At 71.5% G+C, this 110435-nt stretch carries 113 protein-coding genes, 4 tRNA genes and 1 pseudogene (2 of these 118 cut by a window edge); 73 read left to right on the top strand and 45 right to left on the bottom strand.

Annotated features, from left to right (window positions below; genetic code table 11):
• A protein-coding gene (locus BM288_RS05215) for a sterol carrier family protein (RefSeq protein WP_092916634.1) crosses the window boundary here: on the top strand, positions 1-230 show its 3' portion. It extends 145 nt beyond the left edge of the window; 230 of the gene's 375 nt are visible here — the last part of the coding sequence; the start codon falls outside the window, past its left edge; the stop codon is at positions 228-230.
• Between the two features lie 18 nt (positions 231-248).
• Positions 249-1193 carry a hypothetical protein gene (locus BM288_RS05210; RefSeq protein ID WP_092916632.1) on the top strand — a complete coding sequence of 315 codons (945 nt, stop codon included), beginning with the start codon at positions 249-251 and terminating at the stop codon, positions 1191-1193.
• A 187-nt stretch (positions 1194-1380) separates the two neighbouring features.
• Here the strand turns inward: BM288_RS05210 and BM288_RS05205 are convergent, their stop codons facing one another.
• The gene (locus BM288_RS05205; RefSeq protein ID WP_318255348.1) at positions 1381-2757 is read right to left on the bottom strand and encodes a short-chain fatty acid transporter; all 1377 of its coding nucleotides are present in this window, start codon (positions 2755-2757) and stop codon (positions 1381-1383) included.
• 136 nt (positions 2758-2893) lie between these two features.
• On the opposite strand from BM288_RS05205, the gene BM288_RS05200 reads away from it, so the two are divergent.
• Together BM288_RS05200 and BM288_RS05195 are read left to right on the top strand one after the other, a co-directional pair.
• A complete protein-coding gene (locus tag BM288_RS05200) occupies positions 2894-3397 on the top strand; it encodes a hypothetical protein (protein ID WP_092916630.1) in 504 nt (167 codons plus the stop codon).
• A 2-nt stretch (positions 3398-3399) separates the two neighbouring features.
• A complete protein-coding gene (locus tag BM288_RS05195; RefSeq protein WP_092916628.1) occupies positions 3400-4554 on the top strand; it encodes a hypothetical protein in 1155 nt (384 codons plus the stop codon).
• A gap of 10 nt (positions 4555-4564) precedes the next feature.
• On the opposite strand, the gene purF is transcribed toward BM288_RS05195, so the two are convergent.
• Positions 4565-6022: an amidophosphoribosyltransferase gene (gene purF / locus BM288_RS05190; RefSeq protein WP_092916626.1), complete on the bottom strand. Its 1458-nt coding sequence runs from the start codon at positions 6020-6022 to the stop codon at positions 4565-4567.
• Positions 6023-6135: 113 nt separating this feature from the next.
• Here purF and BM288_RS05185 point away from each other — a divergent pair, with 113 nt between their 5' ends.
• Complete coding sequence (locus tag BM288_RS05185) at positions 6136-6996, top strand: SDR family oxidoreductase (protein ID WP_092917718.1); 861 nt, start codon at positions 6136-6138, stop codon at positions 6994-6996.
• 68 nt (positions 6997-7064) lie between these two features.
• On the opposite strand, the gene BM288_RS14430 is transcribed toward BM288_RS05185, so the two are convergent.
• The 4 genes from BM288_RS14430 to tdh all read right to left on the bottom strand — a co-directional run bounded on the left by BM288_RS14430 (position 7065) and on the right by tdh (position 11307).
• The gene (locus tag BM288_RS14430; protein ID WP_177220258.1) at positions 7065-7799 is read right to left on the bottom strand and encodes a hypothetical protein; all 735 of its coding nucleotides are present in this window, start codon (positions 7797-7799) and stop codon (positions 7065-7067) included.
• 275 nt (positions 7800-8074) lie between these two features.
• On the bottom strand, positions 8075-8902 hold the full coding sequence (locus BM288_RS14260) for a hypothetical protein (protein ID WP_143103026.1): 828 nt from the start codon (positions 8900-8902) through the stop codon (positions 8075-8077).
• A 161-nt stretch (positions 8903-9063) separates the two neighbouring features.
• Entirely contained in the window at positions 9064-10242 is a 1179-nt protein-coding gene (locus BM288_RS05170) for a glycine C-acetyltransferase (RefSeq protein WP_092916622.1), read from the bottom strand.
• Between the two features lie 3 nt (positions 10243-10245).
• Positions 10246-11307, bottom strand: coding sequence for an L-threonine 3-dehydrogenase (gene tdh, locus BM288_RS05165; protein ID WP_092916620.1), 1062 nt, complete (start codon positions 11305-11307; stop codon positions 10246-10248).
• A gap of 137 nt (positions 11308-11444) precedes the next feature.
• Here tdh and purM point away from each other — a divergent pair, with 137 nt between their 5' ends.
• From purM to BM288_RS05150, 3 genes are all read left to right on the top strand, one after another.
• On the top strand, positions 11445-12533 hold the full coding sequence (gene purM, locus BM288_RS05160; protein ID WP_092916618.1) for a phosphoribosylformylglycinamidine cyclo-ligase: 1089 nt from the start codon (positions 11445-11447) through the stop codon (positions 12531-12533).
• A 165-nt stretch (positions 12534-12698) separates the two neighbouring features.
• Complete coding sequence (locus BM288_RS05155; RefSeq protein WP_092916616.1) at positions 12699-13307, top strand: DUF4190 domain-containing protein; 609 nt, start codon at positions 12699-12701, stop codon at positions 13305-13307.
• A gap of 133 nt (positions 13308-13440) precedes the next feature.
• Positions 13441-13836, top strand: coding sequence for a hypothetical protein (locus tag BM288_RS05150; protein ID WP_092916614.1), 396 nt, complete (start codon positions 13441-13443; stop codon positions 13834-13836).
• Positions 13837-13984: 148 nt separating this feature from the next.
• Here the strand turns inward: BM288_RS05150 and BM288_RS05145 are convergent, their stop codons facing one another.
• From BM288_RS05145 to BM288_RS05130, 4 genes are all read right to left on the bottom strand, one after another.
• Positions 13985-15397: an L-serine ammonia-lyase gene (locus BM288_RS05145; protein ID WP_092917716.1), complete on the bottom strand. Its 1413-nt coding sequence runs from the start codon at positions 15395-15397 to the stop codon at positions 13985-13987.
• A 126-nt stretch (positions 15398-15523) separates the two neighbouring features.
• Positions 15524-15730, bottom strand: coding sequence for a DUF3073 domain-containing protein (locus BM288_RS05140; RefSeq protein WP_092916612.1), 207 nt, complete (start codon positions 15728-15730; stop codon positions 15524-15526).
• Between the two features lie 144 nt (positions 15731-15874).
• Positions 15875-16249 carry a fluoride efflux transporter FluC gene (locus BM288_RS05135; RefSeq protein ID WP_092916610.1) on the bottom strand — a complete coding sequence of 125 codons (375 nt, stop codon included), beginning with the start codon at positions 16247-16249 and terminating at the stop codon, positions 15875-15877.
• The gene (locus BM288_RS05130) at positions 16246-16638 is read right to left on the bottom strand and encodes a CrcB family protein (RefSeq protein WP_092916608.1); all 393 of its coding nucleotides are present in this window, start codon (positions 16636-16638) and stop codon (positions 16246-16248) included. The genes BM288_RS05135 and BM288_RS05130 overlap by 4 nt, the downstream gene beginning before the upstream one ends.
• A 104-nt stretch (positions 16639-16742) precedes the next feature.
• Between BM288_RS05130 and BM288_RS05125 the strand changes: the two genes are divergently transcribed.
• The 7 genes from BM288_RS05125 to BM288_RS05095 all read left to right on the top strand — a co-directional run bounded on the left by BM288_RS05125 (position 16743) and on the right by BM288_RS05095 (position 27754).
• Positions 16743-17483 (top strand): MerR family transcriptional regulator, encoded by a 741-nt coding sequence (locus BM288_RS05125; protein WP_092916606.1) that lies wholly within the window; start codon positions 16743-16745, stop codon positions 17481-17483.
• A 138-nt stretch (positions 17484-17621) separates the two neighbouring features.
• Entirely contained in the window at positions 17622-21032 is a 3411-nt protein-coding gene (locus tag BM288_RS05120; RefSeq protein WP_092916604.1) for an efflux RND transporter permease subunit, read from the top strand.
• Positions 21033-21110: 78 nt separating this feature from the next.
• A complete protein-coding gene (locus tag BM288_RS05115; protein WP_092916602.1) occupies positions 21111-22136 on the top strand; it encodes a DUF2510 domain-containing protein in 1026 nt (341 codons plus the stop codon).
• A gap of 198 nt (positions 22137-22334) precedes the next feature.
• Positions 22335-24374: a DEAD/DEAH box helicase gene (locus BM288_RS05110; protein WP_092916600.1), complete on the top strand. Its 2040-nt coding sequence runs from the start codon at positions 22335-22337 to the stop codon at positions 24372-24374.
• Positions 24375-24517: 143 nt separating this feature from the next.
• On the top strand, positions 24518-25276 hold the full coding sequence (locus tag BM288_RS05105) for an SDR family oxidoreductase (RefSeq protein WP_092916598.1): 759 nt from the start codon (positions 24518-24520) through the stop codon (positions 25274-25276).
• Positions 25277-25334: 58 nt separating this feature from the next.
• Positions 25335-27386, top strand: coding sequence for a DNA helicase RecQ (gene recQ, locus BM288_RS05100; protein ID WP_092916596.1), 2052 nt, complete (start codon positions 25335-25337; stop codon positions 27384-27386).
• Positions 27383-27754, top strand: a complete 372-nt coding sequence (locus BM288_RS05095; RefSeq protein ID WP_092916594.1) for an RNA-binding S4 domain-containing protein — start codon at positions 27383-27385, stop codon at positions 27752-27754. Before recQ ends, BM288_RS05095 begins: the two co-directional genes overlap by 4 nt.
• 6 nt (positions 27755-27760) lie before the next feature.
• Here the strand turns inward: BM288_RS05095 and BM288_RS05090 are convergent, their stop codons facing one another.
• Positions 27761-27976, bottom strand: a complete 216-nt coding sequence (locus BM288_RS05090) for a hypothetical protein (protein ID WP_092916592.1) — start codon at positions 27974-27976, stop codon at positions 27761-27763.
• Positions 27977-28120: 144 nt separating this feature from the next.
• On the bottom strand, positions 28121-28342 hold the full coding sequence (locus BM288_RS05085; RefSeq protein ID WP_092916589.1) for a hypothetical protein: 222 nt from the start codon (positions 28340-28342) through the stop codon (positions 28121-28123).
• 40 nt (positions 28343-28382) lie between these two features.
• On the opposite strand from BM288_RS05085, the gene BM288_RS05080 reads away from it, so the two are divergent.
• Positions 28383-29234 carry an HpcH/HpaI aldolase/citrate lyase family protein gene (locus BM288_RS05080; RefSeq protein ID WP_318255346.1) on the top strand — a complete coding sequence of 284 codons (852 nt, stop codon included), beginning with the start codon at positions 28383-28385 and terminating at the stop codon, positions 29232-29234.
• Positions 29235-29291: 57 nt separating this feature from the next.
• On the opposite strand, the gene BM288_RS05075 is transcribed toward BM288_RS05080, so the two are convergent.
• Positions 29292-29486, bottom strand: coding sequence for a CsbD family protein (locus tag BM288_RS05075; RefSeq protein ID WP_092916585.1), 195 nt, complete (start codon positions 29484-29486; stop codon positions 29292-29294).
• Positions 29487-29558: 72 nt separating this feature from the next.
• Positions 29559-31295 carry an MDR family MFS transporter gene (locus BM288_RS05070; protein WP_092917714.1) on the bottom strand — a complete coding sequence of 579 codons (1737 nt, stop codon included), beginning with the start codon at positions 31293-31295 and terminating at the stop codon, positions 29559-29561.
• A gap of 174 nt (positions 31296-31469) precedes the next feature.
• Between BM288_RS05070 and BM288_RS05065 the strand changes: the two genes are divergently transcribed.
• The 3 genes from BM288_RS05065 to BM288_RS05055 are packed head-to-tail and all read left to right on the top strand — an operon-like array spanning position 31470 to position 33874.
• Positions 31470-32309, top strand: coding sequence for a M15 family metallopeptidase (locus BM288_RS05065; RefSeq protein WP_092916583.1), 840 nt, complete (start codon positions 31470-31472; stop codon positions 32307-32309).
• 24 nt (positions 32310-32333) lie between these two features.
• Positions 32334-32636: a hypothetical protein gene (locus BM288_RS05060; protein WP_092916581.1), complete on the top strand. Its 303-nt coding sequence runs from the start codon at positions 32334-32336 to the stop codon at positions 32634-32636.
• Positions 32636-33874 (top strand): CapA family protein, encoded by a 1239-nt coding sequence (locus tag BM288_RS05055; RefSeq protein ID WP_092916579.1) that lies wholly within the window; start codon positions 32636-32638, stop codon positions 33872-33874. Before BM288_RS05060 ends, BM288_RS05055 begins: the two co-directional genes overlap by 1 nt.
• Before the next feature lie 188 nt (positions 33875-34062).
• Here BM288_RS05055 and pgm read toward each other — a convergent pair whose 3' ends face one another.
• Complete coding sequence (gene pgm, locus BM288_RS05050) at positions 34063-35712, bottom strand: phosphoglucomutase (alpha-D-glucose-1,6-bisphosphate-dependent) (RefSeq protein WP_092916577.1); 1650 nt, start codon at positions 35710-35712, stop codon at positions 34063-34065.
• A gap of 65 nt (positions 35713-35777) precedes the next feature.
• On the opposite strand from pgm, the gene pheA reads away from it, so the two are divergent.
• Complete coding sequence (gene pheA / locus BM288_RS05045) at positions 35778-36719, top strand: prephenate dehydratase (RefSeq protein ID WP_092916575.1); 942 nt, start codon at positions 35778-35780, stop codon at positions 36717-36719.
• A 51-nt stretch (positions 36720-36770) separates the two neighbouring features.
• Here pheA and BM288_RS05040 read toward each other — a convergent pair whose 3' ends face one another.
• Positions 36771-37748 (bottom strand): diacylglycerol/lipid kinase family protein, encoded by a 978-nt coding sequence (locus tag BM288_RS05040; RefSeq protein ID WP_092916573.1) that lies wholly within the window; start codon positions 37746-37748, stop codon positions 36771-36773.
• A gap of 83 nt (positions 37749-37831) precedes the next feature.
• Between BM288_RS05040 and serS the strand changes: the two genes are divergently transcribed.
• The 5 genes from serS to BM288_RS05015 all read left to right on the top strand — a co-directional run bounded on the left by serS (position 37832) and on the right by BM288_RS05015 (position 41604).
• Positions 37832-39094, top strand: a complete 1263-nt coding sequence (gene serS, locus BM288_RS05035; protein WP_092916571.1) for a serine--tRNA ligase — start codon at positions 37832-37834, stop codon at positions 39092-39094.
• Positions 39091-39891 carry an HAD family hydrolase gene (locus BM288_RS05030; RefSeq protein ID WP_092916569.1) on the top strand — a complete coding sequence of 267 codons (801 nt, stop codon included), beginning with the start codon at positions 39091-39093 and terminating at the stop codon, positions 39889-39891. Before serS ends, BM288_RS05030 begins: the two co-directional genes overlap by 4 nt.
• A gap of 128 nt (positions 39892-40019) precedes the next feature.
• Positions 40020-40104 (top strand) — tRNA-Ser (locus BM288_RS05025).
• A gap of 32 nt (positions 40105-40136) precedes the next feature.
• Positions 40137-41411, top strand: a complete 1275-nt coding sequence (locus tag BM288_RS05020) for an LCP family protein (protein WP_092916567.1) — start codon at positions 40137-40139, stop codon at positions 41409-41411.
• A gap of 101 nt (positions 41412-41512) precedes the next feature.
• Positions 41513-41604: transfer RNA gene (locus BM288_RS05015), tRNA-Ser, on the top strand.
• Positions 41605-41709: 105 nt separating this feature from the next.
• Here the strand turns inward: BM288_RS05015 and BM288_RS05010 are convergent.
• Positions 41710-42879: a hypothetical protein gene (locus tag BM288_RS05010; RefSeq protein ID WP_092916565.1), complete on the bottom strand. Its 1170-nt coding sequence runs from the start codon at positions 42877-42879 to the stop codon at positions 41710-41712.
• 194 nt (positions 42880-43073) lie between these two features.
• On the opposite strand from BM288_RS05010, the gene BM288_RS05005 reads away from it, so the two are divergent.
• On the top strand, positions 43074-43277 hold the full coding sequence (locus BM288_RS05005; protein ID WP_072314408.1) for a cold-shock protein: 204 nt from the start codon (positions 43074-43076) through the stop codon (positions 43275-43277).
• 86 nt (positions 43278-43363) lie between these two features.
• A tRNA-Arg gene (locus BM288_RS05000) sits at positions 43364-43436 on the top strand.
• Between the two features lie 551 nt (positions 43437-43987).
• Here BM288_RS05000 and BM288_RS04995 read toward each other — a convergent pair.
• Positions 43988-44410: an OsmC family peroxiredoxin gene (locus BM288_RS04995; protein ID WP_092916563.1), complete on the bottom strand. Its 423-nt coding sequence runs from the start codon at positions 44408-44410 to the stop codon at positions 43988-43990.
• A gap of 94 nt (positions 44411-44504) precedes the next feature.
• On the opposite strand from BM288_RS04995, the gene BM288_RS04990 reads away from it, so the two are divergent.
• Positions 44505-46223, top strand: a complete 1719-nt coding sequence (locus tag BM288_RS04990; protein ID WP_177220257.1) for a cation:proton antiporter — start codon at positions 44505-44507, stop codon at positions 46221-46223.
• 63 nt (positions 46224-46286) lie between these two features.
• On the top strand, positions 46287-46658 hold the full coding sequence (locus BM288_RS04985; protein ID WP_092916559.1) for an FKBP-type peptidyl-prolyl cis-trans isomerase: 372 nt from the start codon (positions 46287-46289) through the stop codon (positions 46656-46658).
• 82 nt (positions 46659-46740) lie between these two features.
• Here the strand turns inward: BM288_RS04985 and BM288_RS04980 are convergent, their stop codons facing one another.
• Both BM288_RS04980 and BM288_RS04975 read right to left on the bottom strand, forming a co-directional pair.
• On the bottom strand, positions 46741-48114 hold the full coding sequence (locus BM288_RS04980; protein ID WP_318255344.1) for an FAD-binding oxidoreductase: 1374 nt from the start codon (positions 48112-48114) through the stop codon (positions 46741-46743).
• Positions 48111-48668, bottom strand: coding sequence for a histidine phosphatase family protein (locus BM288_RS04975; RefSeq protein WP_092916557.1), 558 nt, complete (start codon positions 48666-48668; stop codon positions 48111-48113). The genes BM288_RS04980 and BM288_RS04975 overlap by 4 nt, the downstream gene beginning before the upstream one ends.
• Positions 48669-48799: 131 nt before the next feature.
• Here BM288_RS04975 and BM288_RS04970 point away from each other — a divergent pair, with 131 nt between their 5' ends.
• The 4 genes from BM288_RS04970 (at position 48800) to BM288_RS04955 (ending at position 51423) form a co-directional block, all read left to right on the top strand.
• Positions 48800-49360, top strand: a complete 561-nt coding sequence (locus BM288_RS04970) for a methylated-DNA--[protein]-cysteine S-methyltransferase (RefSeq protein WP_092916555.1) — start codon at positions 48800-48802, stop codon at positions 49358-49360.
• Positions 49357-49836: an RNA polymerase sigma factor gene (locus BM288_RS04965; protein WP_092916553.1), complete on the top strand. Its 480-nt coding sequence runs from the start codon at positions 49357-49359 to the stop codon at positions 49834-49836. The genes BM288_RS04970 and BM288_RS04965 overlap by 4 nt, the downstream gene beginning before the upstream one ends.
• Positions 49829-50431 carry a methylated-DNA--[protein]-cysteine S-methyltransferase gene (locus BM288_RS04960; protein WP_092916551.1) on the top strand — a complete coding sequence of 201 codons (603 nt, stop codon included), beginning with the start codon at positions 49829-49831 and terminating at the stop codon, positions 50429-50431. Before BM288_RS04965 ends, BM288_RS04960 begins: the two co-directional genes overlap by 8 nt.
• Before the next feature lie 74 nt (positions 50432-50505).
• Entirely contained in the window at positions 50506-51423 is a 918-nt protein-coding gene (locus BM288_RS04955; RefSeq protein ID WP_092916549.1) for an asparaginase, read from the top strand.
• Positions 51424-51463: 40 nt separating this feature from the next.
• On the opposite strand, the gene BM288_RS04950 is transcribed toward BM288_RS04955, so the two are convergent.
• From BM288_RS04950 to BM288_RS04935, 4 genes are all read right to left on the bottom strand, one after another.
• Complete coding sequence (locus BM288_RS04950) at positions 51464-51808, bottom strand: type II toxin-antitoxin system PemK/MazF family toxin (protein ID WP_092916547.1); 345 nt, start codon at positions 51806-51808, stop codon at positions 51464-51466.
• Positions 51805-52038: a hypothetical protein gene (locus BM288_RS04945; RefSeq protein WP_092916545.1), complete on the bottom strand. Its 234-nt coding sequence runs from the start codon at positions 52036-52038 to the stop codon at positions 51805-51807. The genes BM288_RS04950 and BM288_RS04945 overlap by 4 nt, the downstream gene beginning before the upstream one ends.
• A gap of 83 nt (positions 52039-52121) precedes the next feature.
• On the bottom strand, positions 52122-52814 hold the full coding sequence (locus tag BM288_RS04940; RefSeq protein ID WP_092916543.1) for a Type 1 glutamine amidotransferase-like domain-containing protein: 693 nt from the start codon (positions 52812-52814) through the stop codon (positions 52122-52124).
• Entirely contained in the window at positions 52811-53533 is a 723-nt protein-coding gene (locus BM288_RS04935; RefSeq protein ID WP_092916541.1) for a type 1 glutamine amidotransferase, read from the bottom strand. Before BM288_RS04935 ends, BM288_RS04940 begins: the two co-directional genes overlap by 4 nt.
• A 34-nt stretch (positions 53534-53567) precedes the next feature.
• Between BM288_RS04935 and BM288_RS04930 the strand changes: the two genes are divergently transcribed.
• From BM288_RS04930 to BM288_RS04915, 4 genes are read left to right on the top strand one after another with little or no spacing between them, the layout of a single operon-like run.
• On the top strand, positions 53568-54470 hold the full coding sequence (locus BM288_RS04930; RefSeq protein WP_092916539.1) for a pseudouridine-5'-phosphate glycosidase: 903 nt from the start codon (positions 53568-53570) through the stop codon (positions 54468-54470).
• Between the two features lie 4 nt (positions 54471-54474).
• Positions 54475-55356 (top strand): carbohydrate kinase family protein, encoded by an 882-nt coding sequence (locus tag BM288_RS04925; RefSeq protein ID WP_092916537.1) that lies wholly within the window; start codon positions 54475-54477, stop codon positions 55354-55356.
• Positions 55353-56120, top strand: coding sequence for an alpha/beta fold hydrolase (locus BM288_RS04920; protein ID WP_092916535.1), 768 nt, complete (start codon positions 55353-55355; stop codon positions 56118-56120). The genes BM288_RS04925 and BM288_RS04920 overlap by 4 nt, the downstream gene beginning before the upstream one ends.
• 22 nt (positions 56121-56142) lie before the next feature.
• Entirely contained in the window at positions 56143-56352 is a 210-nt protein-coding gene (locus BM288_RS04915; protein WP_092916533.1) for a hypothetical protein, read from the top strand.
• A gap of 217 nt (positions 56353-56569) precedes the next feature.
• On the opposite strand, the gene BM288_RS04910 is transcribed toward BM288_RS04915, so the two are convergent.
• Both BM288_RS04910 and upp read right to left on the bottom strand, forming a co-directional pair.
• Positions 56570-57325: a winged helix-turn-helix domain-containing protein gene (locus BM288_RS04910; protein ID WP_092916531.1), complete on the bottom strand. Its 756-nt coding sequence runs from the start codon at positions 57323-57325 to the stop codon at positions 56570-56572.
• A gap of 453 nt (positions 57326-57778) precedes the next feature.
• Positions 57779-58417 carry a uracil phosphoribosyltransferase gene (gene upp / locus BM288_RS04905; RefSeq protein ID WP_092916529.1) on the bottom strand — a complete coding sequence of 213 codons (639 nt, stop codon included), beginning with the start codon at positions 58415-58417 and terminating at the stop codon, positions 57779-57781.
• A gap of 48 nt (positions 58418-58465) precedes the next feature.
• Between upp and tadA the strand changes: the two genes are divergently transcribed.
• Complete coding sequence (tadA, locus tag BM288_RS04900; RefSeq protein WP_318255343.1) at positions 58466-58927, top strand: tRNA adenosine(34) deaminase TadA; 462 nt, start codon at positions 58466-58468, stop codon at positions 58925-58927.
• 32 nt (positions 58928-58959) lie between these two features.
• Here the strand turns inward: tadA and BM288_RS04895 are convergent, their stop codons facing one another.
• Genes BM288_RS04895 through BM288_RS04885 form a run of 3 tightly spaced genes read right to left on the bottom strand, consistent with a single transcriptional unit; the run spans position 58960 to position 60650 of the window.
• Positions 58960-59232 (bottom strand): hypothetical protein, encoded by a 273-nt coding sequence (locus BM288_RS04895; RefSeq protein WP_092916527.1) that lies wholly within the window; start codon positions 59230-59232, stop codon positions 58960-58962.
• A gap of 9 nt (positions 59233-59241) precedes the next feature.
• Positions 59242-59655 carry a hypothetical protein gene (locus tag BM288_RS04890; protein ID WP_092916525.1) on the bottom strand — a complete coding sequence of 138 codons (414 nt, stop codon included), beginning with the start codon at positions 59653-59655 and terminating at the stop codon, positions 59242-59244.
• Positions 59656-59687: 32 nt separating this feature from the next.
• Positions 59688-60650, bottom strand: a complete 963-nt coding sequence (locus BM288_RS04885) for a cation diffusion facilitator family transporter (protein WP_092916523.1) — start codon at positions 60648-60650, stop codon at positions 59688-59690.
• A 60-nt stretch (positions 60651-60710) separates the two neighbouring features.
• On the opposite strand from BM288_RS04885, the gene proC reads away from it, so the two are divergent.
• Complete coding sequence (gene proC, locus BM288_RS04880) at positions 60711-61535, top strand: pyrroline-5-carboxylate reductase (protein WP_092916521.1); 825 nt, start codon at positions 60711-60713, stop codon at positions 61533-61535.
• 39 nt (positions 61536-61574) lie between these two features.
• On the opposite strand, the gene BM288_RS04875 is transcribed toward proC, so the two are convergent.
• Genes BM288_RS04875 through BM288_RS04865 form a run of 3 tightly spaced genes read right to left on the bottom strand, consistent with a single transcriptional unit; the run spans position 61575 to position 64061 of the window.
• Complete coding sequence (locus tag BM288_RS04875) at positions 61575-61970, bottom strand: YchJ family protein (protein ID WP_318255342.1); 396 nt, start codon at positions 61968-61970, stop codon at positions 61575-61577.
• Positions 61967-62638 carry a potassium channel family protein gene (locus tag BM288_RS04870; protein ID WP_092916519.1) on the bottom strand — a complete coding sequence of 224 codons (672 nt, stop codon included), beginning with the start codon at positions 62636-62638 and terminating at the stop codon, positions 61967-61969. Before BM288_RS04870 ends, BM288_RS04875 begins: the two co-directional genes overlap by 4 nt.
• Positions 62631-64061 carry a TrkH family potassium uptake protein gene (locus tag BM288_RS04865; protein ID WP_318255341.1) on the bottom strand — a complete coding sequence of 477 codons (1431 nt, stop codon included), beginning with the start codon at positions 64059-64061 and terminating at the stop codon, positions 62631-62633. Before BM288_RS04865 ends, BM288_RS04870 begins: the two co-directional genes overlap by 8 nt.
• 125 nt (positions 64062-64186) lie before the next feature.
• Here BM288_RS04865 and BM288_RS04860 point away from each other — a divergent pair, with 125 nt between their 5' ends.
• The 4 genes from BM288_RS04860 (at position 64187) to BM288_RS04845 (ending at position 66371) form a co-directional block, all read left to right on the top strand.
• Positions 64187-64876, top strand: coding sequence for an ArsR/SmtB family transcription factor (locus tag BM288_RS04860; RefSeq protein ID WP_092916515.1), 690 nt, complete (start codon positions 64187-64189; stop codon positions 64874-64876).
• Positions 64877-65022: 146 nt separating this feature from the next.
• Positions 65023-65121, top strand: a complete 99-nt coding sequence (locus BM288_RS04855) for a 30S ribosomal protein bS22 (RefSeq protein WP_092916513.1) — start codon at positions 65023-65025, stop codon at positions 65119-65121.
• A 104-nt stretch (positions 65122-65225) separates the two neighbouring features.
• The gene (locus BM288_RS04850) at positions 65226-66110 is read left to right on the top strand and encodes a GNAT family N-acetyltransferase (protein ID WP_092916511.1); all 885 of its coding nucleotides are present in this window, start codon (positions 65226-65228) and stop codon (positions 66108-66110) included.
• Positions 66111-66119: 9 nt separating this feature from the next.
• Positions 66120-66371 (top strand): glutaredoxin family protein, encoded by a 252-nt coding sequence (locus tag BM288_RS04845; RefSeq protein ID WP_092916509.1) that lies wholly within the window; start codon positions 66120-66122, stop codon positions 66369-66371.
• Here the strand turns inward: BM288_RS04845 and aspS are convergent.
• On the bottom strand, positions 66361-67668 hold the full coding sequence (gene aspS / locus BM288_RS04840; protein WP_318255340.1) for an aspartate--tRNA(Asn) ligase: 1308 nt from the start codon (positions 67666-67668) through the stop codon (positions 66361-66363). The two genes, BM288_RS04845 and aspS, sit on opposite strands and share 11 nt — an antisense overlap.
• Positions 67669-67678: 10 nt before the next feature.
• Positions 67679-67957 (bottom strand): hypothetical protein, encoded by a 279-nt coding sequence (locus BM288_RS04835; RefSeq protein WP_092916505.1) that lies wholly within the window; start codon positions 67955-67957, stop codon positions 67679-67681.
• A gap of 54 nt (positions 67958-68011) precedes the next feature.
• On the opposite strand from BM288_RS04835, the gene BM288_RS04830 reads away from it, so the two are divergent.
• The 5 genes from BM288_RS04830 to ccsB all read left to right on the top strand — a co-directional run bounded on the left by BM288_RS04830 (position 68012) and on the right by ccsB (position 72837).
• Positions 68012-68665 (top strand): histidine phosphatase family protein, encoded by a 654-nt coding sequence (locus BM288_RS04830; protein ID WP_092917706.1) that lies wholly within the window; start codon positions 68012-68014, stop codon positions 68663-68665.
• A gap of 11 nt (positions 68666-68676) precedes the next feature.
• Positions 68677-69255 (top strand): TlpA family protein disulfide reductase, encoded by a 579-nt coding sequence (locus BM288_RS04825; protein WP_092916503.1) that lies wholly within the window; start codon positions 68677-68679, stop codon positions 69253-69255.
• Positions 69256-69323: 68 nt separating this feature from the next.
• The gene (locus BM288_RS04820) at positions 69324-70061 is read left to right on the top strand and encodes a cytochrome c biogenesis CcdA family protein (RefSeq protein WP_092917704.1); all 738 of its coding nucleotides are present in this window, start codon (positions 69324-69326) and stop codon (positions 70059-70061) included.
• Between the two features lie 52 nt (positions 70062-70113).
• Complete coding sequence (gene resB / locus BM288_RS04815; protein WP_092916501.1) at positions 70114-71838, top strand: cytochrome c biogenesis protein ResB; 1725 nt, start codon at positions 70114-70116, stop codon at positions 71836-71838.
• 9 nt (positions 71839-71847) lie between these two features.
• Positions 71848-72837: a c-type cytochrome biogenesis protein CcsB gene (ccsB, locus tag BM288_RS04810; RefSeq protein ID WP_318255338.1), complete on the top strand. Its 990-nt coding sequence runs from the start codon at positions 71848-71850 to the stop codon at positions 72835-72837.
• Between the two features lie 114 nt (positions 72838-72951).
• On the opposite strand, the gene BM288_RS04805 is transcribed toward ccsB, so the two are convergent.
• The 3 genes from BM288_RS04805 to BM288_RS04795 all read right to left on the bottom strand — a co-directional run bounded on the left by BM288_RS04805 (position 72952) and on the right by BM288_RS04795 (position 74994).
• A complete protein-coding gene (locus BM288_RS04805) occupies positions 72952-73251 on the bottom strand; it encodes an endonuclease domain-containing protein (RefSeq protein ID WP_092916499.1) in 300 nt (99 codons plus the stop codon).
• A complete protein-coding gene (locus BM288_RS04800; protein ID WP_092916497.1) occupies positions 73179-73829 on the bottom strand; it encodes a hypothetical protein in 651 nt (216 codons plus the stop codon). Before BM288_RS04800 ends, BM288_RS04805 begins: the two co-directional genes overlap by 73 nt.
• A 193-nt stretch (positions 73830-74022) precedes the next feature.
• Positions 74023-74994, bottom strand: a complete 972-nt coding sequence (locus BM288_RS04795; protein ID WP_318255337.1) for an o-succinylbenzoate synthase — start codon at positions 74992-74994, stop codon at positions 74023-74025.
• Positions 74995-75028: 34 nt separating this feature from the next.
• Between BM288_RS04795 and BM288_RS04790 the strand changes: the two genes are divergently transcribed.
• The 8 genes from BM288_RS04790 to BM288_RS04755 all read left to right on the top strand — a co-directional run bounded on the left by BM288_RS04790 (position 75029) and on the right by BM288_RS04755 (position 82364).
• A complete protein-coding gene (locus tag BM288_RS04790; RefSeq protein WP_143103025.1) occupies positions 75029-75361 on the top strand; it encodes a hypothetical protein in 333 nt (110 codons plus the stop codon).
• 56 nt (positions 75362-75417) lie between these two features.
• Positions 75418-75804, top strand: coding sequence for a hypothetical protein (locus tag BM288_RS04785; RefSeq protein WP_092916491.1), 387 nt, complete (start codon positions 75418-75420; stop codon positions 75802-75804).
• A 91-nt stretch (positions 75805-75895) separates the two neighbouring features.
• The gene (locus tag BM288_RS04780) at positions 75896-77023 is read left to right on the top strand and encodes a hypothetical protein (RefSeq protein ID WP_092916489.1); all 1128 of its coding nucleotides are present in this window, start codon (positions 75896-75898) and stop codon (positions 77021-77023) included.
• Positions 77024-77078: 55 nt separating this feature from the next.
• Entirely contained in the window at positions 77079-78167 is a 1089-nt protein-coding gene (locus BM288_RS04775) for a hypothetical protein (protein ID WP_092916487.1), read from the top strand.
• A 77-nt stretch (positions 78168-78244) separates the two neighbouring features.
• Positions 78245-79294: a hypothetical protein gene (locus BM288_RS04770; RefSeq protein WP_092916485.1), complete on the top strand. Its 1050-nt coding sequence runs from the start codon at positions 78245-78247 to the stop codon at positions 79292-79294.
• 40 nt (positions 79295-79334) lie between these two features.
• On the top strand, positions 79335-80234 hold the full coding sequence (locus BM288_RS04765; protein ID WP_092916483.1) for a 1,4-dihydroxy-2-naphthoyl-CoA synthase: 900 nt from the start codon (positions 79335-79337) through the stop codon (positions 80232-80234).
• Between the two features lie 67 nt (positions 80235-80301).
• On the top strand, positions 80302-81303 hold the full coding sequence (locus tag BM288_RS04760; RefSeq protein ID WP_092916481.1) for an AMP-binding protein: 1002 nt from the start codon (positions 80302-80304) through the stop codon (positions 81301-81303).
• A 95-nt stretch (positions 81304-81398) separates the two neighbouring features.
• Positions 81399-82364: a 1,4-dihydroxy-2-naphthoate polyprenyltransferase gene (locus tag BM288_RS04755; protein ID WP_092916479.1), complete on the top strand. Its 966-nt coding sequence runs from the start codon at positions 81399-81401 to the stop codon at positions 82362-82364.
• Between the two features lie 7 nt (positions 82365-82371).
• On the opposite strand, the gene BM288_RS04750 is transcribed toward BM288_RS04755, so the two are convergent.
• Positions 82372-82677 (bottom strand): DUF4229 domain-containing protein, encoded by a 306-nt coding sequence (locus BM288_RS04750; RefSeq protein WP_092916477.1) that lies wholly within the window; start codon positions 82675-82677, stop codon positions 82372-82374.
• Positions 82678-82725: 48 nt separating this feature from the next.
• Between BM288_RS04750 and BM288_RS04745 the strand changes: the two genes are divergently transcribed.
• The 6 genes from BM288_RS04745 to BM288_RS04720 all read left to right on the top strand — a co-directional run bounded on the left by BM288_RS04745 (position 82726) and on the right by BM288_RS04720 (position 88608).
• Positions 82726-83232 (top strand): PLDc N-terminal domain-containing protein, encoded by a 507-nt coding sequence (locus BM288_RS04745; RefSeq protein ID WP_092916475.1) that lies wholly within the window; start codon positions 82726-82728, stop codon positions 83230-83232.
• Positions 83225-84907 (top strand): 2-succinyl-5-enolpyruvyl-6-hydroxy-3-cyclohexene-1-carboxylic-acid synthase, encoded by a 1683-nt coding sequence (gene menD / locus BM288_RS04740; protein ID WP_318255336.1) that lies wholly within the window; start codon positions 83225-83227, stop codon positions 84905-84907. The genes BM288_RS04745 and menD overlap by 8 nt, the downstream gene beginning before the upstream one ends.
• Positions 84891-85793, top strand: a complete 903-nt coding sequence (locus tag BM288_RS04735; protein WP_092916471.1) for an SDR family oxidoreductase — start codon at positions 84891-84893, stop codon at positions 85791-85793. The genes menD and BM288_RS04735 overlap by 17 nt, the downstream gene beginning before the upstream one ends.
• On the top strand, positions 85793-86965 hold the full coding sequence (locus tag BM288_RS04730; RefSeq protein WP_092916469.1) for an AI-2E family transporter: 1173 nt from the start codon (positions 85793-85795) through the stop codon (positions 86963-86965). The genes BM288_RS04735 and BM288_RS04730 overlap by 1 nt, the downstream gene beginning before the upstream one ends.
• A gap of 65 nt (positions 86966-87030) precedes the next feature.
• The gene (locus tag BM288_RS04725) at positions 87031-88014 is read left to right on the top strand and encodes a PPK2 family polyphosphate kinase (RefSeq protein ID WP_092916467.1); all 984 of its coding nucleotides are present in this window, start codon (positions 87031-87033) and stop codon (positions 88012-88014) included.
• Between the two features lie 120 nt (positions 88015-88134).
• Positions 88135-88608: a hypothetical protein gene (locus BM288_RS04720; protein WP_092916465.1), complete on the top strand. Its 474-nt coding sequence runs from the start codon at positions 88135-88137 to the stop codon at positions 88606-88608.
• A 39-nt stretch (positions 88609-88647) separates the two neighbouring features.
• Here the strand turns inward: BM288_RS04720 and BM288_RS14575 are convergent.
• From BM288_RS14575 to BM288_RS04700, 3 genes and pseudogenes are all read right to left on the bottom strand, one after another.
• A pseudogene (locus BM288_RS14575) lies at positions 88648-91955 on the bottom strand (BTAD domain-containing putative transcriptional regulator).
• A gap of 128 nt (positions 91956-92083) precedes the next feature.
• Complete coding sequence (locus tag BM288_RS04705) at positions 92084-92764, bottom strand: hypothetical protein (RefSeq protein ID WP_092916459.1); 681 nt, start codon at positions 92762-92764, stop codon at positions 92084-92086.
• Between the two features lie 139 nt (positions 92765-92903).
• The gene (locus BM288_RS04700; protein ID WP_092916457.1) at positions 92904-94163 is read right to left on the bottom strand and encodes an isochorismate synthase; all 1260 of its coding nucleotides are present in this window, start codon (positions 94161-94163) and stop codon (positions 92904-92906) included.
• Between the two features lie 53 nt (positions 94164-94216).
• Between BM288_RS04700 and ubiE the strand changes: the two genes are divergently transcribed.
• The 5 genes from ubiE (at position 94217) to BM288_RS04675 (ending at position 98920) form a co-directional block, all read left to right on the top strand.
• Positions 94217-94969: a bifunctional demethylmenaquinone methyltransferase/2-methoxy-6-polyprenyl-1,4-benzoquinol methylase UbiE gene (gene ubiE / locus BM288_RS04695; protein ID WP_143103024.1), complete on the top strand. Its 753-nt coding sequence runs from the start codon at positions 94217-94219 to the stop codon at positions 94967-94969.
• Positions 94969-95979 (top strand): polyprenyl synthetase family protein, encoded by a 1011-nt coding sequence (locus BM288_RS04690; protein WP_092916455.1) that lies wholly within the window; start codon positions 94969-94971, stop codon positions 95977-95979. The genes ubiE and BM288_RS04690 overlap by 1 nt, the downstream gene beginning before the upstream one ends.
• 57 nt (positions 95980-96036) lie before the next feature.
• Positions 96037-97389: an FAD-dependent oxidoreductase gene (locus BM288_RS04685; RefSeq protein WP_092916453.1), complete on the top strand. Its 1353-nt coding sequence runs from the start codon at positions 96037-96039 to the stop codon at positions 97387-97389.
• A 1-nt stretch (position 97390) separates the two neighbouring features.
• Positions 97391-98161 carry a sulfite exporter TauE/SafE family protein gene (locus BM288_RS04680; protein ID WP_092916451.1) on the top strand — a complete coding sequence of 257 codons (771 nt, stop codon included), beginning with the start codon at positions 97391-97393 and terminating at the stop codon, positions 98159-98161.
• Between the two features lie 117 nt (positions 98162-98278).
• The gene (locus BM288_RS04675; protein ID WP_092916449.1) at positions 98279-98920 is read left to right on the top strand and encodes a hypothetical protein; all 642 of its coding nucleotides are present in this window, start codon (positions 98279-98281) and stop codon (positions 98918-98920) included.
• A gap of 17 nt (positions 98921-98937) precedes the next feature.
• Here the strand turns inward: BM288_RS04675 and BM288_RS04670 are convergent, their stop codons facing one another.
• From BM288_RS04670 to BM288_RS04660, 3 genes are all read right to left on the bottom strand, one after another.
• Complete coding sequence (locus BM288_RS04670; RefSeq protein WP_177220255.1) at positions 98938-100389, bottom strand: phospholipase D-like domain-containing protein; 1452 nt, start codon at positions 100387-100389, stop codon at positions 98938-98940.
• Positions 100390-100413: 24 nt separating this feature from the next.
• Positions 100414-100902, bottom strand: a complete 489-nt coding sequence (locus tag BM288_RS04665; RefSeq protein WP_092916447.1) for a YajQ family cyclic di-GMP-binding protein — start codon at positions 100900-100902, stop codon at positions 100414-100416.
• Positions 100903-101066: 164 nt separating this feature from the next.
• Positions 101067-101148: transfer RNA gene (locus BM288_RS04660), tRNA-Tyr, on the bottom strand.
• 91 nt (positions 101149-101239) lie between these two features.
• Between BM288_RS04660 and BM288_RS04655 the strand changes: the two genes are divergently transcribed.
• Both BM288_RS04655 and BM288_RS04650 read left to right on the top strand, forming a co-directional pair.
• Positions 101240-102043 (top strand): inositol monophosphatase family protein, encoded by an 804-nt coding sequence (locus BM288_RS04655; protein WP_092916445.1) that lies wholly within the window; start codon positions 101240-101242, stop codon positions 102041-102043.
• A 270-nt stretch (positions 102044-102313) separates the two neighbouring features.
• On the top strand, positions 102314-103435 hold the full coding sequence (locus tag BM288_RS04650) for a M23 family metallopeptidase (RefSeq protein ID WP_143103023.1): 1122 nt from the start codon (positions 102314-102316) through the stop codon (positions 103433-103435).
• Between the two features lie 72 nt (positions 103436-103507).
• Here the strand turns inward: BM288_RS04650 and BM288_RS04645 are convergent, their stop codons facing one another.
• The gene (locus BM288_RS04645) at positions 103508-105160 is read right to left on the bottom strand and encodes a glycoside hydrolase family 13 protein (protein ID WP_092916441.1); all 1653 of its coding nucleotides are present in this window, start codon (positions 105158-105160) and stop codon (positions 103508-103510) included.
• A 219-nt stretch (positions 105161-105379) separates the two neighbouring features.
• Here BM288_RS04645 and BM288_RS04640 point away from each other — a divergent pair, with 219 nt between their 5' ends.
• From BM288_RS04640 to BM288_RS04625, 4 genes are all read left to right on the top strand, one after another.
• Positions 105380-106642, top strand: a complete 1263-nt coding sequence (locus BM288_RS04640) for a sugar ABC transporter substrate-binding protein (RefSeq protein ID WP_092916439.1) — start codon at positions 105380-105382, stop codon at positions 106640-106642.
• A 171-nt stretch (positions 106643-106813) separates the two neighbouring features.
• On the top strand, positions 106814-108340 hold the full coding sequence (locus BM288_RS04635; protein WP_092916437.1) for an ABC transporter permease subunit: 1527 nt from the start codon (positions 106814-106816) through the stop codon (positions 108338-108340).
• A 71-nt stretch (positions 108341-108411) separates the two neighbouring features.
• A complete protein-coding gene (locus tag BM288_RS04630) occupies positions 108412-109266 on the top strand; it encodes a sugar ABC transporter permease (protein WP_318255419.1) in 855 nt (284 codons plus the stop codon).
• 75 nt (positions 109267-109341) lie between these two features.
• Positions 109342-110435, top strand: partial view of a sodium-dependent transporter gene (locus tag BM288_RS04625; protein WP_092916433.1) — the 5' portion only. Its footprint extends 439 nt past the window's final position; the window shows 1094 of its 1533 coding nt (coding positions 1-1094); it begins with the start codon at positions 109342-109344; its stop codon lies beyond the right edge, outside the window.

Here is a 110435-nt window from a genome sequence, read left to right as displayed (position 1 = left end):
TGCGGGTGCCGCCCTTCGGGGCCGTGCAGGCGGTCGAGGGCCCCGGCCACACCCGCGGCACCCCGCCGAACGTGATCGAGACCGATGCGGCGACCTGGCTGGCGCTCGCGTGCGGCACGGAGACGTGGGCGGATGCGGTGGGTCGCGGAGCCGTGCACGCCTCGGGCGTGCGCGCCGACGTGTCGCCCTGGCTGCCGCTCGTCCGCCTGCCTCACCCGAAGGGCGACTGAGCCCGCCATACTGAGCACATGGCGCAGGTCGTGCAGTCCAAGGGGTGGGTCGGTCCGCTCGTCACCACGGTGATCGGTGTCATCCTCTTGCTCAACGGCGTGCCCGCGCTGATCCAGTGGCTCCCGTGGGTGGCGCAGACTGCGCTCGTGATGGGCATGGACTACGCGCTCGAGACTGCGCTCGTGCCGGTGCTGCTCGCCGGCGCCGCGACGTTCATCGGCTTCCTCATGATGCGCGGCGGCTTCGGCGCCCTCCGGGAGCGTGCGCGCGGTGCCGCCCGGCGCACGCAGGAGCAGGTGCGCAGCGGCGTGCAGCAGGTGCAGCGCGAGGCGACGCAGCGCTACGGCGAGGCGAGCTCGCAGGCCGAGCACCTGGTCAGCAAGGTGCCGCAGTCGTGGCGGGAGCGCATCAACGCGGCCGCCGCGGCGGTGGAGCAGGAGCGCGCTGCGCGCGCGATCGATCACGCCCACCCCGAGTGGGAGGGGCAGGGCGCACGGCGCGCGGCCGAGCAGCCCCAGCAGTTTCGCGGCCAGGGCCAGCAGCAGGGCCAGGGCGAGCAGTGGCAGCAGGGGCACCAGCAGCCGCGCCAGCCGCAGCAGCAGCCGCCGCAGCAGCGCCAGCCGCCGCGGCAGCAGCAGCTGCCCGGTGGGGACCGGCTCTCGCGCATCGAGGAGCTGCGCTCGCGCGTCGACTCGAAGGTGCAGCAGGCGTCGCAGGGCCAGGACGCCCACCGCGCCGCCGAGCAGGCGCGGCGGGCGGCCGAGGCCGCGGCCGCGCGCGTGCGCCAGGGGCTGCCGACCCACCTCGACGAGGCGACCGAGGCGCTGGTCGGCAGGCTCGACCTGGCCGACGCCGAGCGGATGCGCCGTCGCGGCTCCTCGCTCGTGCGCTCGTCGCTGACCACCAGCGCGCTGTCGAAGACCTCGCTGCGCACGAACTCGCTCTTCCGCCACCGCCGCTGAGAGGCGCAGCCCGCCGCCGGGGCCGTTCTCCAGACGCCCATCTGGTCCTTGACCGGCCGAGATCTCGTTGCGGAACCGCCCACCCGTCTGACGGTCGGAGCGTGCGCGGGGCGACCCGACGCATCCGCCCGCCCTGAGACGCAGATCGGCCCCCGCCGAGGCAGGGGCCGATCCAGCGGTCAGGCGGTCAGAGCGACCAGACCAGCAGGATGCCCGCGAACACCAGCCCGGAGGCGATGAGCGTCACGGTGGTGTAGCCGAGGATGTCGCGCATCTTCAGGCCCGCGATCGCCAGCAGCGGCAGCGCCCAGAACGGCTGGATCATGTTGGTCCACTGGTCGCCGTAGGCGACCGCCATGATCGGGATGGCCGGGTCGACGCCCAGCCGCTCTGCGGCGTCGAGCATGATCGGCGCCTGCACCGCGAACTGCCCGCCGCCCGAGGGCACGAAGAAGTTCACCAGGCCCGCCGACAGCAGCGCGAAGATGCCGAACGTCGTCGGGTTCGAGATGGCGACGAAGCCGTCCGAGAAGACCTGCACGAGGCCCGAGCCGGTCATGATGCCGAGGATGCCCGCGTAGAGCGGGAACTGCAGCAGGATCTCACCGACGTTGGAGGCGGCCTCCTTGGTGAGGCGAATGATCTCGAACGGGCTGCGCACCACCAGGAAGATGAGCGCCAGGAACGACCAGTTGACGATGTCGAGCGTGATGGTGCCGCCCTGCACGAAGTGCACCACCAGGTAGAACACCAGCGCTGCGCCGACGATGAGCGTGATGATGCGGCTGGCGTCGATGCGGTCGGCGGGGGTGACGACCTCCTCCTCCTGCTCGACGATGTGCTCGCGCGCGTCGAGCTGCAGCTCGACGATCCTGTCGGCGCCGCGGGGCGCCACGAGCGAGAGTGCGACGGCGACGGCGACGATCGTGACGACGGCGCCGATGAGGTTGGGCAGGGCGAACGTGGTCTCGGTGATCGGGATGACCTCGCCGCCGAGGTGCTCGGCGATGAACGAGTCAGGCGTCGCGGCGGTCAGCGGCCCCGAGCCCGAGTAGCCCATGTGCCAGACGACGAAGCCTGAGAAGCCGGCGGCGACGAGCATCGGGAAGTGCAGCTTGAGGCCGCGCTCCTTGCCGGAGGCCGCGACCTCGCGCGCCAGCAGGCCGCCGACGACGAGGCCGAGGCCCCAGGTGATCAGCGAGGCGACCGCCGCGATGACGAAGACGAACAGGTAGGCCTGCACGGGCGTCTGCGGCAGTGACGCGAGCCGGCGCAGGAGCTTGCGCACCGGCCGCGTGTTGGCGAGCATGTGGCCGAGCAGCAGGATGAGCGCCATCTGCGTCATGAAGGCGAGCAGACCGGCCAGCCCGTCGCCCCAGTACGTGACCAGGTCGACCGGGTTGGTCTGCGTCACCGTCAGGGCGAGCAGCGCCACGATCAGCGTCAGGACGATCGCGAAGACGAGCGCCGACGGTATCCACCGTTCGACGACGTTGTTGATGGGGCGCATCGCGCGTGCGAGCGGGGCTCCGGACTGCTTCGTTCCGGCAGGCGTGTTCGCCATGGTTCACCTCGTTGTGCAAGGGGCGGGAGGGGTTGCAATGGGCCAAGGGCACCATGGGCGAGGCTACCGAAGGTTCGTGTCGGAGGGATGCGGTGGGGCGCGCCCGCGGGGCCTCCGGCAGTGGGATGATCGGGGCATGGACCAGACGCCCGATCCTGCCGACCAGCACGACGGCGGGCAGCCCGCAGCGCAGCGCCGCCATGACGTCGAGGTGCGGGTGCGGCGCTCGCCGAGGTTCGGCGTCTTCATGCTGCTCGGCGCCGTGGTCGGCGCGCTCGTCGCCTGGCTGGTCTCCGCGGTGCAGGCGCCGGGGGTCGACGAGGCCGGTCAGCCCGTCGACACCACCGGAATCCTCGGCCTGGCGATCGTGGTCGGCGTGGTGCTCGGCGTCGGCGTCGGCGCGGTCGTCGCGCTGCTGGTCGACCGCGCGCTCGCCAAGCGCGGCCGCATGCTGATGGCCGAGCAGACCGACGTCGAGGCGCCCGAGCAGCCGCAGGCGGCGGTCGCGCCCTCCGACGCCGGCGAGGCATCGTTCGAGCACCTCGCGCACGACGAGGCCGCTGAGCCCGAACGCCGGCCGCTGCCCGGCGAGCCCGGCGACGACCAGGCGCAGGAGCGCGACCGCCCCAGCGGAATCTGAGCGTGGCGACCCGGCGCGCACGGCTCGGCAGCGGGCACGCACTCGCCTGGGTCGCGCACGGGCTCGCCGCAGCCGCACTGGTGACGGATGCGCTGGGGCGCGAGCGCGCACCCCTCGCGCTCGCATTCGGTGCGGCCTGCGCGCTCGCCGCGGCAGCGCTCGCCATCGCCGTGCTGGGTGCGGTCTCCGCTCGCGCCGGCACCGCGCCCCGTGCGCTGCTGCTCGCTGCGGCGACGGTCGCCGCGATTGCCGCTGCCGGCGCGGCGGCCCTCGCGCTGCTCGATCAGCCGCCGCACCTGGCGGTCGCCGCAGCGCTCGGCCTGGCCGCCGGCGTGCAGATCGCCGGCGTGCGCGCGCAGGTCGCCGCCGACCCGGTGCTCGCGCCGCGGGTGCGCCCGGCTCCTACGCTGCTCGCCGCCGCGGCGGGCGTCGCGCTGGTCGCCGTCGCCGCCGCCTCATCGGCGCTCGGCGTGAGCATCGCGCTCATCGCCGCCGCGCTCCTGCAGCTGGTCATCGCGGCACTCGCCACGGCGTCGAATCCACCGTCGGATCGTGTCGATGGACCTGTTCCGGATCAGGGGACCCGCCACAACAGGTCCTCAGATCTCGAAGGGGTCCGCGCCGCGGAGACCGCGCAGCCGGCGCTTCTGGCCCTGCTGGCCATCGCCGCCGCCGGCCTCACCGCGCTCGCTGCGCTGCGTCCGGCGCTCTCTGCGATCGGCGCCGACCACCCGCAGCCGGCCGGGCCGATCGCCCTCACCCTCGCGCTCGGGGCGCTGCTGGGCCCGCCGCTGGCGATGCTCGCCGAACGAGCCGGCGGCCGGTCCGCAGCGGTCCTCGCGACGGTCGGCGGCGCCGCGGCGCTCGCGGCCCCCATCGCGCGGCCCGGGGTCTTGGACTGGGTGGCCGCGGTCGTGCTCGGTGTGGCGCTCGCCGCATCCGTCGCCCTTGCAGAGCTCGCACGGCGCGCCGGTCACCGGGTCGCGACCGGCGCGACCGCGCTGCTGCTGCTCGCGGGCGCAGCGGGGGCCAGCCTCGCGGCGCTGCTGCTGCACGCGGTGCCGCTGCCCGACGTCGTGCTCGGGGCAGCGCTGGCGTGCCTGGTGGCAGCGGTCGGTGTCTGGGCGCCGTCTGCCGCCCGTGAACCCGTCGGCTGAGCTCCACCGCTCAGCTGAGCTGCGTGCGCTCCACCCACTCGAGGTACTCGTCGGTGACCCCGCCGGTGACGTACTCGCCGGTGAAGCACGACAGGTCGAGGCCCTCGATCGACGAGCCGTCGAGGATCGCGCGCTGCAGGTCCTCGACCTCCTGGTAGACGAGGAAATCGCTGCCGAGTGCCTCGTTCACCTGCGGGATGGTGCGGCCGGATGCGATGAGCTCGGCGCGCGAGGGCATGTTGATGCCGTACACGTGCGGGTAGCGCACCGGGGGAGCGGCCGAGGTGAAGGTGACCGAGTTCGTGCCGACCGAGCGCATCATCTCGACGATCTCGCGGCTGGTGGTGCCACGCACGATCGAGTCGTCGACGACCAGCACGTTCTTGCCGCGGAACTCGCTCTCGAGCGCGTTCAGCTTCTGCTTCACCGACTTCTTGCGGGCGGCCTGCCCGGGCATGATGAAGGTGCGGCCGACGTAGCGGTTCTTGTAGAAGCCCTCGCGGTACTCGATGCCGAGCCGCCGCGCGACCTCCATGGCTGCCGGGCGGGAGGAGTCCGGGATGGGCATCACGACGTCGATGTTGCCCGCGGGCGTGTACTGCGCGATCGTGTCGGCCAGCCGCTCGCCCATGCGCAGGCGCGACTCGTAGACGTTGATGCCGTTCATCACCGAGTCGGGGCGGGCGAGGTAGACGTACTCGAACGAGCAGGGCATGAGCACCGGGCTGTCGTGGGTCATCTCGGTGATCAGCTCGCCGTCGGGCGCGATGAAGATCGCCTCTCCCGGCCTGACGTCACGCTCGAGCGTGAAGCCCGAGCCGGTCAGGGCGACCGACTCGCTCGCCACCATCCACTCGGTGCGGCCCTTGGTGCTGCGGCGCGAGCCCAGCACGAGTGGCCGGATGCCGAAGGGGTCGCGGAAGGCGAGCATGCCGTACCCGGCGATCAGCGCGATGACGCCGTAGGAGCCCTGGATGCGCTCGTGCACGCGGCGCACGGCGGTGAAGACGCGGTCGGCGTCGAGGGCGCCGGTGGCGACCAGCGTCTGCAGCTCGGAGCCCAGCACGTTCACGAGCATCTCGGTGTCGCTGCCGGAGTTCACGTGCCGGTGGTCGACGGTGGCGAGCTCGCGCTCGAGCTCGCGCGAGTTCGTCAGGTTGCCGTTGTGCACCAGCACGATGCCGTAGGGCGCGTTCACGTAGAACGGCTGCGCCTCGAGCTCGTTCTCGGCCTCGCCGCGGGTCGCGTAGCGCACGTGGCCGAGGCCGAGGTGGCCGAGCAGCGCGCGCATGTCGCGGGTGCGGAAGGCCTCGCGCACCTGGCCTTTGGCCTTCTTGACGTGGATCGAGCGCCCGTCGGCGGTCGCGATGCCGGTGGAGTCCTGCCCGCGGTGCTGCAGCAGCGCGAGCGCGTCGTAGACCTGCTGGTTGACGCTCGAGTCGGAGACGATGCCGACGATGCCGCACACAGGCGAGCTCCTTCTGTCGTGGGGCTGACGACCCAGCCTATCGAGCGGGACGTGCGGGCGGATGCGTCGGGTCACCCACCGAATGGTCAGGCAAGGGGAGCATCGTGGTCGCCATGCAACCCGACACGGAATCCATCAAGCATCTGCCCGAGCAGCAGCAGGAGTGGCCCGGACGGACCGACGCGCTGCACCCGGTGCCCGATCACGGCGAGACCAGCTACACCGGCCGCGGCCGGCTGGAGGGCAAGCGCGCCCTCGTCACCGGCGGCGACTCCGGCATCGGCCGCGCCACCGCCATCGCCTTCGCCAAGGAGGGCGCCGACGTCGCCATCGCCTACCTGCCGCAGGAGCAGGACGACGCCGACGAGACCGGCCGCCAGATCCAGGCCGCCGGTCGCCGCGCGGTGCTGGTGCCCTGCGACCAGCGCACCGACCAGGCCAATCAGGACCTCTGCGCGAAGGTGATGGAGGAGCTCGGCGGGCTCGACATCCTGGTCAACAACTCCGGCTACCAGATGGCGCAGGACGGGCTCGAGCAGATCTCCGACGAGCAGCTGCGGCAGACGTTCGAGACGAACATCTTCGCGATGTTCAACTTGACGCGCGCCGTGCTGCCGCACCTGAAGGAGGGCGCGAGCATCGTCAACTGCTCATCCATCCAGGCGTTCGAGCCGTCGGAGACGCTGCTCGACTACGCCTCGACGAAGGCGGCGATCAACAACTTCACCGTCAACCTCGCCGCGCAGCTCGGTGGCCGCGGCATCCGCGTCAACGCGGTCGCCCCGGGCCCGATCTGGACCCCGCTGCAGCCGGCCACGAAGCCGAGCGTGAAGGACTTCGGCATGAACGCGCCGCTCGGCCGCCCCGGCCAGCCGATCGAGGTCGCGACCGCGTTCGTCTACCTCGCCAGCGACGAGGCCAGCTACGTCTCCGGCACCGTGCTCGGCGTCACCGGCGGCAAGCCCGTCTTCTGACCCCGCTGCCTGAGCCGGTGCGCGCCGCAGGCGCACACCGTGTCGAAGGCCGCGCGCGCCGCCGGCGATCACGCCGCGCGGCGCCTGCGACGGGCGCGCAGCACGAGCCCGAGCACGGCGAGCAGCCCGATGACCACCGCGGCGATGCCCGCCCCCAGCAGCCACGGCTGCGGGACCGAGCCATCGGGGGTCCTGCTGCCGACCGGTGCGGTGACGTCGTCGGGTTGCGCGCGCATGCTCGCGTAGCGCTCGACCACGCTGGGCTGCAGCTCCTCGAGCGTGGCGCGGCCGGCCGGCAGCAGCTCGGTCGCGTGCTCGTCGAGCGGCGTGACGGTGCCGTCGATGAGCGCGAACCAGGCGTCCGCCGGTGCATCGAGCACCAGCCGGGATCCGGACCGCACGCCGAGCAGCGCCGCCGCCAGCTCGGCGTCGTCGCTCGTCGCGGCGAACGTCGCGGGTTCATCCGGCGCCGGCCGGTAGGCGGTGATCGTGCCGACCGGTTCGCCGAGCCGCTCGACCGGCGCGATCCACTCGTCGAGCGAGACGGTGGGCCCGCCCGCGGCGCCGCTCAGGTACGCCTCGCTCCAGGCGAAGACCTCATGCACACTGCCCGCGGCGGTGCCGTGCAGCTCGGTGGCCTCGAGCACCTCCGGCGCCTGCTCGGCGAAGAACGCTGCGACGTCGTCGGGCAGCCCCGGCACGCTCGTCGCTGCGGGAGCGGCGGCGGCCGGAGCGGTCGCGACACTGGCGAGCACCAGTGCGAGCGCGCTGCGTGCGAGCCATACCCCGCGTGCGATCTCCATCGTCGGCCTCCACCCTTTAGACCGACGGTAAGGCGGTCACTGCAGAGGGTCAACGGATGCGACTCAGCACGCTCGAAGCTGCGGGCCTCTCACGCTGCCACTTCATCACCGTCCGATTCGGCGTGGCACTCCGCTGCGACTGGAACCGTTGTTCTCAGCGCCGCCCAAGTGAGTTGCCGTCGACTGTGTCGGCCATCACTTTACTTAACCGACGAGAACGAGCATCAAGCGCGACAGTTATTCCGACGCGCCAATCAACTCACATATGCGCACTTTCACTCGCCGACGCTCGTCTCGAGACGTTTGACGGTCGAGTCCAATTGCTGCTGGATAGCATCCGCGGCGCCGAGAAAGTCCTCTAGTGCCGCGTCTGAACGCCCGAGCGCATCCAAGGTTCTCTCGATCAAAGCCAGTGCTCTCTGCGCGACTACCTCAGCGTGCCGCTTCTCGCTCGCGACAACTTCTTCAAACTGGGCCTGGCGAGTGGCGTCGAAAGCCGCAATTCGTTCCAACTCCAAGTGAGCTGTGATCACGAGACGCACTTGCCGCTTGAGTATTGATATCGACACTTGCGCATGTGCATCGGTGCGTTCGAACTCGGCGAGGGCGAGTGGGATTCCGGAAAGGCGCGCAACGAGACTGGATTTCAGCGCGTCGGCTGGCTCGAGCGGAGGTTGAGCATCGCGCACAACCCTAAGGAGTACTGCCTGCTCCAATTTGCTCAGGCTCGTCTCAGATGGCTCGGCGAGTAGCTTGGCGCGCGCGTACTGATCGGACATGGACTCACTCAGCGAAAGACCTCGATGAAGTAGTCTGCGAACTCGACTGGCGCTGGCACGCATTCGCTTCTGGACCGCAATCATCCGAATTACGATCTCTTGGAGATCTGCAGCAAGACCCTTGGGTTTGACCACCGCAACTCGGAGTATCGCTGCGGCGGGTATTAGCGATGGAGTCAGTACAACACCGATAAATGCCGTGAGTATGAAGCTGATGACAGGAGGCGAGAGCTTAAACTCCCTACCTGACTCCAGAGCGAGAAGAGCCAATGTCAATACCGTCAGGCATGCAGCACTGGCTACGCTCAGAATCGTGAGTTGCATGATTGAGATTGTCGGCAATCGGAAATTCCAACTGCGTGCGACGCTTCGTACTTCAATAGCGAGCGGAATTGCGAGTGTCACCGCGACCTGCGCTACTCCGATCCATCCGCTCGTTGCGTCCAAGCCCAGCGTCAATTAATCATCCCGATTCGCGTATTCGCTCAGACGGCGACGCGCTCCCGCGCAGCGGCGAACGCGGCGACCGCGCGGTCGACGTCCTCATCCGAGTGGGCGGCCGAGAGCTGCACGCGGATGCGCGCCTCGCCGCGGGGCACGACGGGGAACGAGAACGCGGTGACGTAGACGCCCTCGGCGAGCATCGCATCCGCCATGTCCGCCGCGAGCCGCGCGTCGTGGAACATCACCGCGATGATCGGGTGCTCGCCCGGCAGCAGCTCGAAGCCCGCCGCCTCCATGCCCTCCCGGAAGCGCGCGGTGTTGCGCTGCAGGGTCTCGCGCAGCTCCGCCGCACCCTCGACCAGATCGAGCGCGGCGATCGAGCCGGCCACCACCGAGGGGGCCAGCGCGTTCGAGAACAGGTAGGGGCGCGAGCGCTGCCGCAGCAGATCGACGATCTCGGCGCGCGCGGCGATGTAGCCGCCGGAGGCACCGCCGAGCGCCTTGCCGAGCGTGCCGGAGATGATGTCGACGCGGTCCTGCACGCCGGCGAGCTCGGGGGTGCCGGCACCGGTCGCGCCGGTGAAGCCGGCCGCGTGCGAGTCGTCGACCATCACCATCGCGTCGTAGCGCTCGGCGAGGTCGCAGATCGCCTCCAGCGGCGCGAGGTAGCCGTCCATCGAGAAGACGCCGTCGGTGACGATCAGGCGCCGGCGTGCGCCGGCGGCCTCCTGCAGCCGCGCCTCGAGCTCGGCCATGTCGCGGTTGGCGTAGCGGTGGCGGGCGGCCTTCGACAGCCGGATGCCGTCGATGATCGAGGCGTGGTTGAGGGCGTCCGAGATGACGGCGTCGTCGGCGCTGAGCAGCGTCTCGAAGAGCCCGCCGTTCGCGTCGAAGCACGAGGAGTAGAGGATGCACGCCTCCTGGCTCAGGAACGACGCGAGCCGCGCCTCGAGCTCGAGGTGCTGCGTCTGCGTGCCGCAGATGAAGCGCACCGAGGCCATGCCGAAGCCCCAGTCGTCGAGTGCGGCCTTGGCCGCCTCCACGATGGTCGGGTGGTCGGCGAGGCCGAGGTAGTTGTTGGCGCAGAAGTTGAGCACCTGCTGGCCGTTCGCGGTCACGGTCGCGGCCTGCGGGGAGTCGATCGCCCGCTCGCGCTTGGTGAGGCCGGCGGCCTCGATCTCGGCGAGCTCGTCGGCGATGGAGTCACGGATGGAGAACACGGATCAGGCTCCTTGGGTGAAGTCGAGGATGACCTTGCCGGCGGCGCCCGAGCGGGCACGGTCGAATGCGCCCTCCCAGTCGGCGAAGGCGAAGCGGTCGGTGATGATGGGGGAGATGTCGAGGCCTGACTGCGCCATGGCGCTCATCGCGTACCAGGTCTCGAACATCTCGCGGCCGTAGATGCCCTGGATGGTCAGCATGTGCGAGACGACCTTGCTGAAGTCCAGCTCGATGGGCGCCGAGGGCAGCCCGAGCATGGCCATCCGGCCGCCGAAGTTGAGGTTCTCGATGATGCCCTTGAGCGCGGCCGGGGCGCCCGACATCTCGAGCGCGACGTCGAAGCCCTCGGTCATGCCGAGCTCGCCCTGCACGTCCTTGATCTCCTGCTCGCGTGGGTTGAGCGCCCGGAAGCCGAGCGAGCGCGCGAGCTCGAGCCGCGCCTCCGACAGGTCGGTGACGACGATGTGGCGGGCGCCGACGTGCCGCGCGACCATCGCCGCCATCAGCCCGATCGGGCCGGCGCCGGTGACCAGCACATCCTCGCCCACGACCGGGAACTTCAGCGCCGTGTGCACCGCGTTGCCGAACGGGTCGTAGATGCCGAACACGTCGAGCTCCTGCGGGGATGCGGTGGCCGCGGTCGCGCCCGGGTGCACCCAGACGTTGGTGGCCGGCAGCACCACGTACTCGGCGAAGCAGCCGTCGCGCTGCACGCCCAGGTTCGAGGTGCGGATGCACAGGTGCCGGCGGCCCGCGCGGCAGTTGCGGCAGTGGCCGCACACCACGTGCCCCTCGCCGCTCATCAGCTGCCCGGCGACATAGTCGGTGACGCCCTCGCCGACCTCCACGATCTCGCCGCAGAACTCGTGCCCGACGGTCAGCCCGGGCTGCACGGCCGACTGCGCCCACGCATCCCACCCATCGATGTGCAGGTCGGTGCCGCAGATGCCGGCGCGCAGCACGCGCACCTTCACATGGCCGGGCGGGGTCTCGGGCTCGGGGATCTCGACCAGCTCGAGTCCCGGCTTGCCTCGGGTCACGAGTGCATGCACGGAGGTCTCCATCGACGGGGTGGTGGGTATGCCAACGCCATCCTGCCATCAGAACTCAACGTGTCAGGTGCCGGTTTGCCGCACCGGGTGCGCCGAGTGCGCACCCGACACGTTGAATCTGAGCACCGGCGGCTCGATACCCTGGGAGCATGACCGATCCGTATGCCTCCGCCGGCGTCGACACCGAGGCGGGCGACCGCGCGGTGGAGCTCATGAAGGCGGCCGTCAGCCGCACCCACGGGCCGGGCGTGCTCGGCGGCTTCGGCGGCTTCGCCGGGCTGTTCGACCTCTCGGCGGCGGGTTCGTACGCGAAGCCGCTGCTGGCCACCTCCACCGACGGCGTCGGCACGAAGATCGCGCTCGCGCAGGCCATCGACAAGCACGACACCATCGGCCAGGACCTCGTCGGCATGGTCGTCGACGACATCATCGTGGTGGGCGCCAAGCCGCTGTTCATGACCGACTACATTGCCACCGGCAAGGTCGTGCCCGAGCGCATCGCCGACATCGTGCGCGGCATCGCCGAGGCCTGCGAGGCCACCGGCACCGCGCTGGTCGGCGGCGAGACGGCCGAGCATCCGGGTCTCATGCAGCCCGATGACTACGACGTGGCAGGTGCCGCCGTCGGCATCGTCGAAGCGGATGCGGTGCTGGGCGCCGAGCGCGTGCAGTCCGGCGACGTCGTGGTCGCGATGGCCTCCTCCGGCCTGCACTCGAACGGCTTCAGCCTCGTGCGCCACATCCTCGCCGAGCGCAGAGTCGCGCTCACCGACCGGGTCGACGAGCTGGGCGGCGTCGCCGCCGAGGTGCTGCTCGAGCCCACCCGCCTCTACACCTCCCCGCTGCTGGGCATGCTCGAGGCAGGCCTGGGCATCCGCTCGATCTCGCACGTCACCGGCGGCGGCATCGCCGCCAACCTCGCGCGCGTGCTGCCGCAGCAGCTCGCGGTCGAGATCGACCGCGCCGGCTGGCAGGTGCCGGAGGTGTTCGACGCGCTCGCGCAGCTGGGCGGCTTCCCGCTCACCGACGCGGAGGGCACGTGGAACCTGGGGCTCGGCATGCTCGTGGTCGTCGACCAGGCCGATGCGGCCGACGTGATCGCCGCGAGCGAGGCCGCCGGCATCCCCGCGTGGACGGTGGGCGGCGTGCAGGACGCGCCCGCCGACTTCGCCGGCTGGGTGCGCGGCGCCAAGGGCGTCGACGGCGGCGCCGTGCGCCTCACCGGCGCGTACCGCTGAGCGGGCGCGGGCGCCGTTTCGCCCATGCGGCGGGGTGTGGGCAGGCGTCCAGGTTGCTCTGACCCGGCCCGCGTACGGTGTCAGGCGGCAGGAGACCAGGAGCAGAACCCCGGATCACGATCACGATCACGATCACGATCACGATCTCGAGGCAGGAGGTGCGGGATGCAGTCTGACCCTGACCGCTTCCGGCCCCGTGACCTGGCCGAAGACGGTGCCCTCTCCCAGCAGGCGCCCTCGCAGCCGCAGCAGCACGAGTCGGCGTTCGGCGCGAGCTACGCCCGGCCCCAGCACGAGCAGCTGCAGCACGGGCGGCCCTCGACAGGGCAGCCCCAGTACGCGCCGCCCCGGTACGCCCTGCCGCAGTACGCCGCGCCGCACTACGCCGCGCCGCACTACGCCACCCCCTTCGACGCCCGCGACGCGCCGCTCATCCACCCGGCGGCAGCGCAGGCCTCGAACGTCACGCCGTACGGGGTGCCCGTCTACCACGCGCCCGGCTTCGGCTACGTGCCGCAGCCCTCGCGCGGGCTGTCGATCACCGCGCTCGTGCTCGGGCTGTGCTCGGTGGTGTTCGCGTGGATCTTCGTGGTCGTGCCGATCATCGGCATCGTGTTCGGCTTCCTGGCGCTCAGGCGCGAGCCGAGCGGCAAGGCGATGGCGATCGTTGGGCTGGTCGCCTCCGTGCTCGGACTGCTGTGGGTGCTGCTGTTCTACCTGCTGCCCCTGATCGCCTTCCTCGGCGCGGTCGTCTTCGCAGCCGGCGGTCCCTGACGCACTGCGCATCGCCAGTCGCGAGCCGGGCGTCGCGACAGGAACCAGCGCGCGCTCGGCCCCGAGCGCCTAGGCTCATGGGGACGCGGCACGCGTCCCCTGCACCCAGCTTCCATTCACGCGAGGAACCTTCATGACCTACACGCCCCCCGAGCAGCCCGCTCAGCAGCCCGACCCGGCTGGCGGATACCAGCCCGCAGGCTCTGCCGGCGGATACCAGTCCTACCAGCCGGCCGGCCAGGCCTACGGCAACTACGCCGTCAACACCTCGACGAGCAAGAAGCTCTCGATGTGGGGCCTCATCCTCGGCATCTCCAGCATCATCATCCCGATCTTCCTGAACGCCATCGCCGGCGCCGTGCTCTCGGGCATCGGCCTGGCGAAGGAGCCGGCTGCCAAGACCATGGCGATCTGGGGCCTCGTGGTCTCGATCCTCGGCTTCATCTGGAACATCGTGTTCTGGACGATCGTCATCCCGCTCATCATCTTCGCCGCGATTGCGGCCTCGGTGGGCGAGATCAACTACTGAGCCGCACGCACGCGAATGGCCCGCCGATCGGCGGGCCATTCGTCGTCTGGTGACGGATGCGCGCGGCGCGCTGAGAGCGAAGGCCATCTCTGGCCTCCGCTGCGAGCCTGCGCCGGGACCGTCTCGGGCCTCGGGATCGGCGTGACGGTCAACACTCGACGAACGCGACGGCCAGGCCGCCGAGCGCAGTCTCCTTGTACTTGTGGCTCATGTCGGCGCCCGTCTGCCGCATCGTCTCGACGGCGGTGTCGAGCGAGACGTAGTGGGTGCCGTCGCCCTGCTGCGCCATGCGCGCGGCGTTGATCGCCTTGACGCTGGCCATCGCGTTGCGCTCGATGCAGGGGATCTGCACGAGGCCCTTGATCGGGTCGCAGGTGAGGCCGAGGTTGTGCTCGATGCCGATCTCGGCGGCGTTCTCGATCTGCTCGGGGGTCGCGCCCAGGACGGCCGCGAAGCCGCCGGCGGCCATCGCGCACGCCGAGCCCACCTCGCCCTGGCAGCCGACCTCGGCGCCCGAGATCGAGGCGTTCGACTTGATGATGATGCCGATCGCGCCGGCGACCAGCAGGAAGCGCACCTGCCACGGCAGCTCGTCCTCGACGCAGTTGGCAAAGCGGTCGGCGTAGTGCATCACGGCGGGGATGATGCCGGCGGCGCCGTTCGTCGGAGCGGTCACGACGCGGGCGCCGGCAGCGTTCTCCTCGTTGACGGCCAGCGCGTAGAGGTTCACCCACTCCATGCCCTCGAGCAGGTCGGGGCGGCCCTGCTTGGGTGCCGCGTCGCGGTCGAGCAGCTTCGCGTGCCACTCCTTCGAGCGCCGCTTCACATCCAGCCCGCCCGGCAGGATGCCCGGGGTGGCGATGCCGTGCTCGACGCACTCCTGCATGACCTCCCAGATGCGCTCGAGCTGCGTGATGGTCTGCTCGCGCGAGCGCCAGGCACTCTCGTTCTCGAGCATCAGCTCTGCCACCGACAGCCTGGTCTCGCGGCAGAGCGCCACGAGCCGGTCGCCGGTGGTGAAGGGGTGCGCGACCGGGTGCAGCTGCTCGGCCGGCGCGGGCACCGGCGAGAGCACGTCGCCCTCGTCGTGACGCATGACGAAGCCGCCGCCGATCGAGTAGTAGCCGGCGCTGGCGATGGTGTCGTCGGATGCGTCGTAGGCGGTGATGCGGAGCGCGTTCGGGTGCTCGCGGCGCACGGTGAGCGGCCGGAAGATGAACACCTTCGCCTCGTCGAACGGGACGGTCAGGCGGGCGCCGAGCGAGAGCTCCCCGGTGGCGCGGATGCGCTCGAGCGTCGCGGTGATCTGCGGCGTCTCGACGGTGTCGGGCGCGAGGCCCGAGAGGCCCAGCATGATCGCCGTGTCGGTGCCGTGCCCGGATCCGGTGGCGCCGAGCGAGCCCAGGAGGTCGACGCGCAGCCGCACGACGTCGCCGAAGCGACCGGACGCATCCACCTGCCCGACGAAGTCGAGCGCGGCCCGCATGGGGCCGACGGTGTGCGACGAGGAGGGGCCGATGCCGATCTTGAACAGATCGAGCACCGAGAGCGACTCGAACACCGGTGCGGTGGCGGTCGCGTGCGACCCGACCTCGGTGGGCTCTGCGCCCTGCCCGTTCGTGATGGATGCGTGCGAGGTCACGATCAGCTCCTTCGCTTGAAAGCGCACGGAGCCGATGGTGTCAGCTCAAGCGGTGCGGCCCGTCTGGTACTCGTCAGCGTAGTCGTCGTCCTCCGACTCGACGTCGGCGTAGTCGGCCCACTTGTCGAGCTGCGCGGTGTCTGTGGCCCCGCCGAGCTCTGACTGGAGCGCGTTGTAGTTGACGTCCGGGCTGTACGACTTCAGCTCACGCGCGATCTTCGTGTGCTTTGCCTTCTGGCGACCACGACCCATGCTGGACCCCCTTGCTACTGGCGCCGGCGCTGCGGCCGGCGAACGATGGGAGAACTTCCTCTAACAAGTCCAACCTCGATCATACCATCGAGCCTGTCCATCGGCTGTGCCAGGGCATCGCATGTGGACAGCGTTCCGAATCGCTCAGATCGCGACGGCCGGCACCAGCATCGCCCCGAGCAGCAGGCCCACGGCCGCGGCGAGGGCGCCGCCGACGAGCGTCACCGCGATCGTCGCGAACGCGTGGCCGGCGCGACGCCGCTCGAGCTGCTGGACCGCCTGGGTGGCGAAGGCCGAGTAGGTGGAGAGGCCGCCGCAGAAGCCCGTCACCAGGATGGCGCGCCAGGTCTCGTCGAGCGGCAGCAGGCTGGCGCAGAATCCCGCGATCAGGCTCGCGGCCAGGTTGACAGCGACGGTTGCCCGCACGGGGCGCTCGCCCGCGAGGACGCCGACCAGGAAGCGCACGGTCGCGCCCAGCCCGCCCGCGATCGCGATGCCCAGCAGCTCGAGCGCGCTCATGCGGCCCTGCCCCTCGCCAGCCGGTGGCCGAGCGCGAGGCCGCCCCAGGCGGCCAGCAGGCAGAGGGCGAGCATGCCGAGCGCGAGCAGGATGCCCGGCAGCGCCGGGATGATGGTCGCGAAGCCGCCGGTGCTGGCTGCGGCGGTCACGCTCGCGACCGCCACCGCGCTGAAGGCGGTGAAGCCGCCGAGCACCCCTGCGCCGATGCCGTGCCGTACCCAGGCGGGAGCGTCGGCGAGCGCCGCCACCGAGACGCCCAGCAGCGCCGAGCCGAGCGCGTTGACGGCGAGCAGCAGCCACCACTCCGGGATCGCCTCCTGCAGCAGCGCTCGCGCCGCCGTGCCGAGTGCGCCGCCGACCAGCACGGCGAGCACGGATCGCAGCAGCATCCGCCCAGCGTAGGCCGCCCGGGCCGCGCCACCGGACGCATCCGCCGGCCGGGCTCGCCCGAAGGCTTGACATTGACGTTGCGTCAACCTCTAGCGTCGTGCTCATGGAGTGGTCGATCCAGCGCATCGCGAAGCTCGCCGGCGTCTCGAGCCGCACACTGCGGCACTACGACGCCGTCGGCATCCTGCACCCTGCCCGCACCGATGCGGGCGGCATGCGCTGGTACGACGAGGCATCACTCAGTCGCCTGCAGCGCATCCTGCTGCTGCGCGGACTGGGTGTGGGGATCCCAGCGATCGCCGCGAGCCTCGAGCGCGCATCCGACGAGGAGGCGCTCGCGGCGCACCTCGTCGACCTCGAGCGTGAGGCCGATCGCGTCCACAGGCAGATCCGCGCCGTCGAGCAGACGCTGCGGGCACGAGAGGAAGGAGCTGCCATGACGGCAGAGGAAGCGCTCGACGGGTTCGATCAGAGCCAGTACGAGCAGGAGGTGACCGAGCGATGGGGTGCCGCTGCGTGGAAGCGCGGCCAGGACTGGTGGAAGGGCATGTCCGACGAGGGCAGGCAGGCGTTCGGCCAGGAGCACCTCGACATCGCGGCAGGCTACGCCGCAGCGCGCGAGGAGGGCGAGAGCGTCGACTCCGACACGGTGCAGGCGCTCGTCGAGCGGCACTACCGCTGGGTCGGCGCCGGCTGGCAGCGCGAGCCCGAGCTCGAGGCCTTCGCGGGCCTGGGCGAGATGTACGTCGCCGACGAGCGATTCGCCGCCAACTACGGCGGCACCGAGGGCGCGGCGTACGTGCGCGACGCCATGCTGGCGTTCGTCGCGGCGCGGCAGCGGTAGCCGACGGACGATCGAGGAGCTGAGACCGAGGCCGCGGACGGGCCTCGGCGCTGGCGTCACGGAGGCGGCCCGAAAGGGCCGCCTCTCTCAGTTCCAGCGCGCATCCGCCCCTCACCGTTGTGGTGGGAGGATCGTCGCGTGCATCTGCTCTCTCTCGCCAGCATGAAGAACAAGGCGCTCGTCGCGCTCGTGACCATCTGCATCGCGATCTTCGGCGGGGTGGCGCTGTCGAGCCTGAAGACCGAGCTCACTCCCGAGCTCGAGCTGCCGGCGGTCGTGGTGATGTCGAACATGCAGGGCGCGAGCCCCGAGATCATCAGCGCCGACGTCACCGAGCCCATCGAGCGGGCGGTGCAGTCGGTGCAGAGCCTGGAGGGCACCAGCGGCACCTCCTCCACGGGCTCGAGCGTGGTGGTCGCGCAGTTCGAGTACGGCGTGAACATGGCCACCACCGAGCAGCGCGTGCAGCAGGCCGTCAACCGCATCGCGAGCCAGCTGCCAGAGGGCGTCGAGCCCACGGTGCTCACCGGCTCGATCGCCGACTTCCCCGTGCTGCAGCTGGCTGTCACCGGCGGCGAGGACACCGCGGCGCTGGTCGACCGCATCGAGACCATCGCGGTGCCGCAGCTCGAGCGCACCGAGGGCGTGCGCGCGGTGCAGCTGCAGGGCGCACCGGGCCAGCGCATCACCATCAGCCCCGACGACGAGGCGCTCACGGCTGCCGGGCTGTCGAGGCAGAGCATCCGCGACGCGATCGACCAGCAGGGGCAGCTGCTGCCCGGCGGCACCGTCGACGACGACGGCCAGACGCTCAGCGTGCAGATCGGCGAGCGGCTCGGCTCGGTCGATGACGTGGCGAACCTGCCCCTCACGGGCGGCAGCGAGGCGGGCGCTGGCGGCCAGGGCGGCACCGGCGGCGAGGCGGGCGCTGGAGACCAGGGCGGCACCGCTGTCGAGCCGGGTGCCGTCGGGGACGGCCCCGCCGCCGAGACCGTCACGATCGGCGACATGGCGGAGGTCGCGCTCACCGAGGATCCCGTCACCTCCGTCGCGCTCGTCGACGGCCAGCCCTCCATCACGCTGTCGATCACCAAGACGCAGGCCTCGAACACCGTCGACGTCTCGCACGCCGTGCACGAGCTGCTGCCAGCGATCCAGGCAGAGCTCGGCGACGACGTCGCCATCACCACGATCCTCGACCAGGCGCCCTACATCGAGCACTCGATCGAGGCGCTCGCGGTCGAGGGTGTGCTGGGGCTGGTGTTCGCCGTGCTCGTGATCCTCATCTTCCTGTGGTCGCTGCGCTCGACGATCGTCACCGCCATCTCCATCCCGATGTCGGTGCTGATGACGTTCATCGGCATGTGGGGCGCCGGCTTCTCGCTGAACGTGCTCACGCTCGGCGCGCTGACCATCTCGATCGGCCGCGTCGTCGACGACTCGATCGTGGTGATCGAGAACATCAAGCGCCACCTGGCCTTCCAGGCCTCGAAGGCGAAGGCGATCCTGGATGCGGTGCGCGAGGTCGCGGGCGCGATCACGGCGTCGACGGTCACCACCGTCATCGTGTTCCTGCCACTGGCCTTCGTCAGCGACATCACCGGCGAGCTCTTCCGGCCCTTCGCGCTGACGGTGACGATCGCGCTGCTGTCGTCGCTGGTGATCGCGCTGACGATCGTGCCGGTGCTCGCGTCCTGGCTGCTCAAGCGCCCGAAGGAGGCCGTCGAGGCCGAGCGGGTCGCGGCCGAGCGAGCGGCGCAGACAGAGCAGCAGGCCGCCGTGCAGCCCGCCCGGCGCGGCATCTTCGGCCGCCGCCGCGCATCCGCCCCCGCTCGTGGACCCCTTGGAGATCGGCGGACCCGTTCTGGCGGGTCCAGCGATCTCGAACGGGTCCACAGCGCGGCAGCATCCGGAACCGCAGCGGTCGGTGCAGCACCGATCGAGCCGGCCGACCGGCCAGAGCGCAGCGACCGGCTGCGCCGCGCCTACCGGCCCGTGCTGCTGGCGACGCTGCGCAAGCCCTGGCTGGTGCTGATCGGCGCCGTGCTCGTGCTGGGCGCGAGCGGCGCAGCCGTGCCGCTCATGGCGATCAACTTCCTCGGCGACGACGGCCAGACCACCGTGCAGCTCTCGCAGCAGCTCGAGCCCGGCGCATCGCTCGACGCGCAGCTCGACGAGGCGGAGGCGCTCTCCGCCGAACTGCAGGCGCTCGACGGCGTGGAGACGGTCTCGGCGACCGTCTCCAGCGGCGCCGGCGCGTTCGCCGCCTTCACCGGCGGCGGAGGCGGCAGCTCGGTGCGCTACGGCGTCATCGCCGCCGACGGCACCGACATGGAGGCGCTGCGCGCCGACATCCTCGAGATCGGCGACGCGGCGACCGGCGAGGTGACGGTCGGCTCCTCCGGCGGCCTGGGCGGCAGCGACATCACCGTCGAGGTGCAGGCGCCGACGCCCGAGGCGCTCGAGGCGGCCACCGCATCCGTCTCCGACCGCCTCACCGGACTCGACGGCGTCGCCCAGGTGACGGACTCGCTCGAGGGCGCCCAGCCGCTCGTGCAGGTCGCCGTCGACCGCGAGCTGGCGGCGAGCCTGGGGCTCAGCGAGGCGGCGGTCTCCGGCCTGGTCGCGCAGGCGATGCAGCCGACGCCCATCGGCGACATCCAGCTCGACGGCTCGCTCGTGCGCATCTGGCTCGACGCCATCGCGCCTGCCTCGACGCTCGACGAGCTGCGCAGCCTCGAGCTGCCGACGCCCGCCGGCCCGCTGCCGCTGTCGGACGTCGCCGAGGTGACCGAGGTCACCGGCCCCGTCTCGATCGCCACCAGCGACGGCAGCCGCACGGCGACCGTCACCGTCACGCCCGACGCGGCGGATGTCGGCGGGCTCTCCGCGAGCCTGCAGGCAGAGCTCGACGGGCTCGAGCTCGCCGAGGGCGCGACCGCCGAGATCGGCGGCGTCGCCACCCAGATCACGGATGCGTTCACCCAGCTCGGGATCGCGGCACTGATCGCGGTGCTGCTCGTCTACGTCGTCATGGTGGCCACCTTCAAGAGCCTGCTGCAGCCGTTCCTGCTGCTGGTCTCGGTGCCCTTCGCGGCCACCGGCGCGATCGCCATGCAGCTCATCACCGGGGTGCCGCTGGGCGTCGCCTCGATGGTCGGTGTGCTGATGCTCGTCGGCATCGTGGTCACCAACGCGATCGTGCTCATCGACCTCGTCAACCAGTACCGGGACCGGGGGCTGAGCGTGCGCGAGGCGCTCGTCGAGGGCGCCGAGCGCAGGCTGCGGCCCATCCTGATGACCGCAGCGGCGACGATCTTCGCGCTCGTGCCGATGGCGGCCGGCCTCACCGGTCAGGGCGGCTTCATCTCGCAGCCGCTGGCGATCGTGGTGATCGGCGGCCTGATCTCGTCGACGGTGCTGACGCTCATCGTGCTGCCGGTGCTCTACCTGGTCGTCGAGGGTGCGATCGAGCGGCGGCGCGTGCGCCGCGGCAGCGGCACGCGCGCCGAGCGTCGAGGCGAGCTCGCCGCTGCCAGCCAGCGGTGACCGCGCTCCCAGCGGACGCTGGGGGTGCGCTGGTTGGATGAGCACGACCGAGCGCTCCCGCAGTGAAGGAGGCCGAGCATGCCGGCATTCCTGATCGTCCGCGCCGCACTGCAGGACGGTCGGCTGGATGCGTACCGCCAGCCGCCGACCCTCGACATCGGCGGGCTGCGGGCGCCGCTCGACTGGGGCGACATCACCCTGCACGTGCCGGCCGGCGACCTGCCGGTGACGATCTTCGTGACCCGCGCGAACGGACAGGTCGAGGGAGCCACCCTCACCGTGCGCGCCCCCGCCGGCACCGGCACGCGGCTCACCTTCGTGCCGCCGCTGCAGCCCGGCGGGCGGTCCATGCTGCGCATCGACGGGCAGTGGGCCTCCGACTCCTCGATGCACTACTACGCCGCGCGCGACGCCCGCGTGCTGGCGCAGCCGACGATGCCGATGCCCTCGCTGCCCGGCGACGCCCAGGGCCCGGCCGGCGTGCGGGTGGTGAGCCCTGCGGCGCAGCCGCCGGTGGCACCGACGCCGCCGGTCGGGCCGATGCCCGGCTCCACCGGCTCCGTGCCGCAGCACGTGTCGACCTTCGGCCGCGAGCAGGGCTCGCGCGTCGATCCCGTGCAGCCCTCCGCGACCCGAGCCTCCGCCCCGTCGCCGGCGCAGCCGGCCCGGCTGGCCCAGCCGCCGCATCTGGGCCCGCGGCCGACGCACGAGGGCGGGCCCACGCATCCGTCACCGTCGTTCGGGCAGCGCGCTGAGGGCGCCGAGCGCGACCTGTACGGCCGCGAGCAGGTCGCCGACCCGCGGCAGCCGCCGCCGATCCCGACGCCGGCCGAGTTCCACCGGCTCGAGCAGGAGGCGCACGACGCGCAGCGGCGCGTCTACGCGGCCTGGCAGGCGCAGCAGCGGGTGCAGGCACCCCCGCAGGGGCCGAGCACCCACGACGGTGCACCGCAGCCGATCGGGTTGCAGGCCAATACAGGGCAGGCGCAGCCAGCCTGGTACCCGGATCCGTTCCGGCGGGCGGAGCAGCGCTGGTTCGACGGCCGCCAGTGGACCTCCTCGGTGATGCGCGGCGGCGTGCGCGGGCACGACCAGGCGGGCTGAGCCGGGCAACTGCCCCTATCGCGAGACGGGGCTTTGCCGTAAGGTTGCACGGTCGGCTCGGAACAGACGCGTGTGCGTCACATGGAGTGTCTCCGCGGCCGGATATCCCGCGGGCGATCTCGCGGTTGATCAGTATCCCCGCGATGACTGCGGCACTACCTGCGCGAGTTCGATCTCGCGCGCAATGAAATGCGAGCAATGGCACACAACCACTCGCGCCCTCAGGGCGCCCACCGATCCAACGACCGCGACAGCAGCAGCCGACCCGGCTCCCGCAGCAAGGGCCACCGCGGCTTCCGCGACGAGCAGCCCTCGAAGGGCCGCTGGAATCAGAGCGAGCGCGACAGCCGCCGCGACGGCGGCGCGCAGGGCGGCCGCTCCGGCCGCTCCAGCTCGGGTCGTCCCAACTGGACCCCGCCGGAGGAGCGCAACCGCGACCACCAGCGCGGTCCCTCCTTCCGCACCCGCGGCGGCAGCCACGGCGGCCGCGACCACCAGGGCGACGAGCGCGTGCACCGCGGCGAGCGCCCGCGCGGCTTCGACCGCGCCCGCGACGAGCACAACGGCCGCGGCCGCTCCGGCGCTGCGCCGGACCGCAACCGCCGCTTCGAGGACCGCCCCCGCCGCGACGACCGCGATCAGCGGAGCTTCGGCGACCGCCGCGAGCAGGGTCAGCGTCGCTTCGACGACCGCGCGCCGCGTCGTGACGACCGCGATCAGCGGAGCTTCGGCGACCGCCGCGAGCAGGGTCAGCGTCGCTTCGACGACCGCGCGCCCCGTCGCGACGACCGCGATCAGCGGAGTTTCGGCGACCGCCGCGAGCAGGGCCAGCGTCGCTTCGACGACCGCCCGCGCCGCGAGGAGCGCCGCAGCTTCGACGAGCAGCCCCGCCGCGACAGCACGTACTACCCCTCGAAGGACTCGAACCCCTTCCAGCCGAAGGACGACGTCGTGCTCGAGCGCCTCGAGGCGAAGGCGACGAGCGCCGAGGACGTCGCGGGCATCTCCTTCGCCGACCTCGGCATCGGCGACAGCATCTCCCGCGCGCTGACCGGCATGGGCGCGGTCTCGCCGTTCCCGATCCAGGCAGCCACGATCCCCGACGTGCTCGCAGGGCGCGATGTGCTCGGCCGCGGCCGCACCGGCTCCGGCAAGAGCATCGCCTTCGGCGCGCCGATCGTCGAGATGCTGCTGCGCGGCCGCTCCGAGCGCCGCGAGATCGGCCGCGCCCCGCGCGCGCTCGTGCTGGCTCCGACGCGCGAGCTCGCACAGCAGCTCAACCACACGATCATGACGCTCGGCCGCGAGGTCGGCGTCTTCACGACCGTCATCGTCGGCGGCGTGAAGCAGGATCGGCAGGTCGAGGGGCTGCGACGCGGCGTCGACGTCGTGATCGGCACGCCCGGCCGCATCGAGGATCTCGTCGAGCAGCGCAAGCTGAACCTCGGCGCGGTCGAGATCGCGGTGGTCGACGAGGCCGACCACATGTGCGAGCTCGGCTTCCTCGAGCCCGTGCAGCGCATCCTGCGTCGCACGAAGCCGGGCAGCCAGAAGCTGCTGTTCTCGGCGACGCTCGACGCCGAGGTCCAGACCATCGTCAAGGAGTTCCTCCCCGAGCCGTCCGTCCACGAGGTGGCCGGCGAGGAGCAGTCGACGTCGACGATCGACCACCAGATCCTCGTCACGGATCGCTACGACAAGGATGCGGTGCTCGAGCAGATCGTCCGCAACCCCGGCCGCATCATCGTCTTCACGCGCACTCGCGCCTACGCCGAGCGGCTCGCCGAGCAGTTCGGCGACGCCGGCATCGCAGCGGTCAGCCTGCACGGCGACCTGACGCAGGCGAAGCGCAACCGCTCGCTCGAGAAGCTGAAGCGCGGCAAGGTCGACGTGCTGGTCGCGACCGACGTCGCCGCCCGTGGCATCCACATCGACGACATCGCGCTCGTCGTGCAGGCCGACCCGCCGGACGAGTACAAGACCTACATGCACCGCTCGGGCCGCACCGGCCGCGCGGGCAACGACGGCCGTGTCGTCACCGTGATCGCGCCGGCGCGCCGCAAGCGCACCCAGCAGCTGCTGGACCGGGCCGAGATCGAGGCGCCGATGATCCCCGTCACGCCCGGCGACGATCTGCTCGACACGCTGACGGCCCCGCCGGCCGCCGCCGAGATCGCCGAGCACGAGCCGGCCGCCGCCGGCACCGACGCGCAGGCGCAGCCCACCGCATCCGTCTAGACCGCCTCAGCGACCCCTTCCGCCTCGCGCGCCCGGTGCACCGGGACGCTGTCCGGAAGGGGTCGTTCGCGTTCCGCGAGCGGATGCGGCGCACGGCCGCGAGGCCGACTTGCGTTGTGCAGGACCGGGCGTAGCGTTAGGGCATGCGCATCGTCGTGATCGGTGGATCGGGGAACGCGGGCTCGGCGATCGTTCGGGCACTGAGCAGGCGGGGCGCCGATGTCGCCCCGCTGTCGCGGTCGGGCAAGGCCATCGCGGGTTCCCCCGGCGTCAAGGCCGACATCGTCTCCGGTGAGGGCCTCGATGCCGCCTTCCAGGGCGTCGACGTGATCGTCGACTCCTCCAATTCGCGCAATCCGCTCGACCCGAAGCCCTTCACCATCGGCGCGCGCAACATCGTCGCCGCCGCCGAGCGGGCAGAGGTGCAGCGGGCCGTCGTGCTCTCGATCCTCGGCGTCGACGTCTCGAAGCTCTCGTACCACCGCCGCAAGCACGAGCAGGAGCTCACCTACCTGAACTCCGCGCTCGAGGTCTCGGTGGTGCGCGCCGCGCAGTTCCACGAGTGGTCGGTCGACCAGTTCGAGGCCGGCTCCGCGCTCGGCGCCATCCCGGTCGTGCTGGGCGGCCGCATGCAGCCGGTCGCCGTGAGCGAGGTCGCCGACCTCTGCGCCGAGGAGGCGCTCGACCCCAGCGGCAAGCGCTTCATCGAGATCGCCGGCCCGCAGGTGCGGCTCTCGCGCGACCTCGCGAAGGCCTGGCAGGCGGCCACCGGCGCCCGCGGCCTGATCGTCAACGGCCCGTTCCCGCCGTCGATGCTCGACTACCTGCGCTCGGGCGCCAACTTCACCGAGCAGCACAAGGGCCGCATCGGCTTCGAGGAGTGGCTCTCGCGCCGTCGCTGAGCCATCCACAGCGAGGCGACCGGCGGCGAGCCGTGTCGGCGGCTCGGCCTAGGGTGGGATGCGTCATGGACGCGAAGGGGGACGCGTGACGGACGCGCAGCACGACCAGTGGGCACCGCCCGGCGACGACGACGCACCGGAGCCGTGGGGCGAGTACGACGCACCCGACGACGGCTGGGTGCCGCCCATCGACGACGATGCGCCGGTGCTCGCCGGCGTCGGTGCGCGCACCACGGGCGGCGAAGTCGGCGCACGCGGCCGCACCGCCGTCCGTCCGCAGCCCGCCCGCGCGCCCGGCATCGCCGCATCCGCCAAGGCCGCCACGCCGCTCGAGGCGCTCACCCGGGTGTGGGGCTACGACGCGTTCCGCGACCAGCAGGCCGCGATCATCGACGACGTGGTGGCCGGCCGCGACGCGGTGGTGCTCATGCCCACCGGCGGCGGCAAGAGCCTCTGCTACCAGATCCCGTCGCTCGTGCGCGAGGGCACCGGCGTCGTCATCAGTCCGCTGATCGCGCTCATGCACGACCAGGTCGACGCGCTCGAGCAGCTCGGCGTGCGGGCGGCCTACCTCAACTCCACCCAGTCGATCGACGAGCGCCGCGAGGTCGAGCAGCGGCTGCTCGCCGGCGAGCTCGACATGCTCTACCTGGCGCCCGAGCGGCTGCCGGTCGCGCAGAGCCTGCTCGATGCGGCGCCGATCGCGCTGTTCGCGATCGACGAGGCGCACTGCGTCAGCCAGTGGGGGCACGACTTCCGTCCCGACTACCTGCAGCTGTCGGTGCTGGGGGAGCGCTGGCCGCAGGTGCCGCGCATCGCCCTCACCGCGACCGCGACGGTCGAGACGCGTGCCGAGATCGTCGAGCGCCTGGGGCTGCGCGACGCGCACGTGTACGTCTCGAGCTTCGACCGGCCGAACATCCAGTACCGCATCGCCCCCAAGCAGGATGCGAAGGCCCAGCTGCTGCGCATCATGCGCGACGAGCACCCGGGCGCGACCGGCATCGTCTACTGCCTCTCGCGCAAGTCGGTCGAGTCGACCGCCGAGTGGCTGCGGGCGCAGGGCATCGACGCGCTGCCGTACCACGCCGGCCTCGACGCGGCCGTCCGCGGGGCGAACCAGCAGCGGTTCCTGCGCGAAGACGGCGTCGTGATGGTCGCGACGATCGCGTTCGGCATGGGCATCGACAAGCCCGACGTGCGCTTCGTCGCGCACCTCGACCTGCCCAAGTCGATCGAGGGGTACTACCAGGAGACCGGCCGCGCGGGCCGCGACGGCGAGGCCTCGACGGCCTGGCTCGCCTACGGGCTGCAGGACGTCGTGCAGCAGCGCCGCATGATCGCCGACGGGGTCGGCGACGCGCAGCGCAAGCGCAACCAGACCATGCACCTCGATGCGATGCTCGCGCTGTGCGAGACGGTCGAGTGCCGCCGCGTGCAGCTGCTCGCCTACTTCGGCCAGCCCAGCGAACCCTGCGGCAACTGCGACACCTGCCTCACCCCGCCCGATTCCTACGACGGCACCGTGCCGGCGCAGAAGCTGCTCTCCACCATCGTGCGGCTGCAGCGCGAGCGACGGCAGGCCTACGGCGCCGGGCACCTGGTCGACATCCTCGTCGGCGGCGACACCGAGCGCATCCGCCGCTTCGGTCACGACCAGCTGGCCACCTACGGCATCGGCGCCGACCTGCCCGCCACTCAGTGGCGCGGCATCGTGCGGCAGCTGCTGGCGCAGGGGCTGCTGCAGGTGCAGGGCGAGTACGGCGTGCTGGCGATGACGGATGCGTCTGCCGCAGTGCTCGCAGGTGAGCGCGAGGTGCGCTTGCGGCACGAGACGAAGGCACCGGCGAAGGCCGCGAAGCGCTCGGCGTCGACGCTGCAGCTCGACGACGCCCAGCAGGTGCTCTTCCAGGCGCTGCGCTCGTGGCGCGCGGCGACGGCGAAGGAGCAGTCGGTGCCGGCGTACGTCGTCTTCAACGACAAGACGCTGGCGGCGATCGCCGAGCGCAGGCCGGCGACGCTCGTCGAGCTCTCGACCGTCTCCGGCGTGGGCGAGTCGAAGCTCGAGCGCTACGGCGACGCCGTGCTGGAGGTGCTGTCCGAAGCATGAGCGAGCGCGTGCGCATCGACGTCTGGATCTGGGCGGTGCGGCTCGTGAAGACCCGAGCCGCCGCGACCGAGGCGTGCCGCGGCGGGCACGTGAAGCTCGGCGGCCAGCCGGCGAAGGCCTCGCAGCAGGTGCGCATCGGCGATGAGGTGCGGGTGCGCATCCACGGCTTCGACCGCATCGTGATCGTCAAGCAGCTGCTGAAGAAGCGGGTCGGGGCGCCGGCCGCCGCCGAGGCGATCGAGGATCGCTCGCCGCCGCGCCCCTCCGCGATCGATGCGGCGCAGGTGCCGCACCGGCCCAGGGGCGCGGGCCGCCCGACCAGCCGCGAGCGGCGCGAGATCGATCGGCTCCGCGGGCGCGACGGCTGACGATCGCTACCAGAGACCCGGCACGTCGTCCATCGACGAGCCGATGAGCGAGATGCCGAGGACGACGCCGAAGCACAGTGCGACCAGGCCGCTGATGACCGCCAGCCAACCGCCCACCTTCGGGGTCGATCCTGTGCCGCGGATGCTCATGACGATGCCGATCACGAGCAGAACGACGGCGACGACGAAGACGGCGAGCAGGACGGCGAAGGGTGCTGGCATGGCCACAGTCCATCACACGACCCGGCCATCGTCAGCGTCGCCGACTTGCTGTCGGCGACCAGCGCGGAACGAGCCGCCGCCGAGGCCGATGGCTGGAGCGCTGACGGATGCGAGGGCGGCGAAGCGCGACGTCCGCTGTGCGGCTCAGCCCAAGCCGAGGAACACGCGACCGGCCATCACGAGCGAGGGCACCAGCACGACGGTGCCGACGATCAGCAGGCTGACGCCCAGGGCGAGGAACGGCCGGGAGGTGGAGTCGTCGTGCCGGCGCGAGCCGATCACCAGCATCACGATGCCGCCCGCGATCAGCAGCAGCGCGAGCCCGAGCATCGCGACGAGCAGGAGGGTGAGGACGCCGGAGGCCATAGCGCGATGCTAGCCCGCTCCGCCGGATAGGCTGAAGGGCGTGCCCAGAACCGTCATCTCGCCCCTGATCGCCCGCTCCTGGCTGCTCGTGCCGGCCTCCAAGCCCGAGCTGTTCGAGATCGCGCAGGAGAGCGAGGCGGACGCGATCATCATCGACATCGAGGACGCGGTCGCGGCGAAGGACAAGGCGCAGGCCCGCGCCGACACGGTCGAGTGGCTCTCCACCGGCCACCGCGCCTGGGTGCGCATCAACGACGCCGCGAGCGAGTTCTGGAGCACCGACCTGGCCGAGCTGAAGGACGCGCCCGGCCTCGAGGGCGTCATGCTCGCCAAGACCGAGTCGGCGAGCCACGTCGACGACACCGCCGACCGCCTGCCGGAGGGCATGCCGATCCTCGCGCTGGTCGAGACGGCTCGCGGGGTGCTCCACGTCGAGCGGATCGCCAGCGCGCCGTCGACGTTCCGGCTCGCCTTCGGCACCGGCGACTTCAAGCGCGACACCGCGACCGGCGATGACCCGATCGCCCTCGCCTATGCCCGATCGCAGCTCGTGATCGCCTCCCGCGCCGCCAGGCTGCCGGCGCCGATCGACGGCCCGACGCTGTCGATGGGCGCGCTGGCCGACGGCACGAGGCTGTCGAAGGAGATGGGCATGTCGGGCAAGCTGTGCCTCACGCACACGCAGGCCGCGACCATCAATGCCGGCCTCGCGCCGAGCGCCGAGGACGTGGCGTGGGCGCACGGCTTCGTGCGCGCGTTCGAGGAGTCGGGCGGGAAGATCACCGACGGCAGCGACCTGCCCCGCCTCGCGCGTGCGCAGAAGATCCAGACCCAGGCGCGCGACTTCGGCATCGAGGCGGACGCCGCGGCGCTGGGCGAGCTCAACTACTGACACGCAAGAGGCCGGGGCACCATCGCGGGTGCCCCGGCCTCTCGTGGTATCGGGAGATCAGCCGCGGAACGTGTCCTTGACGTCGTCCCCGGCGTCCTTCACGTGCTCGCCGGCCTGCTTGGCGTTGGCGACGGCCTGGTCCTTGTGGCCCTCCGCCTCCAGGCGCTCGTTGTCGGTGGCGTCACCGACACCCTCCTTCGCCTTGCCGATGCCTTCCTTGGCTGCGTTCGAGATCTTGTCGTCGAGACCCATGCCCAACCTCCTTGATCGATGGGAGCGATCGCTCCGGGGTACAGAACGTACGCCTCGATCCTGGGTGCGCACTCAGGATCCGCGATGCGACCCTTCGGTCCCGCCGCTCGGCTGCACGATCCGCATCGACGACGTCGTGACGGGAGGAGCGTACGAGCCCGGGGCCGACGCATCCGCCTCCAGCTGCGCGATGCGAGCGCGCTCCTCCATCGTCTCCTCCATCGCCGACTTCTGACGCAGCGGCGGCGCCTTGAAGAAGATCGCGAGCACGAACGCCACGCTGATCGTGGCGAGCGCCACCCAGAAGGGCATGAGCGTGGCGGTGTTGAAGCCGTCGAGGAACGGCGCGGCCAGCCTCGGGTCGGCGCTGTTGAGGAACGACGAGTCGGAGTTCAGCGCGCCGCCGATCTGCTCGGGGTGCTGCAGCACGTCGAGGATGCGCTCGTTGCCGGGATCGGCGAGCACGGCCGGGTCCTCGAGCGCCGCCGCCATGTCGGCGCGCAGGTCTGGCCGCGAGAAGGAGTCGCGCAGCGTCTCCGGCAGCCGTGAGAACAGCAGCGAGAACGCGACCGCCACGCCGGCCGTGCCGCCGAGCTGCCGGAAGAAGGTGGCGGCGCTCGTCGCCACGCCCATGTCCTTCGCCCGCACGGCGTTCTGCGAGGCGATCGTCAGCGTCTGCATGAGCTGACCGAGGCCGAGGCCGATCAGCAGCTGCGCCAGCAGCAGTGCCCACAGCGGGCTGTCGTAGGAGAGCGTGACGAGCACCCCGTAGCCGACGGCCATGATGCCGAGCCCGACGACCGGGAACAGCCGGTACCTGCCGGTGCGGGCGATGATCTGGCCCGAGCCGATCGAGGCGATCATGAGGCCGAGGATCATCGGCAGCGTGGCGAAGCCCGCCTCGGTGGGGTTCATGCCGTGCACGATCTGGAGCACGAAGGGGATGAGCATCATGGCCGCGAACATGCCGAAGCCGGTGAACACGCCCAGCATCGTCGCCATCGAGAAGGTGCTCGAGCGGAACAGGTGCAGTGGGATGAGCGCAGCGTCGCCCATCCGGCGCTCGACCCAGATGAACAGCGCGATGCCGATGAAGCCGACGGCGTAGCAGACGATGGCGGCGGGGGAGAGCCAGCCCCACTCGCGGCCCTGCTCGCCGACCAGCAGCAGCGGCACGACGCCGACCACCAGCAGCGCCGCACCCCACCAGTCGATCCTCACGCGCTCGTGGTGCGCGGGCAGGTGCAGGAACCGGAAGACCATCCAGACCGCGACGACGCCGATCGGCAGGTTGAACAGGAACACCCAGCGCCAGCCGTCGAGCCACAGGATCTCGGGCGCACCCGCGAGCACGCCGCCGATGAGCGGTCCGAGGATGGACGAGACGCCGAACACCGCCAGGAAGTAGCCCTGGTACTTCGCGCGCTCCCTGGGGTTGAGCACGTCGGCCATGATCGTCATCGGCAGCGACATCAGGCCGCCGGCGCCGAGGCCCTGGAGGGCTCGGAAGGCGGCGAGCTGCACCATGTCCTGCGCGAACGAGCAGGCGATCGAGCCCACCAGGAACAGCACGATCGCGATCAGGAACAGCGGCCGGCGGCCGAAGATGTCGCTGAGCTTGCCGTAGATGGGCGTGACGATCGTCGACACGATCAGGAACGCCGTCACGACCCACACCTGCAGGTCGAGCCCGTGCAGATTGTCGGCGATCGTGCGCATCGAGGTGCCGACGACCGTCTGCGACACCGACGACAGGAACATCGAGATCATCAGGCCGACGATCACGAGCGTGATCTGGCGGCGGGTCATGAGGGGGGCGGATGCGTCGGGCTGCGAGGGGCCGGCGGGGCGCGGTTCGCGCTGGGTCAAGAGGGTTCCATTCTGGGTCGGGTCGTTAGCCAAGCGAATGACCTGCCAACACTACCCGACATCGGCGCCGTGCGCGAGCACGTGCTCGCAGGCGGGAGATGGCACGATGGAACGATGCGCAGACTTCTGGTGGCGATGGCCGCCGTCCTCGTGCTGGCCGGCTGTGCCGAGCCGGTCGCGCCGGAACCCCCGGAGACCGCCGAGCCCACCGTCACCTCGCAGGCGCCGACGCCCGCGCCCACGCCGAGCGCGGTGCCGAGCGGCACGCCGACCCCGGCGCCGGTCACCACTGTCTCGCCGCCCGAGACCGAGCCCGAGCCCGAGCCGGAGCCCGGCACCGACCAGCAGGGGCCGCCGAGCGGCTTCGACGCCGGGCCCGCGAGCAGCGCGCAGGTGCTGGTCAACAAGCGCAACCCGCTGCAGCCGGCCGACTACGTGCCGCAGCTCGTGAGCGTCTCGATCGCCCAGGACGGCGACGAGACCGTGCGGCCCGAGACCGACGCCGCGCTGGCCGGGCTGTCGACTGCCATGCGGGCGGCGATCGGCGAGGGCGTGCACGTCTTCTCGTCGTACCGCAGCTACGCGACCCAGACGGGGCTGTACAACAACTACGTCGCCCGGTGGGGGCAGGCCGAGGCTGACACGACGAGCGCGCGGCCCGGCCACAGCGAGCACCAGACCGGTCTCGCCGTGGACGTCGTGGGCACCGGCGGGCAGTGCCGCCTCAACACCTGCTTCGGCGACACCGCCGCCGGCCGCTGGATCGCCGAGAACGCCTGGCAGCAGGGCTTCATCGTGCGATACCCGCGCGGGCTCGAGGGCATCACCGGCTACGAGTGGGAGCCGTGGCACCTGCGCTTCGTGGGTGTCGAGGTCGCGAGCGCGATGCACGATCAGGGCATCGCCACCTACGAGGAGTTCCTGGGGGCGGGCCACGCGCCGAACTACGGCTGAGGCGTCGCCCGATACTCTGCCTGCATGGCGAAGATGGGCGGATTCAAGAGCGGCGGCTCGCGCAGCGGCGGCGGCGGAGGCTTCCGCTCGAGCGGCGGCTCCCGCAGCTTCTTCGGCGGCGGGTCGCGGTCGGGCGGCGGCGGCTTCTTCGGCGGTTCGAGCAGCTCACGCCGCTCGAGCGGCTCGAGCAGCTGGAACCGGGGCTCGAGCTCGAGCAGATCGCACCGCAGCAGCGGCGGTGGGCCGCGCACGGCCGGCGACTGGGGCATGACGCTCGTCGTCATCGTGATCCTGGTGGTCATCTACATCGCCATGGCGAACGCCTGATGCGGCAGCTCCGAGCGCCGCGGCTGCTGGGCGTTGCCGCGCTGGGCATCCTGCTGCTGACCGGCTGCCAGCAGGGCGCGCTCGACCCGACGCCCGGTGCGACCGACCCCGGTGCCAGCGACCCCGCGGCCGAGCCCAGCGCATCCGCCACCCCCACCCCGACGCCGGAGCCGGTGACCGTCGCGGTGAGCGCGATGGGCGACATCCTGCCGCACGACTCGGTGACCGCCGACGCGCTGCAGCCCGACGGCACCTACGAGTACGGGCACTTCTGGGATGCGGCGCGGCCGATCTGGGCCGACAGCGATCTCGTCTACTGCAACCAGGAGGCGCCCAGCGGGGGCGTCGAGATGGGACTGACGTACTTCCCGGCGTTCAACGCGCCGGTCGAGTTCGCCGAGGGCATCGCCGACGCCGGCTGCAACACCATCGGGCTCGGCAACAACCACACCTTCGACCGCGGCCAGGAGGGCATCGACCGCACGCGCGAGGTGTGGGACGGGCTCGACCCGCTGCTGATCCACGGCGCCTTCCGCTCCGAGGCCGAGCAGGCCGAGGTGCCGACCACCGTCATCGCCGGCGACGACGGCACGGCCCTCACGGTCGCGTTCCTCAACTTCGTCGACCTCTCGAACACCCCCACCGGCGACCACGCCGTCACCTGGCTGGACGATCCGCTGGTGGAGACGCAGCTGGCCGAGGCGGAGGAGTCCGCCGACGCCACCATCGTCGCGGTGCACTGGGGTGACGAGTACTCGGGCACGGTCAACGAGCGGCAGCGCGAGCAGGCGCAGCGGCTGGCCGAGCTGGGCGCCGACGTCATCCTCGGCACGCACCCGCACGTGCTGCAGGAGGCGGAGTGGCTGACGCGCGAGGACGGCTCGCGCGCGTTCGTCTACTACTCGCTCGGCAACTCGGTGACGACGCAGATGGCGATCCCGCGGGTGGTGAGCGCGGTGGCGCAGTTCGAGCTCGTCGGGCTGCCGGGCGGCGAGATCGAGGTGGTCGACCCGGCCGCCGTGCCGATCTACATGCACTTCGACCTGACGCCGGCGCAGTTCGCGAACGGGCAGTGGGTCAACCGGCGCAATCTGCAGCTGCACCCGCTGGTCGACGCCGCCGAGCCGATCACGCGGTCGGCCTGGCGGAACGAGCTGACGGTCGAGTCGGGGATGCAGCTGGTGACGGATGCGCTGGGTCCCGACGTGCGGATCGTCACCGACTCGTTCGAGGATTGACCTCCGACCACGCCGCGCGCCGGCCCGACGACTCGCCGACCGGTGGAGTTACCTGCCACCGGTGGTCCAGCCGCTCCACTGGTCGCGGTCTGCTCCACCGGTCAGTGGGCTGGCGGGCGGCGCGTCAACCAGCGATCCTCGCGCTGCGCGCTCGGCGGCCCTCGCGACGGAGGCCCGCCGGGCCTCCGTCAACCAGCGAGGGCCGCATCGACGATCGCCTTCGCCTCGGCCTGCACCTCGCGCAGGTGGTCGGCGCCCACGAACGACTCGGCATAGATCTTGTAGACGTCCTCGGTGCCCGACGGCCGCGCGGCGAACCAGGCGCGCTCGGTGACGACCTTCAGCCCGCCGATCGCAGCGCCATTGCCGGGCGCCTCGGTCAGCTTCGCCACGATCGGGTCGCCGGCCAGCGAGGTCGCCGTCACCGCGTCGCCCGTGAGCTTGCCGAGCCGCGCCTTCTGCTCCCGCGTCGCCGGCGCATCCACCCGCTCGTAGACGGGCGCGCCGAAGCGCTCGGTCAGCTCGCCGTACAGCTGCGAGGGCGACTTGCCCGTCACCGCACGGATCTCCGAGGCCAGCAGGCACAGCAGGATGCCGTCCTTGTCCGTCGTCCAGACCGTGCCGTCCAGCTGCAGGAACGAGGCGCCGGCGCTCTCCTCGCCGCCGAAGCCGACGGAGCCGTCGAGCAGGCCGGGCACGAACCACTTGAACCCGACCGGCACCTCCCACAGGCGGCGACCGAGCGCATCCGCCACCCGGTCGATCATCGACGAGGAGACCAGCGTCTTGCCGATGGCGGCGTCGGCGCGCCAGCCCGGCCGGTGCGCGTAGAGGTACTCGATCGCGACGGCGAGGAAGTGGTTGGGGTTCATCAGCCCGCCGTCGGGCGTGACGATGCCGTGCCGGTCGGCGTCGGCGTCGTTGCCGGTGAGGATGTCGAACTCGTCCTTGCGCGCGAGCACCGAGGCCATCGCGTTCGGGCTCGAGCAGTCCATGCGGATCTTCTCGTCCCAGTCGAGCGTCATGAACGCCCAGGTGGCGTCGACCGTGGGGTTCGTGACGGTCAGGTCGATGCCGTACCGCTCGGCGATCGCGCCGTAGTACTCGACCGCCGCGCCGCCCAGCGGGTCGGCGCCGATCCTGATGCCAGCGGCCTTGATCGCCTCGAAGTCGATGACCCGGCCGAGCCCCTTCACGTACTCCTCGCGGAAGTCGTACAGCTCGACGCGGCTGTCGCTCGAGCCCTCCACGGCGACCCGTCGCACGCCCTCGAGGCCGCCAGCGATCAGCTCGTTCGCGCGCTTCGCGATCCAGCCCGTCGCATCTGAGTCGGCAGGCCCGCCGTGCGGCGGGTTGTACTTGAAGCCGCCGTCGCGGGGCGGGTTGTGGCTCGGCGTGACGACGATCCCGTCGGCTCGGTCGCTCTGCCGTCCGTCACTGGCGGATGCGTCCCGGTTGTAGTCGAGGATGGCGCGCGAGACGGCCGGGGTCGGCGTCACCGAGCCCCGCGCATCCGCCGTCACCCTGACGCCGTTGGCGACCAGCACCTCGAGCGCCGTGCGCTCGGCGGGCAGCGAGAGCGCGTGCGTGTCGCGGCCGATGAAGAGCGGCCCGGTGATGCCCTGGTCGGCGCGGTACTCGCAGATCGCCTGCGTGATCGCCAGGATGTGCGTCTCGTTGAAGGCGGTGTCGAGGGCGCTGCCGCGGTGGCCGCTGGTGCCGAACGCCACCGCCTGGTCGGGGTTCGCCACGTCGGGCACGAGCTCGAAGTACGCGCGCTCGAGGGCGGCGAGATCGATGAGGTCCTGGGGCTGGGCGGTCGTGCCTGCTCTGCTCATGGCCCCATCCAAGCACCCGTGGCTCAGCGGCGGCAGGGCGTGCGCACGGCCGTAGGCTGGCATCCATGAGCCAGCCGCGCGTCGTCACCTTCCTCGGCCCTCGCGGCACGTTCACCGAGGCCGCGCTCGAGCAGGTGCCCGGGCTCGAGGACGCCGAGCGGGTGCCGGTCGCGAACGTCGCCGAGGCGCTCACCGCCGTCGCCGAGGGCCGCAGCGACGCCGCCATGATCGCGATCGAGAACTCCATCGAGGGCGGCGTCACCGCCGCGCAGGACGCGCTCGCGGCGATCCCCGGGCTGCGCATCCTCTCCGAGCACGTGGTGAGCGTGAACTTCTCGCTGGTCGCCCCCGCCGGCACGCGCCTCGAGGACATCACGGTGATCGCCGCGCACCCGGTCGCCTGGGCGCAGTGCACCGGCTGGCTGCAGCGCGAGCTGCCCGGCCGGGCCCACCTGCCGGCCGCCTCCAACGTCACCGCCGCCGCCGAGCTGGTGGGCGGCGGCGCAGCGCAGGCGGCGCTGTCGACCCCCACGATCGGCCACTGGGTCGATGGCCTCGAGGTGCTGGCCGACCGCATCGGCGACAACGCGGATGCGGTGACCCGGTTCCTGTTCGTCGGTCGCGCGGGCGCTCCGGGCGAGCCCACCGGCGCCGACAAGACGAGCCTCGTGGTCGAGCTGCCGAGCGACGAGGCGGGCATGCTGCTCGACATGCTCGAGCAGTTCGCGACCCGCGGCGTCAACCTCTCGCTCATCCAGTCGCGCCCCATCGGCGACCGACTCGGCCGCTACCGCTTCGTGATGGACGCGAGCGGGCACATCCGCGACGAGCGGGTGGCGGATGCGCTGCTGGGCCTCAAGCGCTTCTCACCGAAGGTGACGTTCCTCGGCTCGTACCCGCGCGCTGACGGCCAGCGCAGCGAGGTCGAGCGCCGCTACACGGACGCCTCGTTCGAGGATGCCCGCGACTGGCTGCGCGGGCTGCTGGCCGGCGAGCCGGAGCAGTAGGCCGGAGCAGTAGGCCGGAGCAGTAGGGCCGAGCAGCAGGGCCGAGCGGGCTCAGACAGCCGGGCCGCGGCCGGCGCGCTTCTTCGGCACCCGCACCACCAGCGCGTCCTCGCGGATCGTCGCACGCAGCGCCACCGCGTCGCCGACCACATCGCCGTCGACCTGCACGGCGCGCGGCTCGAGCAGCCGCGCGACGGTCTCCTTCGCCTGCCCGTAGCCGAGTGCCGCGCCCGTGCGCTGCTTGCCGAGGTGGCCCCTGCGTCGCAGCAGCTTCGTCACCAGCAGGTTGTTGCGGGTGATGTAGCCGGCCACCTGCAGCCAGCCGCGCGCGCCGCGCGGGCGGATGAGCGCGATGTCGAGCAGGCCGTCGTCGATCGCCGCGTCGGGCAGCAGCACGATGCCGTTCGTGACGGTGCCGCAGTTGCCGATCACCATGGTGTTGACCGTCTGCCGCACCGTCCGCCGGCTGTCCATGCGCACCTGCACGCGCACCTTGTCGAGCGAGGCGATCACGCGCCCCGCCGCATCGACGTAGGCCAGCCAGCCGACCTTCTTCTTGAGCTCCTCGTCGGTCGCCTCGATCATCTCGGCGTCGAGCCCGAACCCGACCATCACCGCGAAGGCGTGGCGGGAGCGCGTGCCGTCGGACGACTCGAGCTCGAGCTCGCCCAGGTCGATCTCGCGCTCCTCGCCCTCGAACGCCGTGCGCATGGCGGTGCGCAGGCTCGTCACATCGATGCCGAGGTTGCGGGCGAGCAGATTGCCGGTGCCGGCCGGGATGATCGCGAGCGGCACCGTCGTGCCGGTGATCAGATCTGCCGCGATGCGCACCGTGCCGTCGCCGCCGGCCACGATGAGCAGATCGATCTCGGCGTCCAGCGCCGCGCGAACCGCCGCCTCACCGCCGTCGTCCGGGTCGGTCTCGAACCAGACCGGCTCCGACCACTCGAGCGGCTGCGCCGTCTCGACCTGCGGCGCGAGCTCGTCGCGCGACAGCTTGACCGGATTGAAGACGACGCCTGCTCGCATGGGGGAACCGTACCCCGCGCGGCCCGGCGCTGACCCCGAGGAGCCTGGGACGGCATCCGCCTGACCGCTCGTAGACTGGTGCCGTGATCGATCCTCAGCTGCTGCGTGACCAGCCCGACCTCGTCAAGGCCAGCCAGGAGCGCCGCGGCGACCCGGTGTCGTACGTCGACGAGGCGCTCGCCGCCGAGGCCGCCCGCCGCGCCGCCATCACCGAGTACGAGGGCCTGCGCGCCGAGCAGAACGCGCACGCCAAGCTGGTCGGCAGGGCCGCGAAGGAGGAGCGCCCGGCGCTCATCGAGCAGGGCAAGGCGCTCGCCGGCGGCGTGAAGGATGCGCAGGCTCGCGTGACCGACGCCGAGGCCGCCTTCGACGCATCCGTCTCGAGGCTCGGCAACCTCGTGCACCCCGACGTGCCCGCCGGCGGCGAGGAGAACTTCGTCACCCTCAGCACCCACGGCGAGCAGCGCGCGTTCGACTTCGAGGCGCGCGACCACGTCGAGCTGGGGGAGAGCCTGCGGGCCTTCGACCTGCAGCGCGGCGCGAAGGTGTCCGGCACCCGCTTCTACTACCTGACCGGTATCGGCATGCGGCTCGAGCTCGCGCTGATGACCATGGGCCTCGACCAGGTGCTCGCCGACGGCTTCACGCCGCTGGTGACGCCCACGCTCGTGCGGCCCGAGATCATGCAGGGCACCGGCTTCCTGGGCGAGCACGCGGCCGAGGTCTACCACCTGCCCGCCGACGACCTCTACCTCACCGGCACGAGCGAGGTGGCGCTGGCGGGCTTCCACGCCGACGAGATCGTCGACCTCGAGCAGCCGCTGCGCTACGCGGGCTGGTCGACCTGCTACCGGCGCGAGGCAGGCAGCGCCGGGCGTGACACCCGCGGCATCCTGCGCGTGCACCAGTTCAACAAGCTCGAGATGTTCTCGTACGTGAAGCCGGAGGAGGCCGAGGCCGAGCACGACCGGTTGCGCGCCCTGCAGGAGCGCATGCTGCAGGCGTGCGAGCTCGACTACCGCGTCATCGACGTGGCCGCCGGCGACCTGGGCTCGAGCGCGGCGCGCAAGTTCGACATCGAGGCGTGGATCCCCTCGCAGCAGCAGTACCGCGAGCTCACCTCCACCTCCAACTGCACCACCTTCCAGTCGCGCCGGCTCGGCACCCGCTACCGCACCGAGAGCGGCAGGACCGCCCCGGTCGCGACCCTCAACGGCACCGCCGCGACCACCCGCTGGATCGTCGCGCTGCTCGAGACCCACCAGCAGGCCGACGGCTCGGTGCGCGTGCCCGCGGCGCTGCAGCCCTACCTGGGCGGCCTCGAGCTGATCGAGCCGGCAGCATGAGCGAGCCCCTGCTCATCGGCCTCGACATCGACGGCACCCTCGTGCACGAGGACGACTCGATGTCTCCGAGGGTGGCGGATGCGGTGCGTGCGGTCGTCGACGCCGGTCACGCCGTCGTGCTGGCGACGGGCCGCTCGCAGCCGACCACCGAGTCGACCGCCGAGCGCCTCGGCATCGAGCCCAGCCACCTGGTGTCGGCGAACGGCGCGCTCGTGCTCGAGCGTCGCGGCGACGCCTACGAGACGATCCACGTCGAGACCTTCGACCCCGCGCCGGCGCTGCGCACGATCGCCGCGGGGTTGCCGACCGGCTCGTTCATGGTCGAGGACGCCACCGGGCACCGCCGCTACACGAACGGCATGATCGACTGGAGTCTCGACAACGCCGAGCAGGTCGAGTTCGAGCAGCTGTTCGAGACGCCGGCGATGCGCGTCGTGGTGATGAGCCCCGATCACCACGTCGACGACTTCCTCGAGATCGTCGAGTCGATGGGGCTGCACAAGGTCTCCTATGCGATCGGCTACTCGTCGTGGCTCGACATCGCGCCCGACGGCGTCAACAAGGCGACGGGCCTCGCTCGGGTCGCCGAGCTGCTCGACATCCCGCGCAGCCGCACACTGGTGGTCGGCGACGGCCGCAATGACATCGACATGTTCCAGTGGGCTGTGGCCGGCCAGGGGCGCGCGGTCGCGATGGGCCAGGCGCCCGTCGAGGTGAAGGCGGCCGCCAACGAGGTCACCGCGACCGTCGGCGGCGACGGCCTGGCGCTCGTGCTCGAAGCGCTGCTGCGCGACTGAGCCCCGCCGGCGGCGCCCGGTCGCGCCGTCTCCACAGCGGGCCGACAGCGTCGCCGTAGCCGACGCATCCGCTGGGACCGTACAATCTCCCGAGGCCCCATTGCGTCCCAGTCGCTGGCGGGCCGACTGGAGGGCTGTCCGAGCGGCCGATGGAGCCGGTCTTGAAAACCGGTGGGCAGCAATGCCTCGTGGGTTCGAATCCCACGCCCTCCGCACCGGGTTTCGCGATCGCAGGAGGGGGTGCCATGTCGGAGGAGCGCGTGTCGCGCGTCGACACCTCGTCGATGTCGCCCCGCCACGGGCGGCTGCGCCGCCATTCGGGCATCGCGCACGTCTTCCGCTGGGCGGCGCTGAGCGTCGCCGTGCTGCTGGTCGCGGGCATCGGGGTCGTCGGCGTCTCGGCGCTGCGGTTCTCGACCGGCCTGCAGACGGTCGAGCTGGGTGCCGAGGTGCCCCCGGCGCAGGCCGGCTTCGCCCCGTACGAGGGCGGCTTCACGATCCTGCTGGTGGGCTCCGACCAGCGCACGGGGCAGGGCGCCGAGTTCGGAGAGAGCTCGTACGGCGAGGGGATGCTGAACGACGTCACGATGCTGATGCACGTGAGCGAGGACCACAGCCAGGCGCGGGTGGTCTCCTTCCCGCGCGACCTGGTCGTCGACTTCCCCGCCTGCGAGGATCCCGAGACCGGGGTCACGCAGCCGGCGGCCGACAACGTGCAGTTCAACCAGGCGCTCAATCGGGGCGGCCTCTCGTGCGTAGCGACGCTCGTCTCTGAGATGACCGGCATCGAGGTGCCCTACGCCGCGATGATCACCTTCCAGGGGGTCATCAGCATGTCGAGCGCCGTGGGCGGCGTGCCGGTCTGCTTCGCCGGGCCGATCGACGACCCGTGGACGGGCCTGACGATCCCCGCGGCGGGCACCTACGACCTCGAGGGCGAGCAGGCGCTGCAGTTCCTCCGCTCGCGCCACGGCGTCGGCGACGGCTCCGACCTCGCGCGCATCTCGTCGCAGCAGGTGTTCCTCTCGTCGCTCGTGCGCACCCTGCAGTCGGATGCGGTGCTCACCGACTTCACCAAGCTCTACGGCATCTCGCAGGTGGCGCTCGAGAACATGACGCTCTCCTCCGGTCTGGGCAACGTGGGCACGATGGTGTCGATGGCGCGCGTGCTCGCCGACATCCCGCTCGAGACCATGCAGTTCGTGCTCTACCCGAACTTCCTCGAGGGCAACCGCGTCTACCCCGACGAGGACGCGGCGGACGAGCTGATGCGACGCATCCGCTTCGATCTGCCGATCTCGCTCGGGGAGGACTCGCTCGGCATCGGCTCGACCGACGAGACGCCCACGCCGACACCCGATCCGGGCGAGCTCGGCGGCCAGACACCGGTCGCCACCGAGACGCCGGAGCCCACGGAGACGCCGGGCGTTACGCCGACACCCACGCAGACCGACGGCCTCGAGGGTGTGGTCGGCCAGGATGCGTCGCAGCAGTCGTGCGTCGTGCCCTACGGCAGCTGACCGCTCGCCGCACTCGCCGCTGGAGCCGGCGCCGCGGGCGTCGTCTCGAGACCGCCCACGCCTTTGCTAGACTGGCCGCTGGCCTGCTCTCGGCGGGCCGAGGAGACGTCGCATAGTCCGGCCTAGTGCACCACCCTGCTAAGGTGGAGTCCCCAATAGGGGACCGAGGGTTCAAATCCCTCCGTCTCCACCAGGCCCAAGGCCCCGCCATCCACGGATGCGGGGCCTTCGTCGTGCCCGGCGCCGGCCGGCGTTCCTGCGGGCATCCGCATCCGCATCCGCGTCGCGCAGTCGGCCGTCACTCCGAGATGACGGCGTTCGGGTTGGCTGCGCGCATGAGCGCGATCGCGTCGGCGCGGCGCTGCTCCGCGTCGGCGCGCAGGTCTGCGGCGGCGGCCTCCGCGGCGGACAGCGCGGAGCCGCGCGCCTCGAGGTCACCGCGGATGCGCTCGAGCTCCTCGTATCGGTAGGTCAGGGATGCCTCCCAGCTCATCGTGATGGGCTCGGCGCCGGCGGGCTGCAGCGTGACCTGCCAGCGCGCCCGCTCCTCGACCGGCATGGCGTTGAACCGCTCCACATCGGCGGTGTACGCGGCGAGCGCCGTCTCGTAGCCGCCCCGATCGGCGTCGAGCTGCGCGCGGTCGCGCGCGTTCTGCGACTCCTGCGCCGCAGCGCTCGCGATGGCCGCATCCGCCGCGGCGATCGAGTCCTCGACCACACTGGCGGCGCGGCGGTGGGTGTCGACCAGCGCAGCACGGTCGGTGAAGAGCCGCGCGTAGACGCCCTCGAGCTGCGCGGGGAAACCGCTCTCGAGCGCGACCTGCGAGCCCAGGTAGGCGAACTGCTCGTTGGCGCGCGTGGACGCGTCGCCGTCGGTGGACCGCTCGATCTGCTCGTGCACCGGGTCCTCGGCGGGCACGCGACCGGCGACCTCTGCGACCAGCCCGTCCACGGTCGCCCGCTCCAGCAGGCTGAGCCGCGCATATGCGGCGTGGAGCAGTTCGTGCGCCGCGACGGTCACCATCGACTCCGCGAGCCGCTCATCGCCCGGGCGGAAGACGAAGATGCGGTCGGCGGCGCGGTGCTGGCCGCCCACGAAGCATCCTCCGGTGAACCAGCCGGCCGCATCCGCTTCGACCGCATCGGCGCACGCCGTCTCGATCTCCTCGGCATCCGCGAGCCTCGGCTGGGCGGCGTAGAACGTCGCACGGCCCTCCGCGGTGAGGAACATGCGGTCCGCGAGCTCGACCACGTCTGCGTCCGGCAGCGGCAGGGCGGCTGCCGTGGGCGTCGCCGGCACGACGGCCGCCGGGCTCGGGTAGGTCTCGAGCTGCAGCTGCGGCTGCCCCACGCACGCCGTCAGCGCGAGCGCAGCCGCGAGCGTGCCGGCGATGGTGATCGCGGCGCGAGCCGCGCCCTGACCGAGGCCTCGAGGCGCCGACGAGGGTCGCTGCTCGAACAACGTCATCGGGAGCTCCGAGGGGCTAGGGCGGGGGTCCGTCGGCTATCGCACGAGGCACCAGCAGACTACTGGAGCGGCCGCCGCAGAAAGTTTCTCAGCGGAGCACCACGTTCACCCGCTACGCTGACGAGGGTGCAGAGCGGATCTTGCTCTGCGCTTTTGAACGCAGCTTCGGCTGCATTGCATTGATTGAAGGAAATATGGCAACCGGCACCGTCAAGTGGTTCGACTCCGGCAAGGGCTTCGGCTTCATCGCTCCGGACGACGGCGGCAAGGATCTGTTCGCTCACTACAGCCAGATCCAGTCCAACGGCTTCAAGACCCTCGAAGAGGCTCAGGCAGTCGAGTTCGAGATCGTCGAGGGCACCAAGGGCCCGCAGGCAGCGGACATCCGCCCCCTGTGAGCCTGGTCGCGCCGTTCGCGGCGTGACTCGATTCGCGCTGACGGCCAGGGATCATGTAACCTGATCCCTGGCCGTTCGGCCATTTTGCGCCCGTAGCTCAACGGATAGAGCATCTGACTACGGATCAGAAGGTTGGGGGTTCGAATCCCTCCGGGCGCGCACTGTGTTGAGACAGTAGAAGGCCACTTGCGAGAGCAGGTGGCCTTCGTGGTTCCCCGGCGTCGACCGCTCGGTCGGGCAGGGGTTCCCGCCTGCAGCCTCTCCAGCCGGGCGCCGCCGGGCCTGCGTAGGCTGAGCACGTGAAGAACTGGCTCGTCGCGCTGCTGCTCCTCATCGTCGACCTGCCGCAGTCGGCGCTGCAGGCAGCTGCGGCCCGCTGGCGCGCACGCCGACGCAGCGGCCCCGAGCACTCCTGACCTGGACCATGTCGAGGGGGACGTCCGTCAGGCTGACGCACCGCGGCCGCGGGCCGACTCAAAGAGTCGGCGCCGCGGCCGCAGCGATTCGGGCTGGTCGTTACATGATGATGTCGTCGTCGCCCATGATCGACGACATGATGATGTCGTCGTCACCGCCGAGCGTGACCAGCAGATGGGTGGGAAGCTGTTGGAACCTCTTCATGTCACTCCTTTGTCTACGCGGTACCCGTCACCTCTGTTTATAGCCGGTCGAACCGCTTTCAACCAGAGGAACTTTTGCAACACCTGCAATCAGCCTTCGAGCGTTGCGGACTCCAGCTGGATGTCGACGCCCGCGAGCGCCTGCGAGACGGGGCAGCCGGCCTTCGCCTGCTCTGCGTAGTCCTGGAACTGGGCCTGGTCGATGCCGGGGACGCGGCCGGTGACGGAGAGCACGCTGGTGGTGATGCCCGTGCCGGCGACGAACGAGACCTTCGCCGCTGTCTCGAGCGAGTCGGCGGTGTGGCCGGCCTCGGCGAGGGTGTTCGAGAGCGCCATCGAGAAGCAGGATGCGTGGGCACCGGCGATCAGCTCTTCTGGAGTCGACCCGCCGCCCTGCTCGGCGCGAGCCTTCCAGGTCATGTCGAAGCTGGATCCGGAGCCGAGCGAGGCGGTGCCGCTGCCGGTGCCGAGGTCGCCCTTCCAGGTCGCGGTGGCGTTCGAGGTGATGGCCATGATTCCTCCTTGATTGCGATCGGCGCCGAGCCTGGGCCGACTCCTCCAGGCTATGCCGCACCGTGCCGAAAGCACAGGCCGGTACCCTCTGAAGATGCACGGTGTGACCACGGAAGTGACGCTCGTGGTCGTCGTGGGCATCCTCATCATCGGAGCTGTCGCCACGATCGCGAACCGCATCGGGGTCGCTGCGCCGCTGCTGCTGGTGGTGTTGGGCGGCGCGATCTCGCTGCTGCCGGTGACCCCCCAGATCGAGGTGCCGCCAGAGGTCTTCCTCACCATCATCCTGCCGCCGCTGCTCTACACGGCGGCGCTCAAGGTGCCAGCGGTCGACTTCCGCCGCAACCTCCGCGTCATCGGCTACCTCTCGGTCATCCTGGTCGCGGTCAGCGCGGTCGCCGTCGCGCTCGTCGTGCAGTCGATCTGGCCGATCGTCGGCTTCGCGGGCGCGCTCGCGCTCGGTGCCGTCGTCGCGCCGCCCGATGCGGTCGCCGCGACAGCGCTCGGCAAGCGGCTCGGTCTGCCGCCCAGGGTGGTGACGATCCTCGAGGGCGAGGGCCTGATCAACGACGCCACGGCGCTGGTGCTGCTGAGCACGGCGGTCGCGGCCATCACCCGCGCCGGCAACTCCGACGTGGAGGCGGCGCCGCTGGTGGCCGACTTCGCGATCGCGGTGGTGGTCGCCCTCGTCGTCGGCGCCGCCGTCGGCTACGCGACCGTGCGCATCCGCCAGTACGCCTCCGACCGCGCCATCGACACCGCCATCTCGCTCGCGACGCCGTTCCTCTCGTTCCTTGCCGCCGAGGCGCTGCAGGGCTCGGGCATCGTCGCCGTCGTCATCAGCGGACTGGTGATCGGCAACCGCAGCCAGATGCGCATCCGTGCCACGCGGCGCGCGCAGGAGGCGGCCACGTGGGGCACCTTCTCGGTGATCGTCGAGAACGGCGTCTTCCTCACCATGGGCATGCAGCTGCCGGCTGTGATCGAGGCAGTGGATGCGGGCGAGCGACACCTCGCCGGCGTCGTGCTGGTCGGCCTGCTGCTGTGCCTGCTGCTGCTGATCGTGCGCTTCGCCTCCATGCCGCCGCTGCTGCTCTGGCTGCGCGCGCACGCGAAGCGCAGGCGTCGCGACCAGCAGCGGCTCGCGCAGCGCCTCGAGCAGCTCGGAGAGGGATCGAAGCGCGCCGGCAAGCTGCAGCGCCTCCACGATCAGCGCGGGCACGACATCATCGCCCTCGACGACCAGAAGCTCGGCTGGCGCGACATGCTCGCGATCGGATGGGCCGGCATGCGCGGCGTCGTCACGGTCGCGGCCGTGCAGACGCTGCCCGCCGACACCCCGATGCGCGCAGAGCTGGTGCTGGCCGCCTTCGTGGTCGCGATCGTCACGCTGCTCGTGCAGGGCGGCTCGCTCGCCTGGCTGGTGAAGGCGCTGCATCTCACGCACGACCGCACCGAGCGCCGCCGGCAGGAGCTCGACGAGCTGCTCGGCGAGACCATCGAGGCGGGCATCGACGCGATGCAGCGGGAGGCCGACCTGCAGGGCATCGACGAGGCGCTCGTCGAAGCGGCCGGCGAGCGGATGCGGTCCCGTCGCGCGTGGGCCGCGCACGTCGCCGAGGTGGACCCTGACGACGCGACTACTGATGTCGCGCAGATCGCGCGCCTGCGCCACCTGGCGGTGGACGCCGAGCGGTTCTGGCTCGACCAGGTGCGGCGCACCGGCCGCTTCGACTCGTCGACGGTCAGTGTGGTGCAGCGCATCATCGACCGCGAGGAGATCGGGCTGCAGGCCGACGAGGACGAGCACTGAGCCGGACGAGCCCGGAGGCGGACGAGCACAGAGCCGCGCAGTCGATCGTGCAAGGATTGACGCATGACTGAGAAGCCTGAGATCGACGCCCCCGAGGGGCCCGCACCCACTGACCTCGAGATCACCGACATCACCGTCGGCGACGGCGACCAGGCCGTGAACGGCAAGCAGGTCGCCGTGCACTACGTCGGCGTGACCCACTCCACCGGCGAGGAGTTCGACGCCTCCTACGGCCGCGGCGCACCGCTCGAGTTCCCGCTCGGCGTCGGCATGGTCATCAAGGGCTGGGAGCAGGGCATCGAGGGCATGCGCGTCGGTGGCCGCCGCAAGCTCGTCATCCCGCCGCACCTGGCCTACGGCGAGCGCGGCGCGGGCGGCGTGATCGGCCCGAACGAGACGCTGATCTTCGTCTGCGACCTGGTCGCCGTCAAGTAGCTGCAGACAATCTCAACGTGCGAGGCGCGCAGTCGGCGCAACAGTTGCGCCGAGCCACCACCTCGCACGTTGAGATTCTGCGCTAGAGGGCCTTCCCGGGGTTGAGGATGCCCTGCGGGTCGAACGCGGCCTTCACGGCGCGCTGCAGCGCGAGCTGCCGCTCGCCCAGCTCGTCGATCAGCCAGCGGCGCTTCAGGATGCCGACCCCGTGCTCGCCCGTGAGCGTGCCGCCCAGCGCGATGCCGGCCGCGAACACCTCGTTCGCGCACGCCCACACCGCGTCGCTCGGCACCTCGCCGTCGAAGACGAACGTCGGGTGCAGGTTGCCGTCGCCGGCGTGCGCCGTCACCGCGAGCCGCACGCCGTGCCGGGCGGCCGCCTCGTGGCAGGCGCGGAACATCTCCGCCATGCGCGAGCGCGGCACCGCGATGTCCTCCACCAGCACCGTCCCGAACGACTCGAGCGCGAAGTGCACCTGCCTGCGCACCTGCACCAGTACATCCGATCGGGACGCATCATCGGTGCGCTCGACGCGGCCGCCGTGGGCGGCGAGGATCTGCGCGACCGTCTCCGAGGTCGCCGCCGCGCCCAGGTCGTCGGTCTGCACCAGCACGAAGGCACCCTCCATGGGCTGCCCCGAGTAGGCGGCGAGCATGCTGACGGCGTCGATGCCGACGAGCTCCATGATGGCGGGGCGGATGCGCGCGGCGGTGATGGCCGTGCACGCGGCGGCTGCGGTGGCCTCGTCGTCGAAGAAGGCGCCGACCGTCCACACGGCGCCCTCGACGATCGGCCGCAGCTTGAGCGTCGCGCCGACCACGATGCCGAGTGTGCCCTCGGAGCCGATCATGAGCGCCGTGAGGTCGAGCCCCGTGACGCCCTTGACGGTGCGGTGGCCGGTCGAGATGAGCGACCCGTCGGCGAGCACGACGTCGAGCGCCAGCACCCACTCGCGCGTGACGCCGTACTTCGCGCACAGCAGACCACCGGCGTTGGTGGCGATGTTGCCGCCGACGGTCGAGATGGCGCGGCTGGCGGGATCCGGCGGCCACCACAGGCCGTGGGCGGCGAGCAGCTCGTTCAGCTCGGCATTGCGGATGCCCGGCTCGACCACGCAGGACTGGTCGATGAGCGAGACGTCGAGCACGCGCCGCATCGTGTCGACCGAGACGACCAGCTCTCCGCCGCCGGCGATGGCGCCGCCCGCGAGGCCGGTGCCGGCCGCGCGCGGCACCACCGGCACGCCGTGCTCGCTCGCCCAGCGCATCGCCGCCTGCACGTGCGAGGCGGCTTCGGCCTCGACGATCGCCAACGGGGCGGCCGCCGAGCGGTGCCCCGACTTGTCGGCGCGCATGGGCTCGAGCCTGGCGGGATCGGTGACCAGCACGTGGGCCGGCAGCACCGCCCGCAGCGCGTCGAGTCCCGCCGGGGGCGCGCCCGCTGCCGCCGCGCTCACGGGTGCAGCTCCTTGCGGACCAGTCCCTGGGTCACGCGCCAGCTGCCCGGCATCCCTTCGAAGCGCACCGACTTCGCGTTGTCCGGTTTGACGGTCGGGAAGCCGACGACATGGTCGGCGAACGCCCGGATGAAGGTGCCGTGCCCGACGATGACGAGCGCGCCCACCGGGTGCGCGGCCGCGATCTCCTCGATCGCGGCGACCGCGCGCCGCTGCAGCTCCTCGAAGCCCTCCTGGCCCGGCCAGTCGGTGCCGAAGCGCTCGATCGCCTCCTCCTTCGTGAGGCCCTCGGCCTCGCCGTAGGCGCGCTCGTTCAGGCTCGCGTAGTGGCCGGCGACCTCGAGGTCGAGCGCGGCGGCGATGATGTCGGCGGTCACCGTGGAGCGCTGCAGGGCGGAGGAGACCACCGCATCCCACTGCTCATCGGCGAGCAGTCGCGCGGCCTCGTGCGCCTGCGCGATGCCCGCCTCGTTGAGCGGGTTGTCGGTCGTGCCCTGCAGGCGCTCCGTGAAGTTGTAGTCGGTCTGGCCGTGGCGGACGAGCGCGATCTCCATGACGACGAGCCTACGGCGGTCGCGCGCACCGCCTGCGGCGGTCGTGCGCAGGCGATCGCGCGAGGCTCGTCATCCACAACCTCACATCTCACCGTCCTCGCGCGTTAGCAGAGTATGAGAGGAATGCACCCATGACGCACACGTTCATCGACAGCCCGATCGGCACGCTCACGCTCGTCCGCAACGACGCGGGCCTGAGCGGGCTCTTCATGCCCGAGCACAAGCCTGCGCCCGACGAAGCGATCTTCGGCGCGCGCAAGCACGCCGCATTCGCGGATGCCATCGAGCAGTTCGGTGAGTACTGGGCGGGGGAGCGCACCGACTTCGACCTGCCGCTGGCTCCGGCCGGCACCGCCTTCCAGCTGCGCGTCTGGAGCGCGCTGCGCACCATCCCGCACGGCCAGACCCGCACCTACGGCTGGATCGCCGAGCAGATCGGCCAGCCGACCGCCGTGCGCGCCGTCGGCCTCGCCAACGGCCGCAACCCGCTCTCGATCGTGGTGCCGTGCCACCGGGTCGTCGGTGCGAGCGGCGCGCTCACCGGCTACGCCGGCGGGGTCGAGCGCAAGCGCTTCCTGCTCGACCACGAGGCGGGGGCGGCGCTGGATCTGAGCGGAAGTGCGGATTCCGGGACTGCCGGCCGCCGCGGCGCCGAGCGCTCGGGCGCCGCCGGGCTAGATTCGGTCGCGTGACCCGTGCGCCCTTCGACTCGATCGTCGCGCAGCACGGCGCGAGGGTCTGGCGGGTGTGCCGCGCGCTGCTCGGCGAGCACGACGCCGACGATGCCTGGAGCGAGACCTTCCTCGCGGCCCTCGAGGCCTACCCTCGCCTCGCGGCGGGCTCGAACGTCGAGGGCTGGCTCGTGACGATCGCGCACCGCAAGGCCATCGACGTGCTGCGGCGCAGCACGAGGCTGCGCGTCGGCGAGGTGCCCGACCGCCCGGCGCCTGACGCGTCGGTGCCGGGGCGCTCCCGCGACCTCGATCTCGCCAGGGCGCTCGCCCGCCTGCCGCAGCGACAGCGGGAGACGGTCGTGCTCCACCACCTCGGCGGTCTGCCCTTCGCCGAGGTGGCCGCTGCCGTCGGCGGTTCGGCGGATGCGGCCCGTCGCGCCTCGTCGGACGGCGTGCGTCGCCTGCGCGAACTGCTGGGAGGCGTGGATGCCTGACCACCTCGACGACCTCGCCGCCGCGCTGCCGCAGCCGCGGCTCGACGCCCTGCGCGCCGAGCTGGCCAGGCGCGCGGCCGCGAGCGACCTGCTCGACGTCGCGTACCGCACCCTCGAGACCGAGCTCGGCACGCTGCTGCTCGCCGCGACCCCTGCGGGGCTGGTGTCCGTCACCTTCGACGGGGACGACCCGAGCGCGACGCTCGAGCGCCTCGCGGTGGCACTCAGCCCGCGAGTGCTCGAGGCGCCGGCGCGGCTCGACGCCGCAGCGCAGGGACTCGAGCGCCTCATCGGCGGCGCAGCCCGCGGCTTCGACGGCGCGCTCGACCTCTCGCTCGCGCACGGCTTCGGGCGCCAGGTCATCGAGCAGCTGCAGCAGATCCCCTACGGGCAGACCCGCAGCTACGCCGAGGTGGCCGAGGCGGTCGGTTCGCCCCGAGCTGTGCGGGCCGTCGGCACGGCCTGCCGCAAGAACCCGCTGCCCATCGCCATCCCGTGCCACCGCGTCGTGCGCAGCGACGGCAACCTCGGCCAGTACGCGGGCGGCCCCGAGGCCAAGCGCATCCTGCTCGGCGTCGAGGGCTCTGCCGCGTAGCGCGCCCCACTGGCCGAGCAGCGCGCGCAGTCCGCTCGTGCCTCACGACCCACGCGCGCCAGTACCGTGGTTCCATGCCCGCCACCGCGCTCCTCGCCGTCATCGACCGCGACGGCTTCGTCGAGTCCGAGCACCGCGGCGTCGCCGTGCTGGTCCACCCCGACGGCGCCGTCATCGAATCGCACGGCGACATCACCCGCGCGTTCCTGGCGCGCAGCTCGCTCAAGCCGCTGTTCGCGGCGACACTCCTCGAGGCCGGCCTGATCGAGCTCGAGCCCGCGCACGCGGCGCTCGCCAGCGCCAGCCACTGGGCCGAGCAGCTGCACCTCGACACCGCCATCGCGATGGCCGCCGCGCACGGGGTCGACGAGGCGGCGCTGCGCTGCCCGCCGATCAAGGGTCCGGACGGCACGAAGCGCCGCTTCGCGCACATGTGCGTCGGCAAGCACATCGCCCTCGCCGCCGCTGCCCGCGCGATGGGCGCGAGCGCCGACTACTGGAGCGACGACCACCCGCTCGCCGCCGTGTTGCGGGAGGGCCTCGCGCAGGCGGCGGACGAGCCCATCAGCCAGTTCGCGCACGACGGCTGCGGCGCGCTCGTCTTCCCGACCACGCCCGTCGGCCTCGCCCGCGCCTTCCGCCGCCTCGCACCGGACGGCACCGGCGCGCACCGGCAGGTCGGCGACGCCATGCGCGCGCACCCGGCCCTCATCGACGGCGCCCGCGGGCCCGACGCGGTCGTCATCGGCGAGACCGGATGCGCGACCAAGTTCGGCGCGGAGGGCACGCAGGCGATCGTCGCCCCCGACGGCACGACGGCGGTCGTGAAGACGGCCGACGGCGCCCGCCGGGCCGGCGCGCCGGTCGCGCTCGCGCTGCTCGAGCGCGCCGGCGCGATTCCGGCGGGCACGCTCGAGAGTCTCGCGGAGCCGCTCGGCCTCGTGCAGCGCAGCGCCGACGTCGCCGTCGGCATGCTGCGTCCGGTCGTCTGAAGCGGGCTGTGATGGATCGGGGCACGCCGCCGTGCCCGACTCAGAGATCGAGGAAGTCTCCGAGCCAGAGTCGAGCGGCGGCCAAGCAGTCGGCGGTGACGCTGCCTGCGATGCCCGTGATGCGATCTCGGCTGAGCGTGCGCGGCTGCTCGGTCATGATCCAGGAGGGCGCTCCCAGCCCGCTCGGGCCGTCGACCGGGATGTGGTTGGGCCAGCCCCGGTCGACCGAGGTGATCCGAAGGACGACGACCAGGGTGGTGACCGCGTCGAGGTAGCCCGTCGACGACACGACGAGCACCGGCCTGTGGCCGCCTTGCTCGCCTCCTCGCACAGGGTCCAGCGCCACCCACAACACGGTCCCCGGAGTCAGCTCGAACACCGTCATCGTGCGTCGCTGAGCTCGGTCGCCTCCCACTGCCGCGTCTCGGCACGGTAGTTCTCGAGTGCTTCTGGCCGCGTCTCGGCGATCGCCCGTTTGAGCCGTGCCAAGCGCTCCTCGCGGTCTGCGAGATCTGCGAGCGCCGCGAGATGCGCGCCGAGCGTGCGGCCTGTGTGCGCAGCTTGCGCCTTCAGGCGATCGCGAAGCTCATTGCTCACCTTGATGGTGGTGGTCATACCAAAAGTATGACGAGGTGAGGGCGCTGGTACCAGGAGCGATTCGACTGAGAACAGCCGGCGGAGCGTGCTGCTGCCGTGCGTCAGTGCCGCGGCTCGAACCGCCGCCAGCTGCCCTCAGAGACCACCTCGACGGCGCCGTCGACGACCACGAGCGCCGAGTTGTCGTCGATCGCATAGGTCTGCGCCGGGATGTCGGCTGCCCACCGCTCGATGCTCTCGAGCGCGGCATCCTCCATCCCGGGCCGGTCGAGGTGGGGGTAGAGGGCGACGTCCACCAGCCCGAGCCCCTGCTCCGCGTCCCGCCCCATCTCGCTGCCCTCCGGCACGAGCTGCAGATCGAACTCCGCATCGCAGTTCCAGGGCGTCACCGTGATGCTGCCGGCGCTCACGCCCACGTAGACCGTCTCGGCGAGCGTCGGCAGCAGCTCGGCCAGGCCCGACTCGCGCATCCAGTGCACGAGGTAGAGCACGTCGCCGCCCCACACCAGCAGCGCGTCGACGCCCCGCACGGCCGCCTCCCAGTGCTCGCGGCGCACCGTCGGCAGCGCGGTCAGCTCGAGCACGCCCAGCGAGCCCCAGCCGAGCTCGGCGAGCGGGCCCTCGGCGGTGCCGTCGATCGCCGACCGGGCCATCCCCGGGCCGCCCGGGAAGGGGTGCGCGCCGGTCGGCACGAGCAGCGCGCTCGACTCGGCGATCGGCTTGCCGAGCAGTCGCTCGAGCGCGTCGCGGATGCTCGCGTTGGTGACGCCGTTCGAGGTGAGCAGGAATTTCATGCGGCGGGGGTGAGGCTCGGCAGCTCCTCACCGACGCGGGCGGCGCAGGCCTCCGCGAAGGCGCCGAAGCCGCGCTCGACGATGCCCAGCAGCGTCGGGTCGGTCGCGAGGTGCCTGCGCCAGTCGGCCACCGCATCCGCGCCCCGCAGGTCCGACAGGGTCGGGTTGGTGACCGAGTCCCACAGTCGCATCACGCGGTCGTCGGCCTCGAGGTGGAACTGCATGCCGACCGCAGACCCGTAGCGGAAGGCGTCGTTGTCGACGGTCGCGCTGCGCGCCAGCAGCGTCGCGCCGGGCGGCAGCGAGACGACGTCGCTGTTCCAGCGCATCGCGCCGACCGTGCCGACGTGGTCGCCCAGCCACGGGTCGGGCTCGATGAGGTCGATGTCGATGATGCCGACCGCGTCGACGGCGCCCTCGCGGTGCACGCCGCCCAGCGCCCGGCCGATGATCTGGTGGCCGAGGCACAGCCCGAGCACCGGGATCTCGGCGTCGATGGCGCGCAGCGCCAGGTCGGCCGTGAGCGCCAGCGAGGGGAACCGGTCGACCTCGGCGGCGCTCATCTGGCCGCCGAGGATGACGACGCCGGCGATGGCGTCGAGCGGCGGCAGCTCGGTCGGGAACACCGCCTCGCGGGTCGGCAGGTGCGAGAGCAGCGTCGTGGCGTGACCGCCCGTCTCGTATTCGATGTGCTTGATGAAGAGGACGGAACGCGGCACGCTGACTCCTTCGGTTCGCGGCTAGCCTAAGGGCATGAGTGCTCTCAAGATCGGCGCCGAGGTGCAGGAGGCGCTCGACGCGCGCCGTCCTGTCGTCGCCCTGGAATCGACCATCATCAGCCACGGCCTGCCGGCAGACGAGCGCATCACCGCAGCGCGCGAGTTCGAGCAGCTGCTGCGCGACAGCGGCGCGACGCCCGCGACCATCGCGGTGCTCGACGGCCTGCCCCACATCGGCATCGACGACGCCGACATCGAGCTGCTCGCCGCGGACGGCATCGCCAAGGCGAGCGTGCGCGACCTCCCGATCGTCGCCGCGCTGGGCCGCTCGGCCGCCACGACGGTCGCGGCCACCGCGCACCTCGCCGCAGCTGCCGGCATCCGCGTCTTCGCCACCGGCGGCCTGGGCGGCGTGCACCGCGGCGCGAACGAGTCGTTCGACGAGTCGGCCGACCTGCCAGAGCTCGGCCGCACCCCGGTCGCGGTGGTCTGCGCCGGGGTCAAGTCGATCCTCGACATCGGGGCCACCCTCGAGCGCCTCGAGACCCTCTCGGTGCCGCTCGTCGGCCTGCAGACCGACGTCTTCCCGAGCTTCTGGCTGCGCGAGAGCGAGCACAGGCTCGACTGGCGCGTCGAGGACGCCGGTCAGATCGCCGACGTGCTGCGCGCCCAGGACGGCTTCGGCCACAGCGCCGGCCTGGTCGTCGCCAACCCGGTGCCGGTCGACCAGCAGTGGGATCGCGACGAGCACGACAGGGTCGTGCAGGAGGCGCTCGCCGACGCCGGCGCGAAGGGCATCGTCGGCAAGGCCGTCACGCCCTTCCTGCTCGGCCGCATCGTCGAGCTCTCGGGCGGGCGCAGCCTGGCCGTGAACCTCGACCTGGTGCGCAACAACATCAGGGTCGCTGCGGCGATCGCCACCGCCTACGCGGGCTGACCCGATGGGCGCCCGGCTGCTGGTGGTCGGCGATGTCATCGACGACATCGTCGTGCGACCGGTGCGAGCCATCCGCAGGGATGCCGACACCGACGCCGAGATCGCGAACCGGCCGGGCGGCTCGGCCGCGAACGCGGCCTCCTGGATGGCCGCGGCCGGCGGCGACGTGCGCTTCCGCGGGCGGGTGGGGGCCGCGGACGTCGAGCGGCACGCTGCCGCGCTGCGGGCCGCCGGTGTCGATGCGGTGCTCGACGGCGACGAGGAGCTGCCCACCGGCACCATCGTGCTGATCGTCGAGGGCAACCACCGCACGATGCTCACGCAGCGCGGCGCCAACGCGCGGCTGTCGTACGACCACGTCGACGACGACGAGCTGCGTGCCGCGGCGATCGTGCACGCCACCGGCTACGGTCTCGACGGGCACGCGGATGCGTACGGCCGCATGGTCGCGCGGGCGCACGCGTTCGACGCGCGGGTCTCGCTCAATCCCGGCAGCGTCGGCACGGTGGAGGATCTCGGCCTGCCGACCATGCTCGCGGCGCTCGACGCGACCGACATCCTGATCGCGAACCTCGACGAGGGCCGGGTGCTCACCGGCCGGTACGCGCCCGAGGAGGTGGCGGCGGCACTCGCCGAGCGCTGCCCGACGATCGCGCTGACCATGGGCGAGCACGGCTCGATCGTCGGCACCGCGGGAGCGCTCGAGCGAGTGCCGAGCCAGCGCACCGAGCTCGTCGACCCGACCGGGGCCGGCGACTCGTTCGGCGCCGGCTTCCTGGTCGGACTCGCACACGGGCTCGCGCCCGCGGCCGCGGCGGAGCAGGGCGCGCGGCTGGCCGCGCGAGCAGTGGCGCAGGTGGGCGCCAGACCGAGAGGTGCAGCATGACCGTGTTCGCGATGGCACCCGACGGCGTGCGGATCGCCCTGCATGAGCTGGGGGATCCGGACGGCGAGCCGGTGCTGATGATCCACGGCTTCTCGTCGAACACGCAGCGCAACTGGATCGACGCGCACTGGAGCGACTCGCTCGCCGAGGCGGGGCTGCGCGGCATCGGCATGGACCTGCGCGGCCACGGCGACAGCGACCACCCCGCGCGCGGGTACGAGGTCGACCACTTCGTCGACGACGTCGACGCGGTGCTCGAGCAGCTGGCGCTGCCGGACCCGCCGGGGGCGATCGGCTACTCGATGGGCGCGCGGCTGCTGTGGCGGCACGCGGGCACCCGGCCCGCGGCGTTCCGGGCGCTGGTGCTCGGCGGCCTGCCGGCCGGCGACCCCTTCCAGCAGTTCGACGTCGCCCTCGCGCACCGGGCGCTGGAGGGCGAGGCGGAGGCGGGCCCGATGGAGGCGTTCATCGTCGAGCTGGCCGGCACCTTCCCCGAGCACGATCCGGCGACCCTGATCACGCTCGCCGGCGAGGTGTCGAAGACGCTGTTCGATCCCGAGGACTCTCCGCCGGACCTGCCGACGCTGCTGATGACGGGCGAGAAGGACCGGCGGGCGAGCGACACCGAGACGCTGCTGCCGCTGCTGCCGGACGCCCGCTTCGAGCCGATCCATGGCCGCAACCACGTCAACGCGCCGACCTCCGGGCACTTCCGCCGCACCGCATCCGCGTTCCTGGCCGAACACCTGCGCAGTCCGGCATAGCAGCGGGTCATGGTTCGCAGCTGTGCAGCGCAGCGCCAAGAAGGTCGGGCTCTACCTGATCATCGCCGATCGTTGGCCCGCAGACGTCGAGGCCGCGCCGGCCGAGTTGCGCAGCCGTCGGACGGGCAAGGCGACGTGGTCGTTCACGGAGCTCGATGAGCGGTTGGCGCTCGACCTCGAGGCGATGCTCGACCGGCTCATGGTGCGCTACCGGGCCGAGCGCTCTGCCTGAGCCCGGCGTCGCGATCGCCGGCGCCGGGCAAGGCAAAGGGCCGACTGAGTTCTCTCAGTCGGCCCCGGTCCCTTGCACCAAGCGAGGCCTGTGACTTCGCTTCCGCTGACCGCCACAGCACAACGATCAACGTGCGACGAATGTATAACGGATGGGTAACGAGGGAGCCCAGAGGTGTCTGTGATTCTCCTGTGGCCGGCGCTTCGCGAGCGGCGTCTCAGAAGCGGTCGGGGCTCGGGCCGCTCGCCAGCACCGTCACGTCGGCGTGGCGGTCGAAGCGGTAGCCGGCGCCGCGCACCGTGCGGATGATCTCGGCGTAGCCGCCCAGCTTGGCGCGCAGCCGGCGCACGTGCACGTCGATGGTGCGCTCGTTCGGGCGGTCGTCGGCGTCGGCGTCCCACAGCGCGTCGATGATGTCGCAGCGGCCCACCGTGGTGCCCTCACGCAGCACGATGTGCTGCAGCAGCTCGAACTCGCGGTAGGTCAGCGGTGCGATGTCGTCGCCGAGCGCCACCCGCTTGCGGGTCAGGTCGATGACGATGCCGGTGTCAGCCTCCGCCTCCGGGGCAGGCTGCTGCACTGCGGGGTCGCCGAGCGCGCGGCGCACCACGTCGACGTCGCGGCCGCCGGCGCCCGCCGGGGCGAGTGCGACGGCTGCGTGGGTCTGGGCGCTGGGCGCGAGCCGGGAGGTGAGGGCGCGCAGCTCGCCGACCAGCCGCGCCAGCTCGACGTGATCGGCGGCAGCGGCGTCCTCGCCGAGCCCGACGTAGAGCACGAAGCCGCGAGCCTCGGTGCCGGCCGGCACGGCGCGCACGGGCGAGGGCGCCGCTGCGGCGTGCTCGGGCTGGATGCGCTCGGTCGCCGCGGGTGCGAGCGCGCTGCTGCCGTGCGTGGCGGCCGAGCCGTAGACGGTGCCGCGCGCCCGGGAGGGGCGGCGGGTGGCGAGCGATGCGGAGATGTCGGTGATGGTCATGATGGGCCTTCCGGCGTGCTGTCGGCGGCGGCCGTGCCGTGAGGGTACGGGCGATGAGGGCCGCCGACTCAGTCGCGTGCGACTGGATGAGTCGATCTGTCGGTGCGAACCGCTGCGGGTTCGGGGACCGCTCCGCGGGTGCCACCCGAAGGGTGGTGCCCGGTGGGGCTGCTCAGGCCTCAGAGGTGCGACGCCGTGGCGTCAGCGACTCCTCAGGGAGCGGTCGGACGGTGCGAGCTGCGCTCAAGCACACATTCGACGCATGGCGACCGCCGGCATCATCATGCCGTTCGTCCCGTTCGTCGCGAGGACGGTCTGGGGGGCGAAAGTGGTCGTCATGCCTGCCAGTATCGCCGCTTCGGGCGTTTGCTGTCAAACTTCGCAACAATGTGACGAAGTGTGACGGAAACCGGCGTCGCCGGCCGAGGCAGGGCATCCGCCCCGCCTGCCGGCTCAGTCGTCGACGGTGCCGTAGAGGCGGTCACCGGCGTCGCCGAGGCCCGGCACGATGAAGCCGCGCTCGTCGAGGCCCTCGTCGAGCGCGCCCAGCACGATCGTGACGTCGCGGCCCTCCATGTCGCGCTCGACGCGCGCGAGGCCCTCGGGGGTGCCGAGCAGGCAGATGGCGGTGACGTCGACGGCGCCGCGGTCGAACAGGAACTGCATGGCGCCCGAGAGGGAGCCGCCGGTGGCGAGCATCGGGTCGAGCACGAAGCACTGGCGGTCGGAGAGGTCGTCCGGCAGCCGCTCGGCGTAGGTGGTCGGCTCGAGCGTGACCTCGTTGCGCGCCATGCCCAGGAAGCCCACCTCGGCGGTCGGCACGAGCGCCGTCATGCCCTCGAGCATGCCGAGACCGGCGCGCAGGATCGGCACCACGAGCGGCCGCGGCTCGGCGATCGCGACGCCCGTGGTCGTGGTCACCGGCGTCTGGATCTGCTTCGGCGTCACCCGCACGTTGCGCGTGCCCTCGTAGGCGAGCAGGGTCATCAGCTCGCCCACCAGGGAGCGGAAGGTGGGGGAGGGGGTGCGCTCGTCTCGCAGCACCGTGAGCTTGTGCGTGATGAGCGGGTGGTCGGCCACGTGGACTCGCATAGGGTTCAGGGTACTGGGCGCACGGGGCGCCCGACGCGAGGAGAGCGGATGCGGCCGGCAGCGCACGACGAGGCGCTCATGCGCCTCGCGCTCGAGCAGGCGGCGGCGGCCGAGACCACCGCCGACGTGCCGGTCGGCGCGGTCGTCGTGGACGCATCCGGCACCGTCATCGGCACCGGCCGAAACGAGCGCGAGGCGAGGCACGACCCGACCGCGCACGCCGAGGTGGTCGCGCTGCGGGCGGCGGCGGCGCAACTGGGCTCGTGGCGGCTCGACGGATGCACGCTGGTCGTCACGCTGGAGCCATGCGTCATGTGCGCGGGGGCGATCCTCGCCAGCCGCGTCGAGCGCGTGGTGTTCGGCGCCTGGGACGAGAAGGCGGGTGCGGCCGGCAGCGTCGTGGACGTGCTGCGCGAGCGGCGGCTGCCGCACCGCGTCGAGGTGGTCGCGGGCGTGCTCGCCGAGGAGGCCGAGACGCAGCTGCGCGCCTTCTTCGCCGACCGCCGCTGAATCTCAACGTGCGAGGTGCGCGCTCGGCGCACTCAGTGCGGCGAGTCGACACCTGACACGTTGGGATTTCGGGCAGGGCGCCTCGGCTCGAGCTGGTCGATGCTGTCGCCGGCCTCGGCCTGGCTCTGCGCGGCCAGCTGCTGCTCGTAGGCGGCCGGGCGGTAGATCTCGTCGAGGATGCCGGGCCCGCCCGACCTGCGGGCCCGCTGCCACGAGCGGCTGTGCCAGATGCGCGGCCCGAGCAGGATGAGCGCGGCCGTGGTGCCGAGCACCAGGGCCCACGCTGCCGGCTCGAGCCAACCCATCCGCTCACCTCACCAGAACACTGCGATCAGCAGGTTCACGAGCGCGAGCCCGCCCGCCGCGTGGAAGAACGGCATGAGCTTGCGCTCGATCGCGACGTCGGCGACGATCTGCGCGCCGCCGGTCTTGAGGGTCGCCTGCTCCTTGCGGATCGCCTTCTGGCGCAGGAAGCCGATCAGCGCGGCGACGAAGACGACCAGCGCGATGAGGCCCTTGATGCCGAGCTTCATGTGATTGGGGTCGCCGTCGCCCGCCATCGCCAGCCCGTACAGGCCGACACCGGAGAGCAGCTGCAGCGAGGCGCCCACCAGCATGACCGTGAAGTTGTGCGCGGCCTTGGCGCGCATCTGCACGAAGAACGTGCCGACCAGCAGCGAGGCGCCGATCAGGTGCGTCGCGAGGAGGAGTGAGTGCAGGAAGTCCATGCAGACAGCCTACACAAGACGGGCTGTGCGGGTCAGTTCCCCGATTGGATGACGATGTGGTCGGTGGAGGGTGCGATCTCGGGCTGCTCGACGTAGAGGTCGGGCTCGATGTAGATCACTCGCGCGTGCGGCACCTGATCGCGCAGCCGCGACTCGAGGTCGTTGATCGTGCGCGCGACGTGCTCGATGTCGGACTGCGGCGGGAATGCCACCTTCGCGGCGATCATCAGCTCGTCAGGGCCGAGATAGAGCGTCTTCATGTGGATGAGCGCCTCGACGCCCGAGCTGCCGTTGATCACCTGCTGGATGCGCGCGTGGTCCTCGCGCGTCGCGCCCTCGCCGAGCAGCAGCGACTTCATCTCGATCGCCAGCACGATCGCGACGACGATCAGCAGGGCGCCGATGAACAGCGTGCCGAGCGCGTCGAAGAGCGGGTTGCCGGTCAGCACCGTGAGGCCGACCGCGACGAACGCGAAGACGAGGCCGAGCAGGGCCGCGAGATCCTCGAGCAGGATGACCGGCAGCTCGGGGCTCTTCGCCTTGCGGATGAATTCCCACCAGCCCGACTTGCCGCGCACCGCGTTCGCCTCCTTGATCGCGACGCGGATCGAGAACGATTCCAGCACGATCGCGATCGCGAGCACCGTCAGCGGCAGCCACGGCACCGAGAGCTCGTGCGGGTCCCGCAGCTTGCTGACGCCCTCGTAGATCGAGAAGAGCCCGCCGACCGAGAAGAGCACGAGCGCCACGATGAACGCCCAGATGTAGCGCTCGCGGCCGTAGCCGAACGGGTGCTCGGGCGTCGCCTTCTTCTTCGCCAGCCTGCCGCCGAGCAGCAGCAGCAGCTGATTGCCGGCGTCGGCGACCGAGTGGATGGCCTCCGCCAGCATCGACGCCGAGCCAGAGAAGAACCAGGCGACGAACTTCGTGATGGCGATGCCGGTGTTGGCGAGGAATGCCGCGACGACTGCCTTCGTACCGTGGGATGCGCTCACGGCCGCGAGTCTACGCGGGCGCGCGCCGCGTGTCCTGCGGCCCCTCGGTAGCCTGGCGGCATGACCGATCTCCTCCCTCCCATCGCAATGCTCGGCGTCGGCTCCATGGGCGGCGCGATCCTGCAGGGCCTCGTGCAGCACGGCGCGGAGCGCATCGCGGTCACCAACCGCACCGTCGAGAAGGCGGCCGCGATCCAGCTCGACGGCGTCGAGTCCATCGCGCTCGTCGACGAGCCCGGCGGCAATGCCCGCGCGGTCGACGGTGCGAAGCTCGTGGTGCTGGGCGTGAAGCCCGCGGGCATCGTCGAGCTGGCGCGCGAGATCGCTCCGCACCTGGCGACGGATGCGGTGGTCGTCTCGATCGCGGCCGGCACCACCACGGCGTCCATCGAGGCCGCACTGCCGGCATCCGCCTCGGTCGTGCGGGCGATGCCCAACACGCCCTCGACCGTCGGCCTCGGGGTCACGGGCGTCGCGGGCGGCAGCCGCGCGAGCGAGGCGGACGTCGCGCTGGTGGCGCGCATGTTCGAGGCGGTGGGTGAGGTGATCGTGCTCGACGAGTCGCAGATCGACGCGCTCTCGACCATCTCGGGCTCCGGCCCCGCGTACGTCTTCCTGCTCATCGAGGAGCTGACGAAGACGGCAGAGCGGATGGGCTTCACGGCCGAGCAGGCGGCCACGATGGTGCAGGGCACGTTCCGCGGCGCGACCGAGCTGCTCGCCGCCGACGGCAGCGAGCCGGCCGAGCTGCGCCGCCGGGTGACGAGCCCCAAGGGCACCACGGAGCAGGCGATCGGCGTGCTGCAGGAGGCCGATCTCGGTGCGGTCTTCGACCGCGCGACGGCGGCCGCGCTGGCACGCGCGCAGGAGCTGGCGGCCGGCTGACGCACTGCATCGGCCGACTCGGACGCTGCGCGGGCGAACTCAGATGCGGTCGCCGCCGGCGTACTGCCAGCCGGCGTCGCGGCGGAAGGTGCTCAGCTCGCGCATCGAGCCGCGCGTGCCCTCGGCCACCCAGTGAGCCTCGAACGCCACCGTGCCCTCGCGGTCGAACGGGCCGCCGCCTGTGGTGTCGAGCACGTCGAGACGCAGCCAGCGGATGCCCGGGTCCAGCTCGAGCGAGCGCGGCCGCGTTGACGGGTGCCAGGAGGCCAGCAGCCAGTCGACGTCCTCGAGCGCGAAGGCCGTGTAGCGGGAGCGCATGAGCGCCTCGGCGGTCGCGGCCTCGCGCTCGCCGCGCTGGATGGGCGCGCAGCACTCGCCGAAGGGCAGGCCCGTGCCGCAGGGGCAGCGGGCCGCGTCGTCGATCGCGCGCGTCACGAGCCGAGGCCGGCGAACCGTTCGATGTCCGCCTGGTTGCCCGAGACGATGATCAGGTCGTGGTTCGAGACGATCGTCTCGGGGGTGGCGTAGGTGAACTCGCCGCCGGGGCTCTTCACGCCCACCACGGTCAGGTGGTACTTCGAGCGCACCTGCGACTCGGCGAGCGTGATGCCGCGGATGCGCTTCGGCGGGTACATCTTCACGATCGCGAACTGGTCGTCGAACTGGATGTAGTCGAGCATGCGGCCGGAGACCAGGTGCGCGACGCGCTCGCCGGCCTCGGCCTCGGGGTAGATGACGTGGTTGGCGCCGATGCGGCTGAGGATCTTGCCGTGCGACTGGCTGATGGCCTTCGCCCAGATCTGCGGAATGCCGAGGTCGACGAGGTTCGCGACGATCAGCACCGATGCCTCGATCGACGAGCCGACGGCGCACACGGCGATCGAGAAGTCCTGCGCACCGAGCTGCTTGAGGGCGTCGATCGAGCGGGCGTCGGCCTGCACCGTGTGGGTGAGGCGCTCGGACCACTTCTGCACGAGGTTGATGTCGTCGTCGATCGCGAGCACCTCGCGGTCGAGGCGCGAGAGCTGCCCGGCGGTGCCTGCGCCGAAGCGGCCCAGGCCGATCACCAGCACGGGCGCGTCGTGGGGAATCCTGTCAACCAACGATCGGCCTCTCCTCGGGGCGCGTGAACAGCTGCGTCTTCTGGCTCGCTGCCAGCGCCGCGGCGAGCGTCACACTACCAATGCGGCCGGCGAACATCGTGAGCGCCAGGATGACCTTCGCCGAGTCCTCCAGCCCCTGGTGGGTGAAGCCGGTCGAGAGGCCGACGGTGCCGAAGGCGCTGATCACGTCGAACAGCACGAATGACAGCGGCGCGCCCGTGATCTCGAGCAGCACGACGGTGACCGTGGCGATGATCGTCGCGCTCCAGAGCGTCACCGAGACCGCCAGGCGCAGCACGTCGGAGGGGATGCGGCGGTCGAAGGCCTCCATCGACTTGCGTCCGCGCGCCTCGGCGACAGCGGCGAGGAAGAGGATCGCGAGCGTCGTCACCTTGATGCCGCCGGCCGTGGAGGCCGAGCCGCCGCCGACGAACATCAGCATGTCGGTCACCAGCAGGCTCGAGTTGTGCAGCAGGCCCAGGTCGTCGATCGCGAAGCCGCCCGAGCGCGCCATCGACGACAGGAAGAAGGCATGCAGCACCTGCTGCCCGAAGTCCCTGGTGCCCCAGGAGTCGGCGTTGCCCCACTCGAGCACGAGGTAGACCAGGCCACCGGCGAGGAACAGCATGATCGAGACCGAGATGGTCAGCTTCACGTGCAGCGACCACTGCCGCGGCCGACCGAGGTGGCGCAGCAGCACGAAGTAGACGGGGAAGCCGAGTGAGCCGGTGAAGACGCCGAGCATCAGCACGATCAGGAACCACGGGTCGGTCGCGTAAGGGGCCAGGCCCTCCACGGTCGGCATGAAGCCGGAGTTCGTGAACGCCATGATCGACCAGTAGGTCGACTCGTACAGGGCCGCGAGCGGCTCCTTTCCCGCCAGCAGCAGGCGCGGGAACAGCAGCACGATGAGGGCGGCCTCGAACACCAGCACGGACAGCGCCACGATGCGCAGCAGCCCGCCGACCTCTCCGAGGCGGATGGCCTGGCCCTCCTTGACGACGCCCTTGCGCACCCGCGACGGGTTCGTGTCGCTCGCGGCCATCAGCCGCTGGCGCAGCCCGAGCCGGCGCGCCATGGTCATGCCCAGCAGCGACGCGAGCGTCAGCACGCCGATGCCGCCGACCTCGACGCCGATCATCACCACCGCGTTTCCGAACGGGCTCCAGTGCGTCGCCATGTCGACCACCGTGAGCCCCGTGACGCAGACCACGCTGACCGCTTGGAAGAAGGCGTCGATCGGCGCCGTCGCCTGCCCGTCGGCCGCCGCCCAGGGAGTCGCCAGCAGCACCGCGAACAGCAGGTTGAGGCCGGCGAAGACGAAGATCGCGAAGCGCGCGGGGTACGAGCCGGCGAACATGTCGAGGCGGTCGCGCATGCGTGCCAGGAACGACCCCTCGTCAGAGGTCCGCTGCTCAGCCACGTGCTGTGCCCTTCCGCGGGATCGGAGCGCCGGCGGCGCCAAACGCGCCCAGCGTAGTCCCTCGAGTCGGGCGTGCATGGCGGATGCGGTTTGTCGCGACCGCACGGCGCTGGCATGCTTTCGACATGGCCGACATCTTCAGCGTGATCGCGGACAGTACGCGACGGGACATCCTCAGCGTGCTCCTGGAGCGCCGCTCGATGACGGGCGAGGCCAGTGTCAGCCAGATCGTCGAGACGCTCGGCGTTCCGCAGCCGACGGTCTCGAAGCACTTGCGCACGCTCCGCGACGCGGGGCTCGTGACCGTCCGCGAGGACGGGCAGCACCGCTTCTACTCGATCGTGCTGGCGCCCTTCGACGAGATCGATGACTGGCTGATGCCGTTCATCTTCGCCGAGAGCGACCAGGAGGAGGCGAGCCTGGGAGCCGCCGCGTTCGCGGCCTGGGCCGGGGTCAACGTGCAGGCACCCCTGCGCGCCGCTGCCGACCAGGCGCGGCAGGCTGCCGAGCAGGCCCGCGTCGCCGCGGAGCAGGCGCTCGCGCGCGTGGGCGAGCGGGTCGAGCACCCCGCTCCGGTGGGTGCTTCCCTGGGCCGCCGGGCGGCCGAGAGCGTGCACGATCTGCAGGAGCGCATGCAGGAGGCGCGCGACCGCATCCACGACGTGCAGGATCGCCTCTACGAGATGCAGTCGCGCGCGTCGCAGCGCATCGACGATGCGCGCAGCCGGCGTCGCACCGGCGACGAGGCGCCGCTCGGCGAGCTCGGAGATGATGAGCGCCCCGCGCGCGAGGGCGACGACGCGAAGCTCGACTGACCGTCGGCAAGCACCCGATATGCGGCGCACGGCCGTATTCCGGTAGGATGACCCGAGCGTTTTCCCTGCGCTGTGTCGAGTCGCCTTCCGGCGAGGGCGACCGGGCAGCGTCGACGAGCAATCTCTATCGGAAGTGAGGAACCTCAATGGGTTCTGTGGTCAAGAAGCGTCGCAAGCGCATGTCGAAGAAGAAGCACCGCAAGCTGCTTCGCAAGACGCGCCACCAGCGCCGCAACCGCAAGTAGTCGGTTGCACCAGCGGCCGGGGCCTGCATTCGCAGGTGCCCGGCCTCTGTCGTCCCTGGGCTCGGGCGACCCTCGCCGCCGGCGTGCCGTGATGGAATCGCAGCATGGCGATCGATCTGGCGACCCCTGATCCCGACCAGCTGCCCGAGGCTGTGCGGCAGCTGGCGTCCTGGCAGTGCAGCGCTGAGCCGCTGCAGCTGCACCCCGGCGACATCGGCTGGTTCTGGCGCCTGGGCACGGACAGGACCGCGGATGCGGTGCGCACCTGGCACGCGGATGGCCGCCTGGTCGCCGTCGGGTTGCTCGACGGCGCCGACCAGCTGCGAGTCACGACAGCGCCCGATATGCGAGCGGATGCGACGCTCGCGGATGCGATGGCCGGCGACATCGTGCACCCCGAGCGGGGCGTGCTGCCGGCGAGCGCAGTCGCGGTCGAGGTGCCGAACGGGGCGCTGCTGGACGCGCGGCTGGATGCAGCCGGCTGGGCGGTCGGCGAGCCGTGGACGCCACTCGAGCGCGATCTCACCGAGCCCGTCGAGCGAACCGCGGGTGGGCATCCTCTGCGCATCGTCGCGGTCGACGGCACCGATGCAGCGCTGGTCTCCGCGTGGGCGGCGGTGCAGCGCTCAGCGTTCGACACCTCGGCCGCGGTCGACGAGCGCTGGTACGCGATGGCCGATGGCACCCCGTTCGAGGATGCGCGCTGCCTGCTCGGGTTCGACGGCGACGAGGCGGCTGCCGGCATCATCGCGTGGTCGGCAGGAGCCGGCAGGCCAGGCGTGATCGAGCCGATGGGCGTGCACGCCGCGCACCGCGGCCGCGGCCACGCCCGCGCCATCACGCTGGCAGCGGCGGCCGCCCTGCGCGAGCTGGGCGCATCGAGCGCGCAGGTGTGCACCGAGAGCGCGCGCGTCGCGGCGGTGGCCACCTACCGCTCCGCGGGCTTCCTGCCGCAGGACGAGCGGTTCGACAGGACGCGCGAGGCCTAGGCTGGCGGCATGGTCGAGATCACGCTCATCGGCAAGCCCGGCTGCCACCTCTGCGATGAGGCGCGACCCGTCGTCGAGCGCGTCGTCGCCGGCTTCGAGGGCGTGACGATGACCGAGGTGTCGATCCTCGACGATGCCGCGCTCGAGGAGCGCTGGTCCGACGACATCCCCGTCGTGCTGATCGACGGACGGCCGCACTCCTCGTGGCGGGTCGACCCCGAGAAGCTGGCCGACCGCATCCGCTCCCGCCTTACGGCGTGAGGCGGTTCGGCCCGCGGAAGAGGAACGTCGTCTCGCGGATCGAGCCGAGGCCCAGCATCAGCATCACCACGCGCGCCAGGCCCATGCCGAAGCCGCCGTGCGGGGGCACGCCGTAGCGGAAGAAGTCGAGGTACTCCTCGAGCTCGACCGCGTCCATGCCCTTCTCCGCGATCTGCGCCTCGAGCACGTCGACGCGGTGCTCGCGCTGCGCGCCGGTGGAGATCTCGACGCCGTTGTAGATCAGGTCGTACGAGTTCGTCACCTCCGGCCGGCCCTCGGGGCGCAGGTGGTAGAACGGCCGCACGCCGGCGGGATACTCGGTCACGAACACGAAGTCATGGCCCAGCTCGTCCTTGACGTGCTGCGAGATCTGCCGCTCGGCCTCGGGGTCGAGGTCGCCGTCGGCGCGCTCGATCGTGTGGCCGCGCGCCTCGACGATCGCCTTCACCTCGGCATGCGTGATGCGCGGGAACGGCATCGTCGGCACCTGCAGGTCGATGTCGAAGTGCTCCTTGATCGCAGCACCGTGGCGCTCGACGACGGCCGCGACCGCCTTCGTCAGCAGCGTCTCGTGCAGCTGCATGACGTCCTCGTGCGAGTCGATCCACGAGATCTCGCTGTCGACCGAGGTGAACTCGGTCGCGTGGCGGCTCGTGAACGAGGGGTCGGCGCGGAAGGCCGGGCCGACCTCGAAGATCTTGCCGAAGCCCGCCGACTGCGCCATCTGCTTGAACAGCTGCGGCGACTGCGCGAGGTAGGCGGTGGTCTCGAAGTAGGGCACCTCGAACAGCTCGGCGCGCGACTCCGAGGCCGTCGCCATCAGCTTCGGGGTGTGCAGCTCGATGAAGCCCTCGTCGACCCAGTGCTGGCGCATCGCGTGCTCGATCGTGGTCTGCACGCGGAAGATCAGCTGCGCCTCGGGGCGGCGCAGGTCGAGGAAGCGCCAGTCGAGGCGCTTGTCGATCGACGAGTCGTCGGCGATGGGGGAGTCCTTGGCCACCGATTCGACCGTGAGCGAGCGCACCTTCACCTCGAGCCCGCCGAGCTTCACCCGCTCGTCGGCCTTCAGGTCGCCCTCGACGGTGATGAACGAGCCGTGCATGAGCGCCGAGATCTGGGCGGCCGTCTCAGCCGTCTCCTCGTTCACAGGGTTCACGAGCTGGGCGGCGCCCGACTCGTCGCGCAGGATCACGAACTGCACGCGCTTCTGGTCGCGCACCGTCTCGACCCATCCGGCCACCTTCACGGGGCCGTCGGGGAGCGATGCGAGGTCGTTGATGAGAGTCCGCTGAGTCACGGCCACGATCCTACCGACGCTGGGGCACGCCCCACTTCGCGAGGCCGATCCAGCCGCCGACGAGCGCGACGGCGGAGGCCGCCAGCAGCACCCAGCCCAGCCAGGCCGGCACCGCATCCGTCGCTTCTGAGGCCAGCAGCAGCCACAGCCCGGCCGCGGCGAGCGCCGCGACGCCGAGCGCGACCGGCAGCCCGTGCCGCACGTGCGCGATCGAGCCCGCCCACACCCACAGCATGGTCGCTGCGAGCACCACGGTGAGCGCGAGCAGCAGCGGCACGAGCAGGGGCATGGGAACCATTCTGCCGGGCCTGCGTCCATAGGATCCGCCGGTACGATGAACGCCATGCCCGCTCGTCGCCTCCATCTCGTGCGCCACGGCGAGGTGCACAACCCGGAGGGCGTGCTGTACGGCCGGCTGCCCGGCTACTTCCTCTCCGAGCGCGGCCACCGCATGGCGGCGCTCGCGGCCGAGCACCTCGCGACCGGCGAGACGGCCCGCCCCGTCGTGCGGCTCGCCGCCAGCCCGCTCGAGCGCGCGCAGCAGTCGGCCGAGCACTGGGCCGACGCGTTCGACCTGGACATCCGCACCGAGCACCGCATCATCGAGCCCACGAACTCGTTCGAGGGCAAGACCTTCGAGGCCTCCGGGGCGCTGGCGCACCCGGCGTCGTGGCCGCTGCTGCGCAACCCCTTCCGCCCCTCGTGGGGCGAGCCCTACAAGGCGATCGCGCAGCGGGTGCGCGCGGCCATGGAGGATGCCTGGGACGAGCTCGAGGAATCCGGCGACGACGGCGACATCGTGATGGTCAGCCACCAGTCGCCCATCTGGATGGCCCACCTCGACATCGCCGGCAAGCGCCTCTGGCACGACCCGCGCACGCGCCGCTGCCAGCTCTCCTCCATCACCTCGTTCGCGCTGGTCGACGGCCGCTTCACCGAGATCGACTACGTCGAGCCCGCCGCCTCGGTGGATGCGATCGACACGGGGGCGGTGTGAGGGCCGGGCGGATGCGTCGGGTCGCGGCCGCGCTGTCGGCCACGGTCGTCGCCGTGCTCGCCCTCTCGGCCTGCTCGTCGACCGACGGCGTCGCGGGCGGCGTCGGCGACGCCGGCTACATCGCCGGCGACGGCTTCGTGACCGAGTTCCCGGATGTCGCCGAGCGCCGCGCGCCGGAGCCCTTCTCCGGCCCGCTCGTGGCCGGCGGCGACTTCGACTCCGCCTCGCTCGACGGCGTCACGCTCGTCAACTTCTGGTACGCCGCCTGCCCGCCGTGCCGCGTCGAGGCGCCCGTGCTCGCCGAGCTGCACGCCGAGTACGGCGACCGGGTCGACTTCCTGGGCGTCAACGTGCGCGACGGTGCGGCGCAGGCCGCCACCTTCGACGAGCAGTTCGGCATCGAGTACCCGTCGATCCTCGACGACGAGAGCGCGCAGGCGCAGCTCGCCTTCACCGGCATCGTGGCGCCGAACGCGGTGCCCTCCACGATCGTGCTCGACGCCGAGGGCCGCGTCGCCGCCCGCGTCTCGGGCGCGGTGACCGACACCAGCATCCTCTCGACGCTGCTGCGGGAGGAGCTCGAGCGGTGAGCCTCGCCTCTCCCGCGCTGACCGCGCTCGCGCCGATCGCCGCATTCGACGCGGCGGCATTCGACGCCATGGCATTCGATCCGGCGGGCGCGGTGCTGAGCGGACAGCTGCTGGTGTCGGTGCCGATCGCGCTGCTGGCGGGCCTGATCTCCTTCGCGAGCCCGTGCATCCTGCCGCTCGTGCCGGGCTACCTGGGCCTCGTCGGCTCGCTCGTCGGCAAGGACGGCGGCCGCGGCCGCCTGATCGCGGGCGTCTCACTGTTCATCGCCGGCTTCACACTCGTGTTCGTGCTCGGCACCGCGGTCGTCGGCGCAGCGAGCGCGTTCCTGCTGCAATACGCCGATCTGCTGGTGCGCATCCTCGGCGTCGTGCTGATCGTGCTGGGGCTGGTCTTCGTCGGCCAGTTCTCCTTCATGCAGCGCATCTGGAAGCCGCAGCAGGTCAAGTCCGGCGGCATGTGGGCGGCGCCCGTCGTCGGCGTCGTCTTCGCACTCGGCTGGACCCCGTGCTCCGGCCCGACGCTCGCCGCCATCAGCGCGCTCACGGTCACCACCGGCAGCGCCTGGCAGGGCGGCATCCTCGGCCTGGCCTATGCGCTGGGGCTCGGCATCCCCTTCCTGCTCATCACGCTGGGCCTTGGCTGGGCGGGCGGCGCGGTCGCGTGGCTGCGCCGACACATCCGCGCCGTCAACATCGCCGGCGGCGCGATGCTCATCCTCATCGGCCTGCTCATGGTCACCGGCGCATGGAACGCCATCATGCAATCGCTCCAGGGATGGATCGCCTCCGTTGTCACCGTCATCTAGCCCCGGGCCCGACGCCGCCTCGGCCGCCGACACCGCGTCGGCGAACGATCCGATGCGCCCGGGCGACCACGTCGACGCGCCGGCCCCCGAGCCCCGCTCGGGCAGCGGACCGAAGCTCGGGATCGTCGGCTGGCTGCGCTTCCTCTGGCGGCAGCTCACCTCCATGCGCACCGCGATCGTGCTGCTGCTGCTGCTCGCGGTCGGCGCCATCCCCGGCAGCCTCGTGCCGCAGCGCTCCAGCGACCCCAACGGCGTCATCCAGGTGCGCGCCGACAACCCCGACCTGGTCTGGTTCTACGACGCGCTCTCGCTCCACGACGTCTACGGCAGCCCGTGGTTCTCGGCCATCTACATCCTGCTGTTCACGTCCCTGGTCGGATGCGTCGTCCCGCGCCTCGCGCACCACTGGCGGGCCATGCGCGCGAAGCCGCCGCGCACCCCGGCCCGACTGTCGCGGCTGGTGGGCTTCCAGACCGTGCCGGGCGACGCATCCGACCTCGACCGCGCCGAAGGCGCGCTGCGCAAGCTGGGCTACCGCACCGCCCGCTACGGCGAGTCGATCTCGGCCGAGCGCGGCTACCTGCGCGAGAGCGGCAACCTGCTCTTCCACATCGCGCTGCTGGCGATGATCCTGGTGGTGGGGCTCGGCTCGGGCTTCGGCTACAACGGGCAGCGGCTGGTCGTCGAGGGGCGCAGCTTCGCGAACACGCTCTCGAGCTACGACACCTTCGACTCGGGGCAGTGGTTCGACGACGCCTCGCTCGCGCCGTTCTCGGTGCAGCTCGACGACCTCGACGTGGTCTACGAGACCGAGAACCTCAACGCGATCGGTGCGCCGCTCGACTTCACCGCCCACGTGTCCGTCACCGAGGACGGCGTCTCGCGCGAGGCGCAGATCAAGGTGAACGAGCCGCTGAACGTCGACGGCGCCGACCTCTACCTGATCTCGAACGGCTACGCGCCGCGCATCTCGGTGCGCGATGCCGAGGGCGAGGTCGTCTACGACGAGTACACGCCCTTCCTCGCGCAGGACGACAACATGACGAGCCTCGGCGTGATGAAGCTGCCGGACGGGCTCGCCGAGCAGCTGGGGCTGCGCGGCTTCTTCTACCCGACCACCGGGCAGCTCGAATCGGGCGCGTTCACCTCGATCTACCCCGATCTGGCGAACCCGGTGCTGTCGCTGCAGGCCTTCACCGGCGACCTCGGCCTGGACGCCGGCGTGCCGCGCTCGGTGTACGCGCTCGAGACCGACGAGATGACGCAGATCGCCGGCGGCGACTCGGGCACCGACGCGCTCATGCTCGCGCCCGGGCAGACGGTCGACATCCCGGGCGGGCTCGGCACGATCACCTTCGAGGATGTGCGGCGCTACGGCGTCATCGACGTGCACGTCGACTACACGCAGACGGCGGTGTTCTGGATCGCCGTGACCATCCTCGTGTCGCTGCTGGGCTCGCTGCTCATCCCTCGCCGTCGGCTGTGGGTCAAGGTCGCGGGCGGCCGGCTCGAGCTCGCTGGGCTCGCGCGCGGGGAGGACCCGACGCTCGAGCGCGCGGTCGACGACCTGGCGAAGCGCCTGGCCGGCGATGGGGCGGCTGCCGCCGACGCGGGCCGCGCCGGTGACCCCGCTCTCGGGCGCCCGACTGCCGCCGGGACCGGCGTCGCGGCCCCCGAGGTCGGGCGCCCGACGGCCACCGGGTCCGGCGTCGCGGCCGACGACGCGGGTTCGGCAGGCTCCACCGGCGCCTCGGGCGGCACGGGGACACGAGAGTAGAATCGTCCCGTGCCCGCTGCTGAACTCGACTCCTACTCGCTGCTGCTCGTCTACTCGGCGATGGCGGTCTACACGCTGGCGTTCCTCGCCTACGCGGTCGACGCCGCACGCCGCTCGTCGGTGAAGGCGGCCCCTGCGGAGTCGCGTGAGCTGGTGGGCGCAGGAGCCGCCGCCTCGGTCGCGGGCGCAGCGGTGCCCGGCCGCTCGTCGACGCCCGCGTCGTCGGCACCGGGCCGCGGCGACGCATCCGCCACCGCACCCATCGCCGCTGCCGGCCGCGGTGCGCGCATCGGCTTCACGCTCACGGTGCTCGCGTGGGCGCTGCACCTGGGCGGCGCGATACTGCGAGGGCTGGCTGCCGGCCGCGTGCCCTGGTCGAACATGTACGAGTTCGCGATCACCGGGATCGCCGTGATGGTCGGCGTCTTCGTGCTGTCGCGGCTGTGGAAGGACCTCAACTTCCTCGGCGTCTTCTTCACCGGTCTCGCGACCGTCTTCCTCGGTGTCGCGACCGTGAACTACTACGTGGCGCCGACGCCGCTGCCGCCGGCGCTGCAGTCGTACTGGCTGGTGATCCACGTGTTCGTGGCGACGCTCGCGACCGGCTTCTTCGGTCTCGGCACCGGGCTGAGCATCCTGCAGCTGATCAAGGACAGGCGCGACAACGGCTTCCTGCGGTCGCTGCCCGCGTCGGCGCAGCTCGAGGATCTCGCCTATCGGGTCGGCGTGATCGGCTTCATCCTCTGGACGTTCACGCTCATGGCGGGCGCGGTCTGGGCGGAGCACGCCTGGGGCCGCTACTGGGGCTGGGACACCAAGGAGGTCTGGACCTTCGTGATCTGGGTCGTCTACGCCGGCTACGTGCATGCACGGGCGACGCGCGGCTGGCGCGGCTCGCGCTCGGCGTGGCTGCAGATCATCGGCTTCGCCGCGATCATCTTCAACTTCACGATCGTCAACCAGTTCTTCGCCGGCCTGCACGCCTACAGCGGCCTCTGATCCGCACGGCGCCGGCCCGTCGGCCTGCGCCCGCCTGAGCAGCGGCTTCGTCGACCCGAGAGCTCCGATGTCGACCGGACTATCCGGTCGGATGTCGCGCTCACCGGTTGACGATTACGCCGCCGAGCGGAAGGGCGCGCGTTCGTGCACGTTTCGCCGCACGAGGCCGAGCACGATGTCGAGCACGAGCTCCGGCTCGAACATGACTTGCTCGTACGTGAAGCGGAGGATGCGGTAGCCGAGCGCGGTCAGCTCGGCGTCGCGCCGGCGGTCGTTCGCCATCTGCTCGCGCGAGCCGTGCCACGCGAGCGAGTCGATCTCGACCACGAGTGACTTCCCGATCAGGAAGTCGGTGAACTCGCCGGGAAGCAGCTCGGGCTGCTGCACGAAGCGGATGCCGGCGCGTCGCAGCATGGCGGCGAACGTCGACTCCGTGCCGGAGCCCGAAAGTTCGGAGCCCGGGCGAGCGTGCGGCTGAGAACCTTCGGAAGCTGATCCGACATCGCCGCGAGGACGTCACGCTGCAGCTTTCCCTGCTGCAGCGCGCCATCCGCGGCGGCGAGCACGTCGCTCGCGGAGAGGCATCTCGACGCCACCGCGAGCGAGGTGAGGATGCCGTCCACCCCGTCCCACGGCCGGCGCTCCGGAAGACGGCTGAGCAGCCGATGCACGCGAACCCCCTTCTTGCGGGCCGTGGCATTGAGGCGCGCGCTGTGCGTCTCTCGATGGACGCGGATGTGTAGGTCGTGGTCGCCGTGCGGCGTCCAGAGGCCGTGAGCGCCGAACGCGCTCGCGCATGTGACGACCCCGCCCAGCTCGAGGGAACGCGTCACGTCGTTGCGGATGCCGTCGAGAGCGACCCACCCTCGCAGCGGCACCCAGAGCGCGCCGTCCTTCTGCATCTGCTGCAGCTCGCGGGCATCGGCGTGCTCCCGTGCGGTCGCCGTGGTGCAGACGCCGCCGACAGTGCTCAGCCAGATCAGGAAATCCATCGACGCATCTTCAGGCACTCGCGTTGTCCGCGCGGTGCGTCGCGATAGGGGTGTGGAGAGCGTGCCCTCGGCCAACCGGTCAGAGCGTGGGGTGATCGGACTATCCGGTCGCGAACCGGTTTCGCTGGTTGGCTGCGGCACGCGCCGGGAGCCCTGTCGGCGCGCACGCGTCGGCCCGCGGCTGGCCCGCGCGTCAGAGGTGCGGCAGGCAGGCGGCCAGGCGCTCGCGCCAGTGGGCGACGCGCTCCGGTGCCGCGGCGTGGGCGGCGAGCAGCGCGGGGTCGGGCGCCACGCGGTCGGCGGAGATCGAGCCGCCGACGGGCACCAGCGGCGACGGCGTCACATCGGCGGCCAGCAGCGCGCCGGTGCCGAGCCCGCAGTCGTAGGGGAGCGACGGCAGCGCCCCGGCGAGCGCCGCGCCCATCGACAGCCCCACGGACGAATCCAGTGCGCTCGAGACGACCGCCGGCAGTCCGGCCTCCGCGACGATCGCCAGCGCCGCCCGGACGCCGCCGAGCGGCTGCGCCTTCACCACCAGCACGTCGGCGGCACCCGCGCGGGCGACCAGCAGCGGATCGGAGGCCTTGCGCACCGACTCGTCGGCCGCGATCGGGATCGCCAGCCGGCGCAGCCGCGAGCGCAGCTCGGCCAGCTCCGGCACGCTCGCGCACGGCTGCTCGACGTACTCGAGGTCGAAGTGCTCGAGCGCGCGCACCGCCGTCTCGGCCTCGTCGACGCCCCAGCCGCCGTTCGCGTCCACGCGGATGCGCACGTCAGGCAGCAGCGCCCGCACCTCGGCCACCCGCGCCACGTCGTCCTCGAGCACCTGCCCGCGCTCGGCCACCTTCACCTTCACGGTGCGGCAGCCGTCGTAGCGGGCGAGCACCCCCGCAACGGCCGACGGCGCCACCGCCGGCAGCGTCGCGTTCACCGGCACCGTCGTGCGCAGCAGCGCCGGCCGCTCGAGGTCGGCGTCCTCCAGCGCAGCCCGCAGCCAGCGCGCGGCCTCCTCCGGCTCGTACTCCAGGAACGGGCTCCACTCGCCCCAGCCTGCCGCGCCCGGGAACAGCGCCACCTCGCGCGACTCCACCCCCCGGAACCGCGTCGCCAGCGGCAGCGACACCACGTGCATGCGGTCGGCGAGCCGTTCGTAGGCGAGGTCCACGCGCCCATGCTCGCACGCCTGCCAGAATCGGTGCGTGACCGAGCTGCCCTGGGTGATCGATACGCGCGCCAAGACCCGCCGGCGCAACCCGGTCTGGGGCATCCTCGCCCTGGTCGCCGCGGCCCTCTGCGGCGCGAGCTTCCTGCTCGCGATCGGCGTCTCATGGATCGACCTCGACGGCCTCGTCGTCTGGCTGCTGCCGGTCTGGGGCATCATCACGCTGCTCGGCCTGGCATTCGCGATCACGGCGTCGGTGAAGCGCGGCTCCGCCAACCTGACGATGGCGGCGATCGCCGGCGGGCTGCTCGTCATCTCGAACCCGGTGGTCTTCCTCATCATCGGCTTCGCGCTCGGCCTGCTCCAGTAGCGGATGCGGTGGCGCGCCTCCCAGGCGCGCACGCGTTCGGTTCGTACCATCGCAGCGTGATCGAAGAACTGCAGCTCGCCGAGCCGGACCGTCGCCCCGCCCCGGCGCGCTCGGCGAAGCACCGCCGCCGCGCCCGGCTCGGCCCTGCCTCGCTGTGGCTGCTGGCGGCTGCGGTCATCCTGCAGGTGGTCTCGCTGGTGCAGCAGTTCAGCTACCTCTTCGCGCCGAAGCCCGGCGAGTTCCCGATGCTCGTGGTGGTCGTCATCCTCGCCTCGCTCGTCGGCTTCGTCGGTGTGGTGTGCGGCGTCCTGGGCGCGACCACGGCGGATGGGCGACGCACGGGCGTGTTCGGAGCCGCCCTCGGTCTCGCATTCCTCGTGCTCTTCGCCGCAGCGACCTCGTTCGGCTGGGGCTTCCTCGAGGCGCTCTCGACCCCGGTCTGATCCATGGGCTGCCCTGCCGCAGCCCATCACCATTCGGCAACGATCCTGGCTCGCGACGCGGTCGGTCGCGCCGATCGGCCAGGATGGCCGCATGCCCGAGGACGTGCCGCAGGAGATGCCGCAGTTCGCCATGCCTCCTGCAGCGCTTGCCCGGCCTGCAGCGCACGGCGATGACGGCGTTCCCACTCCCGACGCGGAGCATCTCGGCGGGCCGGGTGATCCGCGATCGAGCCGGCACCTTGCCGAGCCGGCGGCCCCGGGTCGGCCACTCGGCGAGCCGACCGAGCCGCCGCGCACCGAGGTGGGCGGCCGCCGCTTCGGCTGGCGGCAGCTCGCGATCGTCGGTCTCGTGTGCGCGCTCGTCGGCGTCGCGATCCCGCTGAGCCTGCAGAGCGCCGAGCGCACGGCGGCGGCAGCGCAGACCGAGCAGCTGCGCGGGCTCGCCGAGCGCTACCTGGCGGCGATCGCGGCCGGCGACGCTGAGGCCGCGAGCGCGCTCGTGCCGCCCGCCCGCTCGGTGCCCGTCGCGCCGAATGCCGTGCTCGAGTCGGCGACGCGCATCGATCAGCCGGAGGTCGTGCACGCGCTCGCCGACGGCGACACCGGCGTCGTGCAGGTGCGCTACCGGCTGCGCACCGCTGTCATCTCGCGCCTGCTCGACGCCCAGCGCGTGGACGGCGAGTGGCAGCTCACGTCCTCCTTGCTCGAGCAGCCGCGCCTGTCGGATTTCAGCGGTGTCATCATCCCGACCGTCGCGGGTGTCGAGCTCGGCTACCCGGTGCCGCTGCAGCTCTACCCGGGCTGGTACCGGCTCGACAGCATCGAGCGATCCATCTACCAGAGCGTCGATGAGGGCTTCGCGATCGACGGCATCCCGACCACCGACACCGAGCTGGCCGCGAGCGTGCGGCTGTCGCAGACGATGCTCGACGACGCGACCGCTCGGGCGCTCGTCTACGCCGAGGCGTGTGCCGACTCTGGCGCGTGCGTCTGGCCCGACACCGCGACCGTGCGCGCCGATGGCGCGGCCCAGTGGATGGGCGACCATCCCACCCGCCTGCTGTTCATCCAGGTGCCGCTGATCGCCCAGAGCGGCTCGTTCAACGAGCAGGTGGTCGTGCAGGTGGTGATCCTGCTCGACGAGCTCGGCGGCGTGATGGACGCATCGTGCAGCGGGCTCGGCAGCCAGGGCGAGGAGCCCGTCGCCTGCGAGGCCTGACTCGCCCGCGAAGTCGCCTCTTCCGCCGCGCCCGCACGAGGGCCACAATCGCAGTGTGTCGACGGCGATGCCGCAGTTCGAGATGCCGCCACGGGCGGAGGGCTCCGTTCGGCCCGGATCGACCGGCTCCTCGCCGATCGATCCCGCCTCAGACGGCCTCGGCACAGACTCCGCCGACCCCCTCAGTGCCGGCCCGCTCGAGTCGGACCCTCTCCATACGGCGACCGCGCGGCGGCGCTTCGGCTGGCGCCAGCTGCTGATCGCGGGCCTCGTCGGTGTGCTGGCAGGCGGCGCGATCCCGGTGGCGCTGCAGTCGCTCGACGACTCCGCGGCCGGCGCGCAGGTCGAGGATCTGCGCTCGGTCGCGCTCGAGTACCTCACGGCCATCGCCAACGGCCGCGCGGGCGTCGCGACCGGGCTGGCGCCGGTGCGCGGCAGCGGTCGCGTGGCTCCGGATGCGGTGCTGCAGTCCGCGACCCCGATCACCGACTACACGGTGCAGCTCGTGCAGGTCGACGGCGTCAGCGGCTCGGCCGATGTGCGCTATCGCGTGGGCGGCATCGAGGTGTTCCGCGCGCTGGAGGCGCGGCTCGTCGAGGGCGAGTGGCGGCTGCGGACGTCGCTCGCGGAGGTCGCCGACGTCACCTTCAGCGATCCCATCGCGCGCGTGCAGGTGGCCGGTGTGCCGCTCGACGGTGCCGCGCCGGTGCTGCTCTACCCGGGCAGCTACCGCATCGACGCGTTCGCCGGCCTCTTCTTCCTCTCCGGCGGCGATGAGTTCGTCGTCGACGGCGACCCCGGCACCCCGACCGCGCCGTACGTGACCGCCGGAGTCGTGCCGCGCATCCGCGACTATGCCACCGAGCTCGCGCTCGACACGGTCGCCGACTGCCAGCTGCGCGCCCGCTGCCCGGTCGGCTACGGGCTGCGGCTGCTGCCGGTGGGCGAGCCCTACCCGGTCGACGCCGATGCCGACACGGGCGCCATCGACCTGGTGGTGCCGATCATGGCGCTCGACGGGCAGGACACGCAGTGGTTCGACGTGCGGCTGCGCGCGATCCTCGACGACGACGGCGCACCTGCCGAGTGGCTGTGCGGCGAGCCCGGCGCGAGCGCGGAGGAGCTGCACGGCTGCACGCTCTGAGGCGGCTGGTGCAACCCTTCGGCAACGATCCTGCGCGAGCTCTGTCGTGCGCTCGCGGTTCGCGCCATGATGAGCCTGTGCCGCCGTCGATGCCGGAGTTCGAGATGCCCGCAGAGGTCGACGCTCCCGCGCGCCCCGACCCGCAGCCGACGACCGAGCGTCCCGAGCACACGGCCGAGCCCGACGCATCCGACGCGCTCGAGAGCCCGCGCCGCGCCGGCCTGAGCTGGCGCCACGTGCTGATCGGCGCCGTGGTCGGTGCGATCGTGGGCGCGGCGATCCCGGGCGGGCTGCAGCTCGCCGAGCGCGCCGCGGCAAGCGCCGATGCCGACAGCCTGCGCGCCGCCGCGATCGAATACTTGACCGCGATCGCCGAGGGTCGCGCGGGCGACGCCACCGCGATGGTGCCGCTGCCGCGCTCGGCAGGTGACATCCCGGATGCGGTGCTGCAGTCGGCCGACCGCATCGAGGTTCCAGAGGTGCTGATGCTGCACATCGACGGCGACGCGGGCACCGTGCAGGTGAGCTACGAGATCGGCCGAGACGAGGTCACCCGCACGCTCGACGCCGAGCGCGCAGACGGCGGCTGGCGGCTGACCACCTCGCTCGCAGAACGCGTGATGGTGCAGACGTTCTCCGCATCCGTCAGGGCGCAGATCGCAGGCTTCCCGATCCCGTTCACGACGCCCGTCCACCTCTACCCCGGCAGCTATGCCTTCGATGACGCGAGCGACGAGATCCTGCGCACCTCCAGCGAGCCCTTCACGGTCGACGGCGACGAGGCGACCCCCACCGCGACGTACTTCGACGTGCAGCTCGCGCCAGCGGTGGCGGCGCACGCGGGCGAGGTCGGCGTGGCCGTCGCCGCGCAGTGCCAGGAGGAGCCGGACTGCTCGATCGCCACCGATTTCGAGGTCGTGTACGGCGGCGGCACGTGGGTGCAGCTCGCGAACGACAGCTCGATCGACGTGAGCGTGCAGCTGATGGCCGGCTCCGAGATGAACAGCCAGTGGTTCGACGCGCGCATGCGCATCATGCGGGATGAGACGGGCGCGCTGACGGAGTGGCTGTGCGCGTCGCTCGACGACTACGGGGTCCCAAGCGATCCGTGCCCGGTGGTGGAGTGAGCCGCTGCACCGTGCGCGCGCCGCTCGCTAGGCTGGCCGGGTGACCATCTCGCCCCTGTTCGACCCCGCCGAGTGGGCCGATGCGGCACCCGGCTACGACGACATCACCGTGCACCGCTCGCGCGACGGCCGCATCGCCCGCATCGCCTTCGACCGGCCCGAGGTGCGCAACGCCTTCCGCCCGCACACGGTCGATGAGCTCTACCGCGCGCTCGACGACGCGCGGCAGGACAGCCGCGTCGGCGTCGTGCTGCTGACGGGCAACGGGCCGAGCGAGAAGGACGGCGGCTGGGCCTTCTGCTCGGGCGGCGATCAGCGCATCCGCGGGCGCGACGGCTACAAGTACGCCGACTCCGAGACGGCCGAGGGCATCGACCCGGCCAGGAGCGGCCGCCTGCACGTCCTCGAGGTGCAGCGGCTGATCCGCTTCATGCCGAAGGTCGTCATCGCCGTCGTCCCCGGCTGGGCGGCCGGCGGCGGCCACTCGCTGCACGTCGTCTGCGACCTCACGATCGCCAGCCGCGAGCACGCGCGCTTCAAGCAGACGGATGCGGATGTCGGCTCGTTCGACGCCGGCTACGGCAGCGCCTACATGGCGCGCCAGACCGGGCAGAAGTTCGCGCGCGAGGTGTTCTTCCTCGCCCGCGAGTACAGCGCCGACCGCGCCCTGCAGGCGGGCGCGATCAACGCATCCGTCCCCCATGACGAGCTCGAGGCGACGGCGATCGACTGGGCGCGGGAGATCCTGACGAAGAGCCCGACGGCGATCCGCATGCTGAAGTTCGCCTTCAACGCGGTGGACGACGGGCTCGTGGGGCAGCAGATCTTCGCCGGTGAGGCGACGCGACTCGCCTACGGCACCGACGAGGCCGTGGAGGGGCGAGACTCGTTCCTGGAGAAGCGGGAGCCCGACTGGTCGCCGTACCCGTGGCAGTACTGACGCCGCAGGCGTCAACCGGATGACCAGAGCAGACTGAAGCAAGCGCAGCGCGACAAGGAGGTGCACCGTGGGAGTGGTCGTGGAGACCAGCGGATCCAGCGGCGTGCCCAAGCGCGTCGTGCTCTCTGACGAGGCGATCGCAGCCTCGACCGACGCGGCGATCGACCGGCTCGGCGCGCCCGGCCAGTGGGTGCTCGCGCTGCCGGACCACTACATCGCCGGCATGAACGTCATCTGGCGCAACGAGGTGAGCGGGGCACCGCTCGTGCGCACCGCCGGCGCGTTCACCGCCGAGGCCTTCGTCGAGGCGGTGCAGAGCCTCGAGCATGAGCGCAAGTACACCTCGCTGGTGCCGACGCAGCTCGCGCGGCTGGTCGACGCGGCGATGCTCGACCGCTCGTTCATCGCGCCCGTCGCGCGCCTCGACCGCATCCTGCTGGGCGGGCAGCGCGCCCCCTTCGGGCTGATCGAGCGCGCCGCGCGGCTGGGCTGGCGCATCACACGCACCTACGGCGCGACCGAGACCGTCGGCGGATGCGTCTGGGACGGCAGGCCGCTGCGCGACGTCAAGGTGCGGCTCACCGACCAGATCGAGATCTCCGGCCCGCAGCTCGCCGACGGCTACGAGGACGCGGCGCTCACCGAGCAGCGCTTCCACACCGACGGCGCCGGCACCCGCTGGTACAAGACCGGTGATGCCGGCTCCCTGATCGGCGGCACGCTGCAGGTCTCCGGCCGCATCGACGACGTCATCAACTCCGGGGGCATCAAGATCTCGCTCGCCGCCATCGAGCACGTGGTGCAGGTGTTCGCGCCCGACGCGGTCGTGGTCGCGGCGCCGCACCCGGAGTGGGGCGAGGTGCCGGCGGTGGTGACGACGCTCAAGCCCTCGCTGGCCGAGATCCGCGCGGCGGTCGCGAACGCGCTCGGCAAGCCCGCCAGGCCCAACCACCTGGTGACGGTCTCGGTGATGCCGACCACCGCATCCGGCAAGCCCGACCGCAAGCGGCTGGGCCGGCTGGTGGCCAGCCGCACGCAGGAGCGGCGCCGCCGCGGCCTCTTCGGCTGACACGGATCCAACGGCCATGCCGCGCGGATGCGCGCGATTTGTGCACATCGGCGCCGAATAGCCGTTGCGTTTCCGGCGCGGCTAGCATCGAGGCGATGGCCTCTCCTCGATCCGGCAACCCTGCCAAGCGCGCGCAGGTCGCCGGCACCGCGCCCAGCCCAGCGACCGCCCGCGACTGGGTCGCCGCATCGCGGCCCCGCACGCTCGGCATGGCGATCGCACCCGTCGCGCTCGGCAGTGCCGCAGCGTTCAACGCCCAGGGCTTCCACTTGGGCATCGCGCTCGCCTGCCTCGCGCTCGCGGTCTTCCTGCAGATCGGCGTGAACTTCGCCAACGACTACTCCGACGGCGTGCGCGGCACCGACGCGGTGCGGGTCGGCCCCGGCCGGCTCGTGGGCGCGGGCAAGGCCGAGCCGCGCGCGGTGCGCAACGTCGCGATCGCCTTCCTCGCCGCCGGCGCGCTCGCCGGCATCCTCGTCGTCGTGCTCTCGGGCCGCTGGTGGCTGCTGCTGGTCGGCCTCGTCTGCATCGCCGCCGCCTGGGGCTACACCGGCGGCAAGCGCCCCTACGGCTACTTCGCGCTGGGCGAGCTGATGGCGTTCCTGTTCTTCGGCCCGGTCGCGGTGATCGGCACCGTCTACGCGATCATCGGCCGCATCACCGCCGACTCGATCGCGCTCGGGGTCGCGATCGGCTCCATCTCGGCGGCGCTGATGCTGTGCAACAACCTCCGCGACATCGATACCGACCGGGCCGCGGGCAAGCGCAGCCTCGCCACCCTCATCGGCCGTCGACCCTCGAAGGCGCTCTACGTGCTGCTGATGCTGGTGCCGTTCGTGATCCTGTGGGTGTTCTCGTATGCGCTCGCCTACGGCATCGCCGTCTTCGCGGTGCTGCTGCTGGCCGGACCGGCGATGGTGGTCGTCGTGATGGCGCGCACACCGCGCGACCTGATCACGGCACTGGGGCTGACGGGCCTCACGGCGCTGCTCTACGGCGTCGGTCTCGCCGTCGCCATCTGGGGCGGCCCCGCCGGCTTCGTCTCCGTGCCCGGGGCCTGAAGCCCGCTCAGCGGCGGGCGGATGCGTCCGGGTCGTCGGTGCCGTCGGTCACCTCGGGTTCGCCCAGCGCGGCATCCTCGACGTCCGCGTCGTCGGGGCCGGCGCCCGCGCGCCTGCGCCCCTCGCGCATCCGCTGCACGTCGGCCGCGGCGGCATCGCGCAGCTGCGAGAAGAACACGATCGAGGCGGCGAACGCGAACACGAGCGCGACGATCATCGACAGCCACCACGGCACCTTCGCGATCATCAGCACAGCGAACGGCACGATGAACAGGAGCGCGCGCACGATCAGGTAGCGCATCGAGGGGGCCATGCACCAAGTCTATGAGCGCCCCATAGCGAACCGACGTAGGCTGTGGGCATGCGGTGGATCATTACCGGCGGAATCCTGGCCCTGGTGGTCACGGTGTACGCCCTCGTTGACCTGACGGTGACGGACGACCGCCGCATCCGCCATCTCAACCGCGTGCTGTGGGTGGTGCTGATCGTGGTGCTGCCGGTGATCGGCGCGGCCGCGTGGCTCGCGTGGGGCAAGGGGCCGCGTGCCTCTGCTCCGCCGATGGCGCCCGACGACGACCCCTCGTTCTCGCGCTCGACCACCGTCAGCGACGAGGAGACCGACCGTCGCATCGCCGACCTCGAGGCGCAGCTGGCCGCGCTCGACGACGAGGACTTCGGCGCAGCGCCCGAGGCCGAGCGCCCGGCGCCGCCCGCGGCGAGCCCCGAGCCCCGTGCGCCCGAGCAGCGGCCCGCGCCCAAGCCCAAGCCGAAGCGCGGCGCGAAGCCCGACGCCGGAGCGGCCGAGGACGACGTCGACGGCGAGGGCCACCGCGCGACCGGCGATGGCGGCGACTCCGCCCGTGCCTGAGGCGGCACGGCCGGCCCTGCCGGCTGCCGCCTACGCCGACCGCCTGGTCGCCTCGCTCGCCGCCGCGGGCGTCGCCGACCTGATCGTCTGCCCCGGCTCGCGCTCCCAGGCCATCGCGCTGGCCGCCGCCAGGAGTGCCCGCGAGGGCACCCTCGCGCTGCACGTGCGCATCGACGAGCGCAGCGCCGCCTTCCTCGCGCTCGGCCTCGCCCGCGAGAGCGGCGCCCCGGCGGCCATCGTCGTCACGAGCGGCACGGCGCTCGCGAACCTGCACCCGGCGATGCTCGAGGCGCACCACAGCGACGTGCCGCTGATCGCCATCACCGCCGACCGTCCGGCAGAGCTGCAGGGCGTCCGCGCCAACCAGACCGCGCGCCAGCCGGGCATCTTCGGCGATGCGGCGCGCATCGTGCGCGACGTGGGGGCGGATGCGCTGCACGATCCCGAGGGCGACGCGGTGGCTGCCGTGCGCGCGGCCCTCGGCTGGCGCGACGAGGCCCACACCGAGCCGGGCCCGGTGCAGCTCAACATCGCCTTCCGCGAGCCGCTCTCGGGCGGCGAGCCAGCCCAGGCACGACCGGTCGATCCCGTCGGCCGCCCGCCGATGCCGACCGCGACGCTGCGGCCCGCACCCGCCACCGTCGTGATCGCCGGAGCCGACGCCGGCCCCGCAGCGGTCGATCTCGCCGAGGCGATCGGCGCGCCGCTCATCGCCGAGCCCACCAGCGGCGCCCGCTTCGGCCGCGTGCTCGTGCCGCACGGGCGCGACGTCATCGCGCAGCTGGGGGAGGCGGTGCGGCGGGTCGTCGTGCTCGGCCACCCGACGCTCTCGCGCGCCGTGACCGGGCTCATCCGCCGGCCGGACGTCGAGGTGGTCGTGATCGGCCGCGCCGGGCAGGACAACGTGCGGGGCACCGGCGCCACGACCGTGCTGACCGGCCGCATCGAGGTCGAGCCGGCCGAGCGAGACGCCGACGACATCGGTCGCGCGTGGATCGAGCGGTGGGTCGCCGCCGGCCGCGCCCTCGCCGCCGAGCACGACGCCGAGAAGGCACCGGATTCGCAGCTCTCGCGCTCCGCCTACGCGAAGGCAGAGCTTGCCGAGGGGCGCGCGGCGATCACCCGCCGCGAGCTCGTCACCCAGGTGTGGGATCGCACCTGGCCGCACGATCGCCTGGTGGTGGCGGCCAGCCGCCTGATCCGCGAGCTCGACGCCTTCGCGGGCCCCAAGGCGGTGACGGCCCGAGCCAACCGCGGTCTCGCGGGCATCGACGGCACCGTCAGCACCGCATCCGGCATCGCCATCGTGCACCGGCGCACGGGTGAGCCCGGCCTCACCCGGCTGCTGATCGGCGACCTCGCCCTGCTGCACGACGCCGGCGGCCTGCACGTGCCCCCGGGGGAGGAGCGCCCGCCGCTGCAGATCATCGTCGGCAACGACCGCGGCGGCAGCCTCTTCGACCTGCTCGAGGTGGCCGGCAGCGCTGCGCCCGACGACTTCTCCCGCGTGCTGCGCACCCCGCACGAGGTCGACCTCGAGCATCTGGCGGCGGCGTATGGCTGGCCCTACGAGCGCGTGCGCGATCGCGCCGGCCTCCGCCGAGCGCTCTCGCAGGCGCGACCGGGCATCATCGAGGCTGTACTGGAAGGGGAGGCGGATGCGCAGCAGCTCTGAGCGCGCGGGTGCCGGCGGCAGGCGCGGCACGGCCGCGACCCGCATCGGCTCCGGCACGACGATCGTGATCACCGGCGGCGGCAGCGGCATCGGTCGGCTCGTCGCCCTGGGAGCCGCGCGGAAGGGCGCGCACGTCGTCATCTGGGATCGCGACGCAGCCGCGGCGCGGTCGGTCAGCCAGGAGGTCGCCGAGCAGGGCGGGCGGGGCACGGTGGTGCAGGTCGACCTCGCGGACGCCGACGCGATCGAGCTCGCCGCCGCCGAGACCCTCATGCTGGGCCCGGTCGACGTGCTGATCAACAACGCCGGCGTCGTCTCGGGCCGCCCGCTCACCGAGCTGAGCCCCGCCCAGATCGACCTGACCATGCGCGTCAACGCGATCGCGCCGATCCTCGTCACGCGCGCCCTGCTGCCCGCGATGCGCGACGCCGGACGCGGCCGCATCGTCACGGTCGCGAGCGCTGCGGGCTTCATCGGCGTCGCCGGCCAGACCGACTACGCGGCCAGCAAGTTCGCCGCGGTCGGCTTCATGGAGTCGCTGCGGGCCGAGCTGCGCAAGCAGGGCTCGCCCATCACGGCACTCACCGTCGCGCCGTTCTACATCGACACGGGCATGTTCGACGGCGTCACCACGAAGGTGCCTGCGCTGCTGCCGATCCTCTCGCAGGCGCGCGTCGCCACCCAGATCCTCGGCGCCATCGAGTCCCGTCGGTCGCTGCTGGCGCTGCCGCCGCCGGTGCGCCTGGTGCCGGCGATCAAGGTGCTGCCGTCCGCGCTGGCCGACCGGCTGGCGGATGCGCTGGGCGTCAACGAGGGCATGGACGGCTTCACGGGGCGGCAGCCGGCACCCGCCGCCGCGCCCGTCGAGGATGGGAGCGCCCGCTGATGCGCTGGCCGTGGCAGCGGCGGAAGGCGGCGCTGCCGCCCGTGCCGCAGATCTCGGAGCAGGCAGAGCAGCGCTGGATGCTGCCGCGCACCCTCATCGTGCTGCTGTCGATCATCGCGGCGATCGGCGTGCTCATCCTCCTCAACCAAGTCGCCATCTTCGTCGCTCCGATCTTCCTCGGCGTCAACCTGGTGATCGCGGTCATGCCGCTGCAGCAGTGGCTGCTGCGCATCGGCGCACCGAAAGCGGTCGCCGCGCTCGCCTCGGTGCTGACGGTCTACGCGTTCCTGATCGCGCTGTTCTGGTCGATCTACTGGTCGGTGCAGTCGCTCGTGAGCGAGCTGCCCGGCTATTCGACCGAGTTCAACAGCATGTACCGCGACATGATGGGCTGGCTCGAATCGCTCGGGATCTCCCAAGACGAGGCACTCGAACAGCTGCAGAGCGCGTTCAGCCCGGGCGCCATCGCCAGCGCGGTCGCCGCGCTCGCCTCCGACGCCGGCAGCGTGCTGGCGTTCCTGGCGACGCTGTTCGTGGTGATCTTCTTCCTCGCCTGGGACTCCATGGGGCTGCCGGAGCGCATCAAGCGCATCGCCACCACGAATCCCGGCATCGTGCGGGGCGTCGACCGCTTCGCGGCCGGTGTGCAGCGCTACTGGGTGGTGGCGACGGTCTTCGGCCTCATCGTCTCGGCGCTCGACCTGGTCGCGCTGTCGGCGCTCGGCGTGCCGCTGGCGCTGGTGTGGGCGGTGTTCGCGTTCGTGACCAACTACATCCCCAACGTCGGCTTCGTGCTGGGGGTGATCCCGCCGACGCTCATGGCGCTGCTGGCCAACGGTCCCATCAACGCGCTGCTGACGGCCATCCTGTTCAGCGTCATCAACTTCGTCATGCAGTCGCTCATCCAGCCCAAGGTGGCGGGGGATGCGGTGGGTGTCACCCCCGCGACCTCGTTCCTGTCGCTGCTCGTGTGGGCGTACGCGCTCGGCCCGGTCGGCGCGCTGCTGGCGCTGCCGGCGACGCTGGCGGTGAAGACGCTGCTGGTCGACCCGGATCCGAGGCTCGCCTGGGTGAGCAAGCTGATCGCGAGCCGGATCGACGACCCGGGCAGCGGTCGCCTCGGCACGGCGATCGGGCAGGGCGTGCAGGGCCGAGGCGCGCGCAGCACCTGACGCGCGCAGCACCTGTCGCGCCCAGCACCTGTCGAGCGTGGAGCCGTGGCAGCTAGTCTCTGCCCATGACCGCGATCACCGACGCCCTGCGCATCGCCCGCTCCGTGCGCCTCGCCGACATCGACCCGCATTCGACGCCGGGGTTCGACGGCGACAAGCAGGCCGGTGAGCGCGTGCTCGCCGCGGGCGCGAAGCCGCTCGCCGACCTGCAGGAGCGGCTCTTCGCCGCAAGCCGAGCAGGCGATGAACGCGCAGTGCTGCTGATGGTGCAGGGCATGGACACCGCAGGCAAGGGCGGCATCATGCGGCACGTGGTCGGGCAGGTCGACCCGCAGGGGGTCGCCATCAAGGCCTTCAAGGCGCCGACCGCGGCGGAGAAGCGCCACGACTTCCTCTGGCGCATCGAGAAGGCGCTGCCGACGCCCGGGATGATCGGCGTCTTCGACCGCTCGCACTACGAGGACGTGCTCATCCACCGGGTGCGCGCGCTGACGCCCGCCGATGAGATCCAGGAGCGCTACGGCAGGATCGTCGAGTTCGAGCAGCAGATCGCCGACCGCGGCATCCATCTGATCAAGGTCATGCTGCACATCTCGCGCGCGGAGCAGGGCGCCCGGCTGCTCGAGCGGCTCGACCGCGCCGACAAGCACTGGAAGTACAACCCGGGCGATGTCGACGAGCGCGACCACTGGGATGACTACATGGAGGCCTACCAGGTCGCCATCAACCGCACGGCCCGCGCATCCGCCCCCTGGTACGTCGTGCCGGCCGACCGCAAGTGGTTCGCGCGGCTCGCGGTGCACGAGCTGCTCGTCGAGGCGCTGCAGGGGATCGACCCGCAGTGGCCCGCCGCCGACTTCGATGTGGCTGCCGAGCGCGAGCGGCTGCTCGCCACCGGTGACGTGCCCGAGCCCGAGCCGGAGGTCGACGAGGCCGACGAGCAGCAGCCTGAGAGCAAGCAGGACAAGCAGTCGAAGAAGGCCAAGAAGGGCAAGAAGGGCAAGAAGCGCAAGAAGGCCAAGAAGGGCAAGAAGTCCACCAGCATGTAGCCCGCCGCGTGCGTGCGCGGGCCGTGTGAGTGGCCTGTGAGGACCGAGTGCTTGTCTGGCGGTGCACCGCCTCCACGGGGTGCGCACCCAGCCGACGCCGCCCGACAGAAGGAACCTCGCATGCATCGCACTCGAATCTCGATCAAGGGCGTCGGCGCCATCGTCGCGCTCGCCGCGGTCGCCGCCCTGACCGGTTGCTTCGGCAACCCGGTCGAGCAGCTCGTCGAAGACGCCGCGGAGAACCAGGCGCAGGAGGTGATCGAGAGCATCGCCGAGGGCAGCGGCGTCGATCTCGAGGTCGGCGGCGAGCTGCCGGCCGACTTCCCTGCAGAGGTTCCCCTGATCGACGCGCCGATCAGCGTCGCCACAGCGCAGGAGACCGACAGCATCAGGATGTGGGCGCTGGGGATGACCCCCGATGACGTGCCTGCCGCGATGCAGGAGGCTCGGCAGATGCTGCTCGACGCCGGCTACTCGGAGGACATGTGGAGCGAGACCGGCATGCTGCAGGGACAGTTCGCGAACGGCACCTACAGCGTGGGGATCATGGCGATGGAGGACACGGTGGCCTACAACGTGATCCTGCAGCGATGACGGATGCGGGCAGTCGCGGCGCCCGGGCGCGCTCCAGTCTCACTGCAGCCGGGCCTGCGCCGTCGTGACCTGCTCCAACCACAGCGGCACGTCGTTGTCCCGGCAGAAGGCTGCCGCCGCGCGAAGGTGCCCCCGGGCGGCTGCGGCATCCCCTCGCAGCGCTGCGAGCGTGCCCAGCCGCAAGTCGACCGGTCCCGCGTCGATGGTCGCGTTGTTGGCAAGCATCCCCTCATACGGCAGCAGCAGCTCGTAGAGCTCCTGCGCCGCGTCGATGTGGCGCAGGTGGACGGCAGCATCGGCCAGGAAGCTCAGGCCGTGCAGGTAGAGCACGTCGAGCGGCAGGCTGGCGAACTCTCCTGCTCGAAAGTCGTCGATGATGGCTCGCGCCTCGCTCCACCGCTCGACGCTGGTCAGCGCGAGGGCGTACGCGGCCCGCCATGCGGGGATCTGCTTGGCGAGCGGCGCCGCGTGCTCCTCCACCGCCTCTGCGAGTGCCGCCAGCTGCCCGCTCGCGTGCTGGAACGCGAACTGTTGACCGAGGTACCAGGTGAAGGCATCGGGCTGCTCGAGCGCCATCCCCAGCTCGAAGTGTTCGTTCGCCTGCGCATGCGCCGCGGCCAGGTCGCCGCGCATCCCCGTGCGGGTGGCGAGCCAGGTGCCGAGCAGCCACAGCCGCGCCGGGTAGTTCAGCTCGGTGGCGAGCCGGTGCGCACGCTCGAGCGCCCGGTCGGCGGCCGCGATGTCGCCCATCGTCATCGCCGACTGCGCGACGGCGACGGCCGATCGCAGTTGCAGGTCGGGGTTGAGGCTCGAGCTCGCGAACGCGTCGATGCTGCGGGCGAAGTCGTAGGTTCCCGCCGGATCCATCCACGTCGCGTAGAGCACCGTGTACCGCTGGTTCATGATCTCGCCGAGCACATCCGGATCGTCCAGCGTCTCGGCGATGCGCAGCGACTCAGCGCTGCGATGCAGCACTTCTTCCCGGCGCGCGGCGTCGCGCACGTTCTCCAGCGCCCACAGCGAGAGCAGTTGCGCACGCTCGGTCCGATAGCCCTGCTCGCCGGCACTCGGCAGCATCGCCAGCGCGGCGTCGATCACCGCCACGCGGTCGCGGTCGACCTCGGCGGTGCTGGAGTACCAGCCGCGATTGTTCGCGACGGCGGCGCGCACGAGCCGGTCGAGATCCGCCGCCCCGTACGCGAGCCGAGCGGCGGTCAGCAGCTCGGCGCGGTAGTCGGCGCCGGTGCGGTAGCCCGCTTCTCCTAGCCCGAGGTGCACCTCACAGCGCTGCTCCACCGGCGACTCCGGTGTCAGCAGCGCCTGCGCCGCGCGGTAGAGCTCCAGCGCGACAGCGGGCGCGCGCTGCTGCAGCGAGGCCGCGGCAGCCGCCAGCAGGTGCGGGATGGCCTCGTCGGCGCCGATCAGATGCACGGCACGCGCGTAGTGATGGGCCAGCATGTGCAGCCGGTCGGGCACGTGCGGGTGGGCTTCAGCGGCGCGCGCGGCCTGCAGGTGCAGCTGCGCGAGCCGGGAGGGAACGATGCGGTGCAGCACGGCAGCCTGCACGAGTGCGTGCCGGAAGCTGTAGCGCAGCCCGCCGGTGGTGTGCGGTGCCAGCAGCCGGAAGTGCTCGGCCGTCGACAGGAAGCTGTCCAGGGTGCGCGGATCGCGGATGCCGCTCGCCACCCCGACCAGGATCGGGTCGAACTCCTCACCCAGGATCGCCGCCATCTCCAGCAGCTCGCGATCGGCCTCGCTCAGGCGTGCCAGATGTCCCGCGACGATGCTCGCCAGGCTGGGCGGCACCGTCAGGCCGGTGCCGCCCACGGGTCCCGCTCCCCGGTCCACGAGGTGGCGGGCGGTGGTGAGCACGTAGAGCGGGTTGCCGGCGGTGGCGGAGACCACCTCGTCGATCGTCGGCGCGCCGAGCGCGCCGGCGCGCTCGTCACCCATCTCTGCGCGCATGAGCTGCTCGACCGCCACCGGCGAGAGGCCGTGCAGCGCCAGCTGCACGATCGAGCCCGACGGCTGGATGGCGCGCTCGATGAGCTCCGCGTGCGGCGTGCCGGGCAGGTGCTCCCGGTCGCGCAGCGTGACGATCCAGAGCACGGGGGAGTCCTCCGGCATGGACCACAGCTCCTCGAGCAGCCGCAGCGAGTCGGCGTCTGCCCACTGCAGGTCGTCGACGGACAGGCAGATCGGCCCGGCTGCGCTCGCGTTCCGCAACCAGTGGCTGAGTGCGAGCCTGACACGATGATGCTCGGCCTGCGGCTCGGGCGCTGCCGGGGCCGGTGAGATGCCGGGGAGCTGTGCCACGAACCCCGCAGCGCTGCCGCCGAGGGGCCGAGGCGTGCGGCCAGCTCCTGCGGCCCCAGCTGCGCGCAGTCGCTCCTGATCAGCTGCGCCAGCGCGCCATAGGGCACGCTGTGCGTGGCGTGGCAGCGGCTGGAATGCACCGGGGTCTCGCCCAGGGATGCGAGGAACCGCGTCGCCAGATGGGTCTTGCCGATGCCGGGCTCGCCGCTGAGCACTGCGACCCGCTGGCGCGAGCCGGCTGCGTGCTGCAGCCGCGTCAGCACATCCCACTCGGCGGCCCGGCCGAAGAGCTCCTGCTCCCCGGAGCCCGCGGCCGGCGCCTCGTCCGAGCTCGTCCCGTTGAGGATGTCGCGGTGGATCTGCTGCAGGCGTGCACCCGGATCCAGTCCGAGCTCATCGACCAGCATCGTGCGCGCCTGCGAGAACGCGTCGAGCGCTTCACCGCGCCGGCCGGCGTGGTGCAGCGCGACCATGAGCTGACCCCAGCGGCGCTCGTCGAGCGGATTCAGCTCGATGGCCTCGCGCAGCAGCGGCAGGGCCGCCTCTGGCTGGTCCGCCTCGAGGTAGGCCTCGACGAGCTGTGTGGCGGCCTGGTCGTAGAGCAGCTCCAGCCGTGCACGATGGTGGTCGAGCCCCGAGGAGTCCGGCACGTTCTCCAGCGCCGGGCCTCGCCACACGGCGAGCGCCTCCCGCAGCGTCCGGAGCGTCGAGCTCGCATCGGGATCCTGTTGGGCATCGCGCAGCAGGTCCTCGAAGCGAGAGGCATCCACCGCGGTGTGCTCTGCAGCGAGCTGGTACCCGGCCGCACCGTGCTCGATCGGCAGGGAGCTCGTCTGGCGCAGGCGGGACACGTGCGCCTGGAGCGCGTGCAGCGGGTCGGCGGGCGGATCCAGCCACAGGTCCCTGACGAGCACGTGCTCGCTGACCGCCTTGCCGCGAGCCAGCGCCAGATGCGCGACGATCAGTCGCTGCTTGGCGCTGCGGATCAGGGAGACGCCGTGCTCGGTGCGCACGCCGATCGGGCCCAGCATGAGAAGTTCGACCACGCTCGCGCACCCAGCCTCCCGGGGCGACGGCCCCTGACCAGAGTGGCATACAGGAAGCGCAAAGGTGCGGTTGCGGGACGATCACCCATTCTTCGTTCAGGCAGGCGGGCCTCTCAGTCCTCGCGGTGCAGGATTGTCGTCGCTCCTTCTGCGGTCACGGTGAGCGCATCGCCCTCGCAGCGGAACGTCGCTCGGGAGAAGACCGAGGGCTGGGGCGGGGCCTGATGGGCGACGGTCTGGCCGCCCATCGTCATCTGCGATGTCGTGGTGGCGCCGAGGTCGGTGTCGGTCAGTGTCATGCTGCCGTCCTCCGCCACCTCGTAGACGCCGGAATCCTCGCCATCCTTCACGATCGTCACGGTCGCGGAGTCCATCGTGATGGTGTGCTGCCACTCGTCGTAGTGGGTCGTCGTCGTGCCGTCGTCGCGGAACGTGACCGTGGTGACGCCCTCAATGTCGTCGACGGCGCTGCCGGAGACCGATGACATGAGCTCGCCGAAGTGCTCGTTGTCGACGACCCAGCTGCCCGTCAGGCAGGCCGCGCCGGCGAGCGCTTCCGTCGCCGGCTCCGCAGGCTCGGCTTCCGCATCTGCCTCGCCGTCGGCGTCGGCGGCGTCGTCCGCGGGCCGGCCGGCCTTCGTCGAGCCTCCGCCCGGGCCACCACCGGTCACGGCCGCCTGCTCGGAAGCCTCCGGGTCGATGCTGCTGCTGCAGCCCGACAGCAGCAGTGCCGCTCCCAGCGTGAGGGCGATGAGCGCCCCGAACTTCGGTCCAGCAGTGCGGTGGTCTCTCATCGGCGTCCTCGTCGTTCGTCGTCCGGTGCCAGTGGCATCACCATGCCGGGAGCCGCTCTCAGATCGCTCACAGACGCCGCGCACGGCGCTCGCGCCCGCTCGCACGCCGCGCGCGGGCAGCCGCCGGGCGGCATGCGGGCTACTGGCGGCCCGGCAGCCGCTCCGCCGGCCGCGGCGTCTCCGGCCTGGCGGCCGGCAGCGGGTCGGCCAGCGCGTCGGTGATCGGGCGCAGCTTCACGCCGGTCTCCGCGAGCTCGGCGTCGGGGTCGGAGCCCGCGACGATGCCGGCCCCGGCGAACGCCCGGATCGAGCCGTCTGCGGCGATGTCCGCCCCGCGCAGGGCGATCACCCACTCCCCACCGCCGTTGCCGTCGATCCAGCCGACCGGGCCGGCGTAGCGGCCCCGATCGATCCCCTCGAGGTCGCGGATGAGCTGCAGCGCGGCCGACCGCGGCGTGCCGGCGACCGCCGCGGTCGGATGCAGCAGGGCCAGCACGTCGAGCGTCGAGTGCTCGCCGAGGGTGCCGGTGATGTCGGTCGCCAGGTGCCACAGGTTGGGCAGCTGCAGCGGGAACGGCTCGGACGCCCGCGCGTCCGGCGCGAGCCGCCGCAGCACCTCGATCGCCGAGGCGGCGGCGAAGCGATGCTCGCGCATGTCCTTGTCGCCGTCCGCCAGCGACTCGGCGATGTCGGCATCGAGCGCCGGGGTCGCCCCGCGGGCGGCGGTGCCGGCGAGCACGCGCGAGAAGAAGTGCCCGTGGTGCGCGGCGATGAGCGTCTCGGGGCTCGCGCCGATCAGTCCGTCGACGGCGTAGGTGACGGCATCCGGGTAGCGCTGCACGAGACCCACGGCGACCGAGCGCACGTCGCCGTCCGGAGGCAGCTGGCCAACCCGGTCGCGCGCCACCACGATCTTCTCGGCCTCACCGGCACGGATGCGCTCGGTCGCCTCGGCCACGACCGCCCGGTACCGCGCGGCGTCGATGGCACCATCGCGCAGCTCGACGCGCACGTCGTCGACCGCGGTCGGGTGCAGCCGGCCCTGATCGCCGATCCAGGTCACCCACTCGTCGTCGCCGCGCCGACCGACGACCACCTGCGGGACGATCAGCACGCTCGTCGCCGCGGAGGCGTCGTCGAAGGCGAAGGCGCCGAAGGCGATCAGCCCCGTGCCGGGGACGCCGACCGCGTCGTCGACGAGGGCGTCCTGCGCGACGCGGCGCCACGCATCCGCTGCATCTGTGAAGCGCGAGGGGCCGTGGAACTCGAGCCGCAGCGCCTCGCCGCGACCGACGATGCCGTCGGCGCCGCGACGGACGGCCAGCGGCGCACGCGGGTCGGCATGCTCCAGCAGGCGCCCGAGCTCCATGCGCTCGGAGCGCACCCGCAGGCCTGGCATAGCGGCAAGCCTACCCAGGCGATCGCTCGGCCACGGGAGCCTAGGATGGTGGGGTGAACCGAGCTGACCTGCAGAAGGACCCCGAAGAGGTCGCGGGCATGTTCGACGCGACCGCCAAGCGCTACGACCTGCTGAACACCTTGCTCTCCGGCGGCAACGACCGGCTCTGGCGCATCCACATGCAGCGCGCCGTGCGACCGCAGCCCGGCGAGCGCATCCTCGACGTCGCAGCCGGCACCGGCGCATCGGCAGCGCCGATGGCGAAGGCGGGTGCGCTCGTCACCGCGCTCGACATCAGCCACGGCATGCTCGAGGTGGGGCAGGAGCGCCACCCCGACATCGAGTTCGTGCACGGCTCGGCCGAGGAGCTGCCGTTCGACAGCGACTCGTTCGATGCCGTCACCATCTCCTTCGGGCTGCGCAACGTGCAGAACCCGCGAGCAGCGCTGAGCGAGTTCTACCGGGTGCTGAAGCCGGGCGGGCGCGTGCTCATCTGCGAGTTCTCGCAGCCGCCCGTCGGCGTCGTGCGCAAGAGCTACGAGCTCTACCTGCGCAGCGTGCTGCCCGGCATGGCGATGGCCGCCAGCAGCAACCCGGAGGCCTACCGATACCTGGTCGAGTCGATCGCCTCGTGGCCCGAGCAGCAGGTGCTCTCGCAGTGGATCCGCACGGCCGGCTTCACGCGCGTCGCGCACCGCAACCTGACGCTGGGCGTCGTGGCGCTGCACCGCGGCCGCAAGCCCACGGAGGTCACGAGCGCCATGCGGCTCGCGCGCCACGCGCAGCAGGAGGAGCAGGGCGCTTGATGCCGTCGGTGACCTCGGCCTTCGGGCTCCGCGGGCCGCATTTCGCGACGCCCGCCGACAAGCGCGTCATCGACGCCGTCGACACCGGGCTCGAGCGGCTCGAGGTGCTGCTCGACGAGCACCTGCGGGTCGCCGACCCGGTGGTGGATGCGGCGACCCGGTACCTCAAGGAGGCCGGCGGCAAGCGTGCCCGGCCGCTGCTGCTGCTGCTGGCCGCTCACCTCGGCCGCGGCATCGACGACGAGGTGCTCGCCGCCGCCGAGGTCGTCGAGATCACGCACCTCGCGAGCCTGTACCACGACGACGTGATGGACGAGGCGGAGACCCGGCGAGGCGTGCCCGCCGCCCACATCGCCTGGAGCAACTCGGTCGCCATCCTCGCCGGCGACCTGCTGTTCGCCCGCGCCGGCGCGGTCTCCGCGCCGCTGGGTTCCGAGGTCGCGCAGCTGCAGGCCCGCACCTTCGAGCGGCTCTGCCTCGGCCAGCTGCAAGAGACCCTCGGGCCCGGCGAGGCCGACCCGGTCGAGCATTACCTGCAGGTGCTCAGCGACAAGACCGGTTCGCTCATCGCTGCGGCCGCCGAGCTCGGCGTGCTCGTGAGCGGCGCCGACGCCGGCTACCGCGACGCGCTGCGAGACTTCGGCGAGCGCATCGGCGTGGCCTTCCAGCTGGTCGACGACGCGATCGACCTCTCCGACGACCCCGAGACCGGGAAGGATCGCGGCACCGATGTGCGCGCCGGCGTGCAGACGCTGCCCGTGCTGCTGCTGCGTGCCCGCGAGGACGCGGCCTCCGTCGCCCTCGCCACCCGGCTCGAGTCGCCGACCGACGAGGCCGACCTGACCGCCGCGATCGCCGAGCTCGCCGAGCATCCCGTCGTCGACGAGGCGATCGCCGAGGCCGAGCGCTGGCAGCAGCAGGCGCTCGAGGCGCTCGAGGCGCTGCCCGCCGGCACCGTGCGCCGCGCCCTCGAAGCCTTCGCCAAGCACGTCGTCGCGCGCACCCGCTGAACCCGCACACCTCAAGAACATGGGCGGCGCCGCCGCCACGCACGCTGAAGGAGAACCGTGAGCGCACCGCTCCGCATCGCCGTGGTCGGCGCCGGCCCCGCCGGCATCTACGCCGCCGACATCCTGAAGAAGGCCGCCGCCGAGCACGGCCGTGAGACCTTCATCGACCTGTTCGAGCAGCTGCCGGCGCCCTACGGGCTCGTCCGCTACGGCGTCGCCCCCGACCACCCGCGCATCAAGGGCATCATCGCGGCACTGCGCGAGGTGCTCGAGTCGGGCACCGTGCGGCTGTTCGGCAACGTGCGCTTCGGGCAGGACATCACGGTCGAGGACCTGCAGCGGCTCTACCACGGCGTCATCTTCGCCACCGGTGCCACCAAGGATGCACCGCTCGAGATCGACGGCATCGACCTGCCCGGCTCCCACGGCGCGGCCGACTTCGTCTCCTGGTACGACGGCCACCCCGACGTGCCGCGCGAGTGGCCGCTGGAGGCCAAGGAGATCGCGGTGATCGGCAACGGCAACGTCGCGCTCGACGTGGCGCGCATGCTCGTGAAGCACCCTGAGGATCTGCTGCCCACCGAGGTGCCGGCCAATGTCGTCGACGGGCTCAAGGCGTCGCCTGTCACCGACGTGCACGTCTTCGGCCGCCGCGGACCCTTGAGCGTCAAGTTCACGCCGCTCGAGCTGCGCGAGCTCGGCGAGCTGCGCGACGTCGACATGATCCTGCACGACGAGGACTTCGGCGTCGATCCCGACGAGGAGACGCTGAAGCAGAACAAGCAGATCCTGGTCATCTCGCGCGTGCTCGAGCAGTGGCGGCAGCGCGAGACCGGCCAGGCGAGCCGCCGACTGCACCTGCACTTCTGGTCGCGCCCCGACGCGGTGCTCGGCGACGGCAGGGTCGAGGCGCTGCGCGTCGAGCGCACCCGGCCGACCGAGGACGGGCTGGAGGGTAAGGGGGAGTACCGCGAGATCCCGGTGCAGGCGCTCTATCGCGCCGTCGGCTATTTCTCCTCGCCCCTGCACGATGTGCCCTTCGACGAGCGCCGCGGCGTGATCCCGAACATCGCCGGCCGGGTGCACGACGGCTCGCGCCCGGTGCCGGGCATGTACGCGACGGGATGGATCAAGCGCGGTCCGGTGGGCCTCATCGGCCACACGAAGTCCGACGCGAAGGAGACCGTCGAGCAGCTGCTCTCCGATGAGCACTCGTGGTGGAGCCCCGAGGACTACGACGCGGATGCGGTGCCGGCGCTGCTGGCGGAGCGGGCGGTGGAGTGGACCGACATCGACGGCTGGATCCGCCTCGACGACCACGAGAAGTCGCTCGGCGAGCCGCACGGCCGCGAGCGCATCAAGGTCGTGCCGCGCGACGAGATGATCGCCGTCTCCCGCGACCAGCGCTGACTTGGAGCTCGAGCTCGGCGGCTACCTGCTGATCGCCCTCGCCGCCGTCGGCGGTGGGGCGATCAACGCGGCGGCCGGCGGCGGCACGCTCATCACCTTCCCGGCGATGCTCGCCGCGGGCATGAGCCCGCTCGCGGCGAACATGACCTCGTCGATCGGCATGCTCTTCGGCACCCTCGGCGGTGCCTGGAGCTATCGCGCCGAGCTGCGCCGCCAGCGCCGCCGCTTCGTCGTCAACGCGCCCTTCGCGGCCATCGGCGGGGCGCTCGGTGCGGTGCTGCTGCTCCTGACCCCCTCCGACGCCTTCACCGATATCGTGCCGTGGCTCGTGCTCGCGGCCGCTGCCCTGTTCGCCGTGCAGCCGCTGATCGCGAAGCGACTCAAGCGCGACCCGGCCGACGGCTTCGACACCGAATCCTCCGGCGGCTGGTCCACGAAGGCGTCGTTCGTGCTGATCGGCATCTACGGCTCCTACTTCGGCGCCGGCATCGGCGTCATGATGCTCGCGATGCTCGGCCTGCTCATCCACGACTCGCTGCAGCACCACAATGCGCTGAAGAACATCGTGGCCGGCGTCATCAACGGCACGGGTGCCGTCATCTTGGCGTTCTCGCCGCTCGTGCACTGGGGCGTCGTGCTGCTCATGCTCGCGGCCTCGCTCGTCGGCGGCCTCGCAGGCGGCTGGCTCTCGCGCCGCGTCCCGTCCTGGGTGCTGCGCGTGATCGTCATCGGCTTCGCGCTCGGGGTGGCGCTCACGATGCTGCTGGTCTGACGCGCCTGCGGTGGCTCGCCGATTGTGAACCGCCTGTGAGCGAGGGATGGTTGGCTCGGTGGGACAGCCGAGCGCGCCACCCGCGCATCGGGTCACGGGTTGCAGAGGAGCGAGCGCATGCTCGGAAGCCGATTCGCGCGCGCGACGCTCGTCGTCGCGGCACTGCTGGTCACGACCGCCTGCTCGACGGCGCCGCCGCCAGCACCCGATCCGGCCCCGCCGGGCGAGCCGAGCGGCTCCGCTCCGGCACCCGATCCCGCCCCGTCGGCAGCGGCCGTCGATGAGCGGAGCGCATCGGAGCGGGCGCTCGACTGCCTGCCGGGCCGGTGGCAGGTCGATCCCGCCAGTCCAGCCTGGGACGTGCCCGCAGGGGACGCCGATGAGGTCTCCGGCACCTTCTCGGTCGTGTTCGACGGCGCCGGCGGATTCGGCCTCGAGTATCACCAGTGGCGCATCTTCACCGAGATCAGGGACGGCACCGGCTCCTCCGTCGAGGTCATCTGGGACGGCACGCTGATCGGGGAGTACACGGTCGGCCAGGACGGGCTGGTCGCGACCTCCCCGATCGACTCGGATGTGACGACCACCTCCACGATGACCACCGCCGGCATCGTCGAGACGGACGTGACCGACGTCGAGCGGCAGCCGGTGCCGGTGCAGTACCGATGCGACGGCGACCGGCTGACCGGCATCGTGGCCGGCGAGGGCGTCGAAGCCGGCGACACGTGGGTCGTCTACGACTTCGCCGAGCAGCTGTAGCGGCCCGCGCGGCCCGGCTACTGCAGCGCTGAGGTGAGCCGGGCGATCGAGTCGAAGGCCTGCGCGATGCGGGGCCGCGCCATCCACGCGTCCAGGGTGAGCTGCGACGACTGCAGCCGGTACCCATCCGCCATGCCCTGCAGCTGCGCGACCATCGACGCGCCCTCGATGAGCATCGACACCTCGAAGTTCAGGCCGAACGAGCGCATGTCGATGTTCGACGAGCCGATCACCGAGACGTGCTCGTCGAAGGTCATGAACTTCGAGTGCAGCACGGTCGGCTTCGCGAACAGGGTGATCTTCACGCCCGCCCGCAGCAGCTCCTCGTAGTACGAGCGCTGCGCGTGGTACGTCCAGAACTGGTCGCCGATCTCGCTGGCGAACAGCTCGACCTCGATGCCGCGCAGCGCAGCCGAGGTGATCGCATAGCGCATCGCCTCGTCGGGCACGAAGTAGGGGCTGACGATCGTGATGCGCCGCTCGGCCGCGTGCACCAGCTCGAGGAAGATGCGCAGGTTGATCTCGCCCTCGAAGCCGGGCCCTGATGGCACGACGGATGCGTTGAGGTCGCCGTGGCTCTCGGGCGTCTCGGTGGCGAGTTCCACCAGCTCGTTCGTCTCGGCCCACCAGTCCGACCAGAAGAGCACGCCGAGCGCGCGCACGGGCTGGCCGGTGAACTCGACCCAGGTGTCGCGCCACTGCAGACCGCGGCGGATGTTCTTGCGCCACAGGTAGGAGGGGTCGATGAGGTTGAGCGAACCGGTGAAGCCGACGCGGCCGTCGATCACGACGAGCTTGCGGTGATTGCGCAGGTCGAGCCGCTGCCACTGGCCTTTCCACGGCCGCAGCGGCAGCATGTCGCGCAGCTCGGCGCCCATCGCCTCGAGCCTCGCGACGGTCTCCTTGCGGCGCGGGTAGCGCACGCTCGTCAGATGGTCGACGAGCACGCGAACGGTGACGCCGCGTGCGGCCGCCCGCTCCAGCGCGGCGAAGAACACCTCGGTGCGCTCGGAGGCGACGATCAGGTAGAACTCCACGTGCACGAAGCGCTCTGCCTCATCGATGCGGCGGGCCATGGCCTCGAGCTGCGAGTCGAACTCGCCCCACACAACCGCCTCGGTGGGGCCGACGTGCGGCATCGACGAGAGCGTGCGGTTGAGCGCCACGACCCCGGGCAGCCACTCGGGGCTGACCGGCAGCGGCTCGACGTCGTCGATGTCGAGGGTGCTCTCGCCGATGAGCTCCTGGATGGCCGCCATCTTCTTGCGGCGGCCGGCGGAGAGCCGGTTGTTGCCGAGCAGACCGAAGATGATCCAGCCCGCGATGGGCTGGATCATGATGATCAGCAGCCAGGCGATGGCGGAGGCGGGCCTGCGGTTGTAGGGCACGACCACGATGGCCGCCAGCCGCAGCGCGACGTCGACCGTGATGAAGAGCGCTGTGAGCGCCTGGGTGAGGGTCAGCTCCACGGGGTCACGATGGGCACGCCGTGCTCAGCGGAAGTTGAGGAACTGCAGATCGATGTCGAAGTCGCCACCCTTGAGCAGCTGGATCGTGGCCTGCAGGTCGTCGCGGCTCTTCGAGCTCACGCGCACCTCATCGCCCTGGATCTGGCTCTTGACCGACTTCGGCCCCTGCTCGCGGATGAGCTTCGTGACCTTCTTGCCGTCCTCGGTCGAGATGCCGTCCTTCAGGCCGATCTCGATGCGGAACTCCTTGCCCGAGGGGTAGGGGTCGCCCTGCTCGAGCATCTTGAGCTCGATGCCGCGCTTGATGAACTTCGTCTGGACGACGTCGAGCACCGCCTTCACGCGCTCCTCCGAGGTCGCCTTCAGCAGCACCTTGTCGCCGCTCCAGGAGACGTCGGCACCGACGCCCTTGAAGTCGTAGCGCTGCTCGACCTCCTTGCGCGCCTGGTTGACGGCGTTCTCCGCCTCCATCTTGTCGACCTTGCTGACCACATCGAACGAGGAATCTGCCATGCCCCGATCCTACGCATCCTCACCGCGAGCCGCCGATCTCCGGGCGCTGGACCCCTCCGAGATCCGGGGTCCCGTTCCAGCGGGTCCCCGGATCCGGAACCGGTCCGCGATCGGGGTCGCTGCGCGAACGACGAAGCCCCGCTCGGTGGCGGGGCTTCGGAACGTGGCGAGTGAGGGATTCGAACCCCCGAAGGCTGAGCCGTCTGATTTACAGTCAGATCCCTTTGGCCGCTTGGGTAACTCGCCGTGGCCAGGCATGGCCGTCGTCCAGCATACATGGCACGAAGCACGTCAGACGATCTCAGCGGCCGTCGCTGCGCGGGGATAGATTCGAGGCATGAGCGAGCTCCACGACCTGCTCGTCGGCCTCGCCGTCGACGCCGCCACCCTCGCCAGGAGCCGCCGCGAGGCCGGCGTCACGATCGCCGCCAGCAAGTCGAGCCTGGTCGACATCGTCACCGAGGCCGACCGCGAGGTCGAGCGGCTCGTGGTCGAGCGCATCCGCACCGCCCGTCCCGACGACGGCATCCTCGGCGAGGAGGGCACCAGCATCTCGGGCACCTCCGGGCTCACCTGGGTGATCGACCCGATCGACGGCACGGTCAACTACCTCTACGACATCCCCGCCTACGCGGTCTCGATCGCGCTGGTGGAGGGCGATCCGGACCCGAAGACCTGGCGCGCCATCTCGGGCGCGGTCGTCGACGCGGCGACCGGCTCGCTGTACGAGGCGCAGCGCGGCGCCGGTGCCATGCAGGACGGACGCGAGATCAGGGTGGCGGATGCGGTGCCCGCCGAGGTCGCACTGGTGGGCACAGGGTTCGGGTACGACGCGCAGCGCCGTGAGCGGCAGGCCGCCGTGGTGCAGGGGCTGATCGGCTCGGTGCGCGACATCCGCCGGATCGGCTCGGCGGCGCTCGATCTCGCGTTCGTCGCGAGCGGCAGGCTGAACGGGTACTTCGAGCGCGGCCTGCAGCCGTGGGACATGGCGGCCGGCGCGCTGCTGGTGGAGGAGGCGGGCGGCCGCGTGCGCGGCTGGGATGGCGGCCCCGCCAGCAGCGACTTCCTGCTCGCAGCAGCGCCGGCGCTCGCCGACGAGCTGGCTGCGCTGCTCGCGCCGCTGCGCCCGCACGAGGTGTAGTCGGCCGCTGCGTCCACCCGCAAGAGCGCAGCCCTTGCGACACCGTTATCATTCCGTTATATTCGACTGTCGGACATCGCGAAGTGGCGCCCCCAGCGCGTCCTTTGCGCCTGACTGCCGGTTCATGCGAATATCGAACACGGCAAGGCCGCCACTCGCCCGTTGGAGCGATGTCCGGTCCCATTCCACCCAGATCTGTAGGACGGCCGAAGCGTGACTCACCCCACTCGACGAGCACTGCGCTCGTCTGCTGTGGACGCCGCACGACCCGTGAATGCACCGATCCCCACGCGCCGGCAGCTGCGCGATCGTGAGCGTGCCGCTGAGGCGATCGCGCTCACCGCGAGCGAGGCGCGCGCCGCCGAGCGAGTCTCCGTCGTGCAGGGCTCTGCCCCGCTGTACACGAGCCGCCGCGCGATGCGGGAGGCCGCGACCCGCGTCGCCCGCGACCTGACGGTCAACGTCGCCGAGCAGACCTACACGGCCCCGATCATCACCGTCGACGCGCCCTCGCTCGGCAACGGCGGCGACAGCGTGCCCGGCGTTCGACCGGCTCGACCCTTCGCGCCCCGCGTCGTGCGGCAGCTGCCGACGGCGCCGCCCTCGAGGCCCACCCGCAGCGTGCGGCGCATCGCGCAGAAGATCACGGCCGGCGGCGCGCTGCTGTTCATCGGCTCGCTCGTGGTCGTCACCTCGCTGCCCGCGCAGGCCGTGCAGCCCGCCGCGGGCATCGATCCCGAGGTCGCGCAGATCCACGACGTGCAGACGCTCGAGAGCGTGTCGGCGGAGACCACCAGCTACTTCGCTCGCGACGACATCGTGGTGAACGACCAGGTCGCCGCCGCCCGGATGTCGACCGGCGAGCGCGCGGCATACCAGGCGGTCGCCGACGGCGAGACGCCAGGCGCCTCCTACACGGGGGATCCCGCGTTCCCGCAGGTGTGGCAGATGCTCAACACGGGCTTCGTGCAGACGCCCTTCCCGACCATGGACCAGGTGCCCATGTCCAGCCAGTTCGGCTACCGGCCGGGCGGCTTCCACGGCGGCAGCGACCTGACGCCGGGCATCGGCACCGATGTGCGCCCGATCGCCAACGGCGTCGTCTCGGCCGTCTGGCAGGGCAACAACCCGGGCGGCGGCGGCTACGCCGTCTTCATCGACCACAACATCGACGGCCAGTTCGTGCAGTCCTGGTACGCGCACATGCTGCCCGGCTCGATCAACGTCGAGGTCGGCCAGGTCGTCGACATCTCCGACATCATCGGCCAGGTCGGCAACTCGGGCCGCTCGACGGGCCCCCACCTGCACCTCGAGCTCAAGAACCATGACTACGTCTCGTTCGACCCGATGCTGTGGCTGCAGACGCGCGACATGAACCTCGAGTACCGCTGAGCCTCCAGCACTGCGAGACCTCCAGACGCGAAGAAGCCCGGCCGCTCGGCCGGGCTTCTCGCGTCGATGGGCCTAGCTCGTCTTGACCCACACCACCTCGTCGGCGGCGAGCGAGGCCGCATCCAGCGGCGACGAGGTCAGCAGGATCTCGCCGCGCGGCACATCCACCGCGTCGTGCCCCAGGTTCGCCACCACCGTCACGGTGCCGTTGCGGAACGCCAGCGCGGTCGGGCCGACATCCAGCCACTCCAGCTCGCCCCTGCCGAGGGCGAGCTCGCGCCGCAGTCGCAGCGCGAGGCGGTACATCTCGAGCGTCGAGCCGGCGACATCCGCCTGCGTGTCGCGAGCGAGCGCCGCCCACTCGGGCGGTTGCGGCAGCCAGCTCTCGCCGGTGCCGCTGAAGCCGTAGGCGGGCGCGTCGGCCTCCCACGGGATCGGCACGCGGCATCCGTCGCGGCCCCACAGCTCGCCCTGCGTGCGCGCGAAGGTCGGGTCCTGCCGCTGCTCGGGCTCGATCGCCGTCACCTCCGGCAGGCCGAGCTCCTCGCCCTGGTAGACGTAGGCGCCGCCGGGCAGCGCGAGCATGAGGGCGGTCGCCGCGCGGCCGCGCCGCAGCGACACCGTCGGGTCGGCCTTCGACTCGGACGTCGGCCCGATGCCGGCGCCGTGGGGCGGCGGCGGCACCAGTGCCAGGCGGGTGCGGTGCCGGATGGTGTCGTGGTTCGAGAGCACCCAGGTCGGGGGAGCGCCGACGGCGCCGAAGGCCTCGATCGACTCGTCGATCACCTGCCGCAGCTGCTTCGCGTTCCACGGCGTCTCGAGGTAGACGAAGTTGAACGCCTGGTGCATCTCGTCGGGCCGCACGAAGCGGGCCATCTTCTCGAGCGGCTGCACCCATGCCTCAGCGCACAGCACCCGGTCGCCTTCGTACTCCTCGAGCACCTCGTGCCAGCGGCGGTAGATCTCGTGCACGTGCTCCTGGCCGAAGTACGGCGAGTCCATCGAGCCGGCGGCCACCATCTCCTCGTCGACGTCGGGCAGCCCCTCGGCCTTCGCGTTGCCGTGGGCGACGTCGACGCGGAAGCCGTCGACACCGCGGTCGAGCCAGAAGCGCAGCACGTCGACGAACATGTCGCCGACCTCCGGGTGGTTCCAGTCGAAGTCGGGCTGCGAGGTGTCGAACAGGTGCAGGTACCACTCGCCGTCCGCCACCCGGGTCCATGCGGGCCCGCCGAAGACGCTCTGCCAGTTGTTCGGCGGCTGCTCGCCGTCGGCGCCCTTGCCCTCGCGGAAGATGTAGCGCCTGCGGGCGTCGCTCCCGGGCCCTGCCGCCAGCGCCTCCTGGAACCACTCGTGCTGGTCGGAGGAGTGGTTGGGCACCAGGTCGACGATCACCCGCAGGCCGAGCCCGTGGGCCGTCTCGAGCATCCGGTCGAAGTCGTCGAGGGTGCCGAAGAGCGGATCGACGTCGCGGTAGTCGGCCACGTCGTAGCCGGCGTCCTTCTGCGGCGAGCGGTAGAAGGGGCTGAGCCAGATGGCGTCGACGCCCAGCTCGGCCACCTGCGGCAGGCGCGAGGCGATGCCGGCCAGGTCGCCGATGCCGTCGCCGGAGGCGTCGGCGAAGGAGCGCGGGTAGATCTGGTAGATGACGGCGGAGCGCCACCACTCGGCGCCGGGGGCGCTGGCGGTCTCGGGCGCGACGGGCTGCGTCGAGGGATTAGTCATGCGCCCAGGCTATGCGGATGCGTTGGCTCGCGCACCAGGGCAGGGTCCGGCCCGCGGGCCCACGGCGCCGCGGCGCGGCACGAATGTCACGACTTGCCAACGATTGCCGCGCAGGTCGTGCGGCGACTTGCGCGTGCATGCGCCCTGCGGCCACTATGAGCCGGGCCTTGCCGCCGACGCCCGTCGGGGGAGGCGCCCCTACAGCTGAAGGAAGGCACCATGAAGCACAGCAGCCTCATGAAGGCGGTCGGCGTCGGCGCACTCGCGCTCACGCTCGCGGCATGCTCGGGCGGCGGCACGCCCGCACCCACGGAGGGCGGCGGCGAGTCCGAGGCGCCCCAGGCGGGTGGCGAGCTCGTCATCTGGATGGACCAGAACCGCGCGGATGCGCTCGAGGACGTCGTCGCGACGTTCGAGGAGGAGACGGGCACCACCGTCGAGGTGATCGTGAAGGACTTCGGCGCGATCCGCGACGATCTGACGACCCAGGCCCCCTCCGGCGAGGGCCCCGACGTCGTCGTGGGCGCGCACGACTGGATCGGCAAGCTCGTGCAGAACGGTGTCATCGCCCCGGTCGAGCTCGGCGACATCGCCGGCGACTTCGAGGACGTCTCGATCCAGGCCATGACCTACAACGGCTCGGTCTACGGCGTGCCCGTCTCGATCGAGAACATCGCGCTGGTGCGCAACACCGACCTCGCGCCCGAGGCGCCGGCCACGTGGGACGAGCTGGTCTCCACCGGTGAGGCCGCCGTCGCTGCCGGCGACGCCGAGTTCCCGCTGCTGGTCGGCATCGACCCGAACAACGCCGACCCGTACCACCTGTACCCGATGCAGGCATCGTTCGGCGGCCCGGTGTTCGGCATGAACGAGGACGGCTCCTACAACCCCGACGATCTGCAGATCGGCAACGAGGGCAACGTCGAGTTCGCCGGCGCGCTCGCGGAGTGGGGCGCATCCGGCCTCATCAACCTCAACATCTCGCAGGACATCGCCAAGGAGCAGTTCGCGAACGGCGCCTCGCCGTACACGATCACCGGTCCCTGGAACCTCACCGCCTTCGAGGAGGCGGGCGTGAACTACGCGATCAGCGAGATCCCTTCGGCCGGTGGCGAGCCCGCCACCCCGTTCGTCGGTGTGCAGGGCTTCATGGTCTCGCAGTACGCGAACAACCCGATCGTCGCGGCGCAGTTCCTCACCGAGTACATCGCCAGCGACGAGGCGCAGACGGCCATCTTCGAGTCCGGTCAGCGCGCGCCCGCGCTCTCCTCGGCCTTCGAGGCTGCGCAGTCGAACGAGGATGTCGCCGCCTACGGCGCCGTCGGCGCCGAGGGCGTGCCGATGCCGAACATCCCCGAGATGGACGCCCTGTGGGCCGACTGGGGCACGACCGAGGCGCAGATCATCAGCGGCGACGCCGCTGACCCGGCTGCAGCCTGGACGTCGATGGCCGAGAAGATCCAGAGCACGCTCGACGGCTGATCCTGATGATCCGGCGGCCGGCTCCTGGCGGGGCCGGCCGCCGCATCCTCTGCCCCACCCCGCCTGAGGCTCAGGCAGTCCGATCGCCTACGAGGAGACCGAGTGACGACGACGTCCGCAGCCGAGCGCCCCACGGCGCCGAAGCGAGGCATTCACCATCAGCCGCCGAGCATGAAGGTGCTCGTCGTCAAGATCCTGCTGCTCGCCATCGTCGACGCCGTCACGGTCTTCGCGATGACGGCGCTGTTCTTCCAGCGCGACTGGCTGGTGCTCACGATCGTCGCGCTGGCGACGCTGCTGGTCAACGTCATCTACCTCAACCCCGGCATGCTGCCGGCGAAGTACCTGACGCCGGGGCTGATCTTCCTCGCCCTCTTCCAGGTCTTCGTCATCGGCTACTCGATGTACATCGCCTTCACCAACTACGGCGACGGGCACAACTCCACGAAGGATGACGCGGTCGCCGCGCTCATCTCCCAGAACACCGTGCGCGTGGAGGGCTCACCTGCCTACCGCGTGCAGGTCGTCGAGGGGCTGCCGGGCCTCGGGCTGCTCGCGACCGCTCCCGACGGCCGAGTGCTGGTCGGCACCGCCGAGCAGCCGCTCGAGCCCGTCGACCCCGGTGCCGTCACGATGGACGGCCAGCGCGCGACGGCCGTCGATGGCTGGACCAGCCTGCAGCTGCAGGACGTGCTGCAGCGGCAGCAGGAGATCGCGTCGCTGCAGGTGCCGCTCAGCGACGACCTCAACGACGGTTTTCTGCGCACCACGGATGCGACGAACGGCTACGTCTTCCAGTCGACCTACGTCTTCGACGAGGACGCCGACACGATGACCGACACCGTGAGCGGCACCGTCTACCGCGACCTGGGCGAGGGGCAGTTCCAGAGCGACGACGGGCAGGTGCTGCGCACCGGCTGGCAGGTCGGCGTCGGCTTCGAGAACTTCCTCTACCCGTTCCAGAATCAGAAGTTCGGCGAGGCGCTCATCTGGGTGACGATCTGGACCTTCGCCTTCGCGGTGCTCTCGGTCGGGCTCTCGTTCTTCCTCGGCCTGTTCCTGGCCCTCACCCTCAACGACCCCCGCATGCGCTCGCGGAAGGTCTACCGGGTGCTCTCGATCCTCCCGTACGCGTTCCCGTCGTTCCTGTCGGCACTGGTCTGGCTCGGCCTGTTCAACACCGAGTTCGGATTCTTCAACGAGGTGCTGTTCGGCTCCGCCGACATCCCCTGGCTCACCGAGCCCTGGCTGGGCAAGTTCTCGGTGCTGCTGGTGAACATTTGGCTCGGCTTCCCCTACATGTTCCTGGTCTGCATGGGGGCGCTGCAGTCGATCCCGGAGGAGCTGACCGAGGCCGCCACCGTCGACGGCGCCAACGGGTTCCAGGTCTTCGGCCGCATCAAGTTCCCGCTGCTGCTGGTCTCGACCGCGCCGCTGCTGATCTCGTCGTTCGCCTTCAACTTCAACAACTTCAACATCATCTACATGCTCACCAGGGGTGGGCCGCGAATGGCAGGGGTCGACGAGAACGTCGGCCACACCGATCTGCTGATCACGCTGGTCTACAAGACCGCGTTCGAGGCGGGCACGCGCGACTACGGCCTGGCCTCCGCGCTCGCGATCATCATCTTCATCATCGTGGCCGCCGTCTCGGCGATCTCCTTCCGCCAGACGAAGGCATTGGAGGATCTGAACTGATGAGCATCGACATCGATCCCATCGCCACCGACGAGCCGGAGCAGGCGCCACGCAAGGTGGTCCAGCCCAAGATGAGCTTCCGCAAGTGGGCGCGCGAGCTCGGCTGGCGCCATCTGATCGGCATCGCGGTGGTCATCTTCGCGACCTTCCCGATCATCTACGTGCTGAGCGCATCGCTGAACCCCACCGGCACGCTCACCGGCTCGAACGAGCTGTTCCGCAACCTCTCGTTCGAGAACTACGTCGACCTCTTCAGCGACCCCCGCCGGCCGTACGCGGCGTGGTTCATGAACACGATGATCGTCGGCATAGCGACATCCGTCGGCACCGTCTTCCTCGGCGCGCTGGCCGCCTACGCGTTCAGCCGGATGCGCTTCACCGGCCGTCGCGTCGGGCTGCTGAGCCTCATCCTCGTGCAGATGTTCCCGCAGCTGCTCGCCGTGGTCGCCATCTACCTGCTGATGCGCGGCATCAGCGACATCTTCCCGTTCATCGGCCTCGACTCCCTCATCGGCCTGATCATGGTCTACCTGGGTGGCGCGCTGGGCGTGAACACGTACCTCATGTACGGCTTCTTCAACACCATCCCCGCCTCCATCGACGAGGCCGCGAAGATCGACGGCGCCGGTCACGCCCGCATCTTCTTCACCATCATCCTGCGCCTGGTCGCGCCCATCCTTGCCGTGGTCGGGCTCCTGTCGTTCATCGGCACCACCAGCGAGTTCGTGATCTCGTCGACGCTGCTGACCAGCCCCGACAGGCTCACTCTCGCGGTCGGGCTGTTCCGGTACGTCTCCGAGGAGACGAACTCGAATTACCCGATCTTCGCGGCCGGCGCCGTGATCGCGGCGATCCCGGTGATGGCGCTGTTCCTCTACTTGCAGAAGTACATCGTCGGCGGGCTCACCGCCGGTGCCGTCAAGTAACCACCTGCCGCAGAGGCGCGGCCTGTGGCAAAGTGGGGCCGTCCCACGAGCACCGCGGCAGGAAGCAGGCAGGCGATGACCGTCACCAAGGCACCGATCGACCGGGGTCGGTTCTCGAACAAGACCGTCTTCATCATGGCCGCGATCGGCTCGGCGGTCGGACTCGGCAACATCTGGCGCTTCCCCTACGTCGCCTACGAGGGCGGCGGCGGGGCGTTCATCCTGCCGTACCTGGTGGCGCTGCTGGTCGCCGGCATCCCGCTGCTGCTGCTCGACTACGCCGTTGGCCACTCCCAGCGCGGCTCGGCCCCGCTGTCCTTCGCGCGCATCTCGCGCAAGCTCGAGTGGATCGGCTGGTGGCAGGTCGCCATCTGCGTCGTCATCGCCGTCTACTACGCCGCGATCCTGGCGTGGGCGATCCAGTACACCGGCTTCTCCTTCACGCAGGCGTGGGGCGACGACCCGGAGACGTTCCTGTTCCAGGAGTTCCTGCAGGCCGGCGATCCGGGCGTGACCCTCCAGTTCGTGCCCGCGGTGCTGATCCCCATGGTGATCATGTGGATCGTCACCATCGCGATCATGGCCCTCGGGGTGCAGAAGGGCGTCGGGGCGACATCCGTCATCTTCATCCCGATCCTGCTGATCGTCTTCATCGCCCTGGTCGTCCAGGCGCTCATGCTTCCCGGCGCCATGGAGGGGCTGCAGACCCTGTTCCAACCCGACTGGGCAGCGCTCGCGAACCCGGCGGTGTGGGCGAGCGCCTTCGGTCAGATCTTCTTCTCGCTCTCGGTCGGCTTCGGCATCATGATCACCTATGCCAGCTACGTCGGCCGCAAGGTCGACATGACCGGCTCGGGCTTCGTGGTGGGCTTCGCCAACTCCGGCTTCGAGCTGCTCTGCGGCATCGGCGTCTTCTCGGCGCTCGGCTTCCTCGCGCAGTCCTCCGGCCTCGCGGTCGCCGACGTGGTCGCCGACGGCATCGGCCTCGCGTTCGTCGCCTTCCCCGCGATCATCTCGCAGGCTCCCCTGGGGGCGCTGCTGGGCGTGCTGTTCTTCGTCTCGCTCGTGCTCGCGGGCTTCACGTCGCTGATCTCGATCCTCGAGGTGGTCATCTCGGCCGTGCGCGACAAGCTCGAGCTCGGCCGCGTGCAGGCGACGCTCATCGTCAC

The sequence above is a fragment of the Agrococcus baldri genome (assembly GCA_900114805.1).
In the GTDB taxonomy this organism is placed as follows: Bacteria; Actinomycetota; Actinomycetes; order Actinomycetales; family Microbacteriaceae; genus Agrococcus; species Agrococcus baldri.
Note: the sequence above shows the minus strand (reverse complement) of the source record. Positions and strands in the feature narration are given on the sequence as shown.

What these genes read in the sequence shown, in the direction of transcription:
- BM288_RS05210 (WP_092916632.1), top strand. Translation starts at nt 249, where the DNA reads ATGGCGCAGGTCGTGCAGTCCAAGGGGTGGGTCGGTCCGCTCGTCACC.
- BM288_RS05205 (WP_318255348.1), bottom strand. Translation starts at nt 2,757, where the DNA reads ATGGCGAACACGCCTGCCGGAACGAAGCAGTCCGGAGCCCCGCTCGCA.
- BM288_RS05200 (WP_092916630.1), top strand. Translation starts at nt 2,894, where the DNA reads ATGGACCAGACGCCCGATCCTGCCGACCAGCACGACGGCGGGCAGCCC.
- BM288_RS05185 (WP_092917718.1), top strand. Translation starts at nt 6,136, where the DNA reads ATGCAACCCGACACGGAATCCATCAAGCATCTGCCCGAGCAGCAGCAG.
- BM288_RS14430 (WP_177220258.1), bottom strand. Translation starts at nt 7,799, where the DNA reads ATGGAGATCGCACGCGGGGTATGGCTCGCACGCAGCGCGCTCGCACTG.
- BM288_RS14260 (WP_143103026.1), bottom strand. Translation starts at nt 8,902, where the DNA reads ATGCAACTCACGATTCTGAGCGTAGCCAGTGCTGCATGCCTGACGGTA.
- tdh (WP_092916620.1), bottom strand. Translation starts at nt 11,307, where the DNA reads ATGGAGACCTCCGTGCATGCACTCGTGACCCGAGGCAAGCCGGGACTC.
- purM (WP_092916618.1), top strand. Translation starts at nt 11,445, where the DNA reads ATGACCGATCCGTATGCCTCCGCCGGCGTCGACACCGAGGCGGGCGAC.
- BM288_RS05155 (WP_092916616.1), top strand. Translation starts at nt 12,699, where the DNA reads ATGCAGTCTGACCCTGACCGCTTCCGGCCCCGTGACCTGGCCGAAGAC.
- BM288_RS05150 (WP_092916614.1), top strand. Translation starts at nt 13,441, where the DNA reads ATGACCTACACGCCCCCCGAGCAGCCCGCTCAGCAGCCCGACCCGGCT.
- BM288_RS05140 (WP_092916612.1), bottom strand. Translation starts at nt 15,730, where the DNA reads ATGGGTCGTGGTCGCCAGAAGGCAAAGCACACGAAGATCGCGCGTGAG.
- BM288_RS05135 (WP_092916610.1), bottom strand. Translation starts at nt 16,249, where the DNA reads ATGAGCGCGCTCGAGCTGCTGGGCATCGCGATCGCGGGCGGGCTGGGC.
- BM288_RS05130 (WP_092916608.1), bottom strand. Translation starts at nt 16,638, where the DNA reads ATGCTGCTGCGATCCGTGCTCGCCGTGCTGGTCGGCGGCGCACTCGGC.
- BM288_RS05125 (WP_092916606.1), top strand. Translation starts at nt 16,743, where the DNA reads ATGGAGTGGTCGATCCAGCGCATCGCGAAGCTCGCCGGCGTCTCGAGC.
- BM288_RS05115 (WP_092916602.1), top strand. Translation starts at nt 21,111, where the DNA reads ATGCCGGCATTCCTGATCGTCCGCGCCGCACTGCAGGACGGTCGGCTG.
- BM288_RS05110 (WP_092916600.1), top strand. Translation starts at nt 22,335, where the DNA reads ATGGCACACAACCACTCGCGCCCTCAGGGCGCCCACCGATCCAACGAC.
- BM288_RS05105 (WP_092916598.1), top strand. Translation starts at nt 24,518, where the DNA reads ATGCGCATCGTCGTGATCGGTGGATCGGGGAACGCGGGCTCGGCGATC.
- recQ (WP_092916596.1), top strand. Translation starts at nt 25,335, where the DNA reads ATGCGTCATGGACGCGAAGGGGGACGCGTGACGGACGCGCAGCACGAC.
- BM288_RS05095 (WP_092916594.1), top strand. Translation starts at nt 27,383, where the DNA reads ATGAGCGAGCGCGTGCGCATCGACGTCTGGATCTGGGCGGTGCGGCTC.
- BM288_RS05090 (WP_092916592.1), bottom strand. Translation starts at nt 27,976, where the DNA reads ATGCCAGCACCCTTCGCCGTCCTGCTCGCCGTCTTCGTCGTCGCCGTC.
- BM288_RS05085 (WP_092916589.1), bottom strand. Translation starts at nt 28,342, where the DNA reads ATGGCCTCCGGCGTCCTCACCCTCCTGCTCGTCGCGATGCTCGGGCTC.
- BM288_RS05075 (WP_092916585.1), bottom strand. Translation starts at nt 29,486, where the DNA reads ATGGGTCTCGACGACAAGATCTCGAACGCAGCCAAGGAAGGCATCGGC.
- BM288_RS05070 (WP_092917714.1), bottom strand. Translation starts at nt 31,295, where the DNA reads ATGACCCGCCGCCAGATCACGCTCGTGATCGTCGGCCTGATGATCTCG.
- BM288_RS05065 (WP_092916583.1), top strand. Translation starts at nt 31,470, where the DNA reads ATGCGCAGACTTCTGGTGGCGATGGCCGCCGTCCTCGTGCTGGCCGGC.
- BM288_RS05060 (WP_092916581.1), top strand. Translation starts at nt 32,334, where the DNA reads ATGGCGAAGATGGGCGGATTCAAGAGCGGCGGCTCGCGCAGCGGCGGC.
- BM288_RS05055 (WP_092916579.1), top strand. Translation starts at nt 32,636, where the DNA reads ATGCGGCAGCTCCGAGCGCCGCGGCTGCTGGGCGTTGCCGCGCTGGGC.
- pgm (WP_092916577.1), bottom strand. Translation starts at nt 35,712, where the DNA reads ATGAGCAGAGCAGGCACGACCGCCCAGCCCCAGGACCTCATCGATCTC.
- pheA (WP_092916575.1), top strand. Translation starts at nt 35,778, where the DNA reads ATGAGCCAGCCGCGCGTCGTCACCTTCCTCGGCCCTCGCGGCACGTTC.
- BM288_RS05040 (WP_092916573.1), bottom strand. Translation starts at nt 37,748, where the DNA reads ATGCGAGCAGGCGTCGTCTTCAATCCGGTCAAGCTGTCGCGCGACGAG.
- BM288_RS05030 (WP_092916569.1), top strand. Translation starts at nt 39,091, where the DNA reads ATGAGCGAGCCCCTGCTCATCGGCCTCGACATCGACGGCACCCTCGTG.
- BM288_RS05020 (WP_092916567.1), top strand. Translation starts at nt 40,137, where the DNA reads ATGTCGGAGGAGCGCGTGTCGCGCGTCGACACCTCGTCGATGTCGCCC.
- BM288_RS05010 (WP_092916565.1), bottom strand. Translation starts at nt 42,879, where the DNA reads ATGACGTTGTTCGAGCAGCGACCCTCGTCGGCGCCTCGAGGCCTCGGT.
- BM288_RS05005 (WP_072314408.1), top strand. Translation starts at nt 43,074, where the DNA reads ATGGCAACCGGCACCGTCAAGTGGTTCGACTCCGGCAAGGGCTTCGGC.
- BM288_RS04995 (WP_092916563.1), bottom strand. Translation starts at nt 44,410, where the DNA reads ATGGCCATCACCTCGAACGCCACCGCGACCTGGAAGGGCGACCTCGGC.
- BM288_RS04990 (WP_177220257.1), top strand. Translation starts at nt 44,505, where the DNA reads ATGCACGGTGTGACCACGGAAGTGACGCTCGTGGTCGTCGTGGGCATC.
- BM288_RS04985 (WP_092916559.1), top strand. Translation starts at nt 46,287, where the DNA reads ATGACTGAGAAGCCTGAGATCGACGCCCCCGAGGGGCCCGCACCCACT.
- BM288_RS04975 (WP_092916557.1), bottom strand. Translation starts at nt 48,668, where the DNA reads ATGGAGATCGCGCTCGTCCGCCACGGCCAGACCGACTACAACTTCACG.
- BM288_RS04970 (WP_092916555.1), top strand. Translation starts at nt 48,800, where the DNA reads ATGACGCACACGTTCATCGACAGCCCGATCGGCACGCTCACGCTCGTC.
- BM288_RS04960 (WP_092916551.1), top strand. Translation starts at nt 49,829, where the DNA reads ATGCCTGACCACCTCGACGACCTCGCCGCCGCGCTGCCGCAGCCGCGG.
- BM288_RS04955 (WP_092916549.1), top strand. Translation starts at nt 50,506, where the DNA reads ATGCCCGCCACCGCGCTCCTCGCCGTCATCGACCGCGACGGCTTCGTC.
- BM288_RS04950 (WP_092916547.1), bottom strand. Translation starts at nt 51,808, where the DNA reads ATGACGGTGTTCGAGCTGACTCCGGGGACCGTGTTGTGGGTGGCGCTG.
- BM288_RS04945 (WP_092916545.1), bottom strand. Translation starts at nt 52,038, where the DNA reads ATGACCACCACCATCAAGGTGAGCAATGAGCTTCGCGATCGCCTGAAG.
- BM288_RS04940 (WP_092916543.1), bottom strand. Translation starts at nt 52,814, where the DNA reads ATGAAATTCCTGCTCACCTCGAACGGCGTCACCAACGCGAGCATCCGC.
- BM288_RS04930 (WP_092916539.1), top strand. Translation starts at nt 53,568, where the DNA reads ATGAGTGCTCTCAAGATCGGCGCCGAGGTGCAGGAGGCGCTCGACGCG.
- BM288_RS04925 (WP_092916537.1), top strand. Translation starts at nt 54,475, where the DNA reads ATGGGCGCCCGGCTGCTGGTGGTCGGCGATGTCATCGACGACATCGTC.
- BM288_RS04920 (WP_092916535.1), top strand. Translation starts at nt 55,353, where the DNA reads ATGACCGTGTTCGCGATGGCACCCGACGGCGTGCGGATCGCCCTGCAT.
- BM288_RS04910 (WP_092916531.1), bottom strand. Translation starts at nt 57,325, where the DNA reads ATGACCATCACCGACATCTCCGCATCGCTCGCCACCCGCCGCCCCTCC.
- upp (WP_092916529.1), bottom strand. Translation starts at nt 58,417, where the DNA reads ATGCGAGTCCACGTGGCCGACCACCCGCTCATCACGCACAAGCTCACG.
- tadA (WP_318255343.1), top strand. Translation starts at nt 58,466, where the DNA reads ATGCGGCCGGCAGCGCACGACGAGGCGCTCATGCGCCTCGCGCTCGAG.
- BM288_RS04895 (WP_092916527.1), bottom strand. Translation starts at nt 59,232, where the DNA reads ATGGGTTGGCTCGAGCCGGCAGCGTGGGCCCTGGTGCTCGGCACCACG.
- BM288_RS04890 (WP_092916525.1), bottom strand. Translation starts at nt 59,655, where the DNA reads ATGGACTTCCTGCACTCACTCCTCCTCGCGACGCACCTGATCGGCGCC.
- proC (WP_092916521.1), top strand. Translation starts at nt 60,711, where the DNA reads ATGACCGATCTCCTCCCTCCCATCGCAATGCTCGGCGTCGGCTCCATG.
- BM288_RS04860 (WP_092916515.1), top strand. Translation starts at nt 64,187, where the DNA reads ATGGCCGACATCTTCAGCGTGATCGCGGACAGTACGCGACGGGACATC.
- BM288_RS04855 (WP_092916513.1), top strand. Translation starts at nt 65,023, where the DNA reads ATGGGTTCTGTGGTCAAGAAGCGTCGCAAGCGCATGTCGAAGAAGAAG.
- BM288_RS04850 (WP_092916511.1), top strand. Translation starts at nt 65,226, where the DNA reads ATGGCGATCGATCTGGCGACCCCTGATCCCGACCAGCTGCCCGAGGCT.
- BM288_RS04845 (WP_092916509.1), top strand. Translation starts at nt 66,120, where the DNA reads ATGGTCGAGATCACGCTCATCGGCAAGCCCGGCTGCCACCTCTGCGAT.
- BM288_RS04835 (WP_092916505.1), bottom strand. Translation starts at nt 67,957, where the DNA reads ATGCCCCTGCTCGTGCCGCTGCTGCTCGCGCTCACCGTGGTGCTCGCA.
- BM288_RS04830 (WP_092917706.1), top strand. Translation starts at nt 68,012, where the DNA reads ATGCCCGCTCGTCGCCTCCATCTCGTGCGCCACGGCGAGGTGCACAAC.
- BM288_RS04825 (WP_092916503.1), top strand. Translation starts at nt 68,677, where the DNA reads ATGCGTCGGGTCGCGGCCGCGCTGTCGGCCACGGTCGTCGCCGTGCTC.
- BM288_RS04820 (WP_092917704.1), top strand. Translation starts at nt 69,324, where the DNA reads ATGGCATTCGATCCGGCGGGCGCGGTGCTGAGCGGACAGCTGCTGGTG.
- resB (WP_092916501.1), top strand. Translation starts at nt 70,114, where the DNA reads ATGCGCCCGGGCGACCACGTCGACGCGCCGGCCCCCGAGCCCCGCTCG.
- BM288_RS04805 (WP_092916499.1), bottom strand. Translation starts at nt 73,251, where the DNA reads ATGCTGCGACGCGCCGGCATCCGCTTCGTGCAGCAGCCCGAGCTGCTT.
- BM288_RS04800 (WP_092916497.1), bottom strand. Translation starts at nt 73,829, where the DNA reads ATGGATTTCCTGATCTGGCTGAGCACTGTCGGCGGCGTCTGCACCACG.
- BM288_RS04780 (WP_092916489.1), top strand. Translation starts at nt 75,896, where the DNA reads ATGCCCGAGGACGTGCCGCAGGAGATGCCGCAGTTCGCCATGCCTCCT.
- BM288_RS04755 (WP_092916479.1), top strand. Translation starts at nt 81,399, where the DNA reads ATGGCCTCTCCTCGATCCGGCAACCCTGCCAAGCGCGCGCAGGTCGCC.
- BM288_RS04750 (WP_092916477.1), bottom strand. Translation starts at nt 82,677, where the DNA reads ATGGCCCCCTCGATGCGCTACCTGATCGTGCGCGCGCTCCTGTTCATC.
- BM288_RS04745 (WP_092916475.1), top strand. Translation starts at nt 82,726, where the DNA reads ATGCGGTGGATCATTACCGGCGGAATCCTGGCCCTGGTGGTCACGGTG.
- BM288_RS04735 (WP_092916471.1), top strand. Translation starts at nt 84,891, where the DNA reads ATGCGCAGCAGCTCTGAGCGCGCGGGTGCCGGCGGCAGGCGCGGCACG.
- BM288_RS04730 (WP_092916469.1), top strand. Translation starts at nt 85,793, where the DNA reads ATGCGCTGGCCGTGGCAGCGGCGGAAGGCGGCGCTGCCGCCCGTGCCG.
- BM288_RS04725 (WP_092916467.1), top strand. Translation starts at nt 87,031, where the DNA reads ATGACCGCGATCACCGACGCCCTGCGCATCGCCCGCTCCGTGCGCCTC.
- BM288_RS04720 (WP_092916465.1), top strand. Translation starts at nt 88,135, where the DNA reads ATGCATCGCACTCGAATCTCGATCAAGGGCGTCGGCGCCATCGTCGCG.
- BM288_RS04705 (WP_092916459.1), bottom strand. Translation starts at nt 92,764, where the DNA reads ATGAGAGACCACCGCACTGCTGGACCGAAGTTCGGGGCGCTCATCGCC.
- BM288_RS04700 (WP_092916457.1), bottom strand. Translation starts at nt 94,163, where the DNA reads ATGCCAGGCCTGCGGGTGCGCTCCGAGCGCATGGAGCTCGGGCGCCTG.
- BM288_RS04690 (WP_092916455.1), top strand. Translation starts at nt 94,969, where the DNA reads ATGCCGTCGGTGACCTCGGCCTTCGGGCTCCGCGGGCCGCATTTCGCG.
- BM288_RS04675 (WP_092916449.1), top strand. Translation starts at nt 98,279, where the DNA reads ATGCTCGGAAGCCGATTCGCGCGCGCGACGCTCGTCGTCGCGGCACTG.
- BM288_RS04665 (WP_092916447.1), bottom strand. Translation starts at nt 100,902, where the DNA reads ATGGCAGATTCCTCGTTCGATGTGGTCAGCAAGGTCGACAAGATGGAG.
- BM288_RS04655 (WP_092916445.1), top strand. Translation starts at nt 101,240, where the DNA reads ATGAGCGAGCTCCACGACCTGCTCGTCGGCCTCGCCGTCGACGCCGCC.
- BM288_RS04645 (WP_092916441.1), bottom strand. Translation starts at nt 105,160, where the DNA reads ATGACTAATCCCTCGACGCAGCCCGTCGCGCCCGAGACCGCCAGCGCC.
- BM288_RS04640 (WP_092916439.1), top strand. Translation starts at nt 105,380, where the DNA reads ATGAAGCACAGCAGCCTCATGAAGGCGGTCGGCGTCGGCGCACTCGCG.
- BM288_RS04635 (WP_092916437.1), top strand. Translation starts at nt 106,814, where the DNA reads ATGAAGGTGCTCGTCGTCAAGATCCTGCTGCTCGCCATCGTCGACGCC.
- BM288_RS04630 (WP_318255419.1), top strand. Translation starts at nt 108,412, where the DNA reads ATGAGCTTCCGCAAGTGGGCGCGCGAGCTCGGCTGGCGCCATCTGATC.